This window comes from Roseivivax sp. (genome assembly GCF_054552075.1).
Genome location: NZ_JBTOLZ010000021.1, coordinates 1 through 82,195 on the forward strand (window position 1 = coordinate 1; position 82,195 = coordinate 82,195).

The following is an 82,195-nucleotide window of genomic DNA, read 5'->3' on the forward strand; positions in this document are numbered from 1 at the left end:
ACGAGAGACGAGAGACGAGAGACGAGAGACGAGAGACGAGAGACGAGAGACGAGAGACGAGAGACGAGAGACGAGAGACGAGAGACGAGAGACGAGAGACGAGAGACGAGAGACGAGAGACGAGAGACGAGAGACGGGAGACGGGAGACGAAAACCCAGGCACAAAAGCCCAACCCCCAAAGCCCCCCGATCACCCCGCCTCGATCATCTCCTTGATCGCCCGCGCATGCCCCGCTTCAGCCGCCAGCACATCGGCCGCAAACCCCTCGGCGGTCGCCAGGAGCGCCTCGCCGGGGACCAGCGCGTCGACCAGGCCCCAGCCCTCGGCCTCTTCCACCGGCAGCTCCTCCCCGGCCATCAGGAGGCGCTTGGCGCGCGCGGGCCCGACCAGCGCACGCAGCCGCCCGGGGTCCGAGGGCTGCGGCAGGAAGCCAAGCTTCATCACCGGGTAGAAAAGCCGCGCCCCGGGCACCGCGAGCCGGAAATCGCAGGCCAGCGCCATGCCCATGGCGCCGCCCGCGCAAGAGCCGTTCAGCGCCGCGATGCTGAGCCCCGGGAAAGCCGCCACCGCGGCCGAGAGCCGCTCCCAGAGCGGCGATGTGGCGAGCCCGGCGCGCGCCTCGGCGATGTCGGCGCCGGCGGAAAACACCTCGCCCGAGCCGGTCAGCACCAGCACCCGCGCGCCCCGGCCCGCCTCAAGATCGGTCCGCGCCGTCTCGACCGCGGCGCAGAGCGCCTCGAGCATGGTGCCGGTCAGCGCATTGGCCTTCTCGGGCCGGTCGAGGGTCAGGACCCGCAGCCCGCCCCGGTCCTCGGCGCGGATCACGTCAGGCCGATCCGCTGGCGGATGGCGGTGTCGCGCAGCGAGACCTCGCCGCCCTTGAAGTCGTCCGCCTCGGGCCCGCACATCCACAGCAGCGCCTCGGCCACCCAGTCGGGCGGGATGTGGTCGGACCAGTCGAGCTGGCTCACCGGGTTGATGCCCGAGGCCTTGATCTCGCGCTGCATCTCGGTCGCCACCGTTCCGGGCGAAAGCGACAGCGCCCGCACGCCGACCTCGGAGTTTTCCTTGTCGGCCATGCGGGTCAGCATCAACGCCCCGGCCTTGGAGGCGCAGTAATGCGACCAGGCCTCGACCGGGCCATGGGCGGCGCCCGAGCCGATGGTCAGCACCGTGCCGGTGCCCTGCTGGCGCATCACCGGCAGGGCCGCGCGCATGCCGTGGAAGACCCCCTTGAGGTTGATGTCGATGACATTGCCCCAGGCCTCGGGATCGGCCTCGGCCAGATGCGCGATGGGCTCGATCACCCCGGCGTTGTTCACCAGCACGTCGAGCCGCCCGAAGGTCCGCACCGTGGTCTCGACCGCCTGTTCGACCTCCCAGAAGCGCGAAATGTCGCAGGGAATGGCAATCGCTTCGGGGCCGATCTCGCCGGCGATCCGGGCGATGTGATCGGCGCCCCGGGCGGTCAGCGCGACCCGTGCCCCGGCCTTGGCAAAGCGCCGCGCGGCGGCCTCGCCGATGCCGCGGCTGGCGCCGGTGATCAATACGGTCTTGCCGGTCATGTCCATGTCGTGCCCTCCCGGGATTTCGGCTCGGGCCCAGCCGTATCGGGCGCATCCCCGACGGTCCAGCCTCTTGACCCCCGGGGGCACAGAAAGGAAGCTTGCGCGGCACGTTCTTGCTTGCTCCGGGAAGGATAGGTCCATGTCACTCAGTCGCCGCAATATTTCATCCCAGGCGCTTGCCCTGGCGCTGGTCCTGCCCGCCGCTCCGGCGCTGGCCGATGTGACCCCGACCCAGGTCTGGGAGGGCTTCCGCGATTACCTCGAAAGTTCGGGCTACAGCGTCACCGCCGATGTCACCGAAGCCGGCGGCACGCTCACCGCGGGCGGGCTCGAGGCCGTCATCACCTTCCCCGAGGACGAGGGCACGCTGACCTTCGCGGGTGGCGACATCCGCTTCGAGGACCTGGGCGACGGCACCGTGCGCGTGGCCTTCCCGGAAAGGATGCCGATCCGCATCACCGGCATGGAGGCGGAAGAGGAGGTCGCGGTCGACCTGGCCTATACCCACCGCGGGCTCGACATGGTGGTCTCGGGCGACGAGAGCGCGATGCTTTATGACTATTCCGCCGAGGCGCTGTCGATCGCGCTCGAGGAGCTGCGCGTCGACGGGGTGGCCATGCCGCCCGAGGTCGGCAGCGGCGGCTTCACCCTCGAGGGCGTCAGCGGCGACATGCGCATGGGCTCGGGCCCGCTCATGGAGCTGGCCCAGACGGTCAATGCCGAGAGCGCCAGCTACGAGATGGCGATCACTGATCCCGACACCGGCGAGAAGGTCGACCTGGCCGGGCGAATGCAGGATCTCTCGCTCACCGGCGAGGGCATGCTGCCCGAGCTCTCCGAGGGCATGACCGGCGCCGACATGATCGCAGAGGGCCTCGAGGTGGCGGGCAGCTTCGCCTATGCGGGCGGCGAGACCCGCATGTCCGGCGTCTCCGAGGGCGCGCCCTTCGAGTTCACCTCGGCCTCGGGCGGCGGCAACATCGAAGTGGCGCTGTCGGAAGAAGGGCTGGGCTACCAGTTCGGCGCCGACGCGCTGGAAATCTCGGTCACCTCGGCCGAGATGCCGCTGCCGATCTCGGCCACCGCCTCGGAGGCGCGTTTCGGCATCGCGATGCCGGTCACAGCCTCGGAAGAGCCGCAGGACGTCGACATGATGCTGCGTTTCGTGGGCTTCGAGGTCACCGAGATGCTCTGGTCGATCTTCGACCCGGCGGGCAACCTGCCGCGCGATCCGGCCTCGGTGGTGCTGGATGTGACCGGCAAGGTCACGCCCTACCTCAGCCTGCTCGACCCCGCCGCCATGGAAGAGGCCGAAAGCGCCGGCGAGGTGCCGGGCGAGCTGAACGCCGTGACCATCAACGAGCTGCGCGTCGAGGCGGTCGGGGCCGAGCTGACCGGCGAGGGCGCCTTCAGCTTCGACAACAGCGACCTGGAGACCTTCGGCGGCATGCCCGCGCCCTCGGGCGAGGCGGTGCTGCGGCTCTCGGGCGCCAATGCGCTGATCGACACGCTGGTCGAGATGGGCTTCGTCTCGGCCGAGGACGCCATGGGCGCGCGCATGATGCTGTCGATGTTCGCGGTGCCGGGCGAGGGGCCGGACAGCCTGACCTCGACGATCAGCGTGACCGAGGACGGGCAGGTCTCGGCCAACGGCCAGCGTATCCGGTAAGGGGAAGGCGCCGGCGGGGCCGTCCGCCGGTGCTTTCGTGCGCCGCTGCGCCTAGCGCGACGCCTTATGCCTGCGCATGTCGCTGCGCCTAGGGGGGCGCCTTTGCCTGCGGGCGTCGATGCCCTGAACGGGACACCAACCTCTCCGCGCCGCCCCGTCTAACGGGCGTTTGCGCCTCCGCCCCGCCCCGTCTAGCAGGGCGTTTGCCCCTCCGACCGGTCGCACCTAGCGCGACGCGGGCGCCTCCGCGTCCAGGCGCTTCTCGAAGAAGACGTCCGGATAGGGATCCTCGTTGAAACGCGGGATCTCGGTCCAGCCGGCGTTGCGATAAAGCGCCACCGCCTCGGGCAGGGCGCTGTTGGTGTCGAGCCGGAGCCGGGTCATGCCGAGCCGCCTGGCCTCGGCCTCGATCTCGGCCATCATCCGCCCCGCGAGCCCCAGCCCGCGCGCCGCCTCGGCGACCCAGAGCCGCTTGACCTCGCCGGTCTCCGATCCGTCGCCCTTGAGCCCGCCGCAGGCCACCGGCAGCCCGTCGCAATCGGCGACATAGAAGGCCCCGCGCGGCGCGCGCAGGCTGTCGGCCTCGGGGTCGGCGGAGAGCGAGACGTCGAAGCCGCCGGGGAAGCGCCGGGCCAGCTCTCCGAAATAGGCCTCGAGGCACCAGATCGCCTCGGCGTCGCGGGGATCGGCGCGGTGGATCTCGATTCGCTCGCGCCCCAGCGTCACGGCCACGAGGTCCATCGCCTCGAGCAGCTTCTCGTGACGCGGGTGCCGGGTCAGCGTCTCGGCGGCGTGCTGGTCGGAGAGCCGCTCGTATTCGGCGAACTCCGCCGCGCCCTCGGCGGTCAGCTCGGCCAGCCGCCGGCGCCCGTCGGCGGGATCCTGGGTCAGCCGCACCAACCCCTCGGCCTCGAGCTCGCGCAGAAGCCGGCTCAGAAGCCCGGAATCGAGATCGAGGTAGCTGCGGATCACCCCGAGGTCGCGGCGCCCGGTGCCTATGGCATTGAGCACCCGCGCGGGGCCAAGCGGCCGCCCGCGCCCGAGGAAACTGTGATCGAGCACCCGCGCCTCGGCGGTGACGGCGCGGTTGAAACGGCGGATGCGGGCAACAGGGTCCTGGGTCATTTCGCTGACTTTAGTCAGCTACCCGGCGCCGTCAATCCGCATCCGCGCCCCGGGGGCTCAGGTCGCGCGCAGGGCGGGCAGGCCCACGCCGGTCGCCTCGAAACCGCCGTCGGCGGCCAGCACCTGGCCGGTGATGTAAGAGGCCGCGGGCAGGCAGAGGAAGACGATGGCCTCGGCGATCTCGCGCTCGGTGCCGTAGCGGTTGAGCGGGATGGCGTCGTGATAGGCGTCGATGATCTCCTGGCTGTGCACCGCCATGGCCAGCTTGGTGCGCACCGGCCCGGGGCAGACGCAATTGGCGCGCACGCCGTGCTCGCCCAGCTCGGCGGCCTGCTGCTTGGTGAGCTGGATGATCCCCGCCTTCGAGGTGCCATAGGCGACCCGCAGGGTGGAGGCGCGCAGGCCCGAGATCGAGCCGATGTTCACGATGGCGCCGCGGCTTTCCTTGAGCGCGGGCGTCAGCGCCTGGCTGCAGAGGAAGGGCGCGTCAAGGTTGTTGGCCATGACCCGGCGCCAACGGGCGAAGTCGGTTTCTTCGATGGGGCCGAAATCCGCGACGCCGGCGTTGTTGACCAGCGCGTCGATCCGGCCTTCGGCCGAGAGCGCCTCGCGGGTCATGCGGTCGACGGCCTCGGGGTCGGAGACATCGGCCTCGATCGCGGTGACGCCGGTCAGCTCTTCCGCGGCGCGGGCAAGCTCCGGCCCGTCGCAATCGACCATGACCACGCGCCAGCCCTTTTCGAGAAACAGCGCGGTAGCAGAAAGCCCGATCCCCCGCGCCGCGCCGGTCACCAGCGCCACTGGTCTGTCGCTCATCTTGGTCCCCTCCCTCGTGATCCGGGCGGAGGCTAGGATGCGGCGGCGGGGAAGGCCAGACCCCCGCCAACCCCCGACCAACCCGCCCGAACACCCGCCATCAGCGCCCGGAGCCTGCGACGCGACGCCACGGCCTCGCTTGCACCTTGGCCATGCTGGTGTCACCTTGCGCCCAGCAACAGGCGCGAGGGCGGAATGCAGGATTACATGGGCGGCGTGGAGCTGGTCACCCCGGATGTGCCGGAAGCGGCCTGGTTCGAGGATGCCTCCGCCGCCGTCGACAGGCTGGTCGAGCTTTACGACCGCGCCACCGGCTTTCTCTGCGAGCGCTTCCAGGCCGCCATGGAAGAGGGCCACCCCGGGGTGCGCTACCGCGCCTTCTACCCCGAGGTCCGCATTCGCACGACAACCTTCGCCAAGGTCGACAGCCGGCTGTCCTTCGGCCATGTCTCGGCGCCCGGCGTGCATGCCACCAGCGTCACCCGGCCGGACCTCTTCCGCGCCTATCTCGAACAGCAGATCGGGCTGCTCCTGGAAAACCACGGCGTGCCGGTGCAGATCGGCCTTTCGGACACGCCGATGCCGGTGCATTTCGCCGTCGCCAACCGCGAGGGCGTCACCGTCCCGCAGGAGGGCGCCGCCGATTTCATCCTGCGCGACGTCTTCGACGTGCCGGATCTGACCACCACCAACGACGACATCGTCAACGGCACCGTGCCGCCGGCGCCGGACGGGACCGAGCCCCTGGCCCCCTTCACCGCGCAGCGGGTGGACTATTCGCTGGCGCGGCTCGCGCATTACACCGCGACCGACCCCGAGCACTTCCAGAACCACGTGCTGTTCACCAACTACCAGTTCTACGTGACCGAGTTCGAGGCCTATGCCCGCGCGGCGCTGGCCGATCCGTCCTCGGGCTACACGAGCTTCGTGGCCACCGGCAACGCCGAGATCACCGACCCCGAGGGCGTCCTGGCGGACAGCCCGAAGATGCCGCAGATGCCGACCTATCACCTGAAGCGGGCCAATGGCTCGGGCATCACGCTGGTCAACATCGGCATCGGCCCTTCGAACGCCAAGACCGCGACCGACCATATCGCCGTGCTGCGCCCGCACGCCTGGATCATGGTGGGCCATTGCGCGGGGCTGCGGAACTCGCAGTCGCTGGGCGATTTCGTGCTGGCCCATGCCTATCTGCGCGAGGATCGCGTGCTCGACGACGACCTCCCGGTCTGGGTGCCGATTCCGGCGCTGGCGGAAATCCAGACCTCTCTGGAAGAGGCCGTGGCCGTCGAAACCGAGCTCAAGGGCTACGATCTGAAGCGGATCATGCGCACCGGGACGGTGGCGAGCGTGGATAATCGCAACTGGGAGTTGCGCGACAAGGCGGGCCCGGTGCAGCGACTCTCGCAGTCCCGCGCGATCGCGCTCGACATGGAAAGCGCGACCATCGCGGCCAATGGATTCCGCTTCCGCGTGCCCTATGGAACGCTGCTCTGCGTTTCGGATAAACCCTTGCACGGAGAGCTAAAATTGCCGGGGATGGCCTCGGATTTCTACAAGACCCAGGTGGCCCGTCACCTGCGCATCGGGATCCGCGCCATGGAGGTGCTGCGCGAGATGCCTCTGGCCCGGATTCACAGCCGAAAGTTGCGCAGCTTCGAGGAAACCGCTTTCCTTTGACGGGGGGGGAGGCGTAAAAAGTGCTTGTTTTACTGGGTAAAACGACCGCTAATTGTTGTGTTTGAACCCTAGATAATGTTCACTTAAACGAAGATACCCCAAAAGTGGGACTGTGAAGGAGACAGGAATGGCCAAGCCGATGACCAAGAGCCAGCTCGTGACCGCGCTGGCAGACGAAATGGGCAGCGACAAGAAAACCGCGTCGGGTGCTCTGGACTCCCTCGTCGCGATCATCACGCGCGAAGTCTCCGGCGGCGGCGCCGTGACGCTGCCGGGCGTCGGCAAGATCTACTGCCGCGAGCGCCCCGAGCGCATGGTGCGCAACCCCGCCACCGGCGAGCAGTTCAAGAAGGACGCCGACAAGCAGGTCAAGATGACCATTGCGAAGGCGCTCAAGGACAGCGTGAACGACTGATCCGCGGCACGCGCCCTCCACAGGGGCGCGACGCAAGGACTTTGGAGAAATGGGCCGCATCCCCGGATGCGGCCCATTTCTTTTGCCGCGCGGGCGGGCGCGGGCGTGGAAAGTCTGTTTCGATTTCGGAGACGATGGGGCGGGGTGCGGCGCGCCTCTGGGCGGCCTTTCGCGTGCCAGGCGAGCGCGGGACGCGGGCGTCATGGCCCTCCGAAGCGCGGCTGAAAGCGGTCGGGCAGGGGCCTCGTTGGGGCTGGGCGCGCGCCGATAACAAGCACGAGAAAACCCGCGTTTCGCGCCCAATTCAGCTTCCCTGACGCCCCGCAACCACCCCCGAAACCCGCTCCACGCAGTCACCCCCGGAACACTTTTCGCGCGAATGTGTTGGACCTTATACACCAAGAACCGCCGGGCCGCCTGGCGCGGGCCGGAGCCTTCGACCTCCGCACAGGGAGCTTGCCGTGGAAGAACTCGCCCGCCGTTTCGGCCTTCGAACCGACCCCGTCATTTTCTTTTATTCGGCGATCTGCATGGTCGTCTTCGCGCTGGTGCTGATCGCCGCGCCCGAGACCATCGGCGATGCCTTCGCCTCGGCGCGGGCTTGGATCGTCACGCATCTCGGCTGGTTCTTCATCCTCGGCGTGAACGTCTGGCTGGGCTTCCTGATCTGGGTCTCCTCGAGCCGCTTCGGCCATATCCGCCTTGGCGGCCGCACGGCGCGGCCCGCCTATAGCAACGTCTCCTGGTTCACCATGCTCTTCGCCGGCGGCATCGGCACGGTTCTGATGTTCTGGGGCGTGGCCGAGCCGATGAGCCATTTCGCCAATCCGCCGCTGCCGGGCGTCGAGCCCAATTCCGTCGAGGCGGCGCAGGATGCGATATCCATCGCGCTCTACCACCTGGGCCTGCACACCTGGACGATCTTCACCCTGCCGGGGCTGGCCTTTGCCTATTTCATCTACCGCTACGACCTGCCGGTGCGGGTGAGCTCGGTCTTCTACCCGCTCCTGCGCGAGGGCATCCACGGGCCGGTGGGCAAGACCATCGACGTGGTGGCCATCCTCGGCACGCTCTTCGGCGTCGCGGTCTCGCTGGGCCTCGGCTCGAGCCAGGTCGCCGCGGGCCTGAACGAGCTCATGGGCACCGGCGACGGGCCGGTGGTGCAGATCATCGTGATCGCGGTGCTGACCGGCGTGGCGGTCCTGTCGATCGTCGCGGGCCTCGACAGCGGGGTGAAGTTCCTCTCCAACGTCAACATCGGCATGGCGGTCCTGCTGATGATCTTCGTGCTCCTGGCGGGCTCGACGCTCTTCCTCTTGCGCGGGATCGTCGAGACGGCGGGGCTCTACCTGTCGAACCTGCCGCGGCTGGCCTTCTGGAACGACATGCTGGCCGACCAGAACCCCGCGACCGACGCCTGGGGCTGGCAGGGCAGCTGGACGGTCTTCTACTGGGCGTGGACGGTGACTTGGTCGCCCTTCATGGGGCTGTTCGTGGCGCGTATCTCCTACGGCCGCACGATCCGGGAGTTCGTCATGGGCGTGCTGCTCGCGCCCTCGCTCTTCACGCTGATCTGGTTCGCGATCTTCGGCTGGCAGGCCATGGGCTTCGACGGCATCGGCCCGGAGGCCCGGGCGGCGCTGGGCGACCAGGCGGGCGCGCTGAGCGCGGCGGTCTCGGAGTCGATCCCGCTGGCGATGTTCGCTTTCTTCGAGAACTTCCCCTTCACCACCTTCCTGCAGGGCTTCGGGGTGATCATCGTGGCGATCTTCTTCGCCACCTCCTCGGATTCGGCCTCGCTGGTGGTGGACATGCTCTGCACCGGCAAGGCCGAGGCCGGCCCGGTGCAGCAGCGCCTGTTCTGGGGCATCGCCGAGGGCACCATCGCGATCCTGCTGATCGTTCTGGCGGGGCAGGCGGGCCTGACCGCGCTGCAGCAGGTGATCACCGTGGTCGGCCTGCCGGTCTTCTGCCTGATCTTCATGATGATCCCGGCGCTGATCCTGGGGCTCATGGCCGAGGACATCGACTACATCACCGTCGGTCCGCGCCCGCAGCCCTCGGATCTGCACGCCGAAGAGGACGCGGTGTCGAGCTACGACACCCCGCGCCCCGCCCGCGCCCAGGCGAACCCCGCGGAATAGGGGGCGCTTGAGGCGACGGCAGACGCCGGTCCGCTTGGGAGGAGGCGGGCCGGCGTTTTTTGTTTTGGGGGCTGGGCTTGGTCGCTGGGGCAGGGCAGGGGCGTCGAGGTCGAGGTCGAGGTCGAGGTCGAGGTCGAGGTCGAGGTCGTGGTGCGGGTCGAAGTCTAGCGAGAGACGAGCGCCGGTCCTGCCGGATGGTCAGCGCGCGCCACAGGACCAAGCGGGCCGTGTTGCGCTGCCTCCGAAGGGCCGCATCTCCGCAGCTTTTCTCCGGCAAGCGCCACCAGTCTGGCCCGCTGCGCGGCACCAGACGCCCCGCGCCTCACCCCGCCCGGAAGCTCTCCAGCCGCGCGATCTGGCGGCCCTCGGCGTCGAAGTTCTTCGGCGCGAGCCAGCCCTCGAAGGCCGCGCGCAGGGCGGGCCATTCGTTGTCGAGCACCGAGAACCAGGCGGTGTCGCGGTTGCGGCCCTTGACCACCGTCGCCTGCCGATGCGTGCCCTCGTAGGTGAACCCCAGTCGCGCCGCCGCCGCCCGCGAGGGCGCGTTCAGCGCGTCGCATTTCCACTCGTAGCGGCGGTAACCCAGCTCGTCGAAGGCGCGGGCCATCATCAGATACATCGCCTCGGTCGACATGACCGTGCGCTGGAGGCGCGGCGAGAAACTGATCCAGCCGACCTCGAGGCTGGCGGCCTCGGGGTTGATGCGCAGGTAACTGCAGGTGCCGACCGCCCGGCCCTCCGCGTCGAGGACGCTGTGGTAAAGCGGATCGGCGCTCTTTGCCATGGCCTCCAGCCGGGCGCGCATCTCGCCCAGGTCGCGGGGCTTCTCCTGCGGCAGATAGGTCCAGTTCCGCCCGTCCTCCTCGGCATAGGCGGCGAAAAGCGCCTCGGCATCCTCGGGCCGGGCCGGCCGCAGGCTGCAGGACCGCCCCGCCATGGGCGCCGAGGGCGGCCGGGGGCGGGGCAGCTCTGTCACAACCGGGGCTCCGACGGGAAGGCCGAAGCGGTCGCTCTGGCTCATGCGAAGACGCGGGTCAGCGCGCCGTCGACGCTGTCGATGATCTCGTCGATGTCGGACTTCGTGGCGATCAGCGCGGGCGAGAAGCACAGCGTGTTGTTCTTGCCCGGCACCGAGCGGTTGGTCGCGCCGATGATCACGCCCTGCGCCATGCAGTCGGCGACGACGGCCTTCACGCGGGCCTCCTCGACCGGGTCCTTGCTGTCGCGGTCGGCGACCAGCTCGGCGCCGAGGAACAGCCCCTTGCCGCGCACGTCGCCGATGACCCGGTGCTTGTCCTGCAGCTCGCCCAGCCGGTCGAGCATATAGGCGCCCATCTCGGTGGTGTTCGACAGCAGGTCCTCGTCCTCGATGATGCGCATATTCTCCATCGCCGCGGCGGGGCCCGCGGTGCAGCCGCCGAAGGTGGAGATGTCGCGGAAGTAGTCCATCGGGTCCGTTTCGTCGGACTTGAAGAGGTCGAAGACCGCCTCGCTGGTCACCAGGCAGGCGATGGCGGCGTAGCCCGAGGCCACGCCCTTGGCCATGGTCACCATGTCCGGCTCGATGCCGTAGTGCTGGTAGCCGAACCAGGTGCCGGTGCGTCCGATGCCGCAGACCACCTCGTCGATGTGCAGGAGGATGTCATACTTGCGGCAGATCTCCTGCACGCGCGGCCAGTAGCCCTCGGGGGGCGCGATGACGCCGCCGCCCGCGGTCACCGGCTCGAGACAGAGCGCGCCCACGGTGTCGGGGCCTTCCTCGAGGATCACCCGCTCGATCTGGTCGGCGGCCCATTCGCCGTAGTTCTCGACCGGGGCGCCTTCCTGTTCGTGGCGGCGGTATTCCAGGCAATGCGGCACCCGCACGAAGCCCGGCGCGAAGGGGCCGTACTGGGCGTTGCGCTCGTCCTGGCCGCCGGCGGAGAGGCAGCCGAGCGTGGTGCCATGGTAGTCGCGGTCACGGTAGAGGATCTTGTGCTTCTTGCCGCCGTAGCGCTTGTGGGCGATCTGGCGGACCATCTTGAAGGCCTTCTCGTTGGCCTCCGAGCCGGAGTTGCAGTAGTAGACCCGGCTCAGACCCGGCATCTTGCCGATCAGCCGCTCGGCGAAGAGCGCGCCGGGCACAGAGCCCGAGGCCCCGGCGAAATAGTTCATCTTCACGAGCTGCTCGTAGACCGCGCGGGCGATCTCTTCGCGGCCGTAGCCCACGTTCACCGTCCAGACCGCGCCCGAGACCGCGTCGAGGTGCTCCTTGCCGGCCTGGTTCCAGACCCTGAGGCCCTTGCCCTCGATGATGATGTTGGGGTCGCTCTTCTCCCAGGGTTTGTGCTGGCTCAGGTGATGCCAGACATGCGCCTTGTCGGCGGTGACGATGTGGCTGAGGTCGTTGGCGCTGAGCGTGCCGTCCATGAGAGCCTCCGGGGTCCGGGCAAAATTTGATCAATTGATCAAACCTTACCCATGCGCGCGAGTCGCGCAAGGCCGCTCAGGCGGTGACCCGGATGAAGGTGCCCATGCCGCCGGCATGATGCCCCAGCATGTGGCAGTGAAACAGCCAGTCGCCGGGGTTGTGGGCGGCAAAGGCGATCTCGGTGGTCTCGTCGGGCGCCATGAGCAGCGTGTCCCGCAGGGGGCCGAGCGTGCCGTCGGGCCGCACCTGGGCGAAATGCATCCCGTGCAGATGCATGGCGTGCCGGAAGGCGGTGTCATTGGCGAGCCCGAGCCGCACGCTGGCGCCGCGCGGCACCTCGACGAGCGGCAGGATGTCCCGCCCGGCCTGGCCGTTCAGCGCCCAGACGAGCCCCCGGTCGGTCAGCTCGCGGCCGGTCAGCACCTCGCCCTGGTGGATCGCCTCGCCCAGCGGGCGCATGGCCCCGCCGGACATCAACACCCGCTGCGGCACCGCCCCGGCAAGGTCGATCGGGAACTCGGGGTTGGGCGGCAGGGGCGCGGGCTCGGGCCGCCGCGCGCCGGCGCCCGGGGCCACGCCGAAGACCGCCTGCGCGTAGCCGCCGTTCCGTTCGAGGTGCAGAAGGAAGGCCTCGTCCTCGGCGGTGGTCACATCGACGATCAGGTCGATGCGCTGCCCCGGTGCCAGGACCATCGGCCCGGTCAGCGCCTGGGGTGCCGCAAGCGGCATCCCGTCGAGCGCCATGACCCAGCCCGAGAGGCCGTAGAGCCCCAGCTCGAAGATCCGCGCGTTGGCGGCATTGACCAGCCGCAGGCGCAGCCGGTCGTTGCGGCGCACCTCGTAGCGCGGCTCGGGCGCGCCATTGGTCAGGACCACGTTGCCGATCCGCCCGGCATGGGCGCGGTCGTGCAGGTTGTCGAAATCCCCCGCAAGCTGCGCGCCGCGCGCCATGCGGATGTCGTCGAGGACCAGCGTCAGGTCGCGGTCGACCTCGGGGGCCTCGGCCTCCTCGACGATCAGCGCGCCGTAAAGCCCGCGCTCGACCTGTTCCACGCTCTGGGCGTGGGAGTGATACCAATAGGTGCCCGCGTCGGGCAGGTCGAAGGCATAGTCGAACTCTTCGCCGGGCAGGATCGGCGCCTGGGTCACGCCGGGCACCCCGTCCATGGCGTTGTCGAGCCGGAGCCCGTGCCAATGCACCGCCGTCGGCGCCTCGAGCCGGTTCTCCACCCGGCAGGCCAGCCGCCCGCCCTGGGCAAAGCGCAGCTCGGGGCCGGGGAAGCTGCCGTTGAAGGTCCAGAGATCGGTCTCGGGCAGGCCCTCGGGCGCGATCCGGTGGCGCGAGGGTCCGGCGGCGAGAATCGCGGGGCCCGCCTCCGCTCCGGCGCGCGCGGGCAAGCCCAGCAGGGCCGTCGAAGCGGTCAGGCTGTGCAGGAAACGGCGGCGCGAGAGCATGGGGGACCTCCTTGGCGCGCAAACGCTACATGAGGCCGAGGGCCAAGGGAAAGGCACAAAGCGCCACGGGGGCGGCGATGGCCCTGCGGGGCAGGCGTTTGGCGGGCCCGGGGCAGGCCCGCGCATCTTGACAAGCGGTCGCGAGGGGGCGATGCGCCAGACATGACAGGCACCTTGATCCAGGTCGCGCTTGGCGGCGCGCTCGGCGCGCTGGCGCGGCATCTGACCGGGCTCTGGGCGCTGCGGGCGCTGGGGCCGGGCTTTCCCTGGGGGACGCTGAGCGTGAACGTCGCGGGCTCCTTCGCGATGGGCTGCCTCGCCGTGGCGCTGGCCCAGGCCGGCGCGATGCGCTGGGCGCCCTTCCTGATGACCGGGCTCCTGGGCGGCTTCACCACCTTCTCGGCCTTCTCGCTCGACGCGGTGACGCTGTACGAGCGGGGGCAGGCCGGGCTGGCGGCGGGCTACGCGGCGGCCTCGGTGATCCTGTCCCTCGCCGCGCTCGCGGCGGGGCTATTCCTGGCGCGGGGGCTGACGCAATGAGCGGAGTGCAGACGATCACCGTCGGACCGGGCGAGGGCGACCAGCGGCTCGACCGTTGGCTGAAGCGGCTGTTCCCGCATCTCGCCCAGGGCCGGATCGAGAAGATGTGCCGCAAGGGCGAGCTGCGCGTCGACGGCGGGCGGGTGAAGGCCAATCACCGGCTCGAGGTCGGCGCCCAGGTGCGCATCCCGCCGATCCCCGAGCCGGGCGACGTCGCCTCGCGGCCGAAGCCCAGCGTCTCGGAGGCGGATGCCAAGATGATCCGCGCCTGCGTGCTGTTCCGCGACGACCATATCATTGCGCTGAACAAGCCGCCGGGGCTGCCGACACAGGGCGGCTCGAAGCAGACCCGCCATGTCGACGGCATGGCCGAGGCGCTGACCTTCGGCTTCGACGAGAAGCCGCGCCTGGTGCACCGGCTCGACAAGGACACCTCGGGGGTGCTGCTCCTGGCGCGGACCCGCGCGGTGGCCAAGGACCTGGCCGAGAAGTTCCGCGCCCGCGAGACCCGCAAGATCTACTGGGCCGCCGTCGCCGGCGTGCCCGCGCCGCGCATGGGCACGATCCAGATGGGCCTGGTGAAGGCGCCCGGCCACGGCAAGGGCGGCGAGGGCGAGAAGATGCTGCCCGTGCATCCCGACGCGGTGAAGACCACCGAGGGCGCCAAGAACGCCACCACCGATTACGCGGTGCTGTCAGAGCTGGGCAAGCGCGCCGCCTGGGTGGCGCTGGTGCCGGTCACCGGGCGCACCCATCAGCTGCGCGCGCATATGGCGGCGCTGGGCCATCCGATCGTGGGCGACGGCAAATACGGCGGCTCGGGGCAGGAGAACCTGGGCGACGGCTGGGGCGCGCAGCTCGGCGGCGAGATCAGCCGCAAGCTGCATCTGCACGCCCGGTCGATCTCGATCGAGCACCCGGTCTCGGGCGTGCGGCTGAACGTCACCGCGCCTCTGCCCGACCACATGGAGAAGACCTGGGACTACGTCGCCTGGGACCCGATGGACGTGCCGAGCGACCCCTTTTCGGAGGAGGAATGACCCCCGAGCTGCGGCTGGTGGTTTTCGACGTCGACGGCACGCTGGTCGACAGCCAGGCCGACATCCTCTCCGCCATGGGGGACGCCTTCGCCCGGGCCGCGCGCCCGGCGCCCGCGCGCGCCGAGGTGCTGGGGGTGGTGGGCCTCTCGCTGCCCGTCGCGATGGAGACCCTGGCGCCCGAGGAGGCGCCCGAGACCCGCGCCGAGATGGTCGAAGCCTACAAGCAAAGCTATGCCGCGCGCCGCGCCGCGGGCAGTGGGGAGGCGCCGCTTTATCCCGGCGTCGCCGAGACGGTGGAGCGCCTCGCCGAGGTGCCGCATTGGCTGCTGGGCATCGCCACCGGAAAGTCGCGGCGTGGGCTCGACGCGCTGCTGGGCTCGGTGCCTTTCGGGGCGCGCTTCGTGACCACGCAGACCGCCGACCAGCACCCCTCGAAGCCGCATCCCGCGATGCTCGAGGCGGCGCTCTCGGAAACCGGCGTGGCGGCGGAGCGCGCGGTCATGGTCGGCGACACCGCCTATGACATGGAGATGGCCTGCGCCGCGGGGGCGGTGGCCATCGGCGTCACCTGGGGCTATCACCCCCGCGCGCGGCTGACGGCCGCGCATCACCTGATCGACGACATCGCGGCGCTGCCGGCGCTGCTGAACCGGATATGGGGCGAAAGATGAGCGGATGGGCGATGCGGCGCTTCTGGTCGGAGGCGCAAACCGAGGCGGTCGAGGGCGGCTTCCGCGTGCTGCTCGACGGGCGGCCGATCAAGACCCCGGCCAAGGCGGCGCTGGTGGTTCCGACCGAGGCCTATGCCGCGGCCATCGCGGCGGAATGGCAGGCCCAGGGCGATGAGGTCGATCCGACCTCCATGCCGATCACCCGCAGCGCCAATGCCGCCATCGACAAGCTGCGCGTCCAGCGCGCCGAGGTGGCCGACATGCTGGCCGCCTATGGCGACAGCGACCTGCTGTGCTACCGCGCCGATGCGCCGGTCGAGCTGGTGGCGCGCCAGGCCGAGACTTGGGACCCCTATCTCGACTGGGCCGAGGCGCGCTACGGCGCGCGGCTCGCGCCGCGCACCGGCATCATGCATGCGCCCCAGGCCGCCACCGCCCTCGAGGCGCTGCGCGCCGAGGTGCACCGGATCGACGACTTCGGGCTGGCGGCTTTTCATGACCTGGTGTCGCTCACCGGCTCGCTGGTCCTGGGATTCGCCGCCGCCGAAGGGCAGGAGCCCGAGGCGATCTGGGCCGCCTCGCGGCTCGACGAGACCTGGCAGGAAGAGCAATGGGGCGTCGACGAGGAGGCGGCCGAGCTGGCGGCGCGCAAGAAGGCGCAATTCCAGGACGCGCTCAGGGTCTGGCAGCTCTCGCGCGTGCAGAGCGGCGCGGCCGGCGACGGCGGGGCTGCCTGAGCTTTCGGCAGCCTGCGTCCTTTGCCCGATTTGCAGGCTGTTTGGGTTGACCTCGCAGGAGGAATTCGACCAAAGTTCGACACGCTCAGCGGAATTTCGCTTCCGCTCAGTCCAATGCGCGGCCCGGCAAGGGCCGCCGAAAATCCGCCCGGTAACGGGTGGGCAACAGGAAGAGGTAAATATGAAGAAGACCGTATTTCTTGGCGCGTTGACCGTGGCCGGCCTTGCCGCCGGTGCAGCCAGCGCCCAAACGCTGAGTGACGTGCAGGAACGCGGCACTCTGAACTGCGGTGTGACCACCGGCCTGGTGGGCTTCGCCGCACCGGATGCCAACGGCGAGTGGGACGGCTTCGACGTCGCGGTCTGCCGCGCCGTGGCCGCCGCGGTCCTGCAGGATCCGACCGCCGTGGAATTCGTGCCGACCACCGGCAAGACGCGCTTCACCGCGCTGGCTTCGGGCGAGATCGACATGCTCGCGCGGAACACCACCTGGACCTTCACCCGCGACGTCGACCTGAAGTTCGAATTCGTCGGCGTGAACTACTACGACGGCCAGGGCTTCATGGTCCCGAAGGCGCTGGGCGTCTCCTCGGCCACCGAGCTGGCCGGCGCGACCGTCTGCATCCAGACCGGCACCACCACCGAGCTGAACCTCGCGGACTACTTCCGCCGGAACAACATGGAGTACACTCCGGTTCCGATCGAGACCAACGCCGAGGCGCAGCAGCAGTACCTGGCCGGCGCCTGTGACGTCTACACCACCGACGCATCCGGCCTTGCCGCGACCCGCGCCGCCTTCGAGAACCCGGGCGACCACGTCGTTCTGCCCGAGATCATCTCGAAAGAGCCGCTCGGCCCGCTCGTGCGCCATGGCGACAACGAATGGGGCGACGTGGTGCGCTGGACCCTCAACGCGCTGATCGCGGCCGAGGAATACGGCATCACCTCGACCAACATCGAGGAAATGGCGACCAACGGCAGCCCGGAAGTGAAGCGGATCCTCGGTACCGAGGACGAGCTGGGCTCCAAGCTGGGCCTCGACGCCGAATGGGCGCGCCGCGCCATCGCGGCCGGCGGCAACTACGGCGAGCTCTTTGCCCGTCACATCGGCGAGTCGACCCCGATCGGCCTCTCGCGCGGCCTGAACGCGCAGTGGACCGACGGTGGCCTTCTCTACGCACCGCCGTTCCGCTAAGATAGCCTTGCAAGGGGCGCGGGGGGATCCCCGCGCCCCTTCGCGTTTCCGCATCGACGGACCATAACGCATCCAGGCCGGCCAGCGCGGAGCAACCGCGCGGCAGAATGTCCTGGAGAACCTCAGGGATACCCCAATGACGACACTCAGCGATCCTCCGCAGAGTTCGTTCAAGCTGTCCATGCTGCTGAACGACACGCGGTATCGAGCTTATACGTTCCAGTTCATCGCGCTCGTCTGCGTCGCAGCCTTGTTCGCCTACCTGGGCTCGAACCTCGCGCAGAACCTCGAAGACGCCGGGCTGACGATCTCCTTCGGCTTCCTCGGAGATCCGGCCAATTACGACATCAACCAGACGCTGATCGAATACGACAACCAGATGGACCACTGGCGGGCCTCGCTGGTGGGCGTCTTGAACACGCTCCTGGTGTCCTTCCTGGCCTGTATCACCGCCACGGTGATCGGGGTCTTCGCGGGCGTGCTGCGGCTGTCGAACAACTGGCTCGTGCGCCAGCTGATGTCGATCTACGTCGAGGCCTTCCGCAACGTGCCGGTGCTGATCTGGATCATCATCATCTTCACCGTCATGACCGCGGTGCTGCCGGCGCCGCGCGCCTTCCGGGGCGAGGACCCCGAGGCCTCGATGCTCTTCGGCGCCATCGCCTTCACCAACCGCGGGGTCTATATCCCGAAGCCGATCTTCGAGGCCGGCGGCTGGGCGGTCATGCTGGTCTTCCTGGCCGGCGTGGTGGGCGCCTTCGCCTACCGCCGCTACGCCACGCGGCTTCTTTACGCCACGGGCAAGCTGCTGCCGATGGGCTGGCCGGCGCTGGCCATCGCCTTCGTGCCGGCGCTCCTGGTGTTCTTCGCGCTGGGGCAGCCGATCTCGCTTGAGCTGCCCGAGCTCGGCGGCTTCAACTTCACCGGCGGGATCAACATCCTGGGCTCGCTCATCGCGCTCTGGTTCGCGCTGGCGATCTACACCGGCGCCTTCATCGCCGAGAACGTGCGCGCGGGCATCCTGTCGGTGAGCCGCGGCCAGAGCGAGGCCGCCGCCTCGCTGGGGCTGCGTCCGAACCGGATCATGAACCTCGTGGTCCTGCCGCAGGCGCTGCGGGTGATCGTGCCGCCGCTGATCTCGCATTACCTCAACATCACCAAGAACTCCTCGCTGGCGATCGCGGTGGGCTACATGGACCTGACCGGCACGCTGGGGGGCATCACGCTGAACCAGACCGGCCGGGCGATCGAGTCCATCCTCCTGCTCATGGCCTTCTACCTGGCGATCAGCCTGACGATCTCGGCGGTGATGAACGTCTACAACTCCTCCGTGTCGCTGAAGGAGCGCTGAGATGGCCGATACCCACGCCCATTCCGTCCGCTTCGTCCGCGACACCATGCTGCCCGAGCAGGAGCCCCCCGGGGCCGAGCGCGGGGTGGTGAAATGGATGCGCGAGAACCTCTTCTCGACGATCCCGAACGGCATCCTGACGCTGCTGGCGCTCTACTGCATCTGGTGGATGTTATCCTCGGTGATGCCCTGGTTCCTGAACGGGATCTGGGACGCGCCCTCGATCCGCGCCTGCCGCGAGATCCTCGAGGGCCAGCTCGGCGGCTGCTTCGCGGTGCTGACCGAACGCTGGAACCAGCTTCTCTTCGGGTTCCAGTATCCCTCCGAACAGTACTGGCGCCCGACGGTGGCCTTCGTGCTGCTGTTCATCGCCATCGCGCCGGTGCTCTTCCGCAAGGTCTTCCCGGCGCAGATGCTGGTCTTCACCGCGGTCTATCCCTTCCTGGCCTACTGGCTGATCTGGGGCGGCTCGATCCTGGTGCCGATCTTCGCCGCGGCGGGCATCGTCGCGGGCTACCTGACCTACAGCCGGCTGGTCGCGCAGAGCTTCGCCATGGGCTTCTTCGGAGGCATCCTGGCGGCGCTGGTCTTCTGGTTCGTGGTGGGCTTCATCCCGACCGAGGGCATCGTGGCGCTCGAACCCGTCGCTTCGCGGAACATGGGCGGCTTCATGCTGAACCTGATCCTCGGGACGGTCTGCGTGTCGCTCTCGATCCCCTTCGGCATCGCTCTGGCGCTGGGGCGCCGCTCGGACATGCCGATCATCAAGGCGATCTGCGTGATCTTCATCGAGTTCGTCCGCGGCGTGCCGCTGATCACGCTGCTTTTCGTGGCGAATGTGGTCCTGGCCTACTTCCTGCCGCCGGGCAGCAACTTCGACCTGATCCTGCGGGTGATCATCATGATCACCATGTTCGCCTCGGCCTATATCGCCGAGGTGATCCGGGGCGGACTCGCGGCGCTGCCCAAGGGCCAATACGAGGCGGCCGACAGCCTCGGCCTCGACTACGCGCAGGCGATGCGGCTGATCATCCTGCCGCAGGCGCTGAAGATCTCCATCCCGGGCATCGTCAACGTGGCGGTGGGCCTCTTCAAGGACACCACGCTGGTCTCGATCATCTCGATGTTCGACCTTGTGGGCATGATCCGCGGCCCGATCCTCGCCTCGACGGACTGGAACGGCGTCTACTGGGAGCTTCTGGGCTTTGCCGCGCTCCTGTTCTTCGTCGTCTGCTTCGGCATCTCGAAATATTCCCAGTGGCTCGAACGCGAGCTTGCCACGGACCATCGGTAAGGGAGACCCAACATGACAAATGTCGCCACCGATACGCAGGCCGCCGAGAGCAGCCAGATGCAGGTTTCGAACGAGGTCGCGATCTCGATCGAGAACATGAACAAGTGGTTCGGAAGCTTCCACGTCCTGCGCGACATCGACCTGACGGTCTACCGCGGCGAGCGCATCGTCATCGCCGGGCCCTCGGGCTCGGGCAAGTCGACGCTGATCCGCTGCATCAACGCGCTGGAGGAGCACCAGAAGGGCCGGATCGAGGTCGACGGGACGGTGCTGTCCTCGGACATCAAGAACATCGACACGATCCGCTCAGAGGTCGGAATGGTGTTCCAGCACTTCAACCTCTTCCCGCATCTCACCATCCTCGAGAACTGCACGCTGGCCCCGATCTGGGTGCGCAAGACGCCCAAGCACGAGGCCGAGGCCACGGCGATGCATTTCCTCGAGAAGGTGAAGATCCCCGAGCAGGCCGACAAATACCCCGGCCAGCTCTCGGGTGGTCAGCAGCAGCGGGTGGCCATTGCGCGCTCGCTCTGCATGAAGCCGCGGATCATGCTTTTCGACGAGCCCACGTCGGCGCTCGACCCCGAGATGATCAAGAAGGTGCTCGACACCATGGTCGAGCTCGCCGAGGAGGGGATGACCATGCTCTGCGTGACCCACGAGATGGGCTTCGCGCGCCAGGTCGCGAACCGGGTGATCTTCATGGACCAGGGCCAGATCGTCGAACAGAACGAGCCCGAGGAGTTCTTCAACAACCCGCAGAACGAGCGGACGAAGCTCTTCCTGAGCCAGATCCTCGGTCACTGACCGGCGCGATTTTCAAGGTTTCTGCTAGCGGGCGCCCCTCGGGGCGCCCGTTTGTCATTCCACGCCCGGCAGCTCGCGCGGGATGACGAAATCCACGACCCGCCCGCTGCCCGATGCGAGATCCGCCCAGTCCGAGACCTCGAACTCGACCACCAGCGTGGCGCCGGTGGGGTAGTCGTCGAAACGCGCATGGGCGGGCGCGCGGGCGACCAGCGCCTGGGCCAGGAAGGCGATGCCGGGGTTGTGGCCGACCACCAGCAGGGTCTCGGCCTCTTCCTCGCGCAGCGCCTCCAGGATCTCGGCGGGGGCGGCGAGGTAGAGCGCGCGGCTGGTGCGCACCGGGCAGTCAAGGTCGAGCCGGCCCAGCGTCTCCACCGTGCGCATGGCGCTGGAAAGGACCGCGGCGTCGGGCTGCCAGCCCTCCTCGCGCAGCCAGCGCCCCAGCGCGTCCGCCGAGCGGCGCCCGCGCTTGTTCAGCGGCCGGTCGTGATCCTCGAGCCCCTGGTGCCAGTCGGACTTGGCGTGGCGCATGAGGATCAGGCGGCGCATCCGGTCAGCCCCGCGCCGCGCGCTTGGGCAGATCGGCGGGCCGGATCAGCGAGCCCGCCCCGTGTTCGGTGAAAAGCTCCAACAGGCAGGCGTTGGGCACCCGTCCGTCGAGGATCACCACCGCCCGCACACCGTCCTCGATGGCCTTGAGCGCGGTTTCGGTCTTGGGGATCATCCCGCCCGCGATGGTGCCGGCGTCGGTCATCTCGCGGACCTCCTCGGGGGTCAGCGCGGTCACCACCTCGCCCGAGGTGTCCTTCACGCCGGCCACATCGGTCAGCAGCAGCAGGCGGTCGGCCTCGAGCGCGCCGGCGATGGCGCCGGCGGCGGTGTCGCCGTTCACGTTGAAGGTCTCGGCCGGGTCCATGCCGGTCGCCACCGGGGCGATCACCGGGATGATGCCCGCGGCGAAGAGGTCGCGCAGGACCTGCACGTTCATCTCGATCGGGCGGCCGACATAGCCCAGCTCGGGGTCGTCGGCGGTGCAGACCATGAGGTCGTCGTCCTTACCGGAAAGCCCGACCGCGCGGCCGCCCTCGTCCATGATCGCCTGCACGATCCGCTTGTTCACGAGCCCGGTCAGCACCATCTCGACCACCTCGACAGTGGCCTGGTCGGTGACCCGCTTGCCGCGCACGAACTGCGATTCGATCCCGAGCTTGCCGAGCATCTCGTTGATCATCGGCCCGCCGCCATGCACCACGACCGGGTTGATGCCGACCTGCCGCATCAGCACGATGTCGCGGGCGAACTCGGCCATGGCGGCGGTGTCGCCCATGGCGTTACCGCCGAATTTCACCACCACGATCGCGCCGGAATAGCGCTGCATGTAGGGCAGCGCCTCGGATAGGGTGCGGGCGGTTGCGTGCCAGTCTCGCTGCATGTCCTGCGTCTTCATCTGTGGTCCCGGAACGAAGGCTCGGGGACGCTTATCGGGTCTTGCCCGGCGCGACGCAAGGGCCGCTCAGGCGAGGCCCGCGATGATCGCCCGGAGCGTGGCGATGCCGTCGCCCTTCTCGGCCGAGGTCAGGATCAGCTCGGGGTAGGCGGCGGGGTGCTTGGAGAGCTTCTCGCGCACCTGGGCCAGCACCCGGGCGCGGTCCTTCTCCTTGACCTTGTCGGCCTTGGTCAGCACCGCCTGGAAGGTCACCGCGCTCTTGTCGAGCAGGGTCAGGATCTCTTCGTCGACCGATTTCACCCCGTGGCGGGCGTCGATCAGCACGAAGGCCCGGCGCAGGTTCGCCCGGCCCGAGAGATACTGCTTCAGGAGCCGCTGCCACTTCTCTACGACCGGCAGGGGCGCATTGGCGTAGCCATAGCCCGGCAGGTCCACGAGGTAATGGCTTTCGGCCAGGGTGAAGAAGTTGATCTCCTGCGTGCGGCCCGGCGTGTTCGAGGCGCGCGCCAGGCCCTTGCGGCCGGTCAGCGCGTTGATCAGGCTGGATTTGCCGACGTTGGAGCGGCCGGCGAAACAGACCTCGGCGCGGTCGCCCTCGGGCAGGCCGTCCATGGCGACGACGCCCTTGAGGAAGTCGGCGCCCCCGGCAAAGAGCTTGCGGGCGTCCTCGAGGACCTGCGGGTCGGGCTCTTCGGCCACGGGGAAGGGCAGGCGGTCGGTCATATCCGGGCGGCCCCGTCGCCAAGGGCGATCTCGCCGGGCTCGAGCACCTCGGCCCGGACCGAGAAGTCGCGGTGCCCCCAGTGGTCCAGCGCGCCCAGCGTGTCGGCATCGCTTTCGCCGGTCTCGGGGTTGGCCGTGGTGGCGCGGCAGCGGTCGGTGCGTTCGACCACGCGCAGCCGCGCCGTGCCGACCCGCAGCTCGCGGCCGATCCAGTCGAACTCTTCCCAGGGCGCCAGCCCGTCGAGCCAGAGATTGCCGCGCCAGCGGTGGATCGAGAGCTTCTGCCCGATCCGGTCCTCGACCGCGCGGTGCGAGCTGAGATTGCAGAGCGTCACCGAGGGGAAATCGCTGTCGGTCATGGCGCGGGTCTCGGCCCTGACCAGTCGCGCGGGCGCGGCGCGCCCTTCGGCCACCAGTGGCGCGAGCCAGTCGACGATGCGCGCGCCCTCGGTCTCGGGGCGGGCGCTCAGGTCGGGCAGGTCGGGATGTGACAGGGTGATCGTGCCGGAGGCGTCGTCGAAGGCCGCCGTGACGGCCATGAGCTTCAGCGATTGCGCGACGCGGGTGAAGTTCTGGCAGGGCGCCCAGGCCGTGCCGTCGGCCTTCGAGGCCTCGTGCGCCACGGCCCAGGCCCGGTCCCAGGGCAGGCCCTGGCCGGGCTCCAGCGCCACCCGCGCCAGGGCCTCGCGGCCCAGGCTCTTGATCGGGTGGCGCCAGATCGAGGCGATCTGCCCGGTCATGTGCTGTCGGCGCCCTTCTTCTTCTTGAAGCCCGACAGGATGTTGCCCAGCACGTCCGGTTTGTAACCCTGGCTGCGCATGATCGCATACTGCTGCGAGAAGGTGATCGTGTTGTTGGCGATCCAGTAGACCACGAGGCCCGAGGCGAAGCTGCCCAGCATGAACATGAAGACCCAGGGCATCCAGGCGAAGATCATCGCCTGCGTCGGATCGGTCGGCGCCGGGTTCAGCTTCTGCTGCAGCCACATCGAGACGCCGAGCAGGAGCGGCAGGATGCCGATGAAGATCAGAGCCAGGATCGAGCCTTCCGGCGGCGCGCCCCAGGGCAGGAGGCCGTAGAAGTTGAAGATCGAGGTCGGATCCGGCGCCGAAAGGTCGCGGAACGGCCCGAAGAAGGGCGCGTGGCGCAGCTCGAGCGTGACGAAGATCACCTTGTAGAGCGAGAAGAAGATCGGGATCTGCAGAAGGATCGGCAGGCAGCCCGAGGCGGGGTTCACCTTTTCCTTCTTGTAGAGGCCCATCATCTCCTGCTGGAGCTTCTGGCGGTCGTCGCCGGCGCGCTCCTTGATCTTCTCCATCTCGGGCTGAAGTTCCTTCATCTTCGCCATGGAGACATAGGACTTGTAGGCCAGGGGCAGCAGCAGCGCCTTGATCAGCAGCGTCAGGGTGATGATCGCCACGCCCATATTGCCGATCAGCTCGTTCAGCTCGTGCAGGACCCAGAAGATCGGCTTGGTGAGGAAGAAGAACCAGCCCCAGTCGATGGAATCGACGAAGCGGTCGATGCCGGTCGCCTGGTATTCGCGGATGGTCTCCCATTCCTTGGCGCCGGCGAAGAGCCGGGTGGTGACCTCGGAGGTGCCGCCGGCGGCGAGGTCCACGGTCGGGAGCACCGCCTCGGTCTGGTAGATGTCGCGGGCCGCGTCGTATTTCGCCGCGGCGCGGAAGCCGCTGCCGGGGGCGGGGATCAGGGTCGACATCCAGTAGTGATCGGTGAAGCCGATCCAGCCGTCCTCGCCGACCTGCAGGCGCTCGGCCTGGGCGTTGCCCTCGCTCGGCAGGTCGGTCATGTCGCCCCAGCCGATCTCGGTCAGCTCGCCATCGGACATGGCGATGGCGCCCTCGTGCAGGATGAAGAAGTTCTTGGCGTTCACCGGTTCGCCGTGGCGCGCCAGGATGCCGTAGGGGGCCAGCCGGCGGGCGTCGCCGGTGGGGTTGTCGACCGACTGGGTGACGGTGAACATGTAGTTCTCGTCGACCGCGATCTGGCGGCGGAAGATCAGCCCGGCGGGGCTTTCCCATTCCAGCACGACCGGGCTGTCGGCGGTCAGGGTCTCGCCTTCGGCGACGCGCCACTCGGTGTTGGGGCCGGGCACGTCACCGGCGGTCAGACCCTGGCCTGGGGCCCAGCCGTAGAGCGCGTAATACGACTGGTCGCCGCCCACCGGGTTGAAGAGCGAGACGATGGCCGAGCCCTCTTCGATGGTCTCGGTGTAGTCCTTGAGCTTGAGGTCGTCGATCCGGCCGCCGCGCAGCGAGAGCGAGCCCTTGACCCGCGGGGTGTCGATGGCGACGCGCGGCGCGTCCTCGGCGGTCTGGGTCGCCGCGGAGGTGGTCTGGGCGCTGCCGGCGCCTTCGGCGTCGGGCGCGCTGCCCGGGACCGAGGCGGTCGAGGGCGCCTCGGCGGGGTCGCCCGCCTGGCTTTCGGTGACCGCGGGCGCGTTCGGATCGGTCGGTGTCTCCGGCGGCGGGAAGAGCACGAACCATATGAGGATCACGACGAAAGAGAGGGCTGTCGCGATGAGAAGGTTCTTGTTCTGATCGTCCATGTCCGACCGGTCCTGACTTGCTGCAAGTGGCTCGGGTTCAACAGGGCGGGGCCCTGAAGGTCAAGTCGATTCGAGGTGAGCGGCTGGTGTGGCGGAGCCGCGCGCCTTCGGTGGCGCGGCGGGGGGCAGGGGGGTGCGGGTGTTGGTAGGTTAGGTGCGGTGAGCGCAGGCGGAGTGGTGCGGGGCGCTGGCAGGTGGCGTGTCGCGGTGAGCGTTGTGCGAGGCTCCGGGGGGCTCGCCGCCGGAGAAGGGGGCGTAAGTGCTTGGCAGTGCCCGTGCGGCTACCCACCGGACTGGCGCGCGGCAGGCGGCGCGCTCCGACTTGCTGGGCGCCGCACCTTCCCGCCCAGCCTAGCCCCTCATGCCGAGCGGCTTCTCGGTGCGCGGGCGGCGCGGCGGGCTTCGCGGGCGGCGAGCCAGGTGGCGAAGCCCTTGCCGGACATCGGGCGGGCGATGCCGTAGCCCTGGATATGCCCGCAGCCGAGGTCGACGAGCCGGTCGTGTTCGCCGGTGCGCTCCACCCCTTCGGCGATCGTGTCGAGGCCGAGCCGGTCGGCGAGGCAGAGGATGCCCGCCACCATCCGGTGCTGGCCCGCGTCGCGGTCGAGGTCGGCGACGATGCTCCGGTCGATCTTCAGCCGCCGGATCGGCAGGAGCCGCAGCGTGCTGATCGGGGCGGAGCCGGTGCCGAAATCGTCGAGCTCGATGCTGCAGCCGAGGTCGGCCAGGGCCCGGACGTTGCGCGCCACCTCGGAGTCGCGGTGGCGGGCGAGGACCGACTCCAGCACCTCGATGCCGATGCGCTCGGGCGTGAGCCCGTAACGGTCGAGGTCCCAGCGCAGGCGCGGGACCAACTTGGGGTCGGCCAGTTCCTCGGCGCCGAAGTTGACCGAGATGCGCGGCACCGAGAGCCCCTGCCGGTCCCAGCCGGAAAGCGCGGCCATGGCGGCGGAAAGCATGGCCCCGCCGAGCTTGCCCGCGCGGCCCGATTGCGCCAGCGCGTCGAGAAACTGCGCCGGCGGCACGATGCCGCGTTCGGGGTGGTTCCAGCGCGCCAGCACCTCGACCCCGCTGAGCGCGCCGGTGGCGGTCACCACCTGGGGCTGGAACCAGGGCAGGATTTCCCCGGTCTCGAGCGCGCGGGCGACGCGGCGGGCCAGGGCGCGCCGGGTCTCGGCCTCTTCCGCGAGGGCGGGGGTCCAGAGCCGGATCTGGGAGGCGCCGTCGCGCAGGGCGGCGTCCAGCGCCACCTCGGCCCGGTCGAGAAGCGGTTCGGCCCGGGTCTCGGGCCCCTCGCCGCAGGCAATGCCGAGCGCGGCGGTCGGGTAGTAGCGCAGGCCGGCGAGAACCAGCGGATCCTCGAGCCGGGCGCGCAGGCGGGCAGCCAGTTCCTCGGCCCCGTCGGGGGGCAGGGCGGCGGACAGCGCCAGGCGGCTGTCGCCGAGGGTCGCGATCACATCGGTGTCGCGCACCACTTCGGCCAGCCGGTCGAGGCAGATCGCGCGGGCCTGCCGCAGCGCCGCGCCGCCCTGCTGGGCGGCGATCCGGTCGAGCCCGCCGAGGGCCGCAAGAACGAAGACCGGCCGGCTGCCGGGCGGGCCGCGCCAGGCGGCGGGGGCGGCGCGCAGGAAGGCGCCATGGCCGCCGTCGCGGGGCAGGGCGTCGGGCGCGGGCCCGCGCGGCAGGACCCGCAGGCCGGGCAGCGCGAAGGCCAGGGCCAGCGCCATGGGCGGCCAGGCCCAGACCGGCCCCAGCGCCGGCAGGGCGGCCAGCCCCGCGAGGCCAAGCAGCAGCGGCGGCAGGACCGCGGGCGACTGCTCCAGCAATGACGACAACCTTTGAGGGCCCACCGCGACCGTCCCGAGTGTTTCACCACAGTTCGGGCCGGAGGCTAACGTGATTCCCTGAACGTCCGCTTAACGCAGCTCGGGCACCGCCGGCGCCTCGGGTTCCGCGCTTTCGGGCGTCTTCGAGCGCATCAGCCCGGCGAAATCGAAAAGCCCGGGGTCCAGCAGATGCGAGGGCCGCGCGTTCATCAGCGCCCGGAACATCACCTGCCGGCGGCCGGGGCTGTTCTTTTCCCACTGGTCGAGGATCTGCTTCACCTGCTGGCGCTGCAGCCCGTCCTGGCTGCCGCAGAGGTCGCAGGGAATGATCGGATAGCCCATGGCGCGGGCGAACCTGTCGCAATCGGCCTCGGCCACATGGGCGAGCGGGCGGTAGACGAAAAGATCGCCCTCCTCGTTGACCAGCTTCGGCGGCATGGTCGCGAGCCGCCCGCCGTGGAAGAGGTTCATGAAGAAGGTCTCGAGGATGTCGTCGCGGTGATGGCCGAGGACCACCGCCGAACAGCCCTCTTCGCGGGCGATGCGGTAGAGATGGCCGCGCCGCAGCCGCGAGCAGAGCGCGCAGAAGGTGCGCCCCTCGGGCACCTTGTCGACCACCACGGAATAGGTGTCCTGGTATTCGATGCGATGCGGCACGCGCATCTTCTCGAGGAACTCCGGCAGGACGGTCGCGGGAAAGCCCGGCTGCCCCTGGTCGAGGTTGCAGGCCAGGATGTCCACCGGCAGGAGCCCGCGCCACTGCAGCTCGTGCAGGACGGCGAGCAGGGTGTAGCTGTCCTTGCCGCCCGAGAGGCAGACCAGCCACTTCGGGCGGCGGCCGTCGGCGGTCTTCTCGACCATGCCGTATTGGTCGACCGCCTCGCGGGTGGCCTGCACGATGCGCTTGCGGAGCTTCTTGAACTCCGTGGACTTGGGCGCGCCCTCGAAGAGCGGGTGGATGTCGTCGGCGTTGTCGAACATGACCGTCCTCTTGCCAAAAGCGCGGGGCTTGGGGAAGTGCCCGCCGCGGATGACCCTCAGCGCCCGGGGCCGGGCGGGGGCACGTCGTCGATGCCGCTGCCGCCCCAGGGATGGCAGCGCGCGATGCGCCTGAGCGCCAGCCAGCCGCCGCGCAGCGCGCCGTGCGTCTCGAGCGCCTCGAGCGCATAGCGCGAGCAGCTCGGATCGAAGCGGCAGGAGCGGCCGAGCCAGGGCGACAGGAACAGCCGGTAGCCGTGCACGGGCAGGGCGACCAGGCGGGCCAGCGGCGTCATCTGGCGCGCTCGTGCAGCTTGCGCAGCGCGTAGCGCAGGTCCGACAGGAGCCCCTCGAAGCTGCGCGCGGCGGTGACCTCGCGCTTGCCGATCAGCACGTAGTCCCAGCCCGGCCGGCCGTCGGCGGCGATCACCGCCCGCGCGGCGGCGCGCAGCCGGCGCTTGGCGCGGTTGCGGGCGACGGCATTGCCGACCTTCTTGGAGCAGGTGTAGCCCACGCGGATCTCGGCAGGCGCGCCACCTTCGGGCGCGTCCTCGGCGCGCGCGCGGCCCTGCACCAGGAGCCCCTTGGTGCCCTGCTTGTCGGCGCGGGCGGCGCGCAGGAACTCCGCGCGGGTCTTCATGGTGCAGAGGGGCGCGCTGACCTCCGGACATGACAAAGCCGCCGAAGGCGGTGTCCCGTCCGTCTGGTCGGGGGCCTTCGGCGGCGTCATCAGGTCGCTCCTGGCGCGGGTTACGCGCTCAGGCTCTTCCGGCCGCGGGCGCGGCGGGCGTTCAGGATCTTGCGGCCGGCCTTGGTGGCCATGCGCGCACGAAACCCGTGACGGCGCTTGCGCACCAGGTTGGACGGTTGAAACGTGCGTTTCGACATCTCTAGTCTCCGTGGTCTCGGGCCCGGCGCGGCGGCGTCCACGGGGCCGATGAATCTCTCGAAGCCCGGCCTATAGGCGAGCCTCGGCGGCATGTCAAACCTCCGGCGGCCGCCCGGGGCGGAAATTTCCGCGCACCCCGGGATGCTTGGCGGGGCGGGCCTGGACCCGCGCAATATATAGCTCGCGCGGGCGCGCGCGAGGCGGCGCGGGCGGGCCACCTGCAACAATAGCCGGGCGGAATGTTACAGAACAGCCCCCGCTCCGGGCGAATCCCCCCGCCCACATCAACCGCCCGTGAGAGCGCTGTCGGAACCTCGCCTGCGGGCGCATGTCTAGGGTCAGAGACAAAAGACCCAGGACAGAGACAGCGAGATGGAACAGCCCATGACCGACCGGGAGCCGCGCCGCAACGCGCTCTTGCGCAACCTGCCGCTCGTCGCCATCGCGATCGTCGCGGTGATCGGCGCCGTGACGCTGAAGGACTACCTGACCTTCGAGACGCTGCGGGAGAATCGCGAGGCGCTCCTGGCCTTCAGGGATGCCAACTACGGGCTGACCGTGGCGCTTTTCATGGCGGCCTATGTGACCATCGTGGCCTTCTCGCTGCCCGGGGCGACCATCGCGACGCTGACCGGCGGGTTTCTGTTTGCCACCTTCCCCGGCGCGCTCTTCAACGTGTCCGCCGCGACGCTCGGCGCCACGGCGATCTTCGCCGCCGCGAAATGGGGCCTGGGCGAGCGCATGGCGCAGAAGATGAACGCCTCGGACGGGCTGGTGCGCCGGATCAAGTCGGGCATCGACGAGAACCAGTGGGAGATGCTCTTTCTCATCCGCCTGGTGCCCGCGGTGCCCTTCTTCGTGGCCAATGTCGTGCCGGCCTTCGTGGGCGTCAGCCTTTGGCGCTTCGTGGTGACGACCTTCCTCGGGATCATCCCCGGCGCGGTGGTCTATACCTCGGTGGGCGCGGGCCTCGGCCAGGTCTTCGAGCGCGGCGAGACGCCGGATCTCGGGATCATCTTCGAGCCGCATATCCTGCTGCCGATCCTGGGCCTCTGCGCGCTGGCCGCGCTGCCGATCCTCCTCAAGGCCGTGCGCGGCAAGAAAGGGCTCTGAGCCATGCAAGAGATCAAGACCGACCTCCTCGTCATCGGTGCGGGTTCCGGCGGGCTCTCCGTCGCCGCGGGGGCCGCGCAGATGGGCGCCGATGTGACCCTGCTCGAGCGGCACAAGATGGGCGGCGACTGCCTGAACTACGGCTGCGTGCCCTCCAAGGCGCTGATCAAATCGGCCAAGGTCGCCCATGGGATGCGCAAGGCCGGCGCCTATGGCATCGCCCCGGTCGAGCCGCAGGTCGATTACGCCGCTGCCAAGGACCACGTGCAGGGCGTGATCGCCGCCATCGAGCCGCACGACAGCCAGGAGCGATTCGAGGGCTTCGGCGTGCGGGTGATCCGCGAGCATGGCCGCTTCGTCTCGGAGGACACCGTGGAAGCCGGCGACAAGCGCATCACCGCGCGGCGGATCGTGATCGCCACCGGCTCCACCGCCTTCGTGCCGCCGATCCCCGGGCTCGACCAGGTGCCTTATCTGACCAACGAGACGCTCTGGGCGCTGCGCGAGCGGCCAGACCACCTGATCGTCATCGGCGGCGGGCCGATCGGCATGGAGATGGCCCAGGCGCACCGGCGGCTCGGCTCCGAGGTGACGGTGATCGAGGGCGCCAAGGCGCTGGGCAAGGACGACCCCGAGCTGACCGCCGTGGCGCTTGAGAAGCTGCGCGCCGAGGGCATTGCCATCGAGGAGGAGGCCCCCGCCAAGGCGGTGCGCGGCAGCGAGGGCGCGCTCGAGGTCGAGGTCGAGGACGGCCGCGTCTTCAAGGGCTCGCACATCCTGGTGGCGGTCGGACGCAAGGCCAATACCGAGGGGCTCGACCTCGAGAAGGCCGGGATCGAGACCACCCGCACCGGGGTGAAGGTCGATGCCGCGCTCAAGACCACCAACAAGCGGGTCTATGCCATCGGCGACGCCGCGGGCGGCATGCAGTTCACCCATGTCGCCGGCTATCACGCCGGGGTGGTGGTGCAATCGGCGCTTTTCGGGCTGCCGGCGAAGGCCAAGACGCGACATATCCCCTGGGTCACCTATATCGACCCCGAGATCGCGCAGGTCGGGCTGACCGAGGCCCAGGCGCGAAAGGAATACGGCCCCAAGCTGGAGGTGGCGCGTTTTGACTACGACGGCAACGACCGCGCCCAGGCCGAGCGCCAGACCGACGGCATCGTCAAGGTCATGGTGGCGGGCGGCAAGCCGGTGGGGGCCTCGATCCTCGGCCACCAGGCGGGCGAGCACATCAACTTCTGGGCCTTCGCCATCGCCAACGGCATGAAGATGAAGGCCGTTTCCAACACGGTCTCGCCCTATCCCACCTATGGGGAACTTAACAAACGGGTGGCGGGGGCCTACTTTTCCCCGAAATTGTTCGACTCCCAGGCAGTGAAGCGTGTGGTCCGCATGGTGCAGCGCTATCTGCCGTAGGCGGCAGGAGTATTTACCGTTTCCATGTTCCGCACGCTCTCCGGCCGGTTCCTGATCCTCACGGTTCTTTTCGTGATGCTGGCCGAGGTCTTCATCTTCTTCCCCTCGGTGGCGCGCTTCCGCCAGGACTACCTGATCGACCGGCTCGAGCGGGCGCAGATCGCCTCGCTGGCGCTGCTGGCCGCCGATGCAGACATGATCGACCGCGACCTCGAGGAGGAGCTGCTGCTCAACGCCGGGGTCTTCAACATCGTGCTGCGGCGCGACACCGCGCGGCAGCTGGTGCTGACCTCGCCGATGCCGGGCGAGATCGACGAGACCTTCGATCTGCGCGAGGCCGGGCCGCCGATGCTGATCTACGACGCCGTGCGGCGCCTGATCGAGCCCGAGCCCTCGCTGATACGGGTAATCGGCAGCCCCTCGCGCGAGGCGGGGCTGCTGATCGAGGTCACCATGGACACCACCGAGATGCGCGACGCGATGATCGACTACGGTCTGCGCATCCTGGCGCTTTCGGCCTTCATCTCGGTGATCACCGCGGGGCTGTTGTTCTTCGCGGTGCGTCAGCTCCTGGTGAAGAACATCAAGTCCGTGGTGCGCAACATGCAGGCCTATGCCGAGGCGCCCGAGGACGCCCGGCGCATCATCAAGCCCTACGCCAGGGTGACCGAGGTCCGCGAGGCGCAGGAGGCGCTGCAATCGCTGCAGACCCAGCTCACCCAGTCGCTGCGCCAGAAAGAGCGGCTGGCCCAGCTCGGCGGCGCGGTGGCGCGGGTCAGCCACGACCTCCGCAACATCCTGACCTCGGCGCAGCTGTTCACCGACCGGATCGAGGCCTCCGAGGATCCGACCGTCAAGCGCATGGCGCCGAAGCTGGTGAACTCGATCCAGCGCGCGGTGAGCCTCTGCGAGAGCACCCTGGCCTTCGGTCGCGCCGAGGAGCCGGCGCCGACGCTGACCCGCTTCAACCTGGCCGAGCTGGTCGAGGATGTCTTCGAGGCCGAACGCCTGGCGATCGGCGATCATGACCTCTCGCTCTCGCCCGATGTGCCCGCCACCATGAGCGTGCGCGGCGACCCCGAGCAGGTGCACCGGATGATCTCGAACCTGGTGCGCAACGCGCGGCAGGCGATCATCGGCGGCGGCCAGCCCGGCGAGATTTCGGTCGCGGGCCACGTCACCGACACCGACTGGGTGATCGAGGTCTGCGACACCGGCCCGGGCCTGCCGCCCAAGGCGCGCGAGTTCCTGTTCCAGGCCTTCCAGGGCAGCGCCCGCAAGGGCGGGGTGGGGCTGGGCCTGGCCATCGTCTCGGAGCTGGTGCGCGGCCATGGCGGCCGTCTCGAACTGGTGCGCAGCGACGAGGACGGCACCGTCTTCCGGCTCAGCCTGCCGATGGGCGATCTTTGACGGTTTGATGAAAAAATCCCGCAGGGGGCCCTTGCGTTCATCCGGCACGGGGGGTATCTGCCGCCCCAACGGACCGATAGCTCAGCTGGATAGAGTACCTGACTACGAATCAGGGGGTCGGGGGTTCGAATCCTCCTCGGTCCGCCAGAATTCCCGAAGGCCGCGTTCCCCAGGGGACGCGGCCTTCCTCGTTTTCGGGCCCTCTCGCCATGCCCCTTCAGAACCGCGTCACGCCTTTCGGAGAGATCGTCGCCGACCCCGCGCGCGGCAGCCTCATGGGCAATCGCGGGCGGCTGCACGACGGGCAGAAGCGGCTCGGGCGGGCGCGCTGGCGCGGCCGGGCCTGGATTTCCTGCCTGCTCGACTTCAAGGGCCGCCACCGGCCCGAGATGATGATGCCGCGCAGCTATACCGAGCTGTTCTTCAGCGACGAATGGGTGGCGCTGGCCGCGGGCCACAGGCCCTGCGCGGAGTGCCGGCGGGCCGCCTACCTGGACTTTCGCGACGCCCTGGCGCGGGCCTGTCCGACGCTGGGCCCCGCGCCGCGGGCCGCGGAGATGGACAGGCTCCTGCACGCGGCGCGGACGGGGCCGGACGCGCGCTGGCAGGCGAAACGGGCCGAATTGCCCGACGGCACATTCGTTCTTGGAGAAGATGCTGTGGCTCTGCTACTCTGGCGCGACAAGATGTGGCGTTGGACAAGCCAGGGGTATGAACCCGCGGCCAGCGTCACCGGTGCTCTCACGGTGCTCACGCCGCGCCCCATCACGGGCGCCTTGGCCGCCGGGTATGCGCCGCTTGGACATCCGTTCATGTAAACGTGAGTGGACAAGACACAAAACGACGGCAGGTCGATCGGGCAAGGGGACAAGGAGATGCCGGAAATAGGCGAACAGATCGCGGCGCTGCCGCTGAGATTCAAGAAGGATGGCAAGGTCGAGATCCTCATGGTCACCTCGCGCGACACCGGCCGCTGGGTCATGCCCAAGGGCTGGGAGATGGACGGCAAGAAGCCCTGGCGGGCCGCCGAGATCGAGGCGCTCGAGGAGGCCGGCGCGCTGGGCTACATCGGCCGCGAGGCGATCGGCACCTACCGGTATCCCAAGATCCTCGACGACGGGCGGATCGTGCCCTGCCTGGTGCGGGTCTACCCGATGATCGTTGAGAAACTGAAAAGACGCTGGAAGGAGAGCGGCGAGCGAAAGCGCCGCTGGTTCAAGCCGGCCCAGGCGGCGAAACGGGTCGTCGAGGCCGACCTGGCCGAGCTTCTCCTGACGCTCGACAGCGCCAAGCCGAAGAAACTTCCGGCGGTGCGCGAGCTTCTGAAAGCGTCCTGAGGCCCGGGAAAGGGGGCCTTAGAAAGCAACAAGGGCCGCACCGGCGGGATGCGACCCTTGCGCTTCGAAGGCTCCCACCGTCTTGGCCCCTCAGCCTAACGACAGGATTACGGCCTCCGAATCCGAATTCCTCGCGCCTTTCGGCGCGCTCTTGTGCGTCCCAAGAGACCCGATAAACGCCGATCTCGGCGCCGGGTTCCCTGATGGCGGGATTGCGAATGTGCAACTCGCCGGACGGATTGCGCCCCTTCTGGATCACCGCGCGCCCCCGCGCATTAAACTGTGACATACTCGGCCAGATTTTTTTGCGGCCGGGTGAGGGGGTGAGGATGACGACCAAATGCACGCAGTGCCCGTTGCGCGGGCTGGAGCTGTTCAAGCCGATGTCCGACCGCGAGGTGGGCTTCATGGAGCGCTTCAAGGTCGGGGAAATGACCGTGCAGGCCGGCACGCCCTTGATGTCCGAAGGGTCGAACTCGCCGCAGCTTTTCACCGCGCTCTCGGGCTTCGGGCTGCGCTACACGCTGCTGGCCGACGGGCGGCGGCAGGTCCTGTCCTTCATTTTGCCCGGCGATTTCATCGGCCTGCAGGCGGGGGTCATGGAATATATGACCCATTCGGTCGAGGCGACGACCGACATGACGCTCTGCGTCTTCAACCGCTCGGAGCTCTGGACGCTGTTCCGCAACCAGGCCGAACGGGCCTTCGACCTGACCTGGCTTTCCGCCTCCGAGGAGCGCTTCCTGGGCGAGGCGCTCGCCACCATCGGCCAGCGCTCGGCCTATGAGAGCATCGCCTGGGCCTTTTCCCGGCTCTACCGCCGCCTCGACGCGCTGGAGATGCGCGAGGGCAGCTCGGTGCCGCTGCCCTACCGCCAGCAGAACCTGGCCGACGCGCTGGGGCTGTCGCTGGTCCATACCAACAAGACGCTCGCCCAGCTGCGCGAGAAGAAGCTGGCGAACTGGACCAACGGGCGGCTGCATGTCCCCGACATCGAGACGCTGGAGGAGGTCGGGCTGGTCGAACATCCGACCCTGCCGCGCCCGCTGATGTAGGGCCGGGCGGGCAGGTCACGCATCGGGTTGTTTCGGCGACAGTCCCGACACCTTTCGCGGGACTGTCCACGCAATTATCCACAAGCCGGGGAAGATGCCCGGGCGTAACCCCGGGGCGCGTTTCGCGCGCTGGTTGCGGGGTTTAAGCGAACAGAGGTTCGGAAATCGCGCCGGTTGTCTGCGCCCGCAGCGCGGGAAAACTCCACAAACCCACAAGTGACCTGGCGGCAGCGAACCTCGTGTTCATTCCGCTGTGTCGAGCCAGATCGTCATCGGCCCGTCGTTGACCAGATGCACCGCCATTTCCGCCCCGAAACGGCCGGTGGCGACCGGCACGCCCTCGGCCTGCAGGCTGGCGGCGAAGCGCTCGTAGAGGTGGCGGCCGTCATCCGGGGCGGCGGCGCCGGAAAAGCCCGGGCGGTTGCCGCGCCGGGTGTCGGCCGAAAGGGTGAACTGGCTGATCACCAGCGCCGCGCCCGCGACATCGCCGAGCGCCAGGTTGGTCTTGCCCGCGTCGTCGCGGAAGATCCGCATCCGGGCGACCTTCCGCGCGAGCTTGTCGGCCTCGGCCTCGGTGTCGCCTTGCATCCCGCAGACCAGGATCATCAGCCCGGTGCGGATCTCGCCGATCACCGCGCCTTCGACCTCGACCCGGGCTTCGCTGACCCGTTGCAGAAGCGCCCTCACAGCTCGGTCTCCCAGGGCGGGTTGGCCCCGGCGCGGCTGACGGTCACCGCGGCGGCCTTGGCGCCGAGGCCCACGGCGGCGCGCAGATCCTCGAGCCCCGCGGCCCGGAAGGCGGCGCGCTCCAGAAGCCCGCCCCGGTGCAGCCCGGCCAGGAAGCCCGCGTTGAAGGTGTCGCCCGCGCCCACGGTGTCGACCACCTGCGCGCGTTCGGCGGCGACGCGGATCGTGCCCTCGGCGCTGGTCGCATCGACGCCGTCGGCGCCGCGGGTCACCAGCACCAGCGCCACGCCGCGCGCCACGAGGTCCTCGGGCGTGAGGCCCAGCCAGTCCATGTCCTCGTCGGAGAGCTTCACCACATCGGCCGCGGCCAGCATCGCGTCGAGACGGGCGCGGTAGCGCGCTTCATCCTTGATGAAGCTCGGGCGGATGTTGGGGTCGATCATCACCAGCCGTTTGCCGGCCTCGCGGGCGGCGAAGGCGGCATAGGTCTCGGCGGCGGGTTCGGAGACCAGCGAGATGCCCCCGAAGAAGAGCGCCTGCACCTCGGCGCCGAGGTCGGGCAGATCCGCCTCGGTCAGCATCCGCCCGGCGGTGTTCTCGTCGTAGAAGGCGTAGCGCGCCTGGCCGTCGGTCAGGGTGACGAAGGCCAGCGTGGTGATCCGGTCCGACCGCGCCGCGAAACTGCTGTCGACGCGGCTGTTGCCCAGCTCGCGGGTCAGGATGTCGCCGAAGAGATCGGTGGAAAGGCCGCTGAAGAAGCCCACCGGCGCGCCGAGCCGTCCCAGCGCGATGGCGGTGTTGAAGACCGCGCCGCCGGCATAAGGCGCGAAGGCGGGCTCTCCGGCCCCGCTTTCGCGCGGCAGCATGTCGATCAGCGCTTCGCCGCAACAGAGAATCATCTGGCACCTCCCTCTCCGGGCCCCGCGCGGGGCCATGTTACCGCTAACTATCCGCTCCGCGCCCCTCGGGGCAAGCGGTCATCCGTAGACCGCCAGGACATAGCCCAGGCCCGCCGCCAGCACCGCGCCCGCCAGGACCGCGGCGGCGATCTTCCAGGCCGAATAGGGCCGCTCGCCCTGCACCCGGCCGGTCTGGCCGTTGACCACGAAGCGGTAGCTCTTGCCGCGGAACCTGTAGGCGGCCATCCAGACCGGCAAGAGGATATGCTTGAAGGTCACCTCCGAGACATCGGTCTCGACCTGGTGCACGCGCTGGCGGTCGCCGCCGATGTCGAACTTCACGTCGCGCCTTATCTGCCGGTCCATCTGGCCGCGCGCCTCGGTGAAGCCCTCGTCGAGATCGACGGTATAGGCCTCGGCGCGGAAGCCCGCGACGAACTCGGGGCGGTAGGGTTCGAGCCGGGTCAGGTCCCAGGGCGGCAGCGCCTCGGTGTGGCTCTTGGGCAGCGAGCCCGAGGCCAGCACCAGCACGTCGTCGAAGGCCCGCGCGACCCGGCCCGAGACCGCGCGCCAGCGCACCTTCTGGACCCGCTGGGTGGTCATCTTGCCGTCGCGCATGACCTGCCGGGTGGTGTAATAGACCGTGCCCCTCTCGCCCCGGTAGCGCGAGCGGGTGTCGGCGTCGAAGGTCCAATAGGGCACGTAGATGCCCTGCATCCGCCGCCCCTTGCGGGCGTAGTCCTGCACCCCGTTCGGCGCGAACCAGAGCCGCCCGAGCCAGGCCACCATGGCCTCCCGCGCCGCCTCTTCGGTCAGCGCGAAGGGCAGGAGGCCGCGCGGCTTGATGTGGCGGTTCTCGCCGGTGTCCTTGACCACCGGGGTCGCGCAGAAGGGGCATTCGGCGGCATGGGCGTCGGGGTCGAATTCCACCGAGGCGCCGCAGTTGGGGCATTGCGAGACCCGTGTGACCTCCATCTCCTGGATCGGCAGCAGGTCCCGCATGGCCTGTTCGAAGTCCAGCTCGCGGATGCCGCCGCCCCAGGGGCCGGCCTCCTCGAGGGGCGCGCGATGGCCGCAATGCCCGCAGGCCAGGTCGCCGCTCGACGGGTCGAACCGCAGGTCGGCGCCGCATTGGTCGCAGGGGAAGCGGTGATCCTCGAGCGGCATGGAAGCATCCTCCGGGGCGCGGGCGGCAAGGGGCAGCCGCACTGTCGCCGCGCCCGGCCCGGGGTTCAACGGAAAACCGGGAGCCCGGGGCGGCGCGCGCTAGAGGAAGCGGTGCAGCGCCTTCGGTGCCATGATGCGCAGGGCGTTGTCCTTCAGCCGGACGTGGCGCCAGATGTGGAAGCCCGCGTGCACCGCGGCCACGGCGCCGAGGCTGTAGAACTCGATGGTGTGCATCGTGCCGATCCAGTCGTTGGCCTGCGGCATGTTCAGGGGCGGCGCGATCGGCAGGAAGCCCCCGGCCTTCAGGAGCCGCGCGCTGGTCAGCCCCAGGAGGAACCCCGAGAGCGCCACGAAGCCGATGCCGAGGACCAGCGTGTGATGCAGCGCCCGGTGCAGCCGCCGCTGCCAGGGCTTGAGCTTGGGCCCCGGCCGCCCGGCCAGCCCGCGGCGCAGGTAGTCCAGCGTCCAGATCACCGCCAGGGTCGAGAAGATCAGCCCCAGCACCGAGTGGAACTGGAAGGCGCGCGGGCCCAGCGGCACCACGTCGCGCGGCTGCACCAGCATGAACCAGATGAAGAGCGGGATCATCACCGCGTGCATGGCCTTGAGCCAGCTGCGCCGCGCCGGCAGGGCCGCATGAAGCCGCGCGGCCCAGCGCGGGCCGGACCGGGAAGGAGGGGCGGCGCGGTCACTCATGTCTCTACTTACGTCCCGCGGGGCGGATCGGTTTCAGATCAGGCCGGCGGCGGAGGCGGGGGCGGCGGCATCACCGTGAAGAGCTGCGCCAGCTCGGTGACATCCTCGGCCCGCATCCAGCCGTCCTGGCCCGGGGTCCAGACGAATGTATCACGGGTCAGGCTGCCCTCGGAGGCCATGCGACCGAGCCGCGCGCGGCTGAAGGGGCCCTGGGTCTCGCCGTTCTCGGCGATGTGCCAGACCCGTTCGGGCGGCGGGGGCGGCGGCGCCACGGGCGCGGCGGCCGGGGCGGGCCCCGCGCCGGGGCTTGCGCCCCAGGGGCCGCGCCGCCCGCCGACCGCCTCGGCCATCTGCATCCCGAGCCCCGCGCCGAGCCCCATGCCCATGGCGCCGCCCGCCTGGCCGCCCTCGGCCATGGCCTCGGCGGCGCGCCACTTCATGTGCTGGTCGAGATCGCCGGCCACCCCGCGCGAGGTCCGCGCGTCGAGCGCCTTCTCCACCGCCGGCGGCAGGGAGATGTTCTCGAGGTAGAGCTCGGGCATGGTCAGCCCGTAGGTCGCCAGCGTCTTCGAGACCTCGGCGGCGACCAGCCGGCCCAGGTCGGCGGTATTGGCCGCCATGTCGAGCACCGGGATCCCCGAGGAGGCCAGCGTCCGGCTCACCTCGTGGACGATGATGTTGCGGATCTGGAAGGAGACCTCGTCGCGGGTGAACTCACCGTCGGTGCCGACGATCTCGGTCAGGTAGAGCCCCGGGTCGGTAATCTTGATCGCATAGGTCCCGAAGGCCCGCAGGCGCACCGGCCCGAACTCGGGATCGCGCAGCATGACCGGGTTCTTGGTGCCCCATTTGAGGTTGGTGAAGCGGTTGGTCGAGACGAAGTAGACCTCGGACTTGAAGGGCGAGCGGAAGCCGTGGTCCCAGTGCTGCAGCGAGGTCATCACCGGCATGTTGTTGGTCTCGAGCATGTATAGACCGGGGGTGAAGACATCCGCCAGCTGACCCTCGTGCACGAAGACCGCTGCCTGTCCCTCGCGGACGGTCAGCTTGGCGCCATATTTGATCTCGTGGCCCTCGCGCTCGAAGCGCCAGACCATCGTGTCGCGGCTGTCGTCGGTCCAATGGATGACGTCGATGAACTGGCCGGAGAGGAAATCGAAGATGGGCATGGCGTCGCTCCCAGGGGCTGTGCGGTCAGTTCGGCCCCGCGCGGGCGATCCGGTCGCCGGTCAGCTCGGTGGCGAGGCGGCGGATGATCGGGCGGGCGGTCTCGGCGCTCATGCCGGGGGTGAGCGCGGGGTCGTAGAGGATCTTCAGCAGCATCTCGTCATGGGTGGTCAGCAGCGCGAACTCGTCGTCGTCGTTGAAGATCGAGGGTCGCGCCGAGGGGCTGTCATTGGCGAGGCCAAGGCCCTGGGCCACCTCTTCGTGGATGCAGGATTTCATCAAAAGGCCCGGGTGTTCGGCGCGGATCACCGCGATGGCCTTGCCGTAGGCATAGCCGCCGGGCTCGTCGGAGAAGGCGATGACCAGGCAGTGGATGGCGCGCGGCAGCGAGCGGAAGACCGAGAGCGAGGCCGGGTCGATGTCGGGCACCAGCGCCTTGATCCGGGGCGCGATCTGGTCGCGGTCGTCCTCGGACATGAAAAGGACGTGGAAGTTGGTGCGGCTCTCCGACATGGAGATCGGATGGCCGGTGACCCGCGCCAGGCGGGTGACGTAGCGGCCGAGCTCGGCGTCATTGGCGCGGCGCGCCTCCTCGGGGACCGAGGCGCCGAACTCGGCGGCGACGCGGATCGGCTGGCGCCATTTCTTCACCGGCCCCAGCTCTCCGCCCGAGCGTTGCAGCCCGGCGCCGCGGCGGTATTCCTCGGCCAGGGCGATCTGCTCGAAGTTCCGCGCCAGCTGGGTGTCGGTATAGGGCGTGTCGATGCCGCCGCCGTCGGTGCGCATCAGCCCCTGGCCCACGAGATCGGCCTCGACCCGTTCGTAGTAGCGCGCCAGCTCGCGGCTTTCGGCCGAGGGCTCGCGCGCGGCCGAGGGCGGCGGCGGGGTCAGCGCGTCGGGCCGGGCCTGGGGCGCGGTGCCGGGCGGGGCGGGCGACTGGTCGATCAGCGCGCAGCCCGACAGGGCGAGCGCGAGGCCCGCCGCCAGCCAGGGATATGCCCGCGCCCGCGCCAAGGGGTCAGCCCGCCGGAACCGAGGTCGCGGCGGTGTCGCCGGTGCCGGTGCGCCGGGCCTTGGCGGCGGCCAGCGTGTCGCGCAGCTCGCGCTCCATCTTCTGCAGCTCTTCCTCGGCCTCGGCGCGGCGCGCCTTGCCCTGGTCGGCGATGGCGAGGCTTTCCTCGATGGTGCCGATCAGATCTGCATTGGCCTGTTTCACCGCGGTGATGTCGAAGACCCCGCGCTCCATCTCCTCGCGCACCGCGCGGTTGCTGTCGCGCAGGTTCTTGGCGTTGGCGGTCAGCAGGTCGTTGGTCAGGTCGTTGGCCTCGCGCACGGCGGCGGCGGCCTCGGTCGAGCGCTGGATGGTGACCGCCTGGGCTAGCTGCGTCTCCCAGAGGGGCACGGTGTTGACCAGGGTCGAGTTGATCTTGGTCACCAGGCTCTTGTCGTTCTCCTGCACCAGCCGGATCGAGGGCAGCGACTGCATGGTCACCTGGCGGGTCAGCTTGAGGTCGTGCACCCGGCGCTCGAGGTCGTCGCGGGCGGCGCGCAGGTCGCGCAGCTCCTGGGCGGCCATGACCTGGCGGTCCTCGGAGGCGGCCTCGACCGCGGCTTCCTTGGCGGGGATCTCGGTGCCGTCGAGCTCGGCCAGCTTGGCCTCGCCCGCCGCGATGTAAAGCGCCAGCTCCTCGTAGAACTGCAGCGTCTTCTCATAGAGCAGGTCGAGCGACTTGATGTCCTTCAGAAGCGTGTGCTCGTGGCGCAGAAGCTCGTCGGTGATCCGGTCGATCTGGCCCTGCACCTCCTCGTAGCGGGCGGTGAACTTGGCGAAGGGCGTCGCCCGGCCCAAAAGCTTCTCCCACCAGGAGCGGTTGCGGCGCATGTCCAGCTCGGAGACCGAGAAGCCGCGGATCGTGGTCACGATGCCGCGCAGGCTGTCGCCCGCCGGGCCCACGTCCTTGTTCTTCACGCCCTGCAGCATGGACTGGCTGATTTCCTGCAGCTCGGACTGCGCGGCGGCGCCGAAGGCGACGATGGAGTTGCTGTCCTCCATGTCGATCTCGTCCATGCGGGCGCGGATCTCGTCGGCCAGAGGCGCATCGGCGCGATCGAGCGCGGTCACCTCATCGGCGGGGGTCGGCGCGGGGAAGTTCCGCTCGCTCACGTCGCGCAGCTCCGCTTCCGCTGCCTGGGCCTTGGCCTGAACCTGTTCGGACATGGATCATGTCTCCCGTCTTGTAAGTCACTTCGCGGGCCGGTCGAGGCCAACGCCCTCCCGGCGCAATCGGTCCCGCAATACGTCGATTTCGATCTGCAGGTCGCTGTTGGCATCGACCAGCAGTTTTTCCGTCTTCTTGCCGAAAGAGGTTTCCAGATCGTCGAGAAGCGCCAGGAAATCCGCCTTGGCGCGGCTGTCGCGGCTGCGCGCGAAGATCTCGGCGAAGCGCTGGGCCGCGTCGCGGGCGCCCATCAGGTAGACGCCGAGGTATTTGCGCGCCGCGGTCAGGTCACGGGGGTCGTCCTCGACGGTGCGGATGAGCGCGCGGGCGGCGGCGCGGAACCGCTCGACCCGGGACTCGACGGCGCGGTCCCCGGCGCGGCGGGCGGCCTCGACCATCTCGGACAGGTAAGCCTCGGCCTCGTCGACGACCCGGGCGACGCGGTCCTGCTGGAAGGCGTCGATGTGATCGAGCCCCTTGCCGCGCAGCGGGTCGATGCCGAAGGCCGCGAGATGCAGCCCGCCGCCGGCCAGCGCGAAAAGCCCGGCCTCGAGCGGGCCGCCGCCATGGGTGACGCTGGCGAGCCCGGTGCCCAGGGCCGAGAGCCCGGCGGCAAAGACCTTGCGGGGCAGGGCGGGGCGCCGGGCGATCTTGCGCTCCTCGAAGGCGGCCTCGGCCTTCAGCCCTTCGCGGAGCAGCATCGCGCCCGCGGTCCAGACCGCCGCGCCGGCAAGCCCGGTGACCAACCCGGTCGCCCCGGAGAAAAGCGCGCTCAGCCCCAGGAGGGCCGGCGGCAGGAACATCAGGTTGGCGCGGGCACCGACCGGGCTGACCCGCGCGCCGTGGAAGGCCGGGGGCGCCTCCTCGGTGCCGGGGGTCTTGCCCGTCTCGGGGCTGTAGCGTCCGCCAAAGCGCTGGGACATGGGGTCACAGCCCTCCGAGCCAGCCGAGAGCGACGCCCGCCTGCAAGGCCAGCAGAAGGAAGAAGGCGAATTTCTGGAACCCGGACCCGGCCATGCGCGGCCCCTTTTCCCTGGACACGTTCGGAACCTAGGGATTTGCCGACGCAGTTACCAGATACAATGCCGCACCGCCGTCATGCCGCGCGATTTTGTTCCATCCGGTCGAGCAGCAGATCGGCCTCGAGCGCGAAGGCGTCATCGTTCTGCGCGGCGCTGCGCTTGCGGGCGCGGGTCTCGAAGCCGTCGGCCAGCGCGGTGATTCGCGCCGTGTAGCGGCGGCCGGCGAGCGTCGGGTTGACCTTCCAGCCTTCCTCGAGCGCGTCGACCTCTTTCTCGGCGAGCTTCACGAAGGTCGCCAGCGCCTTGCGCAGCGCCAGGAACTCGCGCGGGGTCTGGGCATGCACCCGGATCAGCCGCAGGATAGCGGTGCGGATCGCCTCGGTGCGCAGGGTCAGCTCGTCCTGCTGAAGCGCGGCGACGCGGGTGATGATCTTGTTGAGCCGCGCATCGGTGACCTCGACCGCCTGCCAGGCGGCGCGCTGGGCGAGGTAACGCGGGTTGTCGTAGCCCTTGTTGCGCCAGGGGTCGAAGCCGAAGGCGGCTATGGCGAGCAGGAAGCCCACCGGGCCCAGGATGGCCGGGATCGTCCAGGTGCTGAACTGGTGGCCCGCGAGCAGGAAGGCAATCACCCCGATCATCGCCGACCCGGCGAGCTTGCGCGGAAAGCGCGGCGGCTTGGCCATGCGGGCGCGGTTGTAGCGCGCCTCGATCTGCTGGCCGCGGGCGATGAGCCGGGCCGCGATGGCCAGGAGCCCGAAGTAGATCACCGCCGAGATCGTGGCGCTCAGCGAGCCCAGGATCAGCCAGAACATCAGCGGACCGGCGGCGAGCAGCAGCACCAGCAGCTCGTCGGGGCTGTGGTCTCTGGCGCGTTGGAAGATGGGCCGGTTTCCGAAATCCGTCATGGGGGCGCTCACAGGAAGGTCAGTCCGAGCATCAGCGCGGTCAGCACCGCGAGGGCGATCCGCGACGCCGCCTGCTCGGGGGCGAGGAGGTTGGAGAGGAGGGCCCGGAGGGTCGCGGCCACATCCGAGCTGACCAGCGTGGCATGGCGCACCACGTAGTAGCAGGAGAAGCCGAGAAGGGCGGTGGCGAGGATCGTGAACAGCATGTTCCGAACCTCGCGCCGAATCGGGGCAAAATCGCGGCATCAGGCGGGAAATGTCGCGACCCTTGGGCCTGTTTTCGCGCCGTTTAGCGGGCGGGTTTGCGCCGCTTGTTGCGGGTGGCCTTGGTCGGGCGGCCGCGCGGGGCCTTTTCCTGCTCTTCGGGGCTCAGGCCCAGCTGGTCGCGCAGGACCCGCGGGCGCACCTCCTCGACCTCTCCGGCCTTGAGGTTGCCCAGCTGGAACGGCCCGTAGGAGATGCGGATCAGCCGGTTCACGCTCAGCCCGATGTCGGTCATGGCGCGGCGGATCTCGCGGTTCTTGCCTTCGCGCAGGCCGACGGTTGCCCAGGCGTTGGCGCCCTGCTGGCGGTCGAGCGTGACGATCATCGGCTGGAAGCGCGTGCCCTCGACCTCGAGCCCGTCGCGCAGCGGCTGGAAGGTGGCGTCGCTCGGGCGGCCCTTGAGCCGCACCCGGTAGCGCCTCAGCCAGCCGGTCGAGGGCAGTTCGAGACGCCGCTTGATGCTGCCGTCGTTGGTCAGGAGCAAAAGCCCCTCGGAATTGAGGTCGAGCCGGCCGACGGTCATCACCCGGGGCAGGTCCTCGGGCAGCTCGTCGAAGATCGTCGGGCGGCCCTGATCGTCCTTGGTGGTCGTCACCAGCCCCGGCGGCTTGTGATAGAGCCAGAGCCGCGGCGGTTCGGGCGCGTCGAGCGGGTGGCCGTCGACGGTGATCTTGTCGGCGCCGGTCACGTTCAGCGCGGCGCGTTCGATGACCTTGCCGTTCACCGCGATGCGGCCGGCGGCGATCATCTTCTCGGCCTCGCGGCGCGAGGCCACGCCGGCGCGGGCAAGCACCTTGGCGATCCGGTCTCCGGGGGGCGTCTGTGTCATGCGCCCGACTTAGACCCGCGCGCCCGGCCTGTCCATTGCCCGCAAGCCGCGCTAGGGACGGGATATGAGCTTTCGCAGTCACATGCAGACGGCGCTGGACGAGGCGCGCGCGGCAGAGGCCCGGGGCGAGGTGCCGGTGGGCGCCGTGCTGGTCGATCCCGAGGGCCGGGTGCTGGCCCGCGACGGCAACCGCACCCGCGAGCTGGCCGATGCCACCGCCCATGCCGAGATGCTGGTCCTGCGCGAAGGCGCGCGGGCGCTGGGCGCCGAGCGGCTCTCGGGCTGCGATCTCTACGTGACCCTGGAGCCCTGCGCGATGTGCGCCGGCGCCATCGCGCATATGCGGGTGGCGCGGCTGTATTACGGCGCCGCCGACCCGAAAAGCGGCGGCACCGCCCATGGCGCGCGGGTCTTCTCGCATCCCCAGTGCCACCACCGCCCCGAGGTCTACGACGGCATCGCCGCTTCCGAGGCCGAGGCGCTGCTGCGCGACTTCTTTGCCGGACGGCGCGAACCATGAGGCCGCCGCGCAAGTCCCGCCCGCGCCCCGAGCGCCGCAGGGTGCTGATCTTCAACAAGCCCTTCGGGTGCCTCTCGCAGTTCACCGACAAGGGCACCGAGGGTTCCGACCGTGCAACGCTTTCGGATTTCATCGACGTGCCAGGGGTTTACCCCGCCGGGCGGCTCGATCGAGACAGCGAGGGGCTTTTGGTTCTGACCAATGACGGCCAGCTTCAGGCGCGTATCGCGAGCCCGAAATACAAGCGCGAGAAGGTCTATCTCGCCCAGGTCGAGGGCGCCCCGGACGAAGACGCGCTTGCGCGGCTTAGGGGCGGCGTGACGCTGAAGGACGGGCCGACCCGGCCCGCGGGCGCGCGGCTGATCGCGCCGCCCGATCTCTGGCCGCGCGACCCGCCGGTGCGCTACCGCAAGTCGGTGCCCGACCACTGGATCGAGATCACCCTGACCGAGGGCCGCAACCGCCAGGTGAGGCGCATGTGCGCGGCGGTGGGTCTGCCCTGCCTGCGGCTGGTGCGCTGGCGGGTGGGCGACTGGTCGCTCGAGGGGCTGGGCTCAGGGGAGTGGCGCGAGGTGACGGCTTAAGGCGTGGGGCGCGGGGCGGGACCACGCATTAGCGCCCAAGCCCCGGTGCCCGAAAGAACTTACTTTCTAGCGCGCCTTGGCGTCGGGCGCAGGACAACGCCGGAAACCCTCGCCCTCAGTGCCACTTCGCCAAAGGCGGCAGCGACATCAGCACCGCGTTGGCGTCATGCCCGGTCTCGAGCCCGAACTTCGTGCCCCGGTCGTAGACCAGGTTGTATTCGGCATAGAGCCCGCGATGCACGAGCTGGGCGTCCTTGTCTGCCTCCGTGAAGGGCTGCACCCGGCGCTTTTCCACCAGCGGCAGATAGGCGGGCAGGAAGGCCCGGCCGATGTCCTGCGTCAGGGCGAAATCCGCCTCCCAGTCGCCGGTCGAATGGTCGTCCATGAAGATGCCGCCGACGCCGCGCGCACGATGCCGGTGCGGGATGTAGAAATATTCGTCCGCCCACTCCTTGAGGCGCGGGTAATGCGCCGCGCCATGCGGGTCGAGATGCGCCTTCTGCTGGGCGTGGAAATGCGCGGTGTCCTCGGGGTATTCGATACAAGGGTTCAGGTCCGAGCCGCCGCCGAACCACCAGGCATGCGGGGTCCAGAACATCCGAGTGTTCATATGCACCGCCGGGGCGTGGGGGTTCTGCATGTGGGCGACGAGGCTGATGCCCGAGGCCCAGAAGCGCGGGTCCTCGGTCATGCCGGGGATGCCCTTGCGCGCGGCCATGGCGGCCTGGGCGCGTTCGCCGAGCGTGCCGTAGACCTCGGAGACATTGACGCCGACCTTCTCGAAGACCCGGCCGCCGCGCATCACGCTCATCAGCCCGCCGCCGGCGTCGGAGCCGTCGTCCGAGCGGCGCTTGGTCTCGGTCACCTCGAAGGCGCCGGGGGCGCTCTCGGCGAAGGGGCCGCTGTCATGCGAGGCCTCGAGCGTCTCGAAAGCGGCGACGATCTCGTCGCGGAGGGTGCGGAACCAGGTCGCGGCGCGCTTGCGCTCGTCCAGAAGCTCGTCGGTCACTTGGGTCTCCCTCTGTCGCTCCGCCCGTCTTGCCAAGGGGCGCGGGGCGGGGCAAGCGCCTTCCGCCCCGGCGCCCCGATCGGGCCGAGAGCTCGAAATCCACCTCGAAGGTAGCTCACGCGCCGAAGGCGCTCCGCCCCGCCGACTCAGTGCGCGGGCGCGTTCACCGGGTCGAGCAGCGTGCGCCCGCCGTCGATCGTCATGATCTGGCCGGTCAGGAAGCGCGCGCTGTCCGAGCAGAGGAACTGCACCGCCTCGGCCAGCTCCTCCGGCGCGGCGATCCGGCCGAGCGGCGTGTGCTCCTCGATGTCGCCGCGATACTCGCGGTGCTCCTTCAGGGTCGACTTCAGGCTCGAGGACATCACCGAACCGAAGGCCAGCGCGTTCACCCGGATGCGCTCGGGCGCATAGGCCACGGCCATCGACCGGGTCATCTGGTCGAGCGCCGCGCAGGCCAGCGAATAGCCCATGAGCTGCGGATGGGTGCGCCGCGCCGCGATGGACGAGAGGTTCACGATCGCGCCGATCTGCCCGTCCTCCTGGCTTTCGCCCTGTTTGATCATCCGCCGGGCGACCAGCTGCGACAGCCGCATCGCGGTCATCAGGTTCTGCTGGAGCATGACCTCGACGCTGTCGTCCTCCATCGAGAAGGGATCGGTCTCGATCATCTGCCGGCTGCCGTTGACCAGGATGTCGACCCGGTCGAAGGCGTCGAGCGTCGCCGAGAGCAGGTTCGCCAGGGTTAGCTTCTCGCGCAGGTCGCCGACGAAATAGCGCATGTTCTCGTTCTCGTCGCGGGGGCCCACCTCCTTGGCGAGCCGCCCCTCGTCGAGGTCGGCGAACATCACGTTGGCGCCCTTGGCGGCGAAATGCCGGGCGATGGCCAGCCCGATGCCATTGGCCGCACCGGTGACGATGGCGGTCTTGCCTTCGATCGAGAACCCCATCTGCGGTCTCCTTTTCAGCTCCGCGGGCGGTCTAGTGGCTAAGTGCGCGGCCTGCGAGTCGGACGTTGCGCCACGAAGAGCTTGAAGCGGGCGTCGCCGCCCAGGCTCTCGACGCGGGCGAAATACTGTTCGAGCGTGGTCTCATAGGGCAACTGCCGGTTGGCCACGAGGTAAAGCCGCCCCGAGGGCGCCAGAAGCCGCGCCGCCGCGGCGATGAAGGCGCGGCCCAGCGCGGGATCGGCGGCGCGGCCGCTGTGGAAGGGCGGGTTGCAGACCACTAGGTCGAAGGGCGCGGCATCGCGCCAGTCGCGGGCGTCGGCCCAGTGGAAGCGCGCGCGCGGGTCGTCGAGGTTGCCGCGCGCGCAGTTCAGCGCATGGGCGTCGGCCTCGACCAGGTGCAGCTCGGTCAGGCCCTCGCGGCGCGCCAGCTCCGAGGACAGATAGCCCCAGCCGGCGCCCAGGTCGGCGGCCCGGCCGGTCAGCGTCTCGGGCAGATGCGCGGCCAGAAGCCGCGAGGCCGGATCGATGCCATCGGCCGAGAAGACGCCGGGCAGGGTCAGGAAGCCGTCGGCATTGGGCGCGGGCGCGCCCGCCCGCCAGTCCGACAGGTCGGCGCCGGGGGCGATCTCGAAACACTTGCCATGCGCCTTGGCGGTGACGCCGCGCACCTCGGCGCGGGCCTTCACCGCCTTCAGCATGGTGTCGATGCCATCGGTCTTCTGCCCGTCGACGATCACCGGGCCGTCCGTGGCGGCCAGCGCCTCGGCCAGAAGCGCCTCGGCCTCGGCCCGGGCGCGGGGCAGGAAGACCAGCGCCGCGGCGACCGGGCCTTCGGGGGCGGGCGCCGTGGCGATGCCGCGGGCGCGCAGGGCGGCGACCTCGGGGTAGTGGCGTTCGATCGCCACCAGCCGCGCCTCGGGCAGGGCGGCAAGGTCGCTGTCGCCGCGGGCATTGAACAGCGCGATGACGCCCGCGTCGGGCAGGCTCAGCGCGCCCGAGGTGAGGGCGTGGGACAGGCGGGAAGCGGCCATCGGGACATCACGAGCGGGCGGGGCCGCTCATTCCTTCTCCATGGTGCATTGCAGCGGGTGCTGGTGGCGGCGGGCGAAATCCATCACCTGGCCGACCTTGGTCTCGGCGATCTCGTGGCTGAAGACGCCGACCACGGCGACGCCCTTCTTGTGGACGGTCAGCATGATCTCGAAGGCCTGGGCATGGTTCATGCCGAAGAACCGTTCGAGCACATGCACCACGAATTCCATCGGGGTGTAGTCGTCGTTAAGGAGCAGCACCTTGTAGAGCGGCGGCCGCTTGGTCGTGGTCTTGGTGTCGACCACCACGCCGGTATCGCCCTCGCCGCCCTTGGGCGGTCGTGCGGATTGGGCCATCGGCGTCACGCTTTTGGAGAATTCGGTCATCAAGCCGGGGTGCTGTCTGTTTGCTCGGTTTGTGTCGCGAATATATAACCCAGGACGCGCTTAAAAAAAGTCCCTCACCGGACGGGAATCCCGTGAAAATGCGAAAACTTCGGACGCTGGCCTTCGATGCCGACGATACGCTTTGGCACAACGAACGCTTCTTCAAGCTCACCCAGGCACGCTTTGCGGAGCTTCTGGGCGATTACGCGGGGCCCGAGGACCTCGACGCGCGGCTCATGGCGGCCGAGCGGCGCAACCTCGGGCGCTACGGATTCGGGGTGAAGGGCTTCACCCTGTCGATGATCGAGACCGCGCTCGACGTGACCGACCACCGGGTGCACGGCCGGGTCATCCGCGAGCTGGTCGAGGCCGGGCGCGACATGCTCGACCATCCGATCGAGCTTCTGCCCCACGCCGAGGAGACCGTCGCGGCCCTGGCCGAGAGCCATCACCTGATGCTGGTCACCAAGGGCGACCTTCTGCACCAGGAGCGCAAGCTGGCGCAGTCGGGCCTGGGCGAGATGTTCGACGCGGTCGAGGTGGTCTCGGACAAGACGCCGCCGGTCTACGCCCGGATCTTCGCCACGGCGCCGGGCGGGCCCGAGGGCGCCATGATGATCGGCAACTCGATGAAATCCGACGTGGTGCCCGCGATCGAGGCGGGCAGCTGGGGGGTCTTCGTGCCGCATGAACACGCCTGGGACTTCGAGCATGCCGAGGCCCCCGAGGACCCGCGCTTCCGCGAGATCGCGGACCTCGGCGCGCTGCCCGATCTGGTGGCCGAGATCGGCTGATCCGGGGCGCCTTTCGGGGGCGGTTTCGAGGGCGCTTCCGGGGCCGGCTCCGGGGCGCTTTCAGGGCGGGTTTAGGCCGCCCCGGCGGCGCCATTATCCCGCCATCTTTCCGCCACAATCCCAGCGGGTTGTATGCGGCCCACCTCCCCCGCCCAGATCTTGCGCGCCATAGGCGGGCCAGGGCGGGAAAAATGTCTCTTTTGAAGCCTTTGCCGGACGGCTTTCGTGTGGTAGCATTCGCCGTAATAAAGGCGTGCAAAACAATAATTCGCTCACCCGGAAAACCGGGGAGCTCAGAGGCAGAAAAGGCAAGGACAGTGAAGGGACCGCGCAAGCAGGCGGGCCATCCCGGCCTGTATTTTTTCACCGCATTCTGGTTCTTGGTGGTGCTTCCGCTCAGCGCCATGGCTGCCCCCTACGCGGGCATGGTCATGGATGCCCGGACGGGAGAAGTTTATTATTCCGAGAATGCCGACACCCAACTCCACCCCGCGTCGCTGACCAAGATGATGACGCTCTACATCGCCTTCGAGGCGGTGGAGAACGGCGAGCTGTCGATGGACACGCTGGTCACCATCACCCGCAACGCGGCGGCCGAACCGCCCTCCAAGCTGGGGCTGCGCTCGGGCCAGAAGATCAAGCTGCGCTACCTGGTGCGCGCGGCGGCGGTGAAATCGGCCAATGACGCCGCCACCGCCATCGGCGAGGCCATCGAGGGCACCGAGGCGGCCTTTGCGCGGCGGATGAACCGCACCGCCAAGGCGATGGGCATGACCCGCACCAACTTCAAGAACGCCCACGGGCTGACCGAAAGCGGGCACCTCTCGACCGCGCGGGACATGTCGATCCTCGGGCGGCACGTGCTCTATGACTACCCGGAGTATTACAACCTCTTCAGCCGGATCACCGCGGATGCGGGCATGCGGAAGGTCTCGCATACCAACCGGCGGCTGCTGCAAAGCTACTCGGGCGCCGACGGCATCAAGACCGGCTACACCCGCGCGGCGGGCTTCAACCTTGTCGCCTCGGCCGAGCGCGGCGGCGAGCGGGTGATCGCCACGGTCTTCGGCGGGCGCTCGACCGCGACGCGCAACGCGCAGGTCGAGAAGCTCCTGACGCTCGGGTTCAACAAGGCGCCCTCGCGGGTGGCCTTCAACGCGCCGAACCGGCCGCCCTACATGGGCAAGGCGGGCGACGTGATGATCGCCAAGACCAGCGACCCGGCGCCGGGGCTCCGGGCCAAATCGATCCGCGTGGCCGCGGGTGCTGTGACGCGCTCGCTCCGGCCGCAGACGCGCCCGGGCTCCGAGCCCGCGCCGCTGCTCGTGGCCGAGGTCGGCGCCGACATCGAGGCGGTGGTGAAGGAGGCGCAGGCCCAGGCGCTCGCGCTGGCCGCCGCCGCCGAGAGCGACGTCGCGCCCACGCCCGAGGAGATCGAGGAGATGCCGCAGGTCGCGGCCCTTGATACCGACAGCATCGTCGAGGCGGTGATCGCCGCCAGCGAAGGCGCGCCCGAGGCGTCCGTCACGCCGCGCAAGCGCCCCGAGGAGGTCGTCCTGGCCTCGCTGGGTGGCACCGAGACCGCCGAGGTTGCCGCCGCCCCCGCCGCCGAGCCGGTGCCCGCCGAACGCGAGGTGGTCAGCCGCATCTCCACCTCGGGCGGCCGCCATTGGGGCATCAACGTCGGCAAATACCCCAGCCGCTACTCGGCCGAGCGCATGCTGCTGAAGACCGCGCTGCAGGAAATGGCGACGCTGAACGGCTCGCTGCGCAAGGTCATCAACCGCGGCAACGGCTATGACGCCAACTTCATGGGGATGTCACAGGATACGGCAAAGCTGGCCTGTCAGCGCCTCGAGGCGCGCGAGGTGAGCTGCTCGACCATCGGTCCGAGCTGACGGGCCGGGACGGGCGATCCCCGCAAGGCATGGGCGCCGGGAGTTCCCTCCTCCCGGCGCCCTTTTTTGTGGTGGGGTGGGGGCAGGGTGGCCCGAGCGACTAGCGATTCATGCGGCGTCCGCGGCCCCTGTAGCAGGCAGGGCCCATGCGACACGCGTTTCATGCGTCAGCGGCCCCTGAAGCGGGCAGGGCCCCTCCGTGCGGGCCACGCGGCCACGCCGGCCCTTGCCGTGCGGGAGGGCCATACGGCCCGCGCTGTGAGGTGCGCCATGACATGGGCACAGCCTGCGACCCCCGCGCCCCTCAGCGCTTCACCTCCTTCAGGATCCACCGCAGGAAGGCCTTGAGCGGCGGGCGCTTGGTCCCGGGCAGGGTCACCACGTGGTAGCCCGCGTCGGGGCGCTCCTCGAACAATAGCCGCAGCCGCCCGGCGCGCAGGTCCTCCTCGACCGCGACGCGGGTCGAGACGGCGATGCCCTGGCCGTTGCGCGCCCCGTCGAGCATCAGGTTGCCGGGCACGTAGAGCCCCTTGATCCGCGCCCCCGGCACGCCGTGGCTCTCCAGCCATTCGGTCGCCTCCGAGGTGCCCAGCTCCTGCAGCCAGGGGTAGCGCGTCAATTCCGAGAGCCGCGGCACCGCGCCGTGGCCCACAAGCGAGGGCGCCGCCACCACGTGGATCGGCGAGCGCAGAAGCTCCACCGATTCGAGCCCCGGCCAGCTGCCGCTGCCGTAGCGGATCGCCACGTCGGTGCCGCCGGGCTCCAGCGGCACGAGCTGCGGCGTCGGCGCGATCATCACGTCGATCTCCGGGTGCTCCACCGCAAAGCCCGCGAGCCGGGGCATCAGCCAGTTCGCCGCGAAGGTCGGCGAGGTGGTGACGTTCAGCGGCCGGTCCGCATCGGCGCCGGTCAGCGCCTCGATGGTCGCCGCGATGGTGCCGAAGCCCTCGGAAAGCGCGCCGGCCAGCTCGTGGCCCTCGTAGGTCAGCGACAGCGAGCGGCCGCTGCGGTCGAGCAGCTTCAGCCCCAGGTGGGTCTCGAGGTTGCGCATCTGCTGGCTGATCGCCGCATGGCTCACGTTCAGCCGCCGGCCGGCCTCGGTGACCGACCCGCATTCGGTATAGGCCGCGAAGGCCCGCAGCGCCGAGAGGGGAGGGAGGCTGGACCAGTCCATATGAAACCCTGGCTTACACTTAGTGAGAATTCCTGAGTGGCATGAACGCGCGGAAATGACGATATGGATGTTAGAGCGCGAAGGAAAGGAGGCTCCAGTATGTTCGACATTCTTGCACAAAGCTTCATGGCGGCCACCGGTCGCGGGAGCGAGTTCCAGCCGTGGGAACGCCGTATCGCCGCGCCGAAGCGCGAGCGGGTGAAATTCCAGGTTCCGAAGGAGGCCCGGAAATGATCGATCCCGTCCTGCGCCAGATCGAGGCAATGCTGCGCCGCGACATCGACGCGGCCTGGAAGATGCGCCTCACGCTGCCGCCCTCGATGTGGACCGAGGCCCGGCCGCGGCAGGCCCCGACCCGTCTTTTCGGCGCGAGGTGACGCCGGTTTGACCGAGACAGAAGCACGCGATTAGCGGGGCTCCGGGATGACGACCGGGGCCCCGATTCGTTTTGGGGGGTGTTGCTGAACCTCCGGGCGATCGTGGTTTTGGATGCGCCGGGCAGGACAGTCTTTCTGAGAGTAGGCACTTCAGGCCCGTCCAAGCCCTACTGGACCGCCTCGGCGCGTTACCCCGCCGCAAGGCCCTCCAGCCCCAGCCCGCTCAGCCAGAAGGCCCGCGCCCTCAGCCCACCGGGTCGAAGGCGGCGGCGATCAGCGTCCGGGTATACTCGGTCTTCGGCGCCTCGAAGATCTCCTCGGTCGCGCCGTATTCGACCACGTCGCCCTGCTTCATCACGATGACCTTGTGCGACATCGCCCGCACCACCTTCAGGTCGTGCGAGATGAACAGATAGGCCAGGTCGTATTTCCGCTGCAGCTCGCGCAGAAGGTCGACGATCTGCACCTGCACCGTCATGTCGAGCGCCGAGGTCGGCTCGTCCAGCACCACCAGCCGGGGCCGCAGCACCATGGCGCGGGCAATGGCGATGCGCTGGCGCTGGCCGCCCGAGAACTCGTGCGGGTAGCGGTGCATGGTGGCCGGATCGAGGCCCACCTCGCGCATCACCTCGGTCACCAGCTCGCGGTGCGGCCGCCCGTCGGGCGAGCCGTGCACGCCCAGGCCCTCGGCGATGACCTGTTCGCAGGTCATCCGCGGGCTGAGCGAGCCGAAGGGGTCCTGGAAGACGATCTGCATGTCCGAGCGCAGGCGCCGCAGCTCGCGGGTCTTCCAGCCGCGCACGTCCTGCCCGCGGTAGGTGATCGCGCCCTTGGACTGAATGAGCCGCATGATCGCCAGCGCCAGCGTGGTCTTGCCCGAGCCAGATTCCCCGACGATGCCCACGGTCTCTCCGGCGCGCACCGAGACGGTCGCGTCGTTCACCGCCTTCACATGGCCGACGGTGCGCTTCATGAGGCCCTTCTGGATCGGGAACCAGATGCGCAGGTTGTCGGTGCGGGCGACCTCCTCGGCGTCGGGCTCCACCGGCTCCGGCGTGCCGGTCGATTCCGCCGAAAGCAGCATCTGCGTGTAGGGGTGCTGCGGGTTGGCGAAGATCTCGCGCGTCGGGCCGGCCTCGACGATCTCGCCGTCCTTCATCACGCAGACCCTGTCGGCGATGCGCCGCACGATGCCGAGGTCGTGGGTGATGAACAGAAGGCTCATGCCCTCGGCGCGCTGCACCTCGCCCAGAAGCTCGAGGATCTGCGCCTGGATCGTCACGTCGAGCGCGGTCGTCGGTTCGTCGGCGATCAGCAGGTCGGGCCGGTTGGCAAGCGCCATGGCGATCATCACCCGTTGCCGCTGCCCGCCGGAAAGCTGGTGCGGATAGGCGCCGAGCCGGCTTTCGGGGTCGTGGATGCCCACCTGCTCCAGCAGGCTGATGATCCGCGCGCGGGCCGCCTCTCCGACGATGCCCTGGTGCAGGGCCAGGCTTTCGGAGAGCTGCTTTTCCAGCGTGTGCAGCGGATTGAGCGAGGTCATCGGCTCCTGGAAGATGAAGGAGATGTCGTTGCCGCGGACCTTGCGCAGAAGCTTGTCGGGGGCGCCGACCATCTCCTGGTCGTCGTAGCGCACCGAGCCCTCGACCCGGGCGGCGGGCCCGAGAAGCTGCACCGTGGACAGCGCGGTGACCGATTTGCCCGAGCCGCTTTCGCCCACCAGCGCCACGGTCTCGCCCTTGTCGATATGGAAGGAGACACCGCGCACGGCCTGGGTCTCCTGCCCGTCCTGGGTGAAGGTGACGCGAAGGTCTCGAACGTCGAGCGTGCGGGTCATGCGCGGGCCTTTTCTTGGGTGGGGCGGGGCGCCGGGAGCTTGGTGCGGTCCATCACGAGAAGGTCTTCCGGGGATCGAAGGCATCGCGCACGCCCTCGAAGATGAAGACCAGGAGCGACAGCATCACCGCAAAGACGGTGAAGGCCGTGAAGCCGAGCCAGGGCGCCTGCAGGTTCTGCTTGGCCTGCAGCGTCAACTCGCCCAGCGAAGGCGCCGAGGAAGGCAGGCCGAAGCCCAGGAAGTCGAGCCCCGCCAGGGTCGAGATCGTGCCCGTCACGATGAAGGGCAGCATGGTGACGGTGGCCACCATGGCGTTGGGCAGCATGTGGCGGAACATGATCTTCCAGTTCGACACGCCGAGCGCCTTGGCCGCGCGCACGTATTCGAGGTTGCGCGCGCGCAGGAACTCCGCCCGGACCACGCCGACCAGCGCCACCCAGCCGAACAGCACCGTCAGCAGCACCAGGAGCCAGAAACTTCGCCCCAGGATCGCGAAGAGGATGATGATGATGTAAAGCGAGGGCGTCGCGGCCCAGATCTCGATCAGGCGCTGGAAGATCAGGTCGACCCAGCCGCCGAAATAGCCCTGCACCGCGCCCGCGATGATCCCGATCACCGAGGAGGCGACGGTCACCATCAGGGTGAACATGATCGACAGCCGGAAGCCGTAGATCACCCGCGCGGTGACGTCGCGCTTGGTGTCGTCGGTGCCGAGCCAGTTCTCGCCGTTGGGCGGCAGGGGCGCCGCACCGGGGCGGTCGACCGGCGTGTCGTAGCTGTAGGGGATCACCGGCCAGAGCATCCAGCCTTTGGCGAAATCCGGGTCCTCGATGCCGCCGTCGCGGGCCGCCTCGATCAGCCCGTCGGGGTCGTCGAAACAGTCGATCAGCCCGCCGGTCTCGATCAGGCAGCGAACCTCGGGGTCGCGATAGGCGGCCTCGGTGCGGAAATCCCCGCCGAAATCGGTCTCTGAGTAGAAGCTGAAGATCGGCATCCGCAGCTCGCCGCGGTAGCTGACCAAGATCGGCTTGTCGTTGGCCAGGAACTCCGCAAAGAGCGACAGCCCGAAGAGCACCAGGAAGATCCAGAGCGACCAGAAGGCCCGGCGGTTGGCCTTGAAGTTGCGCCAGCGCCGCTTGTTCAGCGGCGAGAGCGCGAAGCGGCCGGGCCTGGGCTCGGGCGCCACGGGCTTGCCGGGCATCGGTTCGGGGGCGATGGGATCGGGATCGGCGGCCATGGCTCAGCCCTCCCGCTTTTCGAAGTCGATGCGCGGATCGACGAAGACATACATCAGGTCCGACAGGATGCCGACCACCAGGCCGATCAGGCCGAAGATGAAGAGCGTGCCGAAGATCACCGGGTAGTCCCGCGCCACCGCCGCCTCGAAGCCGAGCCGCCCCAGCCCGTCGAGCGAGAAGATCGTCTCGATGATCAGGCTGCCAGCGAAGAAGACCCCGATGAAGACCGCCGGGAAGCCGGCGATCACGATCAGCATGGCGTTGCGGAAGACATGGCCGTAGAGCACCCGGCGCTCGGTCAGGCCCTTGGCCCGGGCGGTCATCACGTATTGCTTCTTGATCTCGTCCAGGAAGGAATTCTTCGTCAGCAGCGTCAGCGTCGCGAAGGCCGAGATGGTCGAGGCGGTGACCGGCAGGGCGATGTGCCAGAAGTAATCCGCGACTTTGCCGATGAGCGAGAGCTCCTCGAAGTTGTCCGAGGTCAATCCTCGGAGCGGGAAGATCTGGAAGTAGGAGCCGCCAGCGAAAAGCACCAGGAGCAGGATCGCGAAGAGGAAGCCCGGGATCGCATAGGCCACGATGATCATGGCCGAGGTCCAGGTGTCGAAGCTGGTGCCGTCGTTCACCGCCTTGCGGATGCCGAGCGGGATCGAGACGAGATAGGCGATCACCGTCGACCAGAGGCCCAGCGTGATCGAGACGGGCATTTTCTCCAGCACCAGGTCGGTGACCGAGATCGAGCGGAAGTAGCTCTCGCCGAAGTCGAGCCGCATGTAGCTCCACATCATGTCGAGGAAGCGTTGCAGCGGCGGCTTGTCGAAGCCGAATTCCTTTTCAAGCTCCTCGATGAAGTCCTTGGGCAGGCCGCGGGCGCCGACGTATTCGCTGTCCGAGCCGAAGGTCTCCTCGGTCATGCCGACGTCGTTGTTGGCGCCGGCGAAGCCGCCGAAGACATCGCCTTCGCCCCGCATCTCGGCGAGGATCTGCTCGATCGGCCCGCCGGGGACGAACTGCACGAGGGTGAAATTGACGACCATGATCCCCAGGAGGGTGGGAATCACGAGCAGCAATCGCCGCAGGATGTATGCGCCCAAGGGTTACCTCAATGCGCCGGAAGCCTTCAGGGCCTCGGCCTTGTCTTCGTCGTACCACCAGAAATCGAGATAGCCGACCGAAAGCGGCGGCAGCTCGTCGGGCCGGCCGAACAGGTCGTAATAGGCCACCCAGGCCTCTGCAACATATCCCGAGGAAATCACGATGCGTTCCCAGCGCAGCGCCCGGTCGAGCACCTTCAGCGCGGTGACCTCTTCCTCACGGCTGTCGGCGTCGAGCGCCTTCTCGATGATCGCGTCGACCAGCGGGCTTTTCAGCGTGGCGGGGTTGTAGCTCGAGACCTCGGCGGTCTCGGAGCCGAACATCTGCTTGAGGCCGGTGCCGACCGACATGAAGCTGACGTAGCGGGTGAAGAGGACGTCATAGTCCTTGTCGAGGAAGCGCTGCTGGATCTGCGCGGTGTCGATCTTCTCGACCCGGGCGTCGACGCCCAGGGCCTGCAGGTTGCCGACATAGGTCGTGACCAGCGCCTCGACGGTGTCGCCGGTGGCCGAGGAGATCAGGAATTCCACCTCGAGCGGGTTGCCCTCGCCGTCGCGCAGCCGTCCGTCGTCGCCGACCTCGTAGCCCGCCTCGCGCAGGAGCCGGAGCGCCTGGCGCATGTTGCGCCGGTCGGTCGCAGAGGAGGGGTCCGAGGTATGCGGCACCACCGCCTCTTCGGTGTAGAGCTCGGGCGGCACCACGTCGCCCAGGGCCTCGAGAAAGGCCTTCTCGTCGGCGCCGGGCAGGCCCGAGGCCGCCATCTCTGTGCCCTGCAGGAAGCTCTCGCGCACCGAGGTCAGCCCGTATTGCAGCGATTCCCGCGTCCACTCGAAGTTGTACATCAGCCCCAGCGCCTGGCGGACAGTCTTGTCGTCGAAGGGCGCGCGCTGGGTGTTGTAGATGATGCCGGTGCTCTGCGGCGCGGTGCTGGTGGCGATCTCCTCGCGCTTGACGGTGCCTTCCTCGACCTTGGGGAAGTCGTAGCCGGTGGCCCAGCGCTTGGTGCTGCCCTCGGGGCGGAAGGTGTAGACGCCGGCCTTGAAGGCCTCGAAATCGGCGGAATCGTCGGCGAAATACTCGATCCGCACGCGGTCGAAGTTGTGCCGCCCGACGTTGATCGGCAGGTGCCAGCCCCAGTAGTCGGGGTTGCGCTCGTAGACCACGTAGCGGTTGATCTCGTAATCGCCGACCACATAGGGCCCCGAGGCCATGGGCGAGTTGAGGCTCGGCTTGTCGAGCCGCTCGCCGGTTTCCTCGTACCAGGCCTTGGAGAAGACCGGCGTGCCGCCGACCTGTTCGATCAGCGAGCGCCGCGAGATGCCGTCGACGAACTCGAAGCGGATGGTGTGGTCGTCGATCACCTCGACGCCGGCGATGCGTTCCTTCACTGCCCGCGCGTAGGAGCGGATGCCCTGTTCCAGGAAGAGGTTGTGGGTGAAGAGCGCGTCATGCGCGGTCACCGGCGTGCCGTTCGAGAAGCGCGCCTCGGGGCGCATGTGGAAGACGCACCATTCCTTGCCCTCGGGGTATTCCACCGCCTCGGCCAGGAGCCCGTAGGCATCGGTCAGCGAATCCGCCGGGGTCGGCGTGCCCCAGGGGCCGTCGCCGAACATGCTTTCGGCCACCACCGAGGAAAGGCCCTCGGGCCGGCCCTGGCTGGCCCAGCGGTTGAAGCCGTCGAAGGTGCCGAGGTCGCTGAGGATGATCTCGCCGCCGCGCGGGGCGTCGGGGTTCACATAGGAGAAATGCGGGAAGTCTTCGGGGTATTGCAGATCGCCGTAGAAGGAATAGCCGTGGCTGCGGATGACCTCGGAATGCGCCGCCGCGAAGCCCGGCCGCGGCAGGCCGCCGAGCCCCGTCGCGGCCGCCCCGCCAAAGAGGACCAGCGCCTCCCGGCGCGTCAGGCGGGTGTCGACGAAACGGGTCATGGGCCTCTCCCTTTGGTGATATGCGGGCGCCCGGCGGGCCCCTTATTCACGGTAAGGGCGCGCCGCGGGGACGTTCAAGTTTCTATTGCGTGAACCGCGTGTAATCGCCCTGTGAGGTTGGGGAGGGGGGCGTGGGTGCGGGACAGGTGGGCGGAGTTGGGGTGGGCCCCAATCTGTCGCCGCACCCCGAGCGGGCAGAGGGCGCGCGCCGGACCGGGGGCCGGCGCTGCTTAGCTCCGGGCTAGGCGCTTTATCCCAGCAAGGTCAGGGCTCGCGGCGATCTATGCGCTTCGCCCACAAGAGCGCCGGCCCAAGGGGCCGGTCCGGCGCGCGCCCGGCGCCTGCGGCGCTATTCGGGCGCAAGGGGTGGTGAGGGGAGGCAAGCGCGGCGCGGATTTTCGAAGCGGGAATTTGAGCGCATCTTTCAACTGCGCTGGCCTGAGGGGGCGGTCCGGGGTTCGCTCGGCGACTAAGGTGCTGTTCGGGCGCAGGGAGGCGAGGGGGGGGGCGAAGCTGCCACGGCCCTGCGCACCCCGCCCCCAAAGAAAAAGGCGCGGCACCCCGCCGGGTCCGCGCCTTTCCGATCCGTCGCAAAAGGCCCCTCGCCGGGACCCCCGCGCCTCAGCCGTCGGTCTGATCGAGGTAGGCGATCAGGTTCACCCGGTCCTCGGGGTCCGACAGGCCGCTGTAGGACATCGAGGTGCCCGGCGCCCAGCCGCGCGGGTTCTCGAGGAAGTTGAAGAGGTTCTCCGGGGTCCAGACGTCGCCCGCCTCGGAAAGCGCACCGGAGTAGTTGAAGCCTTCCGCCGACCCGATGTCGCGGTCGACCACGCCGTAAAGATAGGGGCCAACCGCGTTGGCGCCTTCCTCGAGCTGGTGGCAGGCGCGGCACTGGCTGAAGACGCGCTCGCCGGCGCCGGCGTCGGCGTTTTCCCAAAGCGAGGCGAAGTCCACCTCTTCTTCCTCTTCGGCGGCGCCGTCTTCCTCGGCAACCTCGATGGGGAAGCCGGTGGCGACCTGCTCGCCCTCTTCGCCGTGACCCTCTCCGTGTTCGGCGCTATGCGTCCCGCCGACGTGGAAGAGACTCTCGGCGGCCCAGCCGCCCAGCAGGAAGACAAGCAAAGCGCCGCAGAAGCCACCAATGATCTTGGTGAAGGTCATCGTGTCAAACATGGAGTCCGGTCCGTCGTGTCCTGAGTTTCAGCGGGTTCTATTGGTTCCAATTCGGAGAGGCAAGGTATACTCACCGCGACGAAACGCCCCCTCGAGAGACCAGTTCCAGAGACTTTTCATGGCCAGTCAGAAACGCATCGCCTTCCAGGGCGAACCCGGTGCCTATTCGCATGAAGCCTGCCGCAGCGCGCGGCCCGACCACGAGGCCCTGGCCTGCCGCACCTTCGAGGATGCGATCGAGGCGGTGAAGACCGGCCAGGCCGAGCTCGCAATGCTGCCGGTGGAGAACTCCACCTACGGCCGGGTGGCCGACATCCATTCGCTGCTGCCGGGCTCCGAGCTGAAGATCATCGGCGAGGCCTTCGTGCGGGTGCACATCAACCTTCTGGGCGTGCCGGGCACCACCATCGCCGACATCGCCGAGGCCCAGAGCCACACGGTGCTTCTGGGCCAGTGCCGCAACTTCCTGCGCGACAACGGCATCCGGCGGGTGACCGGCGCGGACACCGCGGGCTCGGCCCGGGCCATCGCCGAGGCCGGCGTGCGGTCGCGCGGTGCGCTGGCGGGCGAGCTGGCCGCCGAGATCTACGGGCTCGACGTCCTGGCCCGCCACATCGAGGACGAGGGCAACAACACCACCCGCTTCCTGGTGATGAGCCCCGAGGCCGACCTGACCCGGCGCGGCGACCACGGCATGCTGACCACCTTCGTCTTCCAGACCCGCAACATTCCCGCGGCGCTCTACAAGGCGATGGGGGGCTTTGCGACCAATGGCGTCAACATGACCAAGCTCGAGAGCTACATGGTCGGCGGCTCCTTCGAGGCGAGCCAGTTTTACGCCGACATCGAGGGCCACCCCGAGGATCCCGCCGTCGCCCGCGCACTCGAGGAGCTGGCCTATTTCACCGAGGAGCTGACCATCCTCGGCACCTATCCCCGCGACGCCCGGCGGCCCTGAGCCCGGGGCGCGGGCGTCCCGCAAGCGCCTCGCCCTGCAGCAGAATTGCCTTATCTCCCGGTGCAAAGCCTGTATGATCGCGCGACAGGCGGTCTTTGCAAGGAGGAGGCATGGACCCAGGCGGCTCCAAGCAGACGAGCGGCACGGGCCGGGGCCCGCGCGGCGCCCGGCGCTTTTGCGCGGGTGCGCGGCCTTTGCGGGAGGCGGCCCCATGCATGTGATCCACGCCCTCGCGGTCGGCAGCGGCATCCTCGGCATCGCGCCGATGCCCGGGGCCTCGGGCGATTACGCCGGTGATCTCGAGCATCTGAGGCACTGGCGCCCGGCGCTGGTCCTGTCGCTGGTGACCCGGCTCGAGCTTTACATGGCCGGGGCCGAGAGCTTCGGCGCCGACATGCAGCAGCGCGGCACCCGCTGGGACCAGATCGAGATCGAGGACGGCGGCGCGCCCGACACCGCCTTCGATACCCGCTGGGTCGCGGTCTCGGGGTTCGCGCGCAAGGCGCTCCTGGGCGGCGGCCGGGTGCTGGTGCATTGCCGCGCGGGCTGCGGGCGTTCGGGCATGGCGGCGCTGCGGCTGATGATCGAGATGGGCGAGGCCCCCGACGAGGCGCTGCCCCGCCTGCGCGCCGTGCGCCCCTGCGCCATCGAGACCGAGGCGCAGATGCGCTGGGCCCTGGCCGCGCGGCCCGAGCCGGTGCCGTTTCTGCGGCATAGTTGAGGAGGTGGGGGAGCGGGGGTGCGCGGAGTCGCGATGCGCGCGAAGGTTCTGAAAAAAATGGGTTTTGCGAGGAGGTGCTCTCTGCGCTTGCCATTGCGCCACAGCACGCTCTAACGGACCCGACAGGACCATCGCATCAAAACATCTGCGCTGAAGGGATAAGGTGAGAGGCTGAACGCGACCCAAGCGGGGCTCGTTACGGCTGCTTCCTTCCGGACCTGACCGGGTTGGCGAGGCGCCTGCCCGCGCCAACCTCTCAAGGCCGAAATAGGCGTCACCGCACGGATTCGCAACCCTCGGGGTGAGGTGAGAAGGGTGCGGAGGATGTTCCGCCGTTCGCAAAAGGCGCATGGCGAGCCCCGCGCATTGCAACGCAGCGGTGACGGCGCTCCTCGCGCAACGGACCAGTGAGGGCGCGCGCTGGACCGGGGGCCGGCGCTACTGACCTCCGAGCGAAGCGCTTTATCCCCACAAGGTCAGGACTAACGACGAACTAGGCACGCCACCCGCAAGAGCGCCGGCCCATCGGGCCGGTCCGGCGCGCGCCCGGCACCTTCGGTGCTATTCGGGCGCAAATCCTTCCCCCACACCCACACCCCAACCCACACCTTTGTCACAACCGCACCCGCCCCATCCCCCCATCCGCAGCGCCAACCCACTCCAACCCCTCCGCCTCCACGAAAGGCCGGGCGGCCGCGGGCACCGGAAACACCGCCGAGGCTCCGGGCAGCGGGGCGAAGGACCAGCCGCCCGAGGCGGAAAGCTCCGGGCCCAGCCGCCCGCGCTGGCGGATGAAATCGGCCAGGATGTCGCGCACCAGCGGCCCGCCCTCGAGCACCGGCGCGCCCGAAGGGAAGCCGTCCTCGGCCCCGGCGCGGAAGCTGTTGGTCACGAGATGCAGCCGCGCCTCCGGCGCGATGGGCGTCCCGCAGGGCAGGGCCAGCCCGCGGATCCTCTCCCCGGCGGGTGCCGAGAGGTCGATCGAAAACCGCAGCCCGTGGATCAGGTCGAAGTCGTAGCCCGCCGAGCCCGGCTCCAGGAGCGGCGCGTCGCGCGCCCCTGGCCCCAGCGAGCGGAAGACGGCCGCGGCGCGTTCGAGCCAGTCGCGGACCTCGGCGCCGCTCAACCGGCGCAGGCTCACCCGGTTGGCATAGGGATAAAGTTCATGCACGTGCCGCAGCGCGATCGGCCCGGCGGGCACATGGGTGAAGCCCTCGCCGCCCTCGGCCCCGCCGGCCTTGAAGGGGGCGGCCGCGGAGAGAAGCGGCAGCCCGCCGCCGCCGATCTCGGTGCGGGCATAGGCGGCCTGGGCCTCGGCGATGAGGGAGGTCGCCGCCAGCGGCCGGACCCGCGCGAGATAGGTCTGCAGCGCCACCGCGCTTTCGCCGATCACCTCGGAAAGCAGCGCCCGGGCGCGGGCATGGGCGGGGGCGGCGATGCGCGCCACGGGGCGGGCCTCGAAGCCCGGCGCGGCATCGGCGGGGCGCAGGTCCACCGCGCTGTCGGCCAGCCGCCAGCCGCCGCCCGGACGCGGCGCGAGGCGCAGGTCGATGACGCCCAGCTCGCGACCATGGGCGGCGGGAGCGACCAGCGGCGCGCGCCCGTCCGCGGCAGGGCGGGCGTGGCGCTCGTGGCGGTGCCCGGCGATCACCGCGTCGACCTCTGGGTGGCCCGCGACCAGGAGCGCGGCATCCTCGAGCCCCGGCCGCGGATGCATCGGCCCGAGCCCCGAGTGGCAGAGCGAGACCACGAGGTCCGCGCCCGCCCCGCGCAGGTAGGGCGCCCAGGCCTCGACCGTGGCGAGCAGGTCGCGGCCCTCGGCCCGGGCGACCGGATCCGCGGGGTCGCGCGCCGGCGTGCCGGGCGGCACCAGCCCAAGGACCCCGATGCGGATCGGCCGCACCTCGCCGGTCTCGAGCGTGAGGCTCCGGTCGAGCATCACCGCCGGAGGCAAGAGCGGTCGGTCGGCGAGCGGCCCGTCGCCCCGCGCCGCCACGAGGTTGGTCAGCACGAAGGGGAAGGGCGCGCTTCTGGCAATGGCCCGCAGGGTGTCGAGCCCGAAGTCGAAATCGTGATTGCCCGGCACCGCCGCGTCGAGCCCCAGCGCCCCCAGCGCCGCGGCCACCGGATGGGCCAGAAGCCCCTGCGCCTCGGCGCGCATCATGTCGCGGGCGAGGATCTCGCCCAGGGCGTCGCCCTGGTAGGTGTCGCCGTTGTCGAACAGAAGCGAGGCCGAGACCTCGCGCCGGGCCCGCGCGATGGTGCCCGCCAGGCAGGCCAGCCCGCTGCCCGGGCGCGGGCTGTCGCTGTCGTGATCATAGGGGAGGAGCCGCGCGTGCAGATCGGTGATGGCGAGAAGACGCAAGGAAGCCACACGGTCGGACTCGTGGAGGCTTTTGGCGCTTGCACCCGTCACGCCGGTCCCCTTGTGTGATCTGCGATGCAGGAGACTAGGGCGCGGCGTGGCAAAAATCAACCATAGGTTGCATATTGCGCTGGGCAAAATGCAACCCTGGGGCGTTGCGCCTTTGGCGCGGGAGGGGCGATGAGACATGCGGAAGAGGTGACCTTCGGCGGGGCCGGCTTCGACCGCGCCGCCGAGCTGCGCGGCGATCCCGAGGCGCAGGCGGCGCTGGCGCGGGATCCGGCGGCGCGGGCGACCCTGCTCTGGCGCGGCAAGGTGCTGATCTCGCAGGGAAACCCCGCGCGGCTGGTGCAGCTGCCCATGGACCATCCGATCTTGGCCGAGACCGGCGAGCGGATCTTCCTGGGCCGTGCGGGCGGCGCGCCGCGCTTCGCGCTGGAGCTTGCAGGCTGGGAGCCCGAGGGGCTCGACGAGGACGCGCTGCAGCGTTTCGCCGATCCCACCGAACAGGTGCATCCCGCCTGCCCCGAGGGCCGCTTCGTCGAGCTGCGCCGGGTGATGACCTGGCTCAGCCCCTTCGAGGCCGAACTGGCCGCCACCGCCAAGGCGGTCCTGGGCTGGCACGCCTCGCACCGCTTCTGTTCGCGCTGCGGCACCGAGAGCGCCCTGGCCGAGGCCGGTTGGCAGCGGCTCTGCCACGCCTGCGGCGGTCGGCATTTCCCGCGCACCGACCCGGTGGTCATCATGCTGGTGACCAAGGGGCCCTACACGCTTCTGGGGCGGTCGCCGGGCTGGCCCGAGGGCATGTATTCCTGCCTCGCGGGTTTTCTCGAACCCGGCGAGACGGTGGAGGCCGCGGTGCGCCGCGAGGTGCAGGAAGAGACCGGCGTCGCGGTCGGCCCGGTGCGCTACCTCGCGAGCCAGCCCTGGGCCTTTCCGAACTCGCTGATGATCGGCTGCCACGCCGAGGCGCGCTCGAGCGAGATCACCCTCGACCCCAACGAGATCGAGGCCGCGCAATGGGTCACCAAGGAGCGCATCCTGGCCACGCTCTCGGGCGAGGCGACGGGGCTCCTGCCGGCGCGGCGCGGGGCGATCGCGCATTTCATGCTGACGAACTGGCTTGCGGACAGGCTGGACTGAGACCAAGGCCGCCCGCCGCAGGGGTGGCGCAGAGACGGAGCAGACATGCAGTTTTCACGCACGGAAGACATCGAGGCGCCGCTCGACGCGGTCTTCGGGGCGCTGTCGGATTTCCCCGCCATCGAACGCCAGATCATGCGCCGCGGGGTCGAGATCACCCGCACCGACGGCGGCGGCGCGGCGGGCGAGGGCGCGAGCTGGCGCGCCGGCTTCCGCTACCGCGGCAAGGCGCGCGAGGCGGATGTGACGCTCAGCCGCCACGAGCCGCCGACGCTCATGGTCTTCGACGCGGTCTCTGGCGGGCTCGAGATCCGCACCATCGTGGAATGCGTGGCCCTGGCGCGGACCCGCACGCGGGTCAGCATCGATGCGCATCTCAGCGCCAAGACGCTTTCGGCGCGGCTGATCCTGCAGTCGATGAAGCTCGCCAAGGGGCGGCTCGACCGGAAGTTCAAGACCCGGGTGGCGCAGGCGGCCTCGGACCTCGAGGCGCGGCTGAAGCGGACGTGATGGGCCGGGTGATGGCGGCGCGGCGCTTCTGCGCTAGGCTCTTGCGTCATTTCAGTTGTGTCCGACCCCGGAGGTGCCGATGATCCGCCAGACCCTGACCGCGTTCTGCCTTGCGCTTGCCTCGGCCCTGCCCGTGGCCGCGCATGAGTTCTGGATCGACCCCGACCCCTGGCAGGTGCCCGCGGGCGGCGAGATCCGCGCCAGCATCCGCGTCGGTGAGGCTTTCGAGGGCCCCGGTTACGCCTATCTGCCGCCCAATATCACCCGCTTCGAGCTGGTCATGGGAGAGGAGGTCTACGAGGTGCCCGGCCGCCCCGGCGACCGCCCGGCGCTGCAGATGCCCGCCCCGGAGGAGGGTCTCGCGGTGATCGTGCATCAGACCCGCGACTACGATCTGACCTATGAGAACTTCCAGACCTTCGCCTCTTTTGTGGTCCACAAGGACGCGGATTGGGCGCTGTCGCGTTTCGTCGAGCGCGGGCTCGACCGCGGGAATATTCGCGAGCGCTACACCCGCTACGCCAAGTCGCTGGTCGCCGTCGGCTCCGGCGCGGGGGCGGACCGCGAGGTGGGGCTGCGGACCGAGATCGTGGCCGAGGCGAACCCCTATACCGACGACCTCTCCGAGGGCCTGCCGGTGCGGGTGCTCTACGAAGGCGCGCCGCGCGATGGCGCGCAGATCGAGCTGTTTGCGCGCGCGCCCGACGGCTCGGTCGAGGTGCAGTTCGTCGAGACCGACGCCGAGGGCCGCGCGGTCCTGCCGGTGCGCCCGGGCCACGCCTATCTCGCCGACGCAGTGGTGATCGGGGAGCTGGAGGTCTCGGCGCCCGAGGACCCGGCCTGGGAGAGCCTTTGGGCGTCGCTGACATTTCGTGTGCCGGGGTGAGAGTCGCTTGCGAGGGTGGCTGGTTTGGTGCGGAGGTGCGGCTGGTGTTGCCTGTGAGGTAGGGGCGATGGCCCGCTCATAGTCAGGGTTGAGCCCTCACGACGCTGGATCACTCTTTTGGCTGTCGCATCGCGCGCGCCTGCCGCCAGCCGCCCTCTACGGTAGCCATTGAACTTGGCCGCCAGGCAACGCCGGCGATCTTCCCGAAGCTCCGAAAAATCACGCCCCCTTGCACCCGAACAACACCGAAAGTGCCGGTCGCGGTTAACGAGGGGACAGCGGGTCCAGCCTCCGCACGCCGCCGGGCACCCTGTCATCTGATTCCAAGCGCCCCAATGCAGCCAGCGCCCCTTGCGACCGAATAGCATCGAAGATGCCGGGCGCGCGCCGGACCGGCCCCTTGGGCCGGCGCTCTTGTGAATGGTGCGCAAAGATCGCCGCTAGTCCTGACCTTGCTGGGATAAAGCGCGCAGCTCAGAGGTCGGCAGCGCCGGCCCCCGGTCCGGCGCGCGCCCTCTGTTGGGCTGGTTGAGAGGGGGGTGGGCGTCGTGATAGCAGGCTGTGCGGGGTGGTCAGCGTTGATCGGCGCTCTTCGATGGGGGGGTGCACCCGGGCGGCATGGGACGCCCGTTGGGAACAATGCAAGCCGTCGAGCTGACGCGCTCCTTAGGCTAGGCGAACTAGCCGGAACCACTGGTTGAAGCTAGGCGACCCAGCCGGACCCACCGGCGTAGGACCTCACGCCACTCAAGGACACTTCAGGCCAAGCGCCTCAACGGCATAAGCCACCCGATGGGAACAGTGTGGGCCGACGGACTGCTGCGCTCCGTCAGGCCAAGCCGCCCGAACGGACCCACCGGAACCGGGCCTCACGCCACCCGAGGGCTTACCTCGGCAAAGCGCCTCACCACCAATCACCTCACACCACCGCATCAATCCAGTCGAAGAAATCCGGCCCCGCCCGCTCCAAGAGTTCCCGGGCGAGGTCGCGGCCCATGGCGGCGCCCTCGGAGATCGGGCCTTCGCGGGTGCCGGAATGCGCCTCGGAGCCGTCGGGGCGCAGGACCTCTCCGGTCAGGTGCAGCCGGTCGCCGTCGAGCACCGCCAGCCCCGCGATCGGGGTCTCGCAGGAGCCGTCGAGCGCGGCCAGGAAGGCGCGTTCCGCGGCCAGTTGATCGGCGGTCTGGGGGTGGTGGATCGCGGCCAGCATCTCGGCCACCCGGGCATCGTCCTCGCGGCGCTCGATGCCGATGGCGCCCTGGGCGATGGCGGGCAGCATGTCGCCGACCTCGATCGGGTGCTGGGGCACCTCGGACATGCCGAGCCGGTTGAGCCCGGCGCGCGCCAGGAAGGTCGCCCGCGCCACCCCGTCGTCGAGCTTGCGCAGACGGGTCTGCAGGTTGCCGCGGAACTCCACCACCTCGAGATCGGGCCGGCGCACCAGGAGCTGGGCGCGGCGGCGCAGGCTCGAGGTGCCGACGGTGACGCCCTCGGGCAGCTCCGCGATCGAGGCGAACTCCGGCGAGATGAAGGCGTCGCGCGGATCCTCGCGCGGCAGGTAGGTGTCGAGCACCAGCCCCTCGGGCTGCAGCGTCGGCATGTCCTTCATCGAATGCACGGCGATGTCGATCTCGCCCAGCGTCAGCGCCTGTTCGATCTCGCGGGTGAAGAGCCCCTTGCCGCCGATCTCCTTCAGCGGGCGGTCGATGATCCGGTCGCCGGTGGTCTTGATCACCACCACCTGGAAGGCCTCGTGCGGCAGGTCGAAGGCCGCCGCCAGCCGGTCTCGGGTCTCGTTGGCCTGGGCCAGCGCCAGCGGCGAGCCGCGGGTGCCGATCTTCAGGGGCGCGTCGGGGGAGGGGAGTGGGCTGGTCATGGCCCCTGATTACGCGGGCCGATCCGGGGTGACAAGCGAACTTGACAGCGGTTTCCGGGCAAGGGACACGGGTTGGACCGCAGGACAAACAGGCAGGAGCGGAGATGACCAAGACGATCCTCAGGGCACTCGCGGGCGAAACCCAGGCGGTGCCGCCGATCTGGATGATGCGCCAGGCCGGCCGCTATCTGCCGGAGTACCGCGCCACGCGGGAACAGGCGGGCGACTTCCTGTCGCTCTGCTACAACCCCGAGCTGGCCGCCGAGGTCACGCTGCAGCCGATCCGCCGCTACGGCTTCGACGCGGCGATCCTTTTTGCCGACATCCTGCTGCTGCCCCAGGCGCTGGGGCTGGACCTGTGGTTCGTCAAAGGCGAGGGCCCGCGGCTCTCCACCGTGACCAGCGCCGAGGACTTCCGCGCGCTGAAGCCGGTGCATGCGATCGACGACACGCTGTCGCCGGTCTACGAGACGGTGAAGATCCTCTCGCGCGAGCTGCCCTCGGAGACCACCCTGATCGGCTTCGCCGGCGCGCCCTGGACCGTGGCGACCTATATGATCGCCGGGCGCGGCACCCCCGACCAGGGCCCGGCGCATGCGCTCAAGGACGAGAACCGCGAGGTCTTCGAGCAGCTCCTGGGCAAGATCACCGAGGGCACGATCGAATATCTCTCGCGCCAGATCGACGCGGGCGCCGAGGCGGTGAAGATCTTCGACAGCTGGGCGGGCTCGCTCAAGGGCGAAGATTTCGACCGCTACGCGGTGGAGCCCGCGCGGATCATCACCGAGGCCCTGAAGCGCCGCCACCCCGGGGTGCCGGTCATCGCCTTCCCGTGCCAGGCCGGGGAGAAATACGTGGGCTTCCACGCCGCGACCGGGGCCGACTGCGTGGCCGTGGACGACAGCGTGAGCGCGGCCTGGGTGGCCGAACACGTCCAGCCCGCGGGCTGCGTGCAGGGCAACCTCGCGTCGTCGCATATGGTCACCGGCGGCGAGGACCTGGTGCGCGAGACCCGCGCCATCGTCGAGGCGCTGCGCGGCGGGCCGCATATCTTCAACCTCGGTCACGGGATCACCCCCGACGCCGACCCCGAGAACGTGGCGCTGATGATCGAGACCGTGCGGTCGATGGGCTGAGGGGGCTTGGGCGGCCGGGGTTGGGCCGGGTCTCCCCTTGGTGCCGAGGACGCGTGAGCGGGTTTCCTGCCGCCTCGCGGCAGGCGAGGACCGGCCCCCCGCCGTGCGTATGACGCGGGCCGGCTCGTTTTAAAGTGCATCCCCTTGCGCCCGAATAGCACCGCAGGTGCCGGGCGCGCGCCGGACCGGCCCCTTGGGCCGGCGCTCTTGTGGGCGAAGCGCATATATCACCCCTAGCCCTGACCTTGCTGCCATAAAGCGCTTAGATCGGAGGGCAGCAGCGCCGACCCCCGGTCCGGCGCGCGCCCTCTGGTGTGCGGGGTGAGAGGGGGCTGGGGCCTTGTTGGGAAGGTTGCTCCTCTGCCCGGCAGGCAACGCCAGACGCTCTGGAAGCTTCGATTAGCAAGCGAAACGCCTCGCCCGTCACGCGTCCCGCGCTCAGCGTCCAAGGTGCCCCGAGCTCCAAGCCCCACAGCTCCGTGCCGCGCGCTCCAAGCGCCGCGACACCCCCCCCCGCGACGCCCCCCTGCGCATTCGCACATTGCCCCGAGGGCCCGGCATCCCTAGCTTGCGCGCACGAACAGACAGGCGGAGGCCGGCATGACCGCGATGGTCCAGATCGACGGGGTCGAAAAGACCTACAAGGGCGGGTTCCAGGCCCTCAAGGGCGTGAGCCTCGACATCCGCGAGGGCGAGATCCTCGCGCTTCTCGGTCCCAACGGCGCAGGCAAGACCACGCTGATCTCGGCGATCTGCGGCATCACCATGCCCACCGGCGGCAGCATCCACGTCGGCGGCCACGACGTCGTGCGCGCCTTCCGCAAGGCCCGGGCGATGATCGGACTGGTGCCGCAGGAACTGACGCTCGAACCCTTCGAGACGGTCTGGAACGCGGCGCGCTTCTCGCGCGGGCTCTTCGGCGCGGCGCCTGACGACGCCTACCTCGAGGACCTGCTGAAGCGGCTCTCGCTCTTCGACAAGAAGGACAACCAGATCCAGGAGCTCTCGGGCGGGATGAAGCGCCGGGTGCTGATCGCCAAGGCGCTGAGCCACGACCCCAAGGTGCTGTTCCTCGACGAGCCCACCGCCGGCGTCGACGTGGAGCTGCGCCGCGACATGTGGGAGATCGTCGCCGCTCTGAAGGAAACCGGCGTCACCATCATCCTCACCACCCATTACATCGAAGAGGCCGAGGCCATGGCCGACCGGATCGGGGTGATCTCCAAGGGCGAGCTCTTGCTGGTCGAGGAGACCGACGCGCTCATGGCCCGGCTCGGGCGCAAGGAGATGCGGATCTCGCTCAACGAGCCGCTCGGCGCGATCCCCGCAGACCTCTCGGACTACGACCTGCGGCTCGAGGACGAGGGCCAGGCGCTGATCTACAGCTACGACACCCGCGCCGAGCGCACCGGCATCGCCCGGATGATCGCCGCGCTGACCGAGGCCGGGGTCACCATCGCCGATGTCGAGACCAGCCAGAGCTCGCTCGAGGACATCTTCGTCGGCCTCGTGCACCAGCGCGACAACGCAGAAGGAGACGCGGCATGAACTGGTTGGCGGTCAAGGCGATCTACCGCGCCGAGATGGCGCGTTTCGTGCGCACCTTCCTGCAGTCGATCATCTCTCCGGTGATCTCGACCTCGCTCTATTTCGTGGTCTTCGGCGCCGCCATCGGCAGCCGCATCGACGAGGTCGAGGGCGTCTCCTACGGCGCCTTCATCGTGCCCGGGCTGATCATGCTGACGGTGATGACCCAGGCGCTGTCGAACGCCTCCTTCGGGATCTACTTCCCGAAGTTCATCGGCACGATCTACGAGCTGCTCTCGGCGCCGGTCAGCTTCCTCGAGGTGATCCTGGGCTACGTCGGCGCGGCGGCGACCAAGGCGCTCTTCATCGGGTTGATGATCCTGATCACCGCCTCGTTCTTCGTCGAGCTGCAGATCCAGAACTGGCCGGCGATGATCGCCTTCCTGCTTCTGACCTGCATCAGCTTCGCGCTCTTCGGCTTCATCATCGGGATCTGGGCGGGCAACTTCGAACAGCTGCAGCTGGTGCCGCTCCTGGTGGTGACGCCGCTCGTCTTCCTCGGCGGGTCGTTTTACTCGATCAACATGCTGCCCGAGGCCTGGCAGACGGTCGCGCTCTTCAACCCGGTGGTCTACCTGGTCTCGGGCTTCCGCTGGGCCTTCTTCGGCATGGCCGACGTGCCGGTGGGGGTGAGCCTCCTGGCGATCGGCGGCTTCACCCTGGCCTGCGTCTCGGCAGTCTGGTGGATCTTCAAGACCGGCTGGAAGATCCGCAGCTGAGGGGCTGAGACGCGCGGTGATGCGGCGAGGGGGCAGGCTTTTGGTCCCGGGCTGAGAGGCTCAGCGGCGCCTCGAAGCGCCGCGGGGAAATACTTCCGGCCCCCGACCGACGGGCCGAAACGCGCCCCGATGCGCCAAAAGGGCACGCTTTTGGCCTGAAACGGCTTGAAACCGACATGTCGCGGTCGCGGCCAAGACAGACGGGATGCCCAAAAAACATGCACTCTGCCCCCTGAGGTGACCTGCGTCAGGAGGTTGGGCGCATGGACGTATTCGAGCAGATGACCGGCGGGATCGCCGAAGCCTATCTTACCGCCCTGCCGGTGGTGGCCAATGCCGATTGCGCGCCGCTCGAGGGCGGCGAGGATCCGGCTTTCGGCACGGTCCGGTGGCGCACGCTCTTCTCGGCCGACCGCACGGCGACGGCGGGCATGACGCTGGGGGTGGCCGAGTTCGGCCCGGGCGGCACGCTTCTCGCCCATCGCCACGGCCCGGCGGAGTTCTACTTCGGGCTCGCGGGGCAGGGCGTCGTGACCATCGACGGCCGCGCCCATGAGATCACCCCCGGGGTGGCGATCTTCATCCCCGCCGAGGCCGAGCACGAGACCATCGCGGGCACCGAGGGCCTGCGGTTCCTCTACGGCTTCCCGAAGGACCGCTTCTCCGAGGTCGACTACCGCTTCCGGGGCTGAGGCCGGGGCGGACGGCATGGCGCGGCCTCTGGCCGGGGGCGCCCACTCACGCCCCCTCGACCCGCGCCGACACCTCGGACACCGCCCACCCGCGCAAAGCCGCTTTATCCTCGCCAAGGGCGGGAAAAGCGGCTAACGCGAAGGCATGCAGATCCTGCCCCTAGCCGAGGCACGCAGCCTTCCCATCTGGCGCCGCCCCGTGACATTGCTGTTCCTCATGGCCATCGCGATGCCGCTGAGCTTCGCGACCTGGTCGGCGCTGCTCAACAACTGGGTGATCGCCGCGGCGGAGTTCGACGGCTCGGACATCGGCTGGCTGCATACCGTCCGCGAGATCCCGGGCTTCCTCGCCGTGGGCGTGATCGCGGTGATCATCTTCATGCGCGAACAGGTGCTGGCACTGGTCTCGCTGGCGCTTTTGGGCGCGGCGACGGCGATCACCGCCTATTTCCCGACCATGGGCGGCATCCTGACGGTGACCATGCTGTCCTCGATCGGGTTCCACTACTACGAGACGGTGAACCAGTCGCTGCAGCTGCAATGGCTGCCCAAGGCCGAGGCGCCCCGGGTGCTGGGGCTCCTGGTGGCGGCGGCCTCGGCGGCGACGCTGGTGGCCTATGTGGCGATCGTCATGACCTGGCGGGCCTTCGAACTGTCCTATGCCTTCGTCTACATGGTCTCGGGCGGGCTGACGCTGGTCATCGTGGCCTATTGCTGGCTGGCCTTCCCGCAGTTCGAGGCCCCCAACCCGCAGGTCAAGAAGTTCATCCTGCGGCGGCGCTACTGGCTCTATTACGCGCTGCAGTTCATGTCCGGGGCGCGGCGGCAGATCTTCGTGGTCTTCGCGGGCTTCATGATGGTCGAGAAGTTCGGCTTCGAGGTGCACGAGGTCACGGCGCTCTTCCTGGTGAACCTGGTGGCGAACATGATCTTCGCGCCGCTGATGGGCCGGGCGGTGGGCCATTTCGGCGAGCGCAACGCGCTGGTCTTCGAATACGTCGGGCTGACGGTGGTCTTCCTGGCCTACGGCGGGCTCTACTGGTTCGGCTGGGGCGTGGTGCTGGCCGCCGTGCTCTACGTGGTGGACCATATCTTCTTCGCCCTGGCCCTGGCGCTGAAGACCTATTTCCAGAAGATTGCAGACCCCGGCGACATCGCGCCCACGGCGGCGGTGGCCTTCACGATCAACCATATCGCGGCGGTCTTCCTGCCGGCGCTCCTGGGGTATCTCTGGCTGGTCTCGCCCGAGGCGGTTTTCACGCTGGCCGCGGGCATGGCGGTGACCTCGCTGTGCCTGGCGCTCCTGATCCCGCGCCATCCCGAGCCGGGCAACGAGACGATCTTCGCCCGCGTGCTGCCCGCGCCGGCGGAGTGAGGCCGGGCGAGAGGCGGCGGGGCCAACCCCGGAGTGAGGCAGGGCGAGCGGCCGGGCCACCCCGGGAGTGAGGCAGGGCGAGCGGCTGGGCCACACCGGGAGTGAGGCAGGGCGAGTGGCCGGGCCAACCCCCACAGCGAGGCGGGCTTAAGGCGGCCGGGCCAACCCCCGCGCCGCCAGCCCCTCAGACCTCACCAGAAGCCGATCAGGATGCCCAGCATCGCCAGGCCCAGCAGCACCGCCCAGAGCCGGATGTTCTTCCAGAGCGGCGCGTCGTCCGAGAGCGCCTCGAAGGCCATGTCTGGCGACCAGGTGACCTCCGCGAGCTCGGGATCGGTGCGCGGCCGCCCGGCGCGGCTCGTGACGAAGAAGATCACGAAGGAGATCACCGTCATCAGGCCCACATTCGCGGTGTAATGCAGCGGCCAGACGCCGAACTGCGAGGCCACGAAGAACCCCACCGAGATCGCATGCCCTGCGGCCAGGGTGATCACCGCCGCATCCCCGGTGCCCGCCTTGCAGAGCGCGCCCAGCAGGAAGATCGCCACAATCGGCGGCACCAGGATCGAGAAGGCCTGCTGCAGGTAGTCCCAGAGCCCGCCCATGTCGTCGATGAAGGGCGCCCAGAGGATCGCGATCACCATCAGGATCAGCGTGGTGATCGTGCCGATGCGGCGCTGCTCGTCGGGCTCCTTGCCGCCGATGTCGAGGAAGTCGTGGCTGATCAGCGTCGAGGAGGAGTTCAGCGTCGAATCCACGCTCGACATGATCGCCGCGATCAGCCCGGCCAGCACCAGCCCGGTGAGGCCCGCGGGCAGGATCGTGGTGGTGATCGTCGGGAAGACCATGTCGGCGTTCTCGAGGTCGGGGATCACCGCCAGCGCCATGGCGCCCGGCAGCACCATGATGAACATCGGGATGATCTTCAGGAAGCCGCCGAGGATCGCGCCGCGCTGGGCCTCGCGCAGGTCGCGCGCGCCCAGCACGCGCTGCACGATGTACTGGTTGGTGACCCAGTACCAGAAGCCCAGGAGCGGCACGCCGAAGAACAGCCCGGTCCAGGGCAGCACCTCGTCGTCGCGCGGCTGCACCAGGCTCAGGTGGTCCTCCGAGGGGATCGCCTCGCGCACCTGCGCCCAGGAGAAGCCGAGGTCGGAGAACAGGAAGTAGGTCATCGCCGCGCAGCCGAAGATCAGCACCACGGCCTGAAGCACGTCGGTATAGACCACCGCCTTCAGCCCGCCCGAGGCGGTGTAGATGCCCGCGAAGAGCCCGATGCCGACGCAGGTGATCCAGATCGGCACCTCCGGGAAGAAGGTCTTCACCACCACCGCGCCCGCATAAAGGCCGCCGGCGGTGTCGACGATCACCGTCAGAAGGATTGTGACCGCCGAGAAATAGAGCCGCGCGCGCCTATCGAAGCGGCGTTCGAGCCATTCGGGGATGGTGGTCACCCGGCTCTTGAAGAAGAGCGGCGCGAAGACGAAGGCCAGGAGAATGAGCGGGATGCCCGCCATCCATTCGTAGGCCGAGGTGGCGATGCCGGTGGTATAGGCCGCCCCGGTCAGGCCGATCAGCGTGGTCGAGGAGATGTTCGAGGCAAAGAGCGAGAAGCCGACGATGCCCCAGGTCAGCGTCCGCCCGGCCAGGAAGAGGTCCTCGCCGCTCTTGGTGCCGCGCGAGACCCAGACGCCGATGCCGATGACCACCAGGAAATAGGCGCCGAGCACCCAGAGATCGAGCCCGGTGATCGCGGATTGGACGGCTTGCGGCGCTGTGCCTTCCATGGAAGAACCCCTGCTGAATGATCCATAATGGCGGGAACCGCAGAAAAGCTGACTTGTTCCCGCATCTTTTCGCTTGACCCCGCCCGAAAGGCTCCGCGATGCCCACCTTCACCGCATTCACCACGCTTGACGGCAAGGACCAGGGCGAAGCCCTGGGCGAGGCGCTGGAGGATCTCGACCCCGCGCCCACCGGCGTCGGCGTCTTCGAGATCGAGGACGGCTCGGGCCGCTGGGAGGTCGGCGGCTATTTCGAGGCGGCCCCGCCCGAGGTCGAGCTGGCGCTTCTGGCCGCCGCGCATGGGGCCCAGCCCTTCGTGGTCTCCGAGCTGCCCGAGACCGACTGGGTCGCCAAGGTGCGCCGCGAACTGGTGCCCGTCGCCGCCGGGCGCTTCTTCGTCTACGGCAGCCATGACGCCGACAAGGTGCCCGAGGATGCCGAGCCGCTCCTGATCGAGGCCGCCATGGCCTTCGGCACCGGCCATCACGGCACCACGCTGGGCTGTCTGCGCGCGCTCGACCGGCTGATCGAGGGCGGGGCGCGCAAGTCCCGGGTGATCGACGTGGGCTGCGGCACGGCGGTGCTGGCCATGGCCGCCGCGCGGATCTGGCCCGAGGAGGTGCTGGCCTCGGACATCGACGCGGTGGCGGTCGAAGTGGCCGAGGCCAACGTCCGGGCCAATGCGCTCGAGGGCCGGGTGCGCTGCATCGAGGCGACGGGCTTCGATCACCCCGAGATCGCTTCGGCCGCGCCCTACGACCTGGTCTTCGCCAATATCCTCATGGCGCCGCTGATCGACCTGGCCCCCTCCATGGCCGCCAGCACGGCTCAGGGCGGGCATGCGGTGCTCTCGGGCATCCTGGTGCACCAGGCCGACGAGGTGCAGGCCGTCTACGAGGGCGCGGGCTTCACGCTGGCGCACCGCGAGGAGATCGGCGACTGGGCGACGCTGACGCTGCGCCGGGGCTGAGGGCGGCGCTTGGCGCCTCGGCTCTAGGGCAGGGGCGTCTGGCGGTCCGTCAGGCCGGGCGCAGGCGGCAGCGACGGGCATCGCGCGGGCGCCAGATCCTGCCGTTGCTGATCCTTGACCCAGCGCTTCACCCCCGCGCGCGACCCGCGCGAGTGCCGCCTTGATCCCGCGAATATCCCGCAAATTGGCCGAAATTTCGCCCGATTGCCCGCCTAGCCTCGCTCCGATCACGAGTGGGGGCTTGTGACAGAAAGCGAGGGCGCCGATGGAATCTGCCCACAAAGCCTTTCTTCGCCGGCAGAAACAGGTCGAGCGCAAGCATCGCCGCCTGGCCGAAGGATATGTGACCCGCATGAACAGCAACGGGCTGTTCGAGCACAAGCCCGCGCGCCGGGGACGGCGCTGGCCCTTGAAGCTCGGGCTGTTCCTGATCGTTCTGGGGCTCGGCGCCAAGGTCGGGCTGGTCAGCGCGCTCGGGACCGAGGCCTATGCCGCCCATGTGGAGGCGCTGGAGACCGGCAATGCCACCGAACGCGCCGGGGCCTTCCTGATGCAGATCGATCCGCTGACCGCGCGGGCCGCGGAGATGCTCCAGACGGTGTTCTGAGCCGCCGGGGTCCTCGGGGCCGGGCCGGAACATCGCCGTCCGACCACGAGGCCGCCCCAGGGCGGCGCGCGGCGCGGGTCTTCCTCCTCTCAGATACAGAAAGGCCGCGCCCCCGGGAGAGGAGGGACGCGGCCTTTACGGGCTGTCGTGACAGCCCGAACTCTTGGCGGCCTGCCGGGAGGGCGGGCTCAGCGGCCCCGGCGGGCGACGCGCTCGATGTCGAAGCGGGTCAGGCCCACGTCGTCGAGCTCGCGGTCCGTCAGCGCCGAGAGCGCCTTGCGGGTGGCGCGGGTCTCGTTCCAGTCGGATGCGGCGCGCGAGGCGACGACGAAAAGGGAACCGATGCGGCCGGCCAGATTGGCAGGCCCGAGGAGCGGGTTGTGCGTGTCGATAAGTGCCATGATCGGACCTGTGAATTGCGCGTTGGTGATGCGTTCGCAGCCGGCATTTATGGACGCGCAAATGACTGCACAAGCTGCGAAAATTGCATAGCACGCATGATATTTGTGCAGAGGAAAAACGCCGCTTTCGGCGCCTGTTAGGTCGCTTTCCGGCGCCGGTCAACACGGCGCCGTGACCCCGTGTCGCCGCTGCCGCGCAAAGCGTCGGATTCCGCCTCCGCCCGCAAACTGCCTTGGCGAATGTTCGCCTTTCGTGCTATCGGCAGGAAAACGACAAACGGGGCAGTTTTGGTCAGAGTTCTGGGAATCGATCCGGGGTTGCGCAATCTCGGCTGGGGCGTGATCGACGCCGAGGGCGGGCGTCTGCGCCATGTCGCCAATGGCACCTGCCACACATCCTCGGGTGAACTGGCGCCGCGGCTCTTGTCGCTCTACCACCAGCTTTCCGAGGTCGTGGCCCGCTACGCCCCCGAGGTGGCGGCGGTGGAACAGACCTTCGTGAACAAGGACGGCGTGGCGACGCTGAAGCTGGGTCAGGCCCGCGCCATCGCGCTCCTGGTGCCCGCGCAGGCGGGGCTCGAGGTCGGCGAATACGCCCCGAACAAGGTCAAGAAGACCGTGGTCGGTGTCGGCCACGCGCAGAAACAGCAGGTCGACCACATGGTGCGGATGCAGCTCCCGGGCGTCGAGATCACCTCGCCCGATGCCGCCGACGCCCTGGCGATCGCCATCTGCCACGCGCATTACAACCGCGCGCCCCGGCTCAAGACGGTGGGAGGTGCCGCATGATCGGGCGCATCGCGGGACGCATCGAATACAAGGCCGATGATCACGTGCTGATCGACGTGCGCGGCGTGGGCTACGTGGTCTTCTGCTCCGACCGGGTGCTGGCCGGGCTCGGCGGGCCGGGCGAGGCGGCGGCGCTGTTCACCGACCTCCTGGTCCGCGAGGACATCCTGCAGCTCTTCGGCTTCCCGAGCCTGGTCGAGAAGGAATGGCACCGGCTCCTGATGAGCGTGCAGGGGGTGGGCGCCAAGGCCTCGCTGGCGATCCTCGGGGCGCTCGGCCCCGACGGGGTGAGCCGCGCCATCGCGCTGGGCGACTGGACGGCGATCAAGGCGGCCAAGGGAATCGGCCCCAAGACCGCGCAGCGGGTGGTCAACGAGTTGAAGGACAAGGCCCCGGTGGTCATGGCCATGGGCGCCGCGGCGGGCGCCGGCGGATCGGGCGCTTCGCCCGGACCCGAGGTGCTCGAGGATCTGCTCGGCGAGGCGCCCGCGCCCCGGCCCGCCCCGCCGCCGGCTGCCGCCGATGCTGGCCGCACCGCCCAGGCCGAGGCGCTCTCGGCGCTGGCCAACCTGGGCTACGGCCCGGGCGAGGCGGCCTCCGCCGTGGCCGAGGCCGCCCATGCCGACCCCGAGGCCGGGACCAGCGGGCTGATCCGCGCCGCGCTGAAGCTCCTGGCGCCGAAGTGAGCACATGACCGAGCCCGACCCTCTCCTGCGCGCCGAGACCACGCCCGAGGATCGCGACCGCGCGCTGCGGCCGCAGATGCTTGAGGATTTCGTCGGCCAGGCCGAGGCCCGCGCCAACCTGCGGGTCTTCCTGCAATCCGCCCGCACCCGCGGCGAGGCCATGGACCACACGCTGTTCCACGGCCCGCCGGGCCTCGGCAAGACGACGCTGGCGCAGATCATGGCCCGCGAGCTGGGGGTGAACTTCCGCATGACCTCGGGGCCGGTCCTGGCCAAGGCCGGGGACCTCGCGGCGATCCTGACCAACCTCGAGGCGCGCGACGTGCTGTTCATCGACGAGATCCACCGGCTGAACCCGGTCGTCGAAGAGGTGCTCTACCCGGCGATGGAGGACTACGAGCTCGACCTGGTGATCGGCGAGGGCCCGGCGGCGCGCACCGTGCGGATCGAGTTGCAGCCCTTCACGCTGGTCGGCGCGACGACGCGGCTGGGGCTTCTGACCACGCCGCTGCGCGACCGGTTCGGCATCCCGACGCGGCTGCAGTTCTACAGCGTCGAGGAGCTCGACGTGATCGTCAGCCGCAACGCCTCGAAGCTTGGCGTCGCCGCCGATGCCGAGGGCGCCCGCGAGATCGCCCGCCGCGCCCGCGGCACGCCGCGGATCGCCGGCCGGCTCCTGCGCCGGGTGGTGGATTTCGCCGTGGTCGAGGGCGACGGAAGGATCACCCGGGAGCTGGCCGACAACGCGCTGACCCGGCTCGGGGTGGACGGGCTGGGGCTCGACGGCGCGGACCGGCGGTACCTGCGGCTGATCGCCGAGAACTACGCCGGCGGGCCGGTGGGCATCGAGACCATCGCCGCGGCGCTCTCCGAGGCGCGGGACGCGCTCGAGGAGGTGATCGAGCCTTACCTTCTGCAGCAGGGCCTGATCGCCCGCACCCCGCGCGGGAGGATGCTGGCCGGCAAAGGCTGGGCGCACCTCGGCCTGCCCGCGCCAAAGGCGCCGGGGCAGGGGCAGTTGTTCGAGTAGGGGCGGGGGTGCTCTGGGGGCAGCTTCAGCTGCCGGACCGCAGGCCCCACGGCAACCGAACAGCAACGGCCCCTTGGCGCAACGGAGCAACGAGGGACCACCCCTCGCGTAACGCAGCAGCCAGATCCCCTCCCGCAACGCCACGCAGCAGCGAAGGTGTTACCAGCGCAACGGAGCAGTAAGGGCCGCATGGCGCAATGCCCCAGCGAAGGGCCCCTTCGCGCACCGCAGCAGCCAGAACGCCCTCAGGCAATGCCACGCAGCGGCGAAGGTGCTCCTGGCACAACGGACCAGCGAGGGCGCGCGCCGGACCGGGGGCCGGCGCTGCCGACCTCTGAGCAAGGCGCTTTATCCCAGCAAGGTCAGGACTAGGGCAGAGCTATGCGCGCCACCCACAAGAGCGCCGGCCCAAGGGGCCGGTCCGG

At 69.3% G+C, this 82,195-nt stretch carries 81 protein-coding genes, 1 tRNA gene and 1 other RNA gene; 40 read left to right on the forward strand and 43 right to left on the reverse strand.

All coding sequences use genetic code 11. The features are described 5' to 3' along the window. Positions 1–190 precede the first annotated feature (190 nt). Entirely contained in the window at positions 191–826 is a 636-nt protein-coding gene (locus ACX938_RS14855) for an enoyl-CoA hydratase/isomerase family protein (RefSeq protein ID WP_459431646.1), read from the reverse strand. Beyond that, positions 823–1,572, reverse strand: coding sequence for an SDR family oxidoreductase (locus ACX938_RS14860; RefSeq protein WP_232755333.1), 750 nt, complete (start codon positions 1,570–1,572; stop codon positions 823–825). The genes ACX938_RS14855 and ACX938_RS14860 overlap by 4 nt, the downstream gene beginning before the upstream one ends. A gap of 136 nt (positions 1,573–1,708) precedes the next feature. Between ACX938_RS14860 and ACX938_RS14865 the strand changes: the two genes are divergently transcribed. Then, positions 1,709–3,238: a DUF2125 domain-containing protein gene (locus tag ACX938_RS14865; protein WP_459431647.1), complete on the forward strand. Its 1,530-nt coding sequence runs from the start codon at positions 1,709–1,711 to the stop codon at positions 3,236–3,238. Positions 3,239–3,463: 225 nt separating this feature from the next. Here the strand turns inward: ACX938_RS14865 and ACX938_RS14870 are convergent, their stop codons facing one another. After that, positions 3,464–4,363 (reverse strand): GNAT family N-acetyltransferase, encoded by a 900-nt coding sequence (locus ACX938_RS14870; protein WP_459431648.1) that lies wholly within the window; start codon positions 4,361–4,363, stop codon positions 3,464–3,466. A 57-nt stretch (positions 4,364–4,420) separates the two neighbouring features. Further along, positions 4,421–5,179, reverse strand: a complete 759-nt coding sequence (locus ACX938_RS14875) for an SDR family NAD(P)-dependent oxidoreductase (protein WP_459431649.1) — start codon at positions 5,177–5,179, stop codon at positions 4,421–4,423. A 195-nt stretch (positions 5,180–5,374) separates the two neighbouring features. Between ACX938_RS14875 and ACX938_RS14880 the strand changes: the two genes are divergently transcribed. The 3 genes from ACX938_RS14880 to ACX938_RS14890 all read left to right on the forward strand — a co-directional run bounded on the left by ACX938_RS14880 (position 5,375) and on the right by ACX938_RS14890 (position 9,418). Continuing rightward, complete coding sequence (locus tag ACX938_RS14880) at positions 5,375–6,859, forward strand: AMP nucleosidase (protein ID WP_232755329.1); 1,485 nt, start codon at positions 5,375–5,377, stop codon at positions 6,857–6,859. Between the two features lie 127 nt (positions 6,860–6,986). After that, a complete protein-coding gene (locus ACX938_RS14885) occupies positions 6,987–7,274 on the forward strand; it encodes an HU family DNA-binding protein (RefSeq protein ID WP_232755328.1) in 288 nt (95 codons plus the stop codon). A gap of 461 nt (positions 7,275–7,735) precedes the next feature. Next, positions 7,736–9,418, forward strand: a complete 1,683-nt coding sequence (locus tag ACX938_RS14890) for a BCCT family transporter (protein ID WP_459431650.1) — start codon at positions 7,736–7,738, stop codon at positions 9,416–9,418. A 322-nt stretch (positions 9,419–9,740) separates the two neighbouring features. Here ACX938_RS14890 and ACX938_RS14895 read toward each other — a convergent pair whose 3' ends face one another. From ACX938_RS14895 to ACX938_RS14905, 3 genes are all read right to left on the reverse strand, one after another. Then, positions 9,741–10,394, reverse strand: coding sequence for a GNAT family N-acetyltransferase (locus tag ACX938_RS14895; protein ID WP_459431651.1), 654 nt, complete (start codon positions 10,392–10,394; stop codon positions 9,741–9,743). Positions 10,395–10,435: 41 nt separating this feature from the next. Beyond that, positions 10,436–11,827 carry an aminotransferase family protein gene (locus tag ACX938_RS14900; RefSeq protein WP_459431652.1) on the reverse strand — a complete coding sequence of 464 codons (1,392 nt, stop codon included), beginning with the start codon at positions 11,825–11,827 and terminating at the stop codon, positions 10,436–10,438. A 76-nt stretch (positions 11,828–11,903) separates the two neighbouring features. After that, a complete protein-coding gene (locus tag ACX938_RS14905; protein WP_459431653.1) occupies positions 11,904–13,283 on the reverse strand; it encodes a multicopper oxidase family protein in 1,380 nt (459 codons plus the stop codon). Positions 13,284–13,445: 162 nt separating this feature from the next. Between ACX938_RS14905 and crcB the strand changes: the two genes are divergently transcribed. From crcB to ACX938_RS14945, 8 genes are all read left to right on the forward strand, one after another. Next, the gene (crcB, locus tag ACX938_RS14910) at positions 13,446–13,823 is read left to right on the forward strand and encodes a fluoride efflux transporter CrcB (RefSeq protein WP_232755323.1); all 378 of its coding nucleotides are present in this window, start codon (positions 13,446–13,448) and stop codon (positions 13,821–13,823) included. Beyond that, positions 13,820–14,863, forward strand: coding sequence for an RluA family pseudouridine synthase (locus ACX938_RS14915; RefSeq protein WP_459431654.1), 1,044 nt, complete (start codon positions 13,820–13,822; stop codon positions 14,861–14,863). The genes crcB and ACX938_RS14915 overlap by 4 nt, the downstream gene beginning before the upstream one ends. Continuing rightward, positions 14,860–15,534, forward strand: a complete 675-nt coding sequence (locus tag ACX938_RS14920; protein ID WP_459431655.1) for an HAD-IA family hydrolase — start codon at positions 14,860–14,862, stop codon at positions 15,532–15,534. The genes ACX938_RS14915 and ACX938_RS14920 overlap by 4 nt, the downstream gene beginning before the upstream one ends. After that, positions 15,531–16,271, forward strand: a complete 741-nt coding sequence (locus ACX938_RS14925) for an ATP12 family chaperone protein (RefSeq protein WP_459431656.1) — start codon at positions 15,531–15,533, stop codon at positions 16,269–16,271. Before ACX938_RS14920 ends, ACX938_RS14925 begins: the two co-directional genes overlap by 4 nt. Before the next feature lie 181 nt (positions 16,272–16,452). After that, positions 16,453–17,466 (forward strand): amino acid ABC transporter substrate-binding protein, encoded by a 1,014-nt coding sequence (locus ACX938_RS14930; protein ID WP_232755319.1) that lies wholly within the window; start codon positions 16,453–16,455, stop codon positions 17,464–17,466. A 136-nt stretch (positions 17,467–17,602) separates the two neighbouring features. After that, positions 17,603–18,817 carry an amino acid ABC transporter permease gene (locus ACX938_RS14935; RefSeq protein ID WP_232755318.1) on the forward strand — a complete coding sequence of 405 codons (1,215 nt, stop codon included), beginning with the start codon at positions 17,603–17,605 and terminating at the stop codon, positions 18,815–18,817. Between the two features lies 1 nt (position 18,818). Continuing rightward, the gene (locus tag ACX938_RS14940; protein WP_232755317.1) at positions 18,819–20,111 is read left to right on the forward strand and encodes an amino acid ABC transporter permease; all 1,293 of its coding nucleotides are present in this window, start codon (positions 18,819–18,821) and stop codon (positions 20,109–20,111) included. A gap of 12 nt (positions 20,112–20,123) precedes the next feature. Beyond that, positions 20,124–20,918: an amino acid ABC transporter ATP-binding protein gene (locus tag ACX938_RS14945; RefSeq protein WP_459431657.1), complete on the forward strand. Its 795-nt coding sequence runs from the start codon at positions 20,124–20,126 to the stop codon at positions 20,916–20,918. 54 nt (positions 20,919–20,972) lie between these two features. Here the strand turns inward: ACX938_RS14945 and ACX938_RS14950 are convergent, their stop codons facing one another. The 10 genes from ACX938_RS14950 to rpmH form a co-directional block, all read right to left on the reverse strand. Beyond that, the gene (locus tag ACX938_RS14950) at positions 20,973–21,467 is read right to left on the reverse strand and encodes a SixA phosphatase family protein (protein WP_459431658.1); all 495 of its coding nucleotides are present in this window, start codon (positions 21,465–21,467) and stop codon (positions 20,973–20,975) included. A 4-nt stretch (positions 21,468–21,471) separates the two neighbouring features. Then, positions 21,472–22,365, reverse strand: coding sequence for an acetylglutamate kinase (argB, locus tag ACX938_RS14955; protein WP_232755315.1), 894 nt, complete (start codon positions 22,363–22,365; stop codon positions 21,472–21,474). 66 nt (positions 22,366–22,431) lie between these two features. Then, positions 22,432–23,088, reverse strand: a complete 657-nt coding sequence (gene yihA, locus ACX938_RS14960; RefSeq protein WP_232755314.1) for a ribosome biogenesis GTP-binding protein YihA/YsxC — start codon at positions 23,086–23,088, stop codon at positions 22,432–22,434. Continuing rightward, positions 23,085–23,828, reverse strand: a complete 744-nt coding sequence (locus ACX938_RS14965; RefSeq protein WP_459431659.1) for an MOSC domain-containing protein — start codon at positions 23,826–23,828, stop codon at positions 23,085–23,087. Before ACX938_RS14965 ends, yihA begins: the two co-directional genes overlap by 4 nt. Then, a complete protein-coding gene (yidC, locus tag ACX938_RS14970) occupies positions 23,825–25,657 on the reverse strand; it encodes a membrane protein insertase YidC (protein ID WP_459431660.1) in 1,833 nt (610 codons plus the stop codon). Before yidC ends, ACX938_RS14965 begins: the two co-directional genes overlap by 4 nt. 359 nt (positions 25,658–26,016) lie before the next feature. Continuing rightward, positions 26,017–27,483 (reverse strand): EAL domain-containing protein, encoded by a 1,467-nt coding sequence (locus ACX938_RS14975; protein WP_459431661.1) that lies wholly within the window; start codon positions 27,481–27,483, stop codon positions 26,017–26,019. 90 nt (positions 27,484–27,573) lie between these two features. Then, a complete protein-coding gene (gene ttcA / locus ACX938_RS14980; RefSeq protein ID WP_459431662.1) occupies positions 27,574–28,464 on the reverse strand; it encodes a tRNA 2-thiocytidine(32) synthetase TtcA in 891 nt (296 codons plus the stop codon). A gap of 56 nt (positions 28,465–28,520) precedes the next feature. Then, positions 28,521–28,757, reverse strand: coding sequence for a membrane protein insertion efficiency factor YidD (yidD, locus tag ACX938_RS14985; protein WP_232755309.1), 237 nt, complete (start codon positions 28,755–28,757; stop codon positions 28,521–28,523). After that, entirely contained in the window at positions 28,754–29,191 is a 438-nt protein-coding gene (gene rnpA / locus ACX938_RS14990; RefSeq protein ID WP_459431663.1) for a ribonuclease P protein component, read from the reverse strand. The genes yidD and rnpA overlap by 4 nt, the downstream gene beginning before the upstream one ends. A gap of 20 nt (positions 29,192–29,211) precedes the next feature. Beyond that, positions 29,212–29,349, reverse strand: coding sequence for a 50S ribosomal protein L34 (gene rpmH, locus ACX938_RS14995; protein ID WP_025311815.1), 138 nt, complete (start codon positions 29,347–29,349; stop codon positions 29,212–29,214). A gap of 385 nt (positions 29,350–29,734) precedes the next feature. On the opposite strand from rpmH, the gene ACX938_RS15000 reads away from it, so the two are divergent. The 7 genes from ACX938_RS15000 to ACX938_RS15030 all read left to right on the forward strand — a co-directional run bounded on the left by ACX938_RS15000 (position 29,735) and on the right by ACX938_RS15030 (position 35,687). Beyond that, positions 29,735–30,463: a TVP38/TMEM64 family protein gene (locus tag ACX938_RS15000; RefSeq protein ID WP_459431664.1), complete on the forward strand. Its 729-nt coding sequence runs from the start codon at positions 29,735–29,737 to the stop codon at positions 30,461–30,463. Between the two features lie 3 nt (positions 30,464–30,466). Further along, positions 30,467–31,885: a dihydrolipoyl dehydrogenase family protein gene (locus ACX938_RS15005; RefSeq protein WP_459431665.1), complete on the forward strand. Its 1,419-nt coding sequence runs from the start codon at positions 30,467–30,469 to the stop codon at positions 31,883–31,885. A gap of 24 nt (positions 31,886–31,909) precedes the next feature. Next, complete coding sequence (locus tag ACX938_RS15010; protein WP_459431666.1) at positions 31,910–33,295, forward strand: sensor histidine kinase; 1,386 nt, start codon at positions 31,910–31,912, stop codon at positions 33,293–33,295. A 70-nt stretch (positions 33,296–33,365) separates the two neighbouring features. After that, positions 33,366–33,442: transfer RNA gene (locus tag ACX938_RS15015), tRNA-Arg, on the forward strand. Positions 33,443–33,504: 62 nt separating this feature from the next. Next, a complete protein-coding gene (locus tag ACX938_RS15020) occupies positions 33,505–34,113 on the forward strand; it encodes a hypothetical protein (RefSeq protein WP_459431667.1) in 609 nt (202 codons plus the stop codon). 6 nt (positions 34,114–34,119) lie between these two features. Further along, positions 34,120–34,632 (forward strand): NUDIX hydrolase, encoded by a 513-nt coding sequence (locus tag ACX938_RS15025; RefSeq protein WP_459431668.1) that lies wholly within the window; start codon positions 34,120–34,122, stop codon positions 34,630–34,632. Between the two features lie 329 nt (positions 34,633–34,961). Then, on the forward strand, positions 34,962–35,687 hold the full coding sequence (locus ACX938_RS15030) for a Crp/Fnr family transcriptional regulator (protein WP_459431669.1): 726 nt from the start codon (positions 34,962–34,964) through the stop codon (positions 35,685–35,687). Positions 35,688–35,930: 243 nt separating this feature from the next. On the opposite strand, the gene dtd is transcribed toward ACX938_RS15030, so the two are convergent. The 11 genes from dtd to ACX938_RS15085 all read right to left on the reverse strand — a co-directional run bounded on the left by dtd (position 35,931) and on the right by ACX938_RS15085 (position 45,542). After that, positions 35,931–36,374 (reverse strand): D-aminoacyl-tRNA deacylase, encoded by a 444-nt coding sequence (dtd, locus tag ACX938_RS15035; protein ID WP_232755301.1) that lies wholly within the window; start codon positions 36,372–36,374, stop codon positions 35,931–35,933. Beyond that, complete coding sequence (locus ACX938_RS15040; protein WP_459431670.1) at positions 36,371–37,273, reverse strand: carbohydrate kinase family protein; 903 nt, start codon at positions 37,271–37,273, stop codon at positions 36,371–36,373. The genes dtd and ACX938_RS15040 overlap by 4 nt, the downstream gene beginning before the upstream one ends. A gap of 78 nt (positions 37,274–37,351) precedes the next feature. Further along, positions 37,352–38,440 (reverse strand): TFIIB-type zinc ribbon-containing protein, encoded by a 1,089-nt coding sequence (locus ACX938_RS15045; RefSeq protein WP_459431671.1) that lies wholly within the window; start codon positions 38,438–38,440, stop codon positions 37,352–37,354. A 99-nt stretch (positions 38,441–38,539) separates the two neighbouring features. After that, positions 38,540–39,136, reverse strand: a complete 597-nt coding sequence (locus ACX938_RS15050) for a cytochrome b/b6 domain-containing protein (RefSeq protein ID WP_459431672.1) — start codon at positions 39,134–39,136, stop codon at positions 38,540–38,542. A gap of 38 nt (positions 39,137–39,174) precedes the next feature. After that, positions 39,175–40,305: an SPFH domain-containing protein gene (locus ACX938_RS15055; RefSeq protein WP_459431673.1), complete on the reverse strand. Its 1,131-nt coding sequence runs from the start codon at positions 40,303–40,305 to the stop codon at positions 39,175–39,177. A gap of 25 nt (positions 40,306–40,330) precedes the next feature. Then, on the reverse strand, positions 40,331–41,317 hold the full coding sequence (locus ACX938_RS15060) for a DUF2927 domain-containing protein (protein WP_232755296.1): 987 nt from the start codon (positions 41,315–41,317) through the stop codon (positions 40,331–40,333). Between the two features lie 4 nt (positions 41,318–41,321). Further along, positions 41,322–42,521, reverse strand: a complete 1,200-nt coding sequence (locus ACX938_RS15065; protein ID WP_232755295.1) for a toxic anion resistance protein — start codon at positions 42,519–42,521, stop codon at positions 41,322–41,324. 24 nt (positions 42,522–42,545) lie between these two features. Beyond that, positions 42,546–43,445 carry a 5-bromo-4-chloroindolyl phosphate hydrolysis family protein gene (locus ACX938_RS15070; protein WP_459431674.1) on the reverse strand — a complete coding sequence of 300 codons (900 nt, stop codon included), beginning with the start codon at positions 43,443–43,445 and terminating at the stop codon, positions 42,546–42,548. Between the two features lie 173 nt (positions 43,446–43,618). After that, the gene (locus tag ACX938_RS15075) at positions 43,619–44,449 is read right to left on the reverse strand and encodes a hypothetical protein (protein WP_232755293.1); all 831 of its coding nucleotides are present in this window, start codon (positions 44,447–44,449) and stop codon (positions 43,619–43,621) included. An 8-nt stretch (positions 44,450–44,457) separates the two neighbouring features. Beyond that, on the reverse strand, positions 44,458–44,655 hold the full coding sequence (locus tag ACX938_RS15080) for a hypothetical protein (RefSeq protein WP_232755292.1): 198 nt from the start codon (positions 44,653–44,655) through the stop codon (positions 44,458–44,460). An 83-nt stretch (positions 44,656–44,738) separates the two neighbouring features. Then, positions 44,739–45,542: a pseudouridine synthase gene (locus tag ACX938_RS15085; RefSeq protein ID WP_459431675.1), complete on the reverse strand. Its 804-nt coding sequence runs from the start codon at positions 45,540–45,542 to the stop codon at positions 44,739–44,741. Between the two features lie 64 nt (positions 45,543–45,606). Between ACX938_RS15085 and ACX938_RS15090 the strand changes: the two genes are divergently transcribed. After that, positions 45,607–46,062, forward strand: a complete 456-nt coding sequence (locus ACX938_RS15090) for a nucleoside deaminase (RefSeq protein WP_232755290.1) — start codon at positions 45,607–45,609, stop codon at positions 46,060–46,062. Further along, positions 46,059–46,646: a pseudouridine synthase gene (locus ACX938_RS15095; protein WP_459431676.1), complete on the forward strand. Its 588-nt coding sequence runs from the start codon at positions 46,059–46,061 to the stop codon at positions 46,644–46,646. The genes ACX938_RS15090 and ACX938_RS15095 overlap by 4 nt, the downstream gene beginning before the upstream one ends. A gap of 115 nt (positions 46,647–46,761) precedes the next feature. On the opposite strand, the gene hemF is transcribed toward ACX938_RS15095, so the two are convergent. The 4 genes from hemF to clpS form a co-directional block, all read right to left on the reverse strand. Next, complete coding sequence (hemF, locus tag ACX938_RS15100; protein ID WP_459431677.1) at positions 46,762–47,655, reverse strand: oxygen-dependent coproporphyrinogen oxidase; 894 nt, start codon at positions 47,653–47,655, stop codon at positions 46,762–46,764. A 146-nt stretch (positions 47,656–47,801) separates the two neighbouring features. Then, positions 47,802–48,602, reverse strand: coding sequence for an SDR family NAD(P)-dependent oxidoreductase (locus ACX938_RS15105; RefSeq protein WP_232755287.1), 801 nt, complete (start codon positions 48,600–48,602; stop codon positions 47,802–47,804). Between the two features lie 38 nt (positions 48,603–48,640). Further along, a complete protein-coding gene (locus tag ACX938_RS15110) occupies positions 48,641–49,633 on the reverse strand; it encodes a class I SAM-dependent methyltransferase (RefSeq protein ID WP_459431678.1) in 993 nt (330 codons plus the stop codon). Between the two features lie 27 nt (positions 49,634–49,660). Further along, positions 49,661–49,990 (reverse strand): ATP-dependent Clp protease adapter ClpS, encoded by a 330-nt coding sequence (gene clpS / locus ACX938_RS15115; protein ID WP_232755285.1) that lies wholly within the window; start codon positions 49,988–49,990, stop codon positions 49,661–49,663. A gap of 128 nt (positions 49,991–50,118) precedes the next feature. Between clpS and ACX938_RS15120 the strand changes: the two genes are divergently transcribed. Next, on the forward strand, positions 50,119–50,814 hold the full coding sequence (locus tag ACX938_RS15120) for an HAD family hydrolase (protein ID WP_459431679.1): 696 nt from the start codon (positions 50,119–50,121) through the stop codon (positions 50,812–50,814). Between the two features lie 404 nt (positions 50,815–51,218). Next, a complete protein-coding gene (locus ACX938_RS15125) occupies positions 51,219–52,712 on the forward strand; it encodes a D-alanyl-D-alanine carboxypeptidase family protein (protein ID WP_459431680.1) in 1,494 nt (497 codons plus the stop codon). Positions 52,713–53,016: 304 nt separating this feature from the next. Here the strand turns inward: ACX938_RS15125 and ACX938_RS15130 are convergent, their stop codons facing one another. Continuing rightward, positions 53,017–53,886: a LysR family transcriptional regulator gene (locus ACX938_RS15130; RefSeq protein ID WP_459431681.1), complete on the reverse strand. Its 870-nt coding sequence runs from the start codon at positions 53,884–53,886 to the stop codon at positions 53,017–53,019. Between the two features lie 99 nt (positions 53,887–53,985). Between ACX938_RS15130 and ACX938_RS15135 the strand changes: the two genes are divergently transcribed. After that, positions 53,986–54,120 carry a hypothetical protein gene (locus tag ACX938_RS15135; RefSeq protein WP_255703041.1) on the forward strand — a complete coding sequence of 45 codons (135 nt, stop codon included), beginning with the start codon at positions 53,986–53,988 and terminating at the stop codon, positions 54,118–54,120. After that, a complete protein-coding gene (locus tag ACX938_RS15140; RefSeq protein WP_232755281.1) occupies positions 54,117–54,263 on the forward strand; it encodes a hypothetical protein in 147 nt (48 codons plus the stop codon). The genes ACX938_RS15135 and ACX938_RS15140 overlap by 4 nt, the downstream gene beginning before the upstream one ends. Positions 54,264–54,507: 244 nt before the next feature. Here ACX938_RS15140 and ACX938_RS15145 read toward each other — a convergent pair whose 3' ends face one another. The 5 genes from ACX938_RS15145 to ACX938_RS15165 form a co-directional block, all read right to left on the reverse strand. Further along, positions 54,508–56,100, reverse strand: a complete 1,593-nt coding sequence (locus ACX938_RS15145; RefSeq protein WP_459431682.1) for an ABC transporter ATP-binding protein — start codon at positions 56,098–56,100, stop codon at positions 54,508–54,510. A gap of 52 nt (positions 56,101–56,152) precedes the next feature. Continuing rightward, positions 56,153–57,337, reverse strand: a complete 1,185-nt coding sequence (locus ACX938_RS15150) for an ABC transporter permease (protein WP_459431683.1) — start codon at positions 57,335–57,337, stop codon at positions 56,153–56,155. A 3-nt stretch (positions 57,338–57,340) separates the two neighbouring features. Next, complete coding sequence (locus tag ACX938_RS15155; RefSeq protein WP_232755279.1) at positions 57,341–58,432, reverse strand: microcin C ABC transporter permease YejB; 1,092 nt, start codon at positions 58,430–58,432, stop codon at positions 57,341–57,343. A gap of 3 nt (positions 58,433–58,435) precedes the next feature. After that, positions 58,436–60,361, reverse strand: coding sequence for an extracellular solute-binding protein (locus ACX938_RS15160; protein WP_459431684.1), 1,926 nt, complete (start codon positions 60,359–60,361; stop codon positions 58,436–58,438). A 621-nt stretch (positions 60,362–60,982) separates the two neighbouring features. After that, positions 60,983–61,534 (reverse strand): c-type cytochrome, encoded by a 552-nt coding sequence (locus tag ACX938_RS15165; RefSeq protein ID WP_459431685.1) that lies wholly within the window; start codon positions 61,532–61,534, stop codon positions 60,983–60,985. A 118-nt stretch (positions 61,535–61,652) separates the two neighbouring features. Between ACX938_RS15165 and ACX938_RS15170 the strand changes: the two genes are divergently transcribed. Both ACX938_RS15170 and ACX938_RS15175 read left to right on the forward strand, forming a co-directional pair. Next, positions 61,653–62,492 (forward strand): prephenate dehydratase, encoded by an 840-nt coding sequence (locus tag ACX938_RS15170; protein WP_232755276.1) that lies wholly within the window; start codon positions 61,653–61,655, stop codon positions 62,490–62,492. A 211-nt stretch (positions 62,493–62,703) separates the two neighbouring features. Next, positions 62,704–63,213, forward strand: a complete 510-nt coding sequence (locus tag ACX938_RS15175; protein WP_232755275.1) for a protein-tyrosine phosphatase family protein — start codon at positions 62,704–62,706, stop codon at positions 63,211–63,213. 161 nt (positions 63,214–63,374) lie between these two features. On the opposite strand, the gene ffs is transcribed toward ACX938_RS15175, so the two are convergent. Together ffs and ACX938_RS15185 are read right to left on the reverse strand one after the other, a co-directional pair. Further along, an RNA gene (gene ffs / locus ACX938_RS15180) (signal recognition particle sRNA small type) lies at positions 63,375–63,472 on the reverse strand. A gap of 354 nt (positions 63,473–63,826) precedes the next feature. Next, positions 63,827–65,578 carry a bifunctional metallophosphatase/5'-nucleotidase gene (locus ACX938_RS15185; protein ID WP_459431686.1) on the reverse strand — a complete coding sequence of 584 codons (1,752 nt, stop codon included), beginning with the start codon at positions 65,576–65,578 and terminating at the stop codon, positions 63,827–63,829. A gap of 180 nt (positions 65,579–65,758) precedes the next feature. Here ACX938_RS15185 and nudC point away from each other — a divergent pair, with 180 nt between their 5' ends. From nudC to ACX938_RS15200, 3 genes are all read left to right on the forward strand, one after another. Beyond that, entirely contained in the window at positions 65,759–66,721 is a 963-nt protein-coding gene (gene nudC / locus ACX938_RS15190) for an NAD(+) diphosphatase (protein ID WP_459431687.1), read from the forward strand. A 45-nt stretch (positions 66,722–66,766) separates the two neighbouring features. After that, entirely contained in the window at positions 66,767–67,231 is a 465-nt protein-coding gene (locus tag ACX938_RS15195; protein ID WP_232755272.1) for an SRPBCC family protein, read from the forward strand. A gap of 79 nt (positions 67,232–67,310) precedes the next feature. Beyond that, positions 67,311–68,117 (forward strand): DUF4198 domain-containing protein, encoded by an 807-nt coding sequence (locus ACX938_RS15200; RefSeq protein ID WP_459431688.1) that lies wholly within the window; start codon positions 67,311–67,313, stop codon positions 68,115–68,117. A gap of 919 nt (positions 68,118–69,036) precedes the next feature. On the opposite strand, the gene hemC is transcribed toward ACX938_RS15200, so the two are convergent. Beyond that, positions 69,037–69,993 (reverse strand): hydroxymethylbilane synthase, encoded by a 957-nt coding sequence (hemC, locus tag ACX938_RS15205; protein WP_459431689.1) that lies wholly within the window; start codon positions 69,991–69,993, stop codon positions 69,037–69,039. Positions 69,994–70,097: 104 nt separating this feature from the next. Between hemC and hemE the strand changes: the two genes are divergently transcribed. The 5 genes from hemE (at position 70,098) to ACX938_RS15230 (ending at position 75,502) form a co-directional block, all read left to right on the forward strand. Further along, positions 70,098–71,129: a uroporphyrinogen decarboxylase gene (gene hemE, locus ACX938_RS15210; RefSeq protein WP_459431690.1), complete on the forward strand. Its 1,032-nt coding sequence runs from the start codon at positions 70,098–70,100 to the stop codon at positions 71,127–71,129. Between the two features lie 600 nt (positions 71,130–71,729). Further along, positions 71,730–72,677, forward strand: a complete 948-nt coding sequence (locus ACX938_RS15215) for an ABC transporter ATP-binding protein (RefSeq protein ID WP_232755268.1) — start codon at positions 71,730–71,732, stop codon at positions 72,675–72,677. Further along, positions 72,674–73,435, forward strand: a complete 762-nt coding sequence (locus ACX938_RS15220; protein ID WP_232755267.1) for an ABC transporter permease — start codon at positions 72,674–72,676, stop codon at positions 73,433–73,435. The genes ACX938_RS15215 and ACX938_RS15220 overlap by 4 nt, the downstream gene beginning before the upstream one ends. Positions 73,436–73,698: 263 nt before the next feature. Next, complete coding sequence (locus tag ACX938_RS15225; protein ID WP_232755266.1) at positions 73,699–74,127, forward strand: cupin domain-containing protein; 429 nt, start codon at positions 73,699–73,701, stop codon at positions 74,125–74,127. Between the two features lie 145 nt (positions 74,128–74,272). Continuing rightward, the gene (locus tag ACX938_RS15230; RefSeq protein WP_459431691.1) at positions 74,273–75,502 is read left to right on the forward strand and encodes an MFS transporter; all 1,230 of its coding nucleotides are present in this window, start codon (positions 74,273–74,275) and stop codon (positions 75,500–75,502) included. 191 nt (positions 75,503–75,693) lie between these two features. On the opposite strand, the gene ACX938_RS15235 is transcribed toward ACX938_RS15230, so the two are convergent. After that, positions 75,694–77,289 (reverse strand): sodium:solute symporter, encoded by a 1,596-nt coding sequence (locus tag ACX938_RS15235; protein WP_459431692.1) that lies wholly within the window; start codon positions 77,287–77,289, stop codon positions 75,694–75,696. A 98-nt stretch (positions 77,290–77,387) separates the two neighbouring features. Here ACX938_RS15235 and ACX938_RS15240 point away from each other — a divergent pair, with 98 nt between their 5' ends. Continuing rightward, the gene (locus ACX938_RS15240; RefSeq protein WP_459431693.1) at positions 77,388–78,257 is read left to right on the forward strand and encodes a 50S ribosomal protein L11 methyltransferase; all 870 of its coding nucleotides are present in this window, start codon (positions 77,388–77,390) and stop codon (positions 78,255–78,257) included. Between the two features lie 265 nt (positions 78,258–78,522). Continuing rightward, positions 78,523–78,864 (forward strand): hypothetical protein, encoded by a 342-nt coding sequence (locus ACX938_RS15245; protein ID WP_232755262.1) that lies wholly within the window; start codon positions 78,523–78,525, stop codon positions 78,862–78,864. 188 nt (positions 78,865–79,052) lie between these two features. Here the strand turns inward: ACX938_RS15245 and ACX938_RS15250 are convergent, their stop codons facing one another. Continuing rightward, positions 79,053–79,265, reverse strand: coding sequence for a DUF1127 domain-containing protein (locus tag ACX938_RS15250; protein WP_232755261.1), 213 nt, complete (start codon positions 79,263–79,265; stop codon positions 79,053–79,055). 240 nt (positions 79,266–79,505) lie between these two features. Here ACX938_RS15250 and ruvC point away from each other — a divergent pair, with 240 nt between their 5' ends. The 3 genes from ruvC to ruvB are packed head-to-tail and all read left to right on the forward strand — an operon-like array spanning position 79,506 to position 81,770. Next, positions 79,506–80,054 carry a crossover junction endodeoxyribonuclease RuvC gene (gene ruvC, locus ACX938_RS15255; protein ID WP_459431694.1) on the forward strand — a complete coding sequence of 183 codons (549 nt, stop codon included), beginning with the start codon at positions 79,506–79,508 and terminating at the stop codon, positions 80,052–80,054. Continuing rightward, positions 80,051–80,740, forward strand: a complete 690-nt coding sequence (ruvA, locus tag ACX938_RS15260) for a Holliday junction branch migration protein RuvA (protein ID WP_459431695.1) — start codon at positions 80,051–80,053, stop codon at positions 80,738–80,740. Before ruvC ends, ruvA begins: the two co-directional genes overlap by 4 nt. A gap of 4 nt (positions 80,741–80,744) precedes the next feature. Continuing rightward, positions 80,745–81,770 carry a Holliday junction branch migration DNA helicase RuvB gene (gene ruvB, locus ACX938_RS15265; RefSeq protein WP_459431696.1) on the forward strand — a complete coding sequence of 342 codons (1,026 nt, stop codon included), beginning with the start codon at positions 80,745–80,747 and terminating at the stop codon, positions 81,768–81,770. The last annotated feature ends 425 nt before the right edge of the window (positions 81,771–82,195 follow it).

Excerpts from the sequence above, each read along its gene's own strand:
- ACX938_RS15240 (WP_459431693.1), top strand. The coding sequence starts at position 77,388 with ATGCCCACCTTCACCGCATTCACCACGCTTGACGGCAAGGACCAGGGC.
- yidC (WP_459431660.1), bottom strand. The coding sequence starts at position 25,657 with ATGGACGATCAGAACAAGAACCTTCTCATCGCGACAGCCCTCTCTTTC.
- ACX938_RS14880 (WP_232755329.1), top strand. The coding sequence starts at position 5,375 with ATGCAGGATTACATGGGCGGCGTGGAGCTGGTCACCCCGGATGTGCCG.
- ruvB (WP_459431696.1), top strand. The coding sequence starts at position 80,745 with ATGACCGAGCCCGACCCTCTCCTGCGCGCCGAGACCACGCCCGAGGAT.
- ACX938_RS15145 (WP_459431682.1), bottom strand. The coding sequence starts at position 56,100 with ATGACCCGCACGCTCGACGTTCGAGACCTTCGCGTCACCTTCACCCAG.
- ACX938_RS14945 (WP_459431657.1), top strand. The coding sequence starts at position 20,124 with ATGACAAATGTCGCCACCGATACGCAGGCCGCCGAGAGCAGCCAGATG.
- ACX938_RS14950 (WP_459431658.1), bottom strand. The coding sequence starts at position 21,467 with ATGCGCCGCCTGATCCTCATGCGCCACGCCAAGTCCGACTGGCACCAG.
- ACX938_RS14930 (WP_232755319.1), top strand. The coding sequence starts at position 16,453 with ATGAAGAAGACCGTATTTCTTGGCGCGTTGACCGTGGCCGGCCTTGCC.
- ACX938_RS15105 (WP_232755287.1), bottom strand. The coding sequence starts at position 48,602 with ATGGGGTTCTCGATCGAAGGCAAGACCGCCATCGTCACCGGTGCGGCC.
- ACX938_RS15075 (WP_232755293.1), bottom strand. The coding sequence starts at position 44,449 with ATGACGGATTTCGGAAACCGGCCCATCTTCCAACGCGCCAGAGACCAC.
- ACX938_RS15250 (WP_232755261.1), bottom strand. The coding sequence starts at position 79,265 with ATGGCACTTATCGACACGCACAACCCGCTCCTCGGGCCTGCCAATCTG.
- ACX938_RS14935 (WP_232755318.1), top strand. The coding sequence starts at position 17,603 with ATGACGACACTCAGCGATCCTCCGCAGAGTTCGTTCAAGCTGTCCATG.
- ACX938_RS14860 (WP_232755333.1), bottom strand. The coding sequence starts at position 1,572 with ATGGACATGACCGGCAAGACCGTATTGATCACCGGCGCCAGCCGCGGC.
- ACX938_RS15020 (WP_459431667.1), top strand. The coding sequence starts at position 33,505 with ATGCCCCTTCAGAACCGCGTCACGCCTTTCGGAGAGATCGTCGCCGAC.
- nudC (WP_459431687.1), top strand. The coding sequence starts at position 65,759 with ATGAGACATGCGGAAGAGGTGACCTTCGGCGGGGCCGGCTTCGACCGC.
- rpmH (WP_025311815.1), bottom strand. The coding sequence starts at position 29,349 with ATGTCGAAACGCACGTTTCAACCGTCCAACCTGGTGCGCAAGCGCCGT.
- ruvA (WP_459431695.1), top strand. The coding sequence starts at position 80,051 with ATGATCGGGCGCATCGCGGGACGCATCGAATACAAGGCCGATGATCAC.
- ACX938_RS14875 (WP_459431649.1), bottom strand. The coding sequence starts at position 5,179 with ATGAGCGACAGACCAGTGGCGCTGGTGACCGGCGCGGCGCGGGGGATC.
- ACX938_RS15030 (WP_459431669.1), top strand. The coding sequence starts at position 34,962 with ATGACGACCAAATGCACGCAGTGCCCGTTGCGCGGGCTGGAGCTGTTC.
- ACX938_RS15085 (WP_459431675.1), bottom strand. The coding sequence starts at position 45,542 with ATGACACAGACGCCCCCCGGAGACCGGATCGCCAAGGTGCTTGCCCGC.
- ACX938_RS15215 (WP_232755268.1), top strand. The coding sequence starts at position 71,730 with ATGACCGCGATGGTCCAGATCGACGGGGTCGAAAAGACCTACAAGGGC.
- ACX938_RS15195 (WP_232755272.1), top strand. The coding sequence starts at position 66,767 with ATGCAGTTTTCACGCACGGAAGACATCGAGGCGCCGCTCGACGCGGTC.
- ACX938_RS15200 (WP_459431688.1), top strand. The coding sequence starts at position 67,311 with ATGATCCGCCAGACCCTGACCGCGTTCTGCCTTGCGCTTGCCTCGGCC.
- ACX938_RS15080 (WP_232755292.1), bottom strand. The coding sequence starts at position 44,655 with ATGCTGTTCACGATCCTCGCCACCGCCCTTCTCGGCTTCTCCTGCTAC.
- ACX938_RS14940 (WP_232755317.1), top strand. The coding sequence starts at position 18,819 with ATGGCCGATACCCACGCCCATTCCGTCCGCTTCGTCCGCGACACCATG.
- ACX938_RS15005 (WP_459431665.1), top strand. The coding sequence starts at position 30,467 with ATGCAAGAGATCAAGACCGACCTCCTCGTCATCGGTGCGGGTTCCGGC.
- clpS (WP_232755285.1), bottom strand. The coding sequence starts at position 49,990 with ATGGCCCAATCCGCACGACCGCCCAAGGGCGGCGAGGGCGATACCGGC.
- ACX938_RS15055 (WP_459431673.1), bottom strand. The coding sequence starts at position 40,305 with ATGCCCATCTTCGATTTCCTCTCCGGCCAGTTCATCGACGTCATCCAT.
- ACX938_RS14915 (WP_459431654.1), top strand. The coding sequence starts at position 13,820 with ATGAGCGGAGTGCAGACGATCACCGTCGGACCGGGCGAGGGCGACCAG.
- crcB (WP_232755323.1), top strand. The coding sequence starts at position 13,446 with ATGACAGGCACCTTGATCCAGGTCGCGCTTGGCGGCGCGCTCGGCGCG.
- ACX938_RS15125 (WP_459431680.1), top strand. The coding sequence starts at position 51,219 with ATGGCTGCCCCCTACGCGGGCATGGTCATGGATGCCCGGACGGGAGAA.
- ACX938_RS15225 (WP_232755266.1), top strand. The coding sequence starts at position 73,699 with ATGGACGTATTCGAGCAGATGACCGGCGGGATCGCCGAAGCCTATCTT.
- argB (WP_232755315.1), bottom strand. The coding sequence starts at position 22,365 with ATGAAGACGCAGGACATGCAGCGAGACTGGCACGCAACCGCCCGCACC.
- ACX938_RS15110 (WP_459431678.1), bottom strand. The coding sequence starts at position 49,633 with ATGGCCGCTTCCCGCCTGTCCCACGCCCTCACCTCGGGCGCGCTGAGC.
- ACX938_RS15235 (WP_459431692.1), bottom strand. The coding sequence starts at position 77,289 with ATGGAAGGCACAGCGCCGCAAGCCGTCCAATCCGCGATCACCGGGCTC.
- ACX938_RS14870 (WP_459431648.1), bottom strand. The coding sequence starts at position 4,363 with ATGACCCAGGACCCTGTTGCCCGCATCCGCCGTTTCAACCGCGCCGTC.
- ACX938_RS15120 (WP_459431679.1), top strand. The coding sequence starts at position 50,119 with ATGCGAAAACTTCGGACGCTGGCCTTCGATGCCGACGATACGCTTTGG.
- ACX938_RS15245 (WP_232755262.1), top strand. The coding sequence starts at position 78,523 with ATGGAATCTGCCCACAAAGCCTTTCTTCGCCGGCAGAAACAGGTCGAG.
- ACX938_RS15150 (WP_459431683.1), bottom strand. The coding sequence starts at position 57,337 with ATGGCCGCCGATCCCGATCCCATCGCCCCCGAACCGATGCCCGGCAAG.
- ACX938_RS15160 (WP_459431684.1), bottom strand. The coding sequence starts at position 60,361 with ATGACCCGTTTCGTCGACACCCGCCTGACGCGCCGGGAGGCGCTGGTC.
- ACX938_RS15170 (WP_232755276.1), top strand. The coding sequence starts at position 61,653 with ATGGCCAGTCAGAAACGCATCGCCTTCCAGGGCGAACCCGGTGCCTAT.
- ttcA (WP_459431662.1), bottom strand. The coding sequence starts at position 28,464 with ATGTTCGACAACGCCGACGACATCCACCCGCTCTTCGAGGGCGCGCCC.
- ACX938_RS15220 (WP_232755267.1), top strand. The coding sequence starts at position 72,674 with ATGAACTGGTTGGCGGTCAAGGCGATCTACCGCGCCGAGATGGCGCGT.
- ACX938_RS15050 (WP_459431672.1), bottom strand. The coding sequence starts at position 39,136 with ATGAGTGACCGCGCCGCCCCTCCTTCCCGGTCCGGCCCGCGCTGGGCC.
- ACX938_RS14865 (WP_459431647.1), top strand. The coding sequence starts at position 1,709 with ATGTCACTCAGTCGCCGCAATATTTCATCCCAGGCGCTTGCCCTGGCG.
- ACX938_RS15135 (WP_255703041.1), top strand. The coding sequence starts at position 53,986 with ATGTTCGACATTCTTGCACAAAGCTTCATGGCGGCCACCGGTCGCGGG.
- yihA (WP_232755314.1), bottom strand. The coding sequence starts at position 23,088 with ATGACCGACCGCCTGCCCTTCCCCGTGGCCGAAGAGCCCGACCCGCAG.
- hemC (WP_459431689.1), bottom strand. The coding sequence starts at position 69,993 with ATGACCAGCCCACTCCCCTCCCCCGACGCGCCCCTGAAGATCGGCACC.
- ACX938_RS15130 (WP_459431681.1), bottom strand. The coding sequence starts at position 53,886 with ATGGACTGGTCCAGCCTCCCTCCCCTCTCGGCGCTGCGGGCCTTCGCG.
- ACX938_RS14900 (WP_459431652.1), bottom strand. The coding sequence starts at position 11,827 with ATGGACGGCACGCTCAGCGCCAACGACCTCAGCCACATCGTCACCGCC.
- ACX938_RS15070 (WP_459431674.1), bottom strand. The coding sequence starts at position 43,445 with ATGTCCCAGCGCTTTGGCGGACGCTACAGCCCCGAGACGGGCAAGACC.
- ruvC (WP_459431694.1), top strand. The coding sequence starts at position 79,506 with ATGTTCGCCTTTCGTGCTATCGGCAGGAAAACGACAAACGGGGCAGTT.
- ACX938_RS15230 (WP_459431691.1), top strand. The coding sequence starts at position 74,273 with ATGCAGATCCTGCCCCTAGCCGAGGCACGCAGCCTTCCCATCTGGCGC.
- ACX938_RS15095 (WP_459431676.1), top strand. The coding sequence starts at position 46,059 with ATGAGGCCGCCGCGCAAGTCCCGCCCGCGCCCCGAGCGCCGCAGGGTG.
- ACX938_RS15045 (WP_459431671.1), bottom strand. The coding sequence starts at position 38,440 with ATGCCGCTCGAGGATCACCGCTTCCCCTGCGACCAATGCGGCGCCGAC.
- ACX938_RS14905 (WP_459431653.1), bottom strand. The coding sequence starts at position 13,283 with ATGCTCTCGCGCCGCCGTTTCCTGCACAGCCTGACCGCTTCGACGGCC.
- ACX938_RS15140 (WP_232755281.1), top strand. The coding sequence starts at position 54,117 with ATGATCGATCCCGTCCTGCGCCAGATCGAGGCAATGCTGCGCCGCGAC.
- ACX938_RS14885 (WP_232755328.1), top strand. The coding sequence starts at position 6,987 with ATGGCCAAGCCGATGACCAAGAGCCAGCTCGTGACCGCGCTGGCAGAC.
- yidD (WP_232755309.1), bottom strand. The coding sequence starts at position 28,757 with ATGACGCCGCTGGCCCGCCTGGTCGCCCTGCCCGTGCACGGCTACCGG.
- rnpA (WP_459431663.1), bottom strand. The coding sequence starts at position 29,191 with ATGACGCCGCCGAAGGCCCCCGACCAGACGGACGGGACACCGCCTTCG.
- ACX938_RS15010 (WP_459431666.1), top strand. The coding sequence starts at position 31,910 with ATGTTCCGCACGCTCTCCGGCCGGTTCCTGATCCTCACGGTTCTTTTC.
- hemE (WP_459431690.1), top strand. The coding sequence starts at position 70,098 with ATGACCAAGACGATCCTCAGGGCACTCGCGGGCGAAACCCAGGCGGTG.
- ACX938_RS15165 (WP_459431685.1), bottom strand. The coding sequence starts at position 61,534 with ATGTTTGACACGATGACCTTCACCAAGATCATTGGTGGCTTCTGCGGC.
- ACX938_RS15175 (WP_232755275.1), top strand. The coding sequence starts at position 62,704 with ATGCATGTGATCCACGCCCTCGCGGTCGGCAGCGGCATCCTCGGCATC.
- ACX938_RS14920 (WP_459431655.1), top strand. The coding sequence starts at position 14,860 with ATGACCCCCGAGCTGCGGCTGGTGGTTTTCGACGTCGACGGCACGCTG.
- ACX938_RS15040 (WP_459431670.1), bottom strand. The coding sequence starts at position 37,273 with ATGATTCTCTGTTGCGGCGAAGCGCTGATCGACATGCTGCCGCGCGAA.
- ACX938_RS14925 (WP_459431656.1), top strand. The coding sequence starts at position 15,531 with ATGAGCGGATGGGCGATGCGGCGCTTCTGGTCGGAGGCGCAAACCGAG.
- ACX938_RS14965 (WP_459431659.1), bottom strand. The coding sequence starts at position 23,828 with ATGACCGGGCAGATCGCCTCGATCTGGCGCCACCCGATCAAGAGCCTG.
- ACX938_RS15065 (WP_232755295.1), bottom strand. The coding sequence starts at position 42,521 with ATGTCCGAACAGGTTCAGGCCAAGGCCCAGGCAGCGGAAGCGGAGCTG.
- ACX938_RS15000 (WP_459431664.1), top strand. The coding sequence starts at position 29,735 with ATGACCGACCGGGAGCCGCGCCGCAACGCGCTCTTGCGCAACCTGCCG.
- ACX938_RS15090 (WP_232755290.1), top strand. The coding sequence starts at position 45,607 with ATGAGCTTTCGCAGTCACATGCAGACGGCGCTGGACGAGGCGCGCGCG.